The organism is Rhizobium sp. USDA 3886 (genome assembly GCF_056279785.1).
In genome coordinates this window covers 395,184-510,526 of sequence record NZ_JBWCDC010000002.1, presented here as the reverse complement: position 1 = coordinate 510,526, position 115,343 = coordinate 395,184, and the positions used below count along the sequence as shown (strand labels likewise).

General features: G+C 58.1%; 94 protein-coding genes and 22 pseudogenes (1 of these 116 only partly in view). 53 read left to right on the top strand and 63 right to left on the bottom strand.

Translation table 11 applies throughout. The features are described from left to right. The first annotated feature begins 24 nt into the window (after positions 1-24). A complete protein-coding gene (locus ACZ9BX_RS22725) occupies positions 25-309 on the top strand; it encodes a hypothetical protein (protein ID WP_244564730.1) in 285 nt (94 codons plus the stop codon). A 203-nt stretch (positions 310-512) separates the two neighbouring features. Here the strand turns inward: ACZ9BX_RS22725 and ACZ9BX_RS22720 are convergent, their stop codons facing one another. From ACZ9BX_RS22720 to traC, 4 genes are all read right to left on the bottom strand, one after another. After that, positions 513-974 carry a thermonuclease family protein gene (locus ACZ9BX_RS22720; protein WP_087003609.1) on the bottom strand — a complete coding sequence of 154 codons (462 nt, stop codon included), beginning with the start codon at positions 972-974 and terminating at the stop codon, positions 513-515. Positions 975-1,108: 134 nt separating this feature from the next. After that, complete coding sequence (gene traG / locus ACZ9BX_RS22715; protein ID WP_244564731.1) at positions 1,109-3,112, bottom strand: Ti-type conjugative transfer system protein TraG; 2,004 nt, start codon at positions 3,110-3,112, stop codon at positions 1,109-1,111. Then, positions 3,099-3,314, bottom strand: a complete 216-nt coding sequence (traD, locus tag ACZ9BX_RS22710) for a type IV conjugative transfer system coupling protein TraD (protein WP_165928322.1) — start codon at positions 3,312-3,314, stop codon at positions 3,099-3,101. The genes traG and traD overlap by 14 nt, the downstream gene beginning before the upstream one ends. A 4-nt stretch (positions 3,315-3,318) precedes the next feature. Then, on the bottom strand, positions 3,319-3,615 hold the full coding sequence (traC, locus tag ACZ9BX_RS22705) for a conjugal transfer protein TraC (RefSeq protein ID WP_132568421.1): 297 nt from the start codon (positions 3,613-3,615) through the stop codon (positions 3,319-3,321). 255 nt (positions 3,616-3,870) lie between these two features. Here traC and traA point away from each other — a divergent pair, with 255 nt between their 5' ends. Genes traA through ACZ9BX_RS22685 form a run of 4 tightly spaced genes read left to right on the top strand, consistent with a single transcriptional unit; the run spans position 3,871 to position 9,550 of the window. Next, positions 3,871-7,197, top strand: a complete 3,327-nt coding sequence (gene traA / locus ACZ9BX_RS22700; RefSeq protein WP_132568422.1) for a Ti-type conjugative transfer relaxase TraA — start codon at positions 3,871-3,873, stop codon at positions 7,195-7,197. Then, positions 7,194-7,757: a conjugative transfer signal peptidase TraF gene (gene traF / locus ACZ9BX_RS22695; protein ID WP_087003564.1), complete on the top strand. Its 564-nt coding sequence runs from the start codon at positions 7,194-7,196 to the stop codon at positions 7,755-7,757. The genes traA and traF overlap by 4 nt, the downstream gene beginning before the upstream one ends. Next, complete coding sequence (locus ACZ9BX_RS22690; protein ID WP_132568423.1) at positions 7,747-8,913, top strand: conjugal transfer protein TraB; 1,167 nt, start codon at positions 7,747-7,749, stop codon at positions 8,911-8,913. Before traF ends, ACZ9BX_RS22690 begins: the two co-directional genes overlap by 11 nt. 16 nt (positions 8,914-8,929) lie before the next feature. Beyond that, on the top strand, positions 8,930-9,550 hold the full coding sequence (locus tag ACZ9BX_RS22685) for a TraH family protein (protein WP_132568424.1): 621 nt from the start codon (positions 8,930-8,932) through the stop codon (positions 9,548-9,550). 165 nt (positions 9,551-9,715) lie between these two features. Here the strand turns inward: ACZ9BX_RS22685 and ACZ9BX_RS22680 are convergent, their stop codons facing one another. The 4 genes and pseudogenes from ACZ9BX_RS22680 to ACZ9BX_RS22665 form a co-directional block, all read right to left on the bottom strand. Beyond that, a complete protein-coding gene (locus ACZ9BX_RS22680) occupies positions 9,716-10,090 on the bottom strand; it encodes a DUF5615 family PIN-like protein (protein ID WP_087003573.1) in 375 nt (124 codons plus the stop codon). After that, positions 10,087-10,719: a DUF433 domain-containing protein gene (locus ACZ9BX_RS22675; protein ID WP_087003576.1), complete on the bottom strand. Its 633-nt coding sequence runs from the start codon at positions 10,717-10,719 to the stop codon at positions 10,087-10,089. Before ACZ9BX_RS22675 ends, ACZ9BX_RS22680 begins: the two co-directional genes overlap by 4 nt. A 305-nt stretch (positions 10,720-11,024) precedes the next feature. After that, positions 11,025-11,423 (bottom strand): annotated as a pseudogene (locus ACZ9BX_RS22670) (tetratricopeptide repeat protein); the annotation flags it as partial. Positions 11,424-11,943: 520 nt separating this feature from the next. Continuing rightward, positions 11,944-12,156 (bottom strand): helix-turn-helix domain-containing protein, encoded by a 213-nt coding sequence (locus ACZ9BX_RS22665; protein ID WP_087003579.1) that lies wholly within the window; start codon positions 12,154-12,156, stop codon positions 11,944-11,946. Positions 12,157-12,373: 217 nt separating this feature from the next. Here ACZ9BX_RS22665 and ACZ9BX_RS22660 point away from each other — a divergent pair, with 217 nt between their 5' ends. Further along, positions 12,374-12,697: a transcriptional repressor TraM gene (locus ACZ9BX_RS22660; RefSeq protein ID WP_027513368.1), complete on the top strand. Its 324-nt coding sequence runs from the start codon at positions 12,374-12,376 to the stop codon at positions 12,695-12,697. 3 nt (positions 12,698-12,700) lie between these two features. Here ACZ9BX_RS22660 and ACZ9BX_RS22655 read toward each other — a convergent pair whose 3' ends face one another. From ACZ9BX_RS22655 to traI, 13 genes are all read right to left on the bottom strand, one after another. Further along, positions 12,701-13,405: an autoinducer binding domain-containing protein gene (locus ACZ9BX_RS22655; protein WP_027513369.1), complete on the bottom strand. Its 705-nt coding sequence runs from the start codon at positions 13,403-13,405 to the stop codon at positions 12,701-12,703. A 312-nt stretch (positions 13,406-13,717) separates the two neighbouring features. Beyond that, positions 13,718-15,016: an IncP-type conjugal transfer protein TrbI gene (gene trbI / locus ACZ9BX_RS22650; RefSeq protein WP_087003583.1), complete on the bottom strand. Its 1,299-nt coding sequence runs from the start codon at positions 15,014-15,016 to the stop codon at positions 13,718-13,720. Positions 15,017-15,027: 11 nt separating this feature from the next. After that, on the bottom strand, positions 15,028-15,468 hold the full coding sequence (gene trbH, locus ACZ9BX_RS22645) for a conjugal transfer protein TrbH (protein WP_027513371.1): 441 nt from the start codon (positions 15,466-15,468) through the stop codon (positions 15,028-15,030). Positions 15,469-15,471: 3 nt separating this feature from the next. Next, entirely contained in the window at positions 15,472-16,284 is an 813-nt protein-coding gene (gene trbG, locus ACZ9BX_RS22640) for a P-type conjugative transfer protein TrbG (RefSeq protein WP_027513372.1), read from the bottom strand. A 16-nt stretch (positions 16,285-16,300) separates the two neighbouring features. Further along, positions 16,301-16,963, bottom strand: a complete 663-nt coding sequence (locus ACZ9BX_RS22635; RefSeq protein WP_027513373.1) for a conjugal transfer protein TrbF — start codon at positions 16,961-16,963, stop codon at positions 16,301-16,303. A gap of 20 nt (positions 16,964-16,983) precedes the next feature. After that, the gene (trbL, locus tag ACZ9BX_RS22630; RefSeq protein ID WP_179213951.1) at positions 16,984-18,132 is read right to left on the bottom strand and encodes a P-type conjugative transfer protein TrbL; all 1,149 of its coding nucleotides are present in this window, start codon (positions 18,130-18,132) and stop codon (positions 16,984-16,986) included. A gap of 35 nt (positions 18,133-18,167) precedes the next feature. Then, positions 18,168-18,341 (bottom strand): entry exclusion protein TrbK, encoded by a 174-nt coding sequence (gene trbK / locus ACZ9BX_RS22625; protein ID WP_311319516.1) that lies wholly within the window; start codon positions 18,339-18,341, stop codon positions 18,168-18,170. After that, on the bottom strand, positions 18,338-19,141 hold the full coding sequence (gene trbJ, locus ACZ9BX_RS22620; protein ID WP_027513376.1) for a P-type conjugative transfer protein TrbJ: 804 nt from the start codon (positions 19,139-19,141) through the stop codon (positions 18,338-18,340). Before trbJ ends, trbK begins: the two co-directional genes overlap by 4 nt. Then, on the bottom strand, positions 19,113-21,569 hold the full coding sequence (locus tag ACZ9BX_RS22615) for a conjugal transfer protein TrbE (RefSeq protein WP_132568426.1): 2,457 nt from the start codon (positions 21,567-21,569) through the stop codon (positions 19,113-19,115). Before ACZ9BX_RS22615 ends, trbJ begins: the two co-directional genes overlap by 29 nt. A 10-nt stretch (positions 21,570-21,579) precedes the next feature. Further along, positions 21,580-21,879, bottom strand: coding sequence for a conjugal transfer protein TrbD (locus ACZ9BX_RS22610; protein ID WP_027513378.1), 300 nt, complete (start codon positions 21,877-21,879; stop codon positions 21,580-21,582). Next, a complete protein-coding gene (locus tag ACZ9BX_RS22605; RefSeq protein WP_027513379.1) occupies positions 21,872-22,255 on the bottom strand; it encodes a TrbC/VirB2 family protein in 384 nt (127 codons plus the stop codon). Before ACZ9BX_RS22605 ends, ACZ9BX_RS22610 begins: the two co-directional genes overlap by 8 nt. Continuing rightward, on the bottom strand, positions 22,245-23,222 hold the full coding sequence (gene trbB, locus ACZ9BX_RS22600) for a P-type conjugative transfer ATPase TrbB (protein WP_027513380.1): 978 nt from the start codon (positions 23,220-23,222) through the stop codon (positions 22,245-22,247). The genes ACZ9BX_RS22605 and trbB overlap by 11 nt, the downstream gene beginning before the upstream one ends. Before the next feature lie 19 nt (positions 23,223-23,241). Then, positions 23,242-23,856, bottom strand: coding sequence for an acyl-homoserine-lactone synthase (gene traI / locus ACZ9BX_RS22595; protein ID WP_027513381.1), 615 nt, complete (start codon positions 23,854-23,856; stop codon positions 23,242-23,244). A 333-nt stretch (positions 23,857-24,189) separates the two neighbouring features. On the opposite strand from traI, the gene repA reads away from it, so the two are divergent. The 4 genes from repA to ACZ9BX_RS22575 all read left to right on the top strand — a co-directional run bounded on the left by repA (position 24,190) and on the right by ACZ9BX_RS22575 (position 29,222). After that, positions 24,190-25,452, top strand: a complete 1,263-nt coding sequence (gene repA / locus ACZ9BX_RS22590) for a plasmid partitioning protein RepA (protein WP_087003614.1) — start codon at positions 24,190-24,192, stop codon at positions 25,450-25,452. Further along, positions 25,449-26,483 (top strand): plasmid partitioning protein RepB, encoded by a 1,035-nt coding sequence (gene repB, locus ACZ9BX_RS22585; RefSeq protein WP_087003592.1) that lies wholly within the window; start codon positions 25,449-25,451, stop codon positions 26,481-26,483. Before repA ends, repB begins: the two co-directional genes overlap by 4 nt. A 191-nt stretch (positions 26,484-26,674) precedes the next feature. Beyond that, entirely contained in the window at positions 26,675-27,889 is a 1,215-nt protein-coding gene (gene repC, locus ACZ9BX_RS22580; RefSeq protein WP_087003595.1) for a plasmid replication protein RepC, read from the top strand. 265 nt (positions 27,890-28,154) lie between these two features. Then, a complete protein-coding gene (locus ACZ9BX_RS22575; protein ID WP_476220248.1) occupies positions 28,155-29,222 on the top strand; it encodes a hypothetical protein in 1,068 nt (355 codons plus the stop codon). A 449-nt stretch (positions 29,223-29,671) separates the two neighbouring features. On the opposite strand, the gene ACZ9BX_RS22570 is transcribed toward ACZ9BX_RS22575, so the two are convergent. Together ACZ9BX_RS22570 and ACZ9BX_RS22565 are read right to left on the bottom strand one after the other, a co-directional pair. Then, the gene (locus ACZ9BX_RS22570; RefSeq protein WP_132568428.1) at positions 29,672-29,833 is read right to left on the bottom strand and encodes an SEC-C metal-binding domain-containing protein; all 162 of its coding nucleotides are present in this window, start codon (positions 29,831-29,833) and stop codon (positions 29,672-29,674) included. Between the two features lie 149 nt (positions 29,834-29,982). Continuing rightward, complete coding sequence (locus tag ACZ9BX_RS22565; RefSeq protein WP_087003600.1) at positions 29,983-31,128, bottom strand: site-specific integrase; 1,146 nt, start codon at positions 31,126-31,128, stop codon at positions 29,983-29,985. Positions 31,129-31,326: 198 nt separating this feature from the next. On the opposite strand from ACZ9BX_RS22565, the gene ACZ9BX_RS22560 reads away from it, so the two are divergent. Both ACZ9BX_RS22560 and ACZ9BX_RS22555 read left to right on the top strand, forming a co-directional pair. After that, positions 31,327-32,460: an RHE_PE00001 family protein gene (locus ACZ9BX_RS22560; protein WP_425376440.1), complete on the top strand. Its 1,134-nt coding sequence runs from the start codon at positions 31,327-31,329 to the stop codon at positions 32,458-32,460. Between the two features lie 243 nt (positions 32,461-32,703). After that, complete coding sequence (locus tag ACZ9BX_RS22555; RefSeq protein WP_087005398.1) at positions 32,704-33,573, top strand: hypothetical protein; 870 nt, start codon at positions 32,704-32,706, stop codon at positions 33,571-33,573. 2 nt (positions 33,574-33,575) lie between these two features. Here the strand turns inward: ACZ9BX_RS22555 and ACZ9BX_RS22550 are convergent, their stop codons facing one another. After that, positions 33,576-34,283 (bottom strand): hypothetical protein, encoded by a 708-nt coding sequence (locus ACZ9BX_RS22550; RefSeq protein ID WP_087005401.1) that lies wholly within the window; start codon positions 34,281-34,283, stop codon positions 33,576-33,578. Between the two features lie 430 nt (positions 34,284-34,713). Between ACZ9BX_RS22550 and ACZ9BX_RS22545 the strand changes: the two genes are divergently transcribed. Beyond that, positions 34,714-35,532 carry a DUF5677 domain-containing protein gene (locus tag ACZ9BX_RS22545; RefSeq protein WP_087005404.1) on the top strand — a complete coding sequence of 273 codons (819 nt, stop codon included), beginning with the start codon at positions 34,714-34,716 and terminating at the stop codon, positions 35,530-35,532. Between the two features lie 265 nt (positions 35,533-35,797). Here the strand turns inward: ACZ9BX_RS22545 and ACZ9BX_RS22540 are convergent, their stop codons facing one another. The 4 genes from ACZ9BX_RS22540 to ACZ9BX_RS22525 all read right to left on the bottom strand — a co-directional run bounded on the left by ACZ9BX_RS22540 (position 35,798) and on the right by ACZ9BX_RS22525 (position 40,224). Next, positions 35,798-36,742 (bottom strand): nucleotidyl transferase AbiEii/AbiGii toxin family protein, encoded by a 945-nt coding sequence (locus tag ACZ9BX_RS22540; RefSeq protein ID WP_087005407.1) that lies wholly within the window; start codon positions 36,740-36,742, stop codon positions 35,798-35,800. Continuing rightward, entirely contained in the window at positions 36,732-37,319 is a 588-nt protein-coding gene (locus ACZ9BX_RS22535; protein WP_087005410.1) for a DUF6088 family protein, read from the bottom strand. Before ACZ9BX_RS22535 ends, ACZ9BX_RS22540 begins: the two co-directional genes overlap by 11 nt. A 140-nt stretch (positions 37,320-37,459) precedes the next feature. Further along, a complete protein-coding gene (locus tag ACZ9BX_RS22530) occupies positions 37,460-38,596 on the bottom strand; it encodes a UvrD-helicase domain-containing protein (protein ID WP_087005413.1) in 1,137 nt (378 codons plus the stop codon). Then, the gene (locus ACZ9BX_RS22525; RefSeq protein ID WP_087005416.1) at positions 38,593-40,224 is read right to left on the bottom strand and encodes an ATP-dependent nuclease; all 1,632 of its coding nucleotides are present in this window, start codon (positions 40,222-40,224) and stop codon (positions 38,593-38,595) included. Before ACZ9BX_RS22525 ends, ACZ9BX_RS22530 begins: the two co-directional genes overlap by 4 nt. Positions 40,225-40,376: 152 nt before the next feature. Between ACZ9BX_RS22525 and ACZ9BX_RS22520 the strand changes: the two genes are divergently transcribed. From ACZ9BX_RS22520 to ACZ9BX_RS22505, 4 genes and pseudogenes are all read left to right on the top strand, one after another. Next, positions 40,377-40,634, top strand: a complete 258-nt coding sequence (locus ACZ9BX_RS22520) for a P-loop NTPase fold protein (protein WP_244564784.1) — start codon at positions 40,377-40,379, stop codon at positions 40,632-40,634. Beyond that, positions 40,603-41,439: pseudogene (locus ACZ9BX_RS22515) on the top strand (OB-fold nucleic acid binding domain-containing protein); the annotation flags it as partial. The gene ACZ9BX_RS22520 and the pseudogene ACZ9BX_RS22515, both read left to right, overlap by 32 nt. Before the next feature lie 869 nt (positions 41,440-42,308). Then, positions 42,309-44,438, top strand: coding sequence for a hypothetical protein (locus ACZ9BX_RS22510; protein WP_476220243.1), 2,130 nt, complete (start codon positions 42,309-42,311; stop codon positions 44,436-44,438). 288 nt (positions 44,439-44,726) lie between these two features. Beyond that, positions 44,727-48,257: an SIR2 family NAD-dependent protein deacylase gene (locus ACZ9BX_RS22505; protein WP_087005422.1), complete on the top strand. Its 3,531-nt coding sequence runs from the start codon at positions 44,727-44,729 to the stop codon at positions 48,255-48,257. Positions 48,258-48,491: 234 nt separating this feature from the next. On the opposite strand, the gene ACZ9BX_RS22500 is transcribed toward ACZ9BX_RS22505, so the two are convergent. From ACZ9BX_RS22500 to ACZ9BX_RS22460, 9 genes and pseudogenes are all read right to left on the bottom strand, one after another. Beyond that, complete coding sequence (locus tag ACZ9BX_RS22500) at positions 48,492-49,526, bottom strand: PIN domain-containing protein (RefSeq protein ID WP_087005428.1); 1,035 nt, start codon at positions 49,524-49,526, stop codon at positions 48,492-48,494. Positions 49,527-50,057: 531 nt separating this feature from the next. Continuing rightward, positions 50,058-50,291, bottom strand: a complete 234-nt coding sequence (locus tag ACZ9BX_RS22495) for a hypothetical protein (protein WP_087005425.1) — start codon at positions 50,289-50,291, stop codon at positions 50,058-50,060. 233 nt (positions 50,292-50,524) lie between these two features. Continuing rightward, positions 50,525-51,121: a hypothetical protein gene (locus tag ACZ9BX_RS22490; protein WP_476220241.1), complete on the bottom strand. Its 597-nt coding sequence runs from the start codon at positions 51,119-51,121 to the stop codon at positions 50,525-50,527. Between the two features lie 302 nt (positions 51,122-51,423). Next, positions 51,424-51,894: a transposase gene (locus ACZ9BX_RS22485; protein ID WP_087006347.1), complete on the bottom strand. Its 471-nt coding sequence runs from the start codon at positions 51,892-51,894 to the stop codon at positions 51,424-51,426. A 174-nt stretch (positions 51,895-52,068) separates the two neighbouring features. After that, positions 52,069-52,272 (bottom strand): annotated as a pseudogene (locus ACZ9BX_RS22480) (ATP dependent DNA ligase); the annotation flags it as partial. Between the two features lie 53 nt (positions 52,273-52,325). Beyond that, a pseudogene (locus tag ACZ9BX_RS22475) lies at positions 52,326-53,076 on the bottom strand (IS6 family transposase). Positions 53,077-53,537: 461 nt separating this feature from the next. After that, positions 53,538-53,981: an NUDIX hydrolase gene (locus ACZ9BX_RS22470; protein WP_051336844.1), complete on the bottom strand. Its 444-nt coding sequence runs from the start codon at positions 53,979-53,981 to the stop codon at positions 53,538-53,540. Positions 53,982-54,986: 1,005 nt separating this feature from the next. Beyond that, positions 54,987-56,312 carry a dicarboxylate/amino acid:cation symporter gene (locus ACZ9BX_RS22465; RefSeq protein WP_037144164.1) on the bottom strand — a complete coding sequence of 442 codons (1,326 nt, stop codon included), beginning with the start codon at positions 56,310-56,312 and terminating at the stop codon, positions 54,987-54,989. Between the two features lie 113 nt (positions 56,313-56,425). Further along, positions 56,426-57,076, bottom strand: a complete 651-nt coding sequence (locus tag ACZ9BX_RS22460; RefSeq protein ID WP_084606740.1) for a nitrogen fixation protein NifQ — start codon at positions 57,074-57,076, stop codon at positions 56,426-56,428. Positions 57,077-57,821: 745 nt separating this feature from the next. Between ACZ9BX_RS22460 and ACZ9BX_RS22455 the strand changes: the two genes are divergently transcribed. The 13 genes from ACZ9BX_RS22455 to nifT all read left to right on the top strand — a co-directional run bounded on the left by ACZ9BX_RS22455 (position 57,822) and on the right by nifT (position 69,032). Then, positions 57,822-58,310 (top strand): peroxiredoxin, encoded by a 489-nt coding sequence (locus ACZ9BX_RS22455; RefSeq protein WP_051336845.1) that lies wholly within the window; start codon positions 57,822-57,824, stop codon positions 58,308-58,310. A gap of 357 nt (positions 58,311-58,667) precedes the next feature. Beyond that, complete coding sequence (locus tag ACZ9BX_RS22450) at positions 58,668-58,985, top strand: iron-sulfur cluster assembly accessory protein (RefSeq protein WP_476220239.1); 318 nt, start codon at positions 58,668-58,670, stop codon at positions 58,983-58,985. Positions 58,986-59,062: 77 nt separating this feature from the next. Continuing rightward, positions 59,063-60,271: a cysteine desulfurase NifS gene (nifS, locus tag ACZ9BX_RS22445; RefSeq protein WP_051336843.1), complete on the top strand. Its 1,209-nt coding sequence runs from the start codon at positions 59,063-59,065 to the stop codon at positions 60,269-60,271. A gap of 208 nt (positions 60,272-60,479) precedes the next feature. Then, positions 60,480-60,863, top strand: coding sequence for a nitrogenase stabilizing/protective protein NifW (gene nifW / locus ACZ9BX_RS22440; protein WP_027513689.1), 384 nt, complete (start codon positions 60,480-60,482; stop codon positions 60,861-60,863). Between the two features lie 178 nt (positions 60,864-61,041). Then, the gene (locus tag ACZ9BX_RS22435; RefSeq protein WP_027513688.1) at positions 61,042-61,893 is read left to right on the top strand and encodes an electron transfer flavoprotein subunit beta/FixA family protein; all 852 of its coding nucleotides are present in this window, start codon (positions 61,042-61,044) and stop codon (positions 61,891-61,893) included. Between the two features lie 17 nt (positions 61,894-61,910). Further along, complete coding sequence (locus tag ACZ9BX_RS22430) at positions 61,911-63,023, top strand: electron transfer flavoprotein subunit alpha/FixB family protein (protein ID WP_027513687.1); 1,113 nt, start codon at positions 61,911-61,913, stop codon at positions 63,021-63,023. A gap of 10 nt (positions 63,024-63,033) precedes the next feature. Beyond that, entirely contained in the window at positions 63,034-64,341 is a 1,308-nt protein-coding gene (locus tag ACZ9BX_RS22425) for an FAD-dependent oxidoreductase (RefSeq protein ID WP_027513686.1), read from the top strand. 12 nt (positions 64,342-64,353) lie between these two features. Further along, positions 64,354-64,650 carry a ferredoxin family protein gene (locus tag ACZ9BX_RS22420; protein WP_027513685.1) on the top strand — a complete coding sequence of 99 codons (297 nt, stop codon included), beginning with the start codon at positions 64,354-64,356 and terminating at the stop codon, positions 64,648-64,650. A gap of 251 nt (positions 64,651-64,901) precedes the next feature. Then, positions 64,902-66,527, top strand: coding sequence for a nif-specific transcriptional activator NifA (gene nifA, locus ACZ9BX_RS22415; RefSeq protein WP_027513684.1), 1,626 nt, complete (start codon positions 64,902-64,904; stop codon positions 66,525-66,527). Between the two features lie 226 nt (positions 66,528-66,753). Next, positions 66,754-68,229: a nitrogenase cofactor biosynthesis protein NifB gene (gene nifB, locus ACZ9BX_RS22410; RefSeq protein WP_027513683.1), complete on the top strand. Its 1,476-nt coding sequence runs from the start codon at positions 66,754-66,756 to the stop codon at positions 68,227-68,229. A 31-nt stretch (positions 68,230-68,260) separates the two neighbouring features. Then, positions 68,261-68,455: a 4Fe-4S dicluster domain-containing protein gene (locus ACZ9BX_RS22405; RefSeq protein ID WP_084606737.1), complete on the top strand. Its 195-nt coding sequence runs from the start codon at positions 68,261-68,263 to the stop codon at positions 68,453-68,455. 42 nt (positions 68,456-68,497) lie between these two features. Then, positions 68,498-68,815 (top strand): nitrogen fixation protein NifZ, encoded by a 318-nt coding sequence (locus tag ACZ9BX_RS22400; RefSeq protein ID WP_027513682.1) that lies wholly within the window; start codon positions 68,498-68,500, stop codon positions 68,813-68,815. Positions 68,816-68,819: 4 nt separating this feature from the next. Then, entirely contained in the window at positions 68,820-69,032 is a 213-nt protein-coding gene (nifT, locus tag ACZ9BX_RS22395; protein ID WP_027513681.1) for a putative nitrogen fixation protein NifT, read from the top strand. Positions 69,033-69,291: 259 nt separating this feature from the next. On the opposite strand, the gene ACZ9BX_RS22390 is transcribed toward nifT, so the two are convergent. Next, positions 69,292-69,561: a hypothetical protein gene (locus ACZ9BX_RS22390; protein WP_476220236.1), complete on the bottom strand. Its 270-nt coding sequence runs from the start codon at positions 69,559-69,561 to the stop codon at positions 69,292-69,294. A 74-nt stretch (positions 69,562-69,635) separates the two neighbouring features. Between ACZ9BX_RS22390 and ACZ9BX_RS22385 the strand changes: the two genes are divergently transcribed. The 6 genes and pseudogenes from ACZ9BX_RS22385 (at position 69,636) to ACZ9BX_RS22360 (ending at position 73,971) form a co-directional block, all read left to right on the top strand. Continuing rightward, the gene (locus tag ACZ9BX_RS22385; protein ID WP_244564773.1) at positions 69,636-70,544 is read left to right on the top strand and encodes a transposase; all 909 of its coding nucleotides are present in this window, start codon (positions 69,636-69,638) and stop codon (positions 70,542-70,544) included. Continuing rightward, positions 70,541-70,720, top strand: coding sequence for a hypothetical protein (locus ACZ9BX_RS22380; RefSeq protein ID WP_244564774.1), 180 nt, complete (start codon positions 70,541-70,543; stop codon positions 70,718-70,720). Before ACZ9BX_RS22385 ends, ACZ9BX_RS22380 begins: the two co-directional genes overlap by 4 nt. Positions 70,721-70,952: 232 nt before the next feature. Further along, positions 70,953-71,351, top strand: a pseudogene (locus tag ACZ9BX_RS22375) (substrate binding domain-containing protein); the annotation flags it as partial. 151 nt (positions 71,352-71,502) lie between these two features. Then, positions 71,503-72,075, top strand: a complete 573-nt coding sequence (locus ACZ9BX_RS22370; protein ID WP_087004897.1) for an SOS response-associated peptidase family protein — start codon at positions 71,503-71,505, stop codon at positions 72,073-72,075. A gap of 178 nt (positions 72,076-72,253) precedes the next feature. Further along, positions 72,254-73,438, top strand: coding sequence for an ImmA/IrrE family metallo-endopeptidase (locus ACZ9BX_RS22365; protein WP_476220235.1), 1,185 nt, complete (start codon positions 72,254-72,256; stop codon positions 73,436-73,438). 8 nt (positions 73,439-73,446) lie between these two features. Beyond that, positions 73,447-73,971 carry a DUF4411 family protein gene (locus tag ACZ9BX_RS22360; protein ID WP_027513928.1) on the top strand — a complete coding sequence of 175 codons (525 nt, stop codon included), beginning with the start codon at positions 73,447-73,449 and terminating at the stop codon, positions 73,969-73,971. Positions 73,972-74,159: 188 nt separating this feature from the next. Here the strand turns inward: ACZ9BX_RS22360 and ACZ9BX_RS22355 are convergent, their stop codons facing one another. Beyond that, positions 74,160-74,612, bottom strand: a complete 453-nt coding sequence (locus ACZ9BX_RS22355; protein ID WP_260308610.1) for an SgcJ/EcaC family oxidoreductase — start codon at positions 74,610-74,612, stop codon at positions 74,160-74,162. A 183-nt stretch (positions 74,613-74,795) separates the two neighbouring features. On the opposite strand from ACZ9BX_RS22355, the gene ACZ9BX_RS22350 reads away from it, so the two are divergent. The 3 genes and pseudogenes from ACZ9BX_RS22350 (at position 74,796) to ACZ9BX_RS22340 (ending at position 76,999) form a co-directional block, all read left to right on the top strand. After that, positions 74,796-75,929: a sensor histidine kinase gene (locus ACZ9BX_RS22350; protein ID WP_167333921.1), complete on the top strand. Its 1,134-nt coding sequence runs from the start codon at positions 74,796-74,798 to the stop codon at positions 75,927-75,929. Further along, a complete protein-coding gene (locus ACZ9BX_RS22345) occupies positions 75,926-76,249 on the top strand; it encodes a response regulator (RefSeq protein ID WP_476220233.1) in 324 nt (107 codons plus the stop codon). The genes ACZ9BX_RS22350 and ACZ9BX_RS22345 overlap by 4 nt, the downstream gene beginning before the upstream one ends. Beyond that, a pseudogene (locus tag ACZ9BX_RS22340) lies at positions 76,249-76,999 on the top strand (IS6 family transposase). Before ACZ9BX_RS22345 ends, ACZ9BX_RS22340 begins: the two are co-directional and overlap by 1 nt. A 43-nt stretch (positions 77,000-77,042) precedes the next feature. Here ACZ9BX_RS22340 and ACZ9BX_RS22335 read toward each other — a convergent pair. Continuing rightward, positions 77,043-77,397 (bottom strand): annotated as a pseudogene (locus ACZ9BX_RS22335) (IS6 family transposase); the annotation flags it as partial. A gap of 170 nt (positions 77,398-77,567) precedes the next feature. On the opposite strand from ACZ9BX_RS22335, the pseudogene hisC reads away from it, so the two are divergent. Together hisC and ACZ9BX_RS22325 are read left to right on the top strand one after the other, a co-directional pair. Beyond that, positions 77,568-78,658 (top strand): annotated as a pseudogene (gene hisC, locus ACZ9BX_RS22330) (histidinol-phosphate transaminase). A gap of 165 nt (positions 78,659-78,823) precedes the next feature. Further along, positions 78,824-79,852 (top strand): LLM class flavin-dependent oxidoreductase, encoded by a 1,029-nt coding sequence (locus ACZ9BX_RS22325; protein WP_027513925.1) that lies wholly within the window; start codon positions 78,824-78,826, stop codon positions 79,850-79,852. Between the two features lie 944 nt (positions 79,853-80,796). On the opposite strand, the pseudogene ACZ9BX_RS22320 reads toward ACZ9BX_RS22325, so the two are convergent. The 5 genes and pseudogenes from ACZ9BX_RS22320 to ACZ9BX_RS22300 all read right to left on the bottom strand — a co-directional run. Beyond that, a pseudogene (locus tag ACZ9BX_RS22320) lies at positions 80,797-81,547 on the bottom strand (IS6 family transposase). 512 nt (positions 81,548-82,059) lie between these two features. After that, the gene (gene rpoN, locus ACZ9BX_RS22315; RefSeq protein ID WP_027513839.1) at positions 82,060-83,601 is read right to left on the bottom strand and encodes an RNA polymerase factor sigma-54; all 1,542 of its coding nucleotides are present in this window, start codon (positions 83,599-83,601) and stop codon (positions 82,060-82,062) included. Between the two features lie 325 nt (positions 83,602-83,926). Next, positions 83,927-84,340 (bottom strand): Mu transposase C-terminal domain-containing protein, encoded by a 414-nt coding sequence (locus ACZ9BX_RS22310; protein ID WP_476220262.1) that lies wholly within the window; start codon positions 84,338-84,340, stop codon positions 83,927-83,929. After that, positions 84,321-84,554 carry a hypothetical protein gene (locus ACZ9BX_RS22305; RefSeq protein ID WP_244564800.1) on the bottom strand — a complete coding sequence of 78 codons (234 nt, stop codon included), beginning with the start codon at positions 84,552-84,554 and terminating at the stop codon, positions 84,321-84,323. Before ACZ9BX_RS22305 ends, ACZ9BX_RS22310 begins: the two co-directional genes overlap by 20 nt. Before the next feature lie 222 nt (positions 84,555-84,776). Next, a pseudogene (locus ACZ9BX_RS22300) lies at positions 84,777-85,430 on the bottom strand (recombinase family protein); the annotation flags it as partial. 566 nt (positions 85,431-85,996) lie between these two features. On the opposite strand from ACZ9BX_RS22300, the gene ACZ9BX_RS22295 reads away from it, so the two are divergent. Together ACZ9BX_RS22295 and ACZ9BX_RS22290 are read left to right on the top strand one after the other, a co-directional pair. Then, positions 85,997-86,362: a type II toxin-antitoxin system RelE/ParE family toxin gene (locus ACZ9BX_RS22295; protein ID WP_027513840.1), complete on the top strand. Its 366-nt coding sequence runs from the start codon at positions 85,997-85,999 to the stop codon at positions 86,360-86,362. Next, positions 86,355-86,681 carry a helix-turn-helix domain-containing protein gene (locus ACZ9BX_RS22290; RefSeq protein ID WP_084606766.1) on the top strand — a complete coding sequence of 109 codons (327 nt, stop codon included), beginning with the start codon at positions 86,355-86,357 and terminating at the stop codon, positions 86,679-86,681. Before ACZ9BX_RS22295 ends, ACZ9BX_RS22290 begins: the two co-directional genes overlap by 8 nt. Positions 86,682-86,704: 23 nt before the next feature. Here the strand turns inward: ACZ9BX_RS22290 and ACZ9BX_RS22285 are convergent. The 4 genes and pseudogenes from ACZ9BX_RS22285 to ACZ9BX_RS22270 all read right to left on the bottom strand — a co-directional run. Further along, a pseudogene (locus tag ACZ9BX_RS22285) lies at positions 86,705-86,919 on the bottom strand (integrase); the annotation flags it as partial. Then, positions 86,913-87,599: pseudogene (locus ACZ9BX_RS22280) on the bottom strand (VWA domain-containing protein); the annotation flags it as partial. The pseudogenes ACZ9BX_RS22280 and ACZ9BX_RS22285, both read right to left, overlap by 7 nt. Further along, entirely contained in the window at positions 87,586-88,098 is a 513-nt protein-coding gene (locus tag ACZ9BX_RS22275) for a DUF4381 domain-containing protein (protein WP_027513841.1), read from the bottom strand. The gene ACZ9BX_RS22275 and the pseudogene ACZ9BX_RS22280, both read right to left, overlap by 14 nt. Continuing rightward, positions 88,098-88,615, bottom strand: a pseudogene (locus tag ACZ9BX_RS22270) (DUF58 domain-containing protein); the annotation flags it as partial. The pseudogene ACZ9BX_RS22270 and the gene ACZ9BX_RS22275, both read right to left, overlap by 1 nt. Before the next feature lie 313 nt (positions 88,616-88,928). Here ACZ9BX_RS22270 and ACZ9BX_RS22265 point away from each other — a divergent pair. Then, positions 88,929-89,171 (top strand): annotated as a pseudogene (locus ACZ9BX_RS22265) (type IV secretory system conjugative DNA transfer family protein); the annotation flags it as partial. 237 nt (positions 89,172-89,408) lie between these two features. Beyond that, positions 89,409-94,616, top strand: a complete 5,208-nt coding sequence (locus tag ACZ9BX_RS22260) for a Ulp1 family isopeptidase (RefSeq protein ID WP_476220229.1) — start codon at positions 89,409-89,411, stop codon at positions 94,614-94,616. A gap of 140 nt (positions 94,617-94,756) precedes the next feature. Here the strand turns inward: ACZ9BX_RS22260 and ACZ9BX_RS22255 are convergent. Then, positions 94,757-95,703: pseudogene (locus tag ACZ9BX_RS22255) on the bottom strand (IS110 family RNA-guided transposase); the annotation flags it as partial. Between the two features lie 182 nt (positions 95,704-95,885). On the opposite strand from ACZ9BX_RS22255, the gene istA reads away from it, so the two are divergent. Then, positions 95,886-97,439, top strand: a complete 1,554-nt coding sequence (istA, locus tag ACZ9BX_RS22250; protein ID WP_027513949.1) for an IS21 family transposase — start codon at positions 95,886-95,888, stop codon at positions 97,437-97,439. Between the two features lie 18 nt (positions 97,440-97,457). After that, positions 97,458-98,233: pseudogene (gene istB, locus ACZ9BX_RS22245) on the top strand (IS21-like element helper ATPase IstB). Between the two features lie 89 nt (positions 98,234-98,322). Here istB and ACZ9BX_RS22240 read toward each other — a convergent pair. Then, positions 98,323-98,469, bottom strand: a complete 147-nt coding sequence (locus ACZ9BX_RS22240) for a hypothetical protein (protein ID WP_156915388.1) — start codon at positions 98,467-98,469, stop codon at positions 98,323-98,325. A 283-nt stretch (positions 98,470-98,752) separates the two neighbouring features. On the opposite strand from ACZ9BX_RS22240, the pseudogene ACZ9BX_RS22235 reads away from it, so the two are divergent. Together ACZ9BX_RS22235 and ACZ9BX_RS22230 are read left to right on the top strand one after the other, a co-directional pair. Next, positions 98,753-99,849, top strand: a pseudogene (locus tag ACZ9BX_RS22235) (chloride channel protein); the annotation flags it as partial. A gap of 1,123 nt (positions 99,850-100,972) precedes the next feature. Continuing rightward, positions 100,973-101,206: a DUF6429 family protein gene (locus ACZ9BX_RS22230; protein ID WP_014330863.1), complete on the top strand. Its 234-nt coding sequence runs from the start codon at positions 100,973-100,975 to the stop codon at positions 101,204-101,206. On the opposite strand, the pseudogene tnpC (ACZ9BX_RS22225) reads toward ACZ9BX_RS22230, so the two are convergent. From tnpC (ACZ9BX_RS22225) to tnpA (ACZ9BX_RS22215), 3 genes and pseudogenes are all read right to left on the bottom strand, one after another. After that, positions 101,187-102,864: pseudogene (gene tnpC, locus ACZ9BX_RS22225) on the bottom strand (IS66 family transposase). The gene ACZ9BX_RS22230 and the pseudogene tnpC (ACZ9BX_RS22225) overlap by 20 nt on opposite strands. Further along, the gene (gene tnpB, locus ACZ9BX_RS22220) at positions 102,861-103,262 is read right to left on the bottom strand and encodes an IS66 family insertion sequence element accessory protein TnpB (RefSeq protein WP_425299102.1); all 402 of its coding nucleotides are present in this window, start codon (positions 103,260-103,262) and stop codon (positions 102,861-102,863) included. The pseudogene tnpC (ACZ9BX_RS22225) and the gene tnpB (ACZ9BX_RS22220) overlap by 4 nt, the downstream one beginning before the upstream one ends. Further along, positions 103,259-103,637, bottom strand: a pseudogene (tnpA, locus tag ACZ9BX_RS22215) (IS66-like element accessory protein TnpA). The gene tnpB (ACZ9BX_RS22220) and the pseudogene tnpA (ACZ9BX_RS22215) overlap by 4 nt, the downstream one beginning before the upstream one ends. A 343-nt stretch (positions 103,638-103,980) precedes the next feature. Between tnpA (ACZ9BX_RS22215) and ACZ9BX_RS22210 the strand changes: the two are divergent. Continuing rightward, positions 103,981-104,466, top strand: a complete 486-nt coding sequence (locus ACZ9BX_RS22210; protein WP_084606768.1) for a GntR family transcriptional regulator — start codon at positions 103,981-103,983, stop codon at positions 104,464-104,466. 365 nt (positions 104,467-104,831) lie between these two features. Here the strand turns inward: ACZ9BX_RS22210 and ACZ9BX_RS22205 are convergent. The 4 genes and pseudogenes from ACZ9BX_RS22205 to ACZ9BX_RS22190 form a co-directional block, all read right to left on the bottom strand. Then, positions 104,832-104,978 (bottom strand): annotated as a pseudogene (locus tag ACZ9BX_RS22205) (transposase); the annotation flags it as partial. A gap of 35 nt (positions 104,979-105,013) precedes the next feature. Beyond that, positions 105,014-105,883, bottom strand: a complete 870-nt coding sequence (locus ACZ9BX_RS22200) for a hypothetical protein (RefSeq protein ID WP_027513844.1) — start codon at positions 105,881-105,883, stop codon at positions 105,014-105,016. A gap of 730 nt (positions 105,884-106,613) precedes the next feature. Then, a pseudogene (locus ACZ9BX_RS22195) lies at positions 106,614-107,364 on the bottom strand (IS6 family transposase). A gap of 18 nt (positions 107,365-107,382) precedes the next feature. Then, on the bottom strand, positions 107,383-108,357 hold the full coding sequence (locus tag ACZ9BX_RS22190; protein ID WP_027513896.1) for a LysR family transcriptional regulator: 975 nt from the start codon (positions 108,355-108,357) through the stop codon (positions 107,383-107,385). 1,314 nt (positions 108,358-109,671) lie between these two features. Here ACZ9BX_RS22190 and ACZ9BX_RS22185 point away from each other — a divergent pair. The 3 genes from ACZ9BX_RS22185 (at position 109,672) to ACZ9BX_RS22175 (ending at position 112,062) form a co-directional block, all read left to right on the top strand. Further along, positions 109,672-110,577, top strand: coding sequence for a LysR family transcriptional regulator (locus ACZ9BX_RS22185; protein ID WP_027513895.1), 906 nt, complete (start codon positions 109,672-109,674; stop codon positions 110,575-110,577). Between the two features lie 175 nt (positions 110,578-110,752). After that, a complete protein-coding gene (locus ACZ9BX_RS22180; protein WP_027513894.1) occupies positions 110,753-111,304 on the top strand; it encodes a sugar O-acetyltransferase in 552 nt (183 codons plus the stop codon). Positions 111,305-111,366: 62 nt separating this feature from the next. Beyond that, the gene (locus ACZ9BX_RS22175) at positions 111,367-112,062 is read left to right on the top strand and encodes a tyrosine-type recombinase/integrase (RefSeq protein ID WP_132568949.1); all 696 of its coding nucleotides are present in this window, start codon (positions 111,367-111,369) and stop codon (positions 112,060-112,062) included. Positions 112,063-112,179: 117 nt separating this feature from the next. Here ACZ9BX_RS22175 and ACZ9BX_RS22170 read toward each other — a convergent pair. From ACZ9BX_RS22170 to tnpA (ACZ9BX_RS22150), 5 genes and pseudogenes are all read right to left on the bottom strand, one after another. Next, positions 112,180-112,728, bottom strand: a pseudogene (locus tag ACZ9BX_RS22170) (IS6 family transposase); the annotation flags it as partial. A gap of 44 nt (positions 112,729-112,772) precedes the next feature. After that, positions 112,773-113,078 carry a hypothetical protein gene (locus ACZ9BX_RS22165; protein WP_132568906.1) on the bottom strand — a complete coding sequence of 102 codons (306 nt, stop codon included), beginning with the start codon at positions 113,076-113,078 and terminating at the stop codon, positions 112,773-112,775. Further along, positions 113,078-114,643 (bottom strand): IS66 family transposase, encoded by a 1,566-nt coding sequence (tnpC, locus tag ACZ9BX_RS22160; protein ID WP_132568907.1) that lies wholly within the window; start codon positions 114,641-114,643, stop codon positions 113,078-113,080. Before tnpC (ACZ9BX_RS22160) ends, ACZ9BX_RS22165 begins: the two co-directional genes overlap by 1 nt. A 72-nt stretch (positions 114,644-114,715) precedes the next feature. Further along, positions 114,716-115,063, bottom strand: coding sequence for an IS66 family insertion sequence element accessory protein TnpB (gene tnpB / locus ACZ9BX_RS22155; RefSeq protein ID WP_006204819.1), 348 nt, complete (start codon positions 115,061-115,063; stop codon positions 114,716-114,718). Then, positions 115,060-115,343, bottom strand: partial view of an IS66-like element accessory protein TnpA gene (gene tnpA, locus ACZ9BX_RS22150; protein ID WP_132568908.1) — the 3' portion only. 79 nt of this gene lie beyond the right edge of the window; only the last 284 of its 363 coding nucleotides appear in the window; its start codon lies off the right edge, out of view; the stop codon is at positions 115,060-115,062. The genes tnpB (ACZ9BX_RS22155) and tnpA (ACZ9BX_RS22150) overlap by 4 nt, the downstream gene beginning before the upstream one ends.

Genomic DNA, 115,343 nt, shown 5'->3' with positions numbered 1-115,343 from the left:
CAGCGGATCAACGGCCGGATTGGCTTGAGCGTTTTGCGCGACGATTTCGATGCGGAAGTGCATCTGCCCGCCGATATCTCGCGCGAGTTTCTGTCTGCGGCGCTGCTTCGGGCAATCGACAACAGGGTCGATTTCGGATTGTTCCACGAGGCGGACAAGATCATCATTGCGCACTTCGGTGGGGACGAGATCTACCTCCCGTCGAGGTGGTCTGACAAACGGTGGCATATCGGCCATGAGGACGGGGAGCCATTTTTTCGACCCGGGCGAGGATTGAGCTCCAGATCAGAGGCGGCTCGCCGCCTCTGATCTTTGGCTACCTGTGAGCCGGTCCCGCCGGATCGACCGGCCGGATCGGCTCTGAAAGGGTGGCTCTGCCGCCCGTCTCACCTCACCCCATGAAGGAAGGGCGAGCCCCTCCTTCAAACTTCCTCTCAGAGGAAAGAGACGGTTCCCTCCACCCTCTCCCCAAACCCCTATCCCTCTCCCGCGCAGAATAGCCGTAATCGCTGTCACTGGTCCTGGCACCATCCGTGGCGCGCGCCGTCCCATGAGCGTGCCAGCCCTTCCTTGATCAAAGCATCGCCCAATGAATGGCCCGCACGAGACACGGTGCGAAGTTTGCGACCGTACTTGTCTTCGTCACGGAACCCGGCCACCAGGGAGAATTTTCCAGCGTTGAGCAGCGACATCAGGCGGGATTTTGCCGCTTCACCTTTGATCCGTTCAGCCTCGCAGCGGGGCGGGCTGAGTTCAGGCGTATCGATATCGGCGATGCGGATTTTCTCGCCCCCGAACCAGAAGGTGTCGCCATCGACGACGCAGTTCATGCGACGGCTGTCGCCGCAGAACACGAACGACGCCGATAGCGCATCTTGTGCCGGCGCTTTGGCGAAGACAGCAGCGCTGTCGAGATGGCCATTGTGATCGAGGTACAGCCAGCCGGCGGCGCCGATCACCACGGCCCAAACCATGGTGATCGGAATGCCTCTGCCACGACCGCCACGGTGACGACGTAACGTCGATCGCGACGCATTGATGCCGGGACGATCATTCGCGACCTTCCGATTTTTCCTGAACGGTATGACGTTCTTTTGCGCCAAGCTTTTCATCCCTCTTCGCCGGCAGACGTTACAGTCGGTTTGGTTTCATTGGCTTTTACCGCAGGCGTCGAATTCGAACCTTCCTTCTCCCTTCCGCCCATCGAATAAAACCGGTTCTCGCCAACGCATGACTTCATATCCTCGCGGCGGAACCAGATGGCGCGGCCGCATCGCAGCGGCGCGTTGCCGGCTGTGAACACGATCTGCTCGTCGGCCCGCATGCGTAGAACTTCGTGCGGCTGGATGAGCGGTCGTGCCGCGAGCTGCTTCGAGCGCGTTCGAGACGATCCCTTTGCCTGGAAGTTGCGGCTGACCTGGTCGATCTCGACCGTGGTCATGCCGCAGCGTCGGGAGATGTAATCGGCGGTCTCGGGATCGTTGATGGCCGCGAACGAAATCCAGCTGGCACTCTCGAACCATTTGCTTGCTGCGTCGCGGCCGCCATAGGTCTCGCGCATCTGGCCGATCGACTGATAGATCATCGTCAGCGTGATCCCGTATTTGCGGCCGGCGTCGCGCGCGGTCTCGATGATCCGCATGTAGCCGAGGCGGGCGACCTCATCGAGGAGAAACAGCGCGCGCCCCTTTATTTGTCCGTCGCGATTGTAGATCGCATTCAGAAACGAGCCGATGATGACCCGCGCAAGACCGGAATGGGTCTCCAACGTCTTAAGGTCGATGTTGATGAAGACGTCGGTGTTTGCCGCCGCGATGTCGCTGGTCGAGAATTTCTTTCCCGACACGAGGGCGGCATAATTCGGATAGGAAAGCCAGTGTGTCTCCTTGACGGCATTGGCATAGACGCCGGAGAAGGTTTCCGGCGTCATGTTGACGAAGGCTGCGACGTTCTCCTTCACGAAATCCGAGCCCGAATTATCGTAGATGTCCTGCAGCCGTTTGCGCAGTGTCGGCTCCGGCTCAGAGAGATTCATGCGCACCTGCCGAAGCGTTTGATCCTTCTCGTCCGTGTGACCGGACAGGCAGACGTCGGCGATGAGTGCCGTGAGCAACTGGAGAGCTGACGCTCGAAAGAAGTCGTCACGGACACCGCGCGCGCCTCCGTTGTCGCTCATGATCCATGATGCGACCGAGGCGATATCCTCTTCCTTCGTACCTTCAAAACGGCCGACCCAGTCCAGGACATTGAAGCCGCCGTCCGGCTTCCTTGGATCGAGGACGAACACGTCCCTCCCCGCTCCGCCGCGATGCGCGGAGACCATCGGTGCGACCTCGTTCGATGGATCGAGCACGATCAGCGTGCCGCCCCATTTGAGCGCCGTTGGGATCGCCACTGACGTCGTCTTGAAACCGCCGGAACCGGCAAAAACGATCCCGTGCGACGAGCCGAAGGAGCCATCAAAGCACAGCAACGGCGACTTGCCACCGGCGCCCCACGTCTCAGCGCTATCGGCTCGAAACGCTTGGCTCGCGACACTGTCTTTGTCGACGCGATAGCGCTCGCCGATGACGATGCCGCCAGTATCGGGAAACAGCTTCGCCGCCTCTGTGAGCTTCATCCAATCCGCTTCGCCATGCAGGGCTCGCTTGCCCTGAATGCGCTTCGGCTCCGCCCGTGCGAATGCCGCATTGCCGATGAGCGCGACGCGGAGTGCGAAGCAGGCACACATGAGTGCTACGCCCGCTCCGATCGCCGTTGCTGGATCGAGATAGGCCAAGACCGACCTCTCGTCGTTAAGCGACTTCGTGAAAGCGGCAAGGGGCACCGTTTCGCGTGCAGCCGCAATCAGGATCGTCCCACTGCATCCGGTAACGACACCCCAACCTGCCTGCTTGATGTCGATCGCGCCGGCGCTCGCAAACAAGAAAACAATCCCGATCGCCGCACTGGCGACATAGCGCAACGCGATGCCCGCCCGCCCCCATGCCAGTCGTGCGGCCTCGGTCTTTCCGAAGCCTGAAAGCCACTGCTCGATCCCGTTCATTCCGATGACGACCAGGATCATCAACGCCGCTGGCCCGACAACGAGCGCAATCCTATTGATCGTCATTGCCGAAGGCCTCCACGCCGATTGCCGTGAGCCTGGAGCGCTCGCCATCGTCACCCTTGATGCGGCGCGCTGTATCGATCAGCGCGCCCAGCAACAGCGCGCGCTTCTCGTAGCGCAGACCGGCCTTGACGATCAGGCCGCCGAGCTCGATCTTTTCGCGCGTGTCCTTCTTGCGGGCGTCGGATGTCAAAGTCCTCGCCATGCGCTCAAGCCTCGCCAGCCCTGCCCGCATTCGGGCCAGACTCGACCGCCGTGGTCGACGTTGCGCCGCTGCTATCGCCTGCGCCCCTTTTCCCTCCGGTCGTACCGCCCTGCCCTCCGCGAAACCGTTTCGTCAGTTGCTCAAACGCAGCCTGAAACTCCGCCTCGTCGATTTCGATCTCACCAAGGCCGGCCTTAAGCGCAATCCGGCCAATCCGCTCTGCTTCCCGGGCTTCGGCAATCTTGAGCTGCTCCTGCAGTTTGGCAATTTCGTCGCGGATTTTCGCGGAGGGCTTCTTCATGTCCGATTGTCTCCATGGCTGAGAAAGCGTGTCTTTCGAAGCCAGTTTCCGGAACTTCAGTAGCGAACGCACTACTGTGAATCCTACAATCGCCAACGGCGATGCTTTGGTGAATGATCCCGGCCGTTCCGAAGGAGCGGCTTCCAAGGGCGCAATTATACGTCGCTGACGCGACGCCCTTGCTGAGGCCCGGTCCGGGTCTCTCGCTTCTGACGAACTCATTGATTTTGTTCGCAAGCGGGAAGGAATTTCGCCGTGGCCGTCCCTCACTTCTCCGTCAGCGTCGTCGCCCGTGGCTCCGGCCGCAGCGCCGTCCTGTCGGCGGCCTACCGGCACTGCGCTAAGATGGAGTTTGAGCGGGAAGCCCGGACGATCGACTACACCCGCAAGCAAGGCCTCCTGCATGAGGAGTTCGTCATTCCGGCAGACTCGCCCGAATGGCTGCGTTCGATGATTGCCGATCGCTCGGTCGCCGGGGCATCCGAGGCCTTCTGGAATAAGGTGGAGGGCTTCGAGAAGCGATCCGACGCGCAGCTCGCCAAGGACGTCACCATAGCCCTGCCGCTCGAGCTGACGGCCGAGCAGAACATCGCGCTCATGCGCGACTTTGTCGAGCGGCACATCACTGCGAAGGGCATGGTCGCCGACTGGGTCTATCACGACGCTCCAGGCAATCCTCATGTCCACCTCATGACCACATTGCGCCCGCTGACCGAAGACGGTTTCGGTTCGAAGAAGGTCGCGGTGCTCGCCCCGGACGGCAAGCCGATCCGCAATGACGCCGGCAAGATCGTCTATGAGCTATGGGCCGGCAGCACTGAGGATTTCAATGCGTTTCGCGACGGCTGGTTTGCCTGCCAGAACAAACATCTGGCGCTTGCTGGTTTGGATATCCACATGGATGGCCGTTCCTTCGAAAAGCAGGGTATTCCGCTTGAGCCGACCGTTCACCTCGGCGTCGGCGTCAAAGCCATCGAGCGCAAGGCGGAGCAATCCGATCGGCCGCGGGAGACCTCGGCGAGTAAGCTCGAACGCGTCGAGCTTCAGGAGGAGCGCCGCAGCGAGAACGCGCGGCGCATCCAGCGCCGTCCGGAGATTGTGCTCGACCTGATCACCCGGGAGAAGAGCGTCTTCGACGAACGCGATGTTGCGAAGGTGTTGTATCGCTATATCGACGATGTCGCTCTGTTCCAAAGTCTGATGGTCCGCATTCTGCAAAGTCCGGAAGCGCTCCCGCTCGAACGCGAGCGGATCACCTTTGCGACAGGTATTCGGAAACCCGCGAAGTACACCACGCGCGAGATGATCCGGCTTGAAGCCGAGATGGCCAATCGCGCGATCTGGCTCTCCGGTCGCGCCTCCCATGGCGTCCGTGAGGTGGTGCTGCAGGCGACCTTTGCGCGGCATGCCCGTTTGTCGGATGAGCAGCGAACTGCCATCGAACATGTCGCCGGGGCCACGCGGATTGCCGCTGTTATCGGCCGCGCCGGCGCCGGCAAGACGACGATGATGAAGGCTGCGCGCGAGGCGTGGGAAACGGCCGGCTATCGTGTGGTCGGCGGAGCATTGGCTGGCAAAGCCGCCGAAGGTTTGGAGAAGGAAAGTGGCATCGTTTCCCGCACACTGTCGTCCTGGGAGCTGCGCTGGAACCAGGGCCGTAACCAGATCGACGACAAGACGGTTTTTGTGCTGGACGAGGCCGGCATGGTGTCGTCGCGGCAGATGGCGCTGTTCGTTGAAGCCGTCACCAAGGCCGGTGCGAAACTGGTTCTGGTCGGCGACCCCGAACAGCTTCAGCCGATCGAGGCGGGTGCCGCCTTCCGCGCGATTGCCGACCGGATCGGCTATGCCGAACTCGAAACCATCTATCGTCAGCGGCAGCAATGGATGTGCGACGCCTCGCTCGATCTGGCGCGCGGCAACGTCGCCAAAGCGGTCGATGCCTATCGCGCAAATGGGCACGTCAGGGGGTTGGACCTCAAGGCGCAAGCGGTCGAACGCCTCATTGCCGATTGGAACCACGACTACGACCCTTCGAAGACCAGCCTGATCCTCGCACACCTTCGCCGCGACGTCCGAAAGCTCAACGATATGGCCCGCGCCAAGCTGGTCGAGCGCGGCGTCGTCGCAGACGGATTTCCGTTCAAGACAGAGGACGGAACCCGCATGTTCGCGACCGGCGACCAGATCATGTTCCTCAAGAACGAGGGCAGCCTTGGCGTCAAGAACGGCATGCTCGCAAAGGTGCTTGAAGCCGTACCTGGCCGGATCGTTGCGGAGATCGGTGACGGCGAGCACCGCCGTCAGGTTACGATCGAGCAGCGCTTCTACAGCAACCTCGATCACGGCTATGCGACCACGATCCATAAGAGCCAGGGCGCGACCGTCGACCGCGTGAAAGTGCTGGCCTCGCTGTCGCTGGACCGTCATCTCACCTACGTTGCTATGACACGCCATCGCGAGGATCTCGCCGTCTATTACGGTCGCCGCTCCTTTGCCAAATCCGGTGGCCTTATCCCGATCCTGTCGCGCCGGAACGCCAAGGAGACGACCCTCGATTACGAGAAGGCGTCGTTCTACCGGCAGGCATTACACTTCGCGGAAGCCCGCGGCCTTCATCTCGTCAACGTCGCCCGCACGATCGCGCGCGATCGTCTCGAATGGACCGTCCGGCAGAAACAGAAGCTCGCCGATCTCGGCGCCCGTCTTGCCGCCATCGGCGCGGCGCTCGGACTGGTCCGCGGCAGCAGCAAGCAAGCAATCCCGAACACGATCAAGGAGGCCAAGCCCATGGTGTCAGGCATCACCACCTTCCCGAAATCGCTCGAGCAGGCTGTCGAGGACAAGCTCGCCGCCGATCCCGGTCTGAAAAAACAATGGGAGGACGTCTCGACCCGCTTCCATCTCGTCTACGCGCAGCCGGAAGCGGCCTTCAAGGCCATCAATGTCGATGCGATGGTCCAAGACCAGTCGGTGGCGCAGTCCACCCTCGCAAAGATTGCCGGCGAGCCAGAGAGCTTCGGCGCCCTCAAGGGCAAGACAGGTCTTCTCGCCAGCCGCGCCGATAAGCAGGATCGAGATAAAGCAGTTGCCAATGTGCCGGCGCTCGCCCGAAATCTTGAACGCTACCTTCGTGAGCGGGCCGAGGCCGAATTTAAACATGAGACGGAGGAGCGCGCGGTCCGACTCAAGGTTTCGGTCGACATCCCGGCGCTCTCTCCAGCGGCCAAGCAAACGCTCGAACGCGTGCGCGATGCGATCGATCGCAACGATCTTCCGGCAGGCCTCGAATATGCGCTGGCCGACAAAATGGTGAAGGCCGAACTCGAAGGTTTCGCTAAGGCTGTGTCCGAGCGCTTCGGAGAACGGACATTCCTGCCTTTGGCTGCGAAAGACACTGATGGCAAGACCTTCGAGACCGTCACAGCAGGAATGACGGCCGGCCAGAAGGCGGAGGTCCAGTCTGCGTGGAATTCCATGCGTTTGGTCCAGCAACTTGCCGCTTATGAACGAACGACGGAAGCGCTCAAGCAGGCCGAGACGCTGCGGCAAACCAAGAGCCAAGGGCTCTCGCTGAAATGACCGGGGCTGCAACCCGCCGGTCGATGACCACGCAGCGACGACGAGCCATTGTGGTTCTGTCGATGGCGGCGGTGGCCGCCATCCTGCTGGTGGTGACTGCCGTCGCCGGCGGCTACCGCATCAATCTGACACCGAGCGAGCCACTCGGCCTGTGGCGCATTATCCCGCTCCATCGACCGGCAGCAGTCGACGACCTCCTGTTCATCTGCCCGCCGGAAACCGCGGCGATGCGGGCAGCGAGGGCACGAGGCTATCTCCGTTCTGGTTCCTGCCCAGGCGGCGTCGCACCGTTGATCAAGACAGTGATCGCCGTTGCAGGACAGCATGTCGAAATCGGCGTCAGCGTGAGCGTAGATGGGCGGGAGGTTTCCTCTTCCAGTCTCGCACTACGAGATGGAAAAGGCCGGCCGTTGACGCCCTTTCCGAGCGGCATCGTACCGCCAGGATATGTCTTCCTGCATTCCGCATTCCCCGGCTCCTATGACTCCCGGTATTTTGGCCCGGTGCCGATCTCCGGCATTCTCGGTCGGGCGCAAGAGGTGTTCACCTATGAGCCGTGACTACCTTCGGCCGGCGCTGTTGATTTTCGCTTCGATCGCGATCGGCATGATGGGCTGGAGCGGCTATGTGTTGCTCCTTCCTGTCGCACTGGGGTTTCCCGTTCTGTGGTCGATCGCGCGAACGAGATTGGTGGCGGCACTTGTCTCCGCCGGATATTTCCTGGCCGCATCACGTGGTTTGCCGCAAGGCGTAGCGGCGTTCTATTCGTCGGACGTCTGGCCGGGCCTTCTGCTCTGGCTGTGCGCGTCTTTGAGCTTCGTTGCCGTGCATACGGTCCTCTGGACGAAGAACAGCGGAGTTCGTCCGTTTCGCTATCTTCTGGCAGCCATCATCATGTCGATTCCGCCTTTCGGTGTCACGGGCTGGGCTCATCCAGTTACGGCTGCGGGTGCTCTGTTCCCGGGATTGGGATGGTGGGGCCTTGGCTGCATGACAGCTGGCCTTGCGGGCCTCGTAACCCGCATTTGGCCAACTGTCGCCATCACCTTCGCAGGCCTTTGGCTGTGGTCCGCCGCATCGTGGACAGAGCCGGGTCTACCCAATGGCTGGCGCGGTGTCGACCTCGAATTGGGCCCTTCGCTCGGTCGGAACGCCGGTCTTCACCGCCAGCGTGACCTGATCGCAACGGTGCGGAATGCGGCCAGTGATGGCGCACGCTACGTGGTGCTGCCGGAAACTGCGCTCGGTTTCTGGACACCGACCGTGGCGCGGCTTTGGACGAGCGCGTCCGGCGATACCGATGCGACGGTCATCGCCGGCGCAACGGTGCTCGATGCCACCGGCTACGACAATGTCCTCGTCGCGATCGACGGGAAGGGCGGAAGCAGCATCCTCTATCGCGAACGCATGCCGGTTCCCGGTTCGATGTGGCAGCCGTGGCGTTTCTTGTTCGGGGAGAGTGGCGGTGCCAGGGCGGATTTTTTTGCGAACCCGGTCGTCCCGATCGGTGCCAGCCGGGCAGCGCCGCTGATCTGCTACGAGCAGCTGATCGTTTGGCCGATCCTGCAAGCCATGCTGCACGATCCGGACTTTGTCGTCGCCGTCGGAAACGGCTGGTGGACCGAAGGGACCTCAATCGTCGCCATCCAGCGCGCCGCTACGACGGCCTGGGCGAAGCTCTTCGCAAAACCGCTTGTTGTTGCCTTCAACACCTGAGTGCTCAGGAGACACCATGATCGACGCAGCCCTGATAAAAGAATGCGCAGACCCTTCTCTCAAGCCCGCGATCGTCGAGCAGTTCGTGATGGCCGCGGGCTCGGCCGATCCCCTCGCCGTCACCGTCAAATCAGGCGGCCGATTGATCCTCGGTCCGAAAGCGGCATCGGCCGAGGAGGCGATGGCGATCGTGCGCCAATATGCTGGTCAGGCGGTCGTTCGCGTTGGGCTGACCCAGTTCCCCGCTGGCGTGGGAGTCAAGGAACCGGCGGATCTGAAACCCGACCTTGTCGATGCCTGCCAAAACCTTCGCAAAGGCACGGCGATGTTCGCCAAGGTCCTCAGGATCGTTGCGAAATGGTATGGCAACCCCACGAGCAAAGACGTCCTCCCCCAGATTTTCGAGGATGCGGTCTATGCGTGGAAGACCGGCGAATTTGAGGGCGTCAATGTGTTTCAAGCGGAGGATCCTGGCGGGGCACTCGCCAACCAAAGGAAACCGCGGGACGAAGAATCGAAGGCGGATACAGTCGATACCTGGGCTCCGCTGCCGACTGAGGGTGAACCTTCGGACGAAAAGAAAACTGGCACTGCGGGGATACGGGTCGATCTGTCTCGCATTGGTGGTCAGCAATAGCGTTGAGTTCGTCTTTTTTTGCATGTTCGGTCGAGCGAAAACTCATCGCGAGTCCAAAAGCATGAAATTAGTGTGTTTCCGACGCATGAACTTAGTGTGAGCCAGATAGATAACGTCGGGGCATGGGATCCGGATCGATCTGTCAAGATTGGCGGGAATTGATCTTCACTCTGGCAGTGCATAGCGCGTCAGCAGAGCCTCGCCCTCTTCGATGGCGATCTCGATCACCTCGTTCACCAGATCCGGAGAAGCGGCGAGTTCCTGCAGAACGAGCGTGAACAATTCCCGCTGCTGTCCCGGCAGAACTTGCGGCACGATGATTACCAGGCCGGCATGCAGATCCTCTCGCGCATAGAGTTTCCTGAAGTCACGGGCATTGTTCGTCACGAAGGTAAAATCTTCCGCGACGATCCGAGGCATCAGATCCCAATCGGTCTCGCCGCTAAGGCCTAGCCAATTGACGTGAAAGCAATCGTGGCCGTGATGTTGAGCCACGGCCACGAGCGATGTGTGCAGGCATTCATCGACGAGAAACTTCACGAAGCCGTGCCCGAGGGCTTTTCGGTACCGGCCTTTCCGAGAGGCAAGCGCTTCACCGACTTCACTTTCAGTCCCTGCTCCGACAACTTTCGTGGCCGCCCACGGGCAGGATGAGCCGCTACCCAGATTTCGGCGAGGTCCACCATGCGCGCAGTGAGAGCCGGATAGCCCTCGACGATCTCGTCCGTGGCAGCGCCTTGCAATTTCATCGCAGCGATTGTTCGGACTGGAACGCGCGTGCCTTTGAAGACCGGCTCGCCGCCAACCAAGCCTTTCACGCTGTGGATGATCTTGTCCGCTTCCCTGAGTGCTTCGCCGCGCGCGGCCAAGTGCTCCCTCGCTCTTGCGACGTCGACGATCAGATAGTCGTCCGCTCTGACCGTGTCGGCTTCAGGATTTTCGTCGATGGCGGCAAAGAGGCGTTTCCGGCGCTCGGCGGAAAGGATCGAACCGACGCCGAACCAGAGCTTCAGGCGCAGCAGATCGTCGTCAGTGATCGCACGGCTTCGGTGGCTGGTAGAGGGTCTTCCAATGATCCGTTTGTCGATCGCGTTGTGTACCGACTTGATGCCAATCTCACTCACGGCAGCCGCCTCAGTGGGTGTGTATTCGCGAAGTGCTGCAGCCATAATTATTCTCCTTCGAAAGAATATATATGATGCGTGGGCATTTGCAATGTGGATCGCACAAATGAATTCTCGTCATTGCCGGCTGGGCATGAACCCGGCAGTCCGCAAGACAACTTCTCTTAATCGTCAAGCTCGGTGGTTGGCATCTGAGGCTCCTTCGGCGGCCGCTTCAGCATCAGTCGCCGACGGCCTATGCGCGGAGACTAGGCGAAGAACGAGCGGCACGCCCGTAGCATCACGGAAGTTACCGGTAGGGAAAGCTGCTAGCTATGGTCGGGCATGCGCCTATGGTCGGGCATGCGCCTCTAGTCAGGCGGCGCAGCGGCCGCGCTCGCGATCGCTGCCTCCACGCCGTCCGGTACTGGTAGTCCCACCTTTCGAAGTCCTGAAGCCAGGCGCAACTGGTCCTCGGGCCGGTAGTTTCTTATCGTGAGCTCAGCCAGAATGTTGCGGATAAAATCCGGACGCATCCGCATGAACGTCTCGCCCGCTCGACGGGCCCCATCCGGCATACCGGCCTCCGCATAGATGACGGCGGCCACGACGTGGAAGAGCGGGAACCTCTGGAGGTCGGCCTGTTTGATTCCGGCAGCCGCTGCCGGGTAGTCTCCAAGCATGTAGGCCGCAAGGGCGCGGATTCCGTGATAGTACCCGCCTCCGCCCGGATTGAGCGTGATTGCCCGGTCCAAAAGCTCCGCGCTGCGAATGTAAAAATTCGTAGCCGCCTCTGGGCTGAAAGTCGTCTCGGCATAGGTGATTTCAGCGACATTCATGCAAAGAACGCTGCAATCGTCATATTCAACCCTTCCCTCGTAGCAACGACCGTCCAAAAAGGACATCCGGTCGGCTGGCGATAGTTCTGCCCAGAACCCGTCCGTCGCGACCAGCAGCCTCCCCGCCACCAGATCGATGTTCGTGACTTCCGGCGCAACGAATCCCCTGGAACGGAAGCTCCGGACGAGACGGTGGCGTGCAGGAAATTTGGCGAGTTCGGGAACGGCACTTTTGCCAAGGCATTCGCAAGTGTATGGGGTTCTGTTCGCCACTGGATTTCGGACTTGTCAGCTACTTCGCCGAAAAGACAATCACCCGCATGTGTCTTGGCTTTTCATTTCAAGTGTCCGCTGTCCTAGGACTGAGGACAGCAGGCCACACTCCACGCAGGTTGTCAAAACCAATGAAAGGCTGCGCGCCGCTACTACACCTCGCACTGCGATGAGGCCGTCATCCAGATTTTGTCACAAGCTCGCCGGGGTCGACACCCAGCGCCTCGGCGATCTGGCCGAGGACCGTGACGCTGGCGGAAACATCGGCGCGCTCAATCGCCCCGATATAGCGCGCGCTCAGGCTCGACCGGTCCGCCAGTTCTTCCTGCGTCAGTTGCTTGCCATGACGTATCCGACGCAGATTAATCGCCATGACCTCCTTGAGATCCATGACGCGAGCGGAGCCTGAATAGGAATGATCGTTCCAGGAACGATAGTTCCGATTCCGCACGGCACGTGATATTGCTCGTCCAGCTGATCATCCACGCCCTTCGGATATAGGGGCATGATCGTCTGGAAGTCAGGCAGTGCACTCATCGCTTAAACCGTATATGCGGACGAGGGCGTTGTTTTCGAGCAATGAGAGAATAAAGTGAGAGGAGAAACGGATGAAGGGCGTGGACTCATCCGACGCGAACGACAAAAGAGATGTGAGAGAACCTCCCTGCAGTTCGATGCAAAAGTCAGAATTAGAGGCGTTGGCAGTCGCTGCAATCCTCGAACACCGCCGGCTGCTCGTCGCGGACGAAGCTGTCTATGAAGAGTGGACCCGCGCGACCGCCGTCCCGACGACTTCCAGCGACGTGCTCAAGAGCCTGCAAGACGAGTATCTCGCGCGTCAGAAGAAATCCGAAGCTCAGCAGGAGGAGCTTTCGGAAATCATCGACGCGCTTGGCTATGTCCCTGATGTTGCCCTGGATGGCGAAGAATGACGCTCAGACCAGCCCGTGGTCCTTAGCGATCGCTACGAGTTGCGGAACGGTCGCTGCTTCTAGCTTTCGACGCGCGCTGTCGAGATAGTGCTGCACTGTTCTCGGGTTGATTCCCGTGAGCACGGCAGTCTCCGGGGCATTTTTGCCCTTTGCTGCCCACATGAGGCACATCGCTTCCCTTGGTGAAAGTAACCGCTTAGGGGCGACAATTGTCGCCGCAGCTATGATCTTCAGCCGATAATGGATCGTCAGGACTGCGCGCATCGCTTTCTGCGGATCCTGCAATTTTGAAATTTCAACCTTCTTCTCCGACGAGGCAAAGGTCAGCATCATCGTGGAGCCGAAACTTCCTTCGACGGGAATTGTCACCCCGCTGCGAATGCCGTGTTCGATCGCTTGGTCTCGAAAGCGCTTGAGCTCGGAGGTTCCACGGGCTTTCCAATCATCAGCCGTCCAGGAAAACACCTCCATGCGACGCTTGGCTTCCGTGACCACTGGGTCGATGCGGGAATATTGGCTGCCGAGGTAAATGTCCTGCCAATCATCGGGATAGGAGTTGAAGGTACAGATCGCTGCGCCTTCGGTTTGCAAATACGCGAAACGCTCAAAACCAGAAGAGTTCGCAAAGCTTTTCAGGGCGCTTTTGATCATACGTTCATCGTGCGCGGCTTCTGCCATGTCGATGAGAGAGCGAAGGTATCCGTCCACTGACTTTCTCCTATCTTCTTTCGCAGTTGCGAGCCCTCCCAATCCGCGGCACTTTCGCGCGCCGCTTATTTATGTGATGTGACGTCCGGCAAGATGGAGCCAGTGAGGCTTCGAGTCATGACCCATGATACCGCTCTTCCCGAGGCTTACCCAGAGTGTTGCACGATAGATCGACGCACGTCTACATGGCATTCAATTTCTCTGAATAAAAAGATAGCCGGAGAAAGATCTGCGCCGCCACCTCATCGTGGCCGCATAGCAGGGACTAACCAAACGCGACGAAATAGCGCCAATCTGAGACTCGTAACCGAGCTATCGGCCGCTATAGGAACCCGGGAAAATAATATCCTGATCGACTAGGACGTTGAACTTGTAGCCTGGCCTGATACGGATCGTCGGCTGCACGTTCAGATTCTTCGAAATCGTTTGTTCCGCGACGCGACCGAAGCTTTCCGCAAAATTCCGCCTCGCGGCATCCGAGGCCGTATCCTGCGTCGCAAGCGTCGAACTTTCGGGCAACGACATATCGATCCCCGTTCCGATAATCGCCACCAGGGCCGCTGAACCGAAGGTCCGCCAAAGATGTCGGTCGACCTTGTCCTTGAAGCCGCCATAGCCTTCGGCATCCGTGCCGGCCATCCCGCCGATCTGCAACGTCGAACCGTTCGGGAAAATGAGGTCTGTCCAGACGACGAGAACCCGTTCCTGGCCAAAGGACACCTTGGAATCGTAACGGCCGAGCAGCTTTGCGCCCTGCGGGATGAGCAGACGATACCCGGTGGCGCTGTCGTAGACGTTCTGGCTGATCTGCGCGGTAATGAGCCCCGGCAAGTCAGAAATGAGGCCGGTGATCAATGTGGCAGGGATGACCGAACCGCGCTTCAATTCGTAGGGCGACATCTGCGGTACGACCTGGTTCGGCAGGTAGCCAAGGTCCTTGACGTCCTGATTGAAGAAATCCTCCTTCGATGTCTGGGCGTTCGGATCGACATTCTCACCCATCAAGCCGGATTTCATCGCGGCAGCATAAAGGTCCGACGCATTGTTTATCGGGGCCTTTGTCGTCTGACGGCCCGTGCTCGTGGGATCTGAGGCCTTTTCGGCATCGGACGCGTCGACTTTCAGCGGCGAATCGAGCGCCGTGGCGCGGGCCTGGAGGCGGGCCATCCGCTGGCGCTGGGCCTCGCGGATATACTGCTCATCCTGCTCTCGCTTCAGGCGCGCTTTCCACTCCTCTTCGGATTCGAGCCTGGTCCGCTGCTCCTGCCCATCTGTGGGCCGGCGTTCAACGACCGGTTCTTGCCTCTCGACTTTCTGCTCAGTGACAGGCGTCGGCTGGAAAGCCTCGCGCTCAAGCGGATCCCCGATGATTCCATCCGATATACCGCGTTTGAGTTGGTCGCCAAAATTTGTCGCTGGGGTGTTGGACGCGCTTTCGATGTCGTTGCCACGGTTGAACGAGAGCCCGCGCCAAGACAGGCCAATCACGACGACACCGAAGAACAGCACGATGACGATGATGGCAACGATGATTGGCAGGCGATTGAGGCGGCGCATGCCATTCTGATCGTCGGCCTGGTTGGACGCGCCAAGCTGGAGCGATTGGACCATATTCGTCTCCGTCAGTTGCGCTGCATGACCGAAAGCGGACTAGCCGGCACAGCACCCGCCGCAGTCGTCGTATAAGCACGGCTAAGGGCGATCGAAGGCGTCGAAAGCCGCGCCAGCACCTGCCCGTCAAAACCATCAATTGCATAGGCAAGCTCGACCGGTTTGATGTCCTTGGCGACTTTGCCGTCCGTGATCACCGTGTAGCCCCACCCCTTCAGGGCCGCCTCGAGGGCTGTCGCGAACTCGGATATGTCCTTGTCCATCTTGATCGTCGTCGCAGTACCGGCCGGGCCGATCTGCTCGGCGAGCCGGCTTGCCATGTCGCCGGCAATGGCGCTTGCGGCCGGCCCGGTGACGGCTACAGGCGTTGAGCTGGTGGTCATTGCATCGTCAGAAGTTTGGCAACCGGTAAGCAATGCCGCGGCGATGACAAACGGGAGAAGCTTCCGCATCGTTCAACCTCCCCGCCGGATGGTGATCTTCTGTTGCCGCCAACCCACCCCGGAAACGAGGATCGCCTTGTCGACCGCATAGTCGACGATCATCATGTCGTTCTTCATACGGTAGTTGACGATGCGGTTTTGGCCGCCGGAGACGACGAACAGCACCGGCGCATCCTGACCGGAGATCGACTTCGAAAACTGGATGTAGGTCTTCACCCCGTCCGAATAGACCCGCTTCGGCTTCCACGATGCGCCGCCGCTGATCGAATAGGAGAAGTTCAGCTTATCCGGCGCCGTGCCGGGAATGCCGCCGGTCTCGAGGCGGGCATTGATGTCGGCGAGCTTGGTCGATACGTCCTCCGGATATTCGAAACCCACGCGCGCCATGTACTGGCTCGGATGGGACTTGAGCTGGATATGATAGGTTCGCCGGGAGGTCGTGACGACCATCGAGGTGAGAAGGCCCGGTTCGGACGGCTTGACGATCAGATGTATCGCCTGCCCACCTGCCGCCCCGGAGGAAGCAGGCTCCACCTTCCAGCGCACGGTGTCACCGACGAGGACATCGCGAACAACCTCGCCGCCCTGCAACTCAATATCGCAAACCTGCAGCGGCGAACAGACGACGGAGGGCTGCGTTTCGCCGAACAGGAAAATGACCTTCCCATCCGGCCCTTTCGTGACGAGACCCGGCGTGCCGCGCCATTTGCCCGAAAGGTTTGTGCCCTTCACCTCGTTCGTCGTCATGCTCTGCGCCTGCGCGCCGACCACAAAGACGAGGCCGGCCATGCAGCCGATCGCTGCGAATAATCCTGTTCTTTGCATGTGAGTACCCCTGCCCCTAAAGCTGCGCCGTCCAGTCGAAATCCCGGACGTAGAGGCCGATTGGATTGAGGCGGATGATCGCCTCGTCCTGCGGCGTGGTCAGCGTCACCGTCGCGATCCCGCGGAACCGGCGCGTCCCCGTTTCCTTGCCTTTCCGATCCCTCTCGTACTCGGTCCAGTCGATCTGGTAGGTCTCGTTCGACAGCGCCACGATGTTGTTGACCTCGATGGCGACCGTCGATGTCTTCGCCTTCTCGAATGGCGAATTGCCGCGGAACCAGGCGTTGATCTTCTGGGTCGACGGATCTGAGGTTCGCAGCAGCGCGTAGGTCCGGTCGATATATTGCTTCTGCACGACGGCATCCGGCGTGATCGAACGGAAGCTGGTGACGAAGTTGCCGAGCGTCGCGCGCACCACGCGGGCATCCGCATATTCGATCTGCTCGGGAAAGCCGGCCGTGACCGCGGTTCCGAGCTTGTCGACCTCGACAACATAGGGCACCAGCTTGACCTGGGTGCTGAGATACATCGCATAGCCGAAGCCGATGACCGCCATGGTCAGCCCAAGGATGCCGACGATGCGCCATGCGGCCGCAGCCTGAACATGGGAGCCATAACGTTCGGACCATTCCTGGCGGGCGGCAAGATACGGATTTTCTGGGGCGCGGTTCGCGGCCATTTATACTTCCCTTGTCTCGATTATGGTTTGTCGTTGCGTTCGGGATGAGGCTTCGGTCCGCTATGACCGCTCCGCTGTTCATCGAGCTTGGCGTTCGCCAGACCGAGGATTGAACCCGCATAGGCGCCGGGAGACCCGATCGCCTTATCCTTTGCGGCCGATCCCGTCGCTTGCGCGCCTGAACTGACGCCCGCACCGATGCCACGAAGAGCGGCACCTGCGACCGAGGAACCCGCGGCGCGGGCGGCTTGAGCCGCTGCAAAGCCCGCGCCGGCGGCGCCAGCGGCAAGGAAGCCCGCCCCGGCTGCGAAAGACGCCGCTTGCCCGCCGTGGCGGATCGCTTCCATTCCGCCGGAAACCGATGCGCCCTGGACAACGCCCTGCATGATGCTCGGGACATACATGGCGATGATGAAGACAACGACGGCGATACCTGCGATTGCAAGTGCGGTTTGAAACTGGTCGCCGATATCGGGCTGGTTGGCGAGGCCAATCAGCACTTCGGAGCCGATGCGCGAGATCATGACGAGCGCCATGAGCTTCATCCCGACCGAGAAAGCGTAGATCAGATACCGGACTGCGAAATCCTTGGTGTAGGACGAACCGCCGAGGCCGAGCATAATCATGCCGGCGAGGAGCCCGATATACATTTCGACCATCACGGAGACGAAGATCGCGGCAACCAGCGAAAAGGCGATGACGGTGACGACCATCGCAAACGCTGCCGAGATTGCCAGTGCGTTATCCTCGAAGAGGCCGAACTGAACCCTTTCCGACATCTTGGTTGCTACAGCCAATCCGGCATTGAAGACATCAGCGGGTGAGGCTGTGCCGCCATCTGCGCCCAGCTGGAAGAGGCTGTCGACGACCGCCTTGGCGAAGGTCGGACCCTGCGCCAGAACGAAGGCGAAGAAGCCAACGAACATGATCCGCCGCACAAGTTCGGCGAACCAGCTGTCAAGAGAAGCAGCCTGGAGTGCCAGCCAGACTGCCGCGATACCGATTTCGATCGTTGCCAGGATCCAGAAGAGAGACTTGGCGGCGTCCATGACAGTGGTTTCCCACCCTTTTGCCGCAGTAGTAACCTGGTTCTGAAGCGCCGTCAGGACGGAGCCTTCCTGTGCAAGTGCTGGCTGAGCCGCCGCCGTGACGATGACGGCGAGCAGCATTGCGGCGCGCAATTGCCGAAGCGACATTGTGTTCCTCACCATTCTGGCTTCAACTTCTTCCCACCGGATGTCGGGAACTCCTTGGTCGCACCAAAGAACTCTTCCCGCCGTTCCTGGGCGGCTTGCTTTTCGGAAATGAGGAACCACACGCCTGCGGCTCCAACCGCGAATATTGCGGCAATGGCAATCAGGATGGCTTTCGTTCTCACCACTCTATCCCCATCTTCTGGCCTCCGGACGTGGAGGGGGCGATGGCGTTGAAGAACTTTTCCCGTCGCGCTTGCGCCAGGTCCTTGTCGGTCTGTTCGGTCTGGAGCCAAGTTCCCATCATCGTTATTTGCTGGGAAACGAGACCGCGCAGCTTCTGCATCTGCGCAACTTGCTGAGCCGCGATTTCGTGTCCGACCTGCAGGGCCTTCATCTGGCCGTCAGCCGTCTCGGACATCGACCGCAACGAGAACATCGTATCCTCTTCGCTATCGAGCTGGTCGGCCGTGAGGCTCGCCGCCTTCAGCGTGCCGGCGATCGTGTCGCGGTTCGTGTCCGACCAGGTTTGGTATGTCGAGGAGAAGCTCTCGGCATTCGGAAGATTGCTTTTGAGGTCGGCATAACTCTTGAACCTCTGCTGGAGCACGTCGTCCGCGTTCCCCATCGAAAACGAAATGCTCTGGCCCTGATCTACGATGCTTCGGAGTTGATTGAGGTCGCTTTCGACCTGTCCCCAGACGTGGCTCGGAAGCTGCGCAGTATTCTGCAGCATGTTCTCGTAGATCTTCAGCTGGTTCTGGATCTGCTCGGCGAGCTGGTTGATCTGCGTGATCTGGTTCTGGATCTGCTCACCGGACTTTCCGACTAGCGAAATCAGCTCGCCGTTGTTGAGAACTTGCGTCCATTCAGTTGCAGCACCCGCGGCCGTGCCGGCATGGGTCGGTGCCACGGCGCCCATCGTCAGAGCGACGGCCGCCAGGCCGGCGGACCATTTATTCGAAGTTGAGCAGCGATGCGGCATCGTGGACTCCTCTCGTCTGTAGCCAATGGATCGGCCAGTCGAAGCCATGTTCGGATCTGAGCGCGCGGATCCTCTTGAGATCATCCTTGCCGGACGCGCCGACGAAGCTGAGTGCTGCGGGGCCGAGTGACATGTCGAAGAGACGCCGGCCTTCGGGCGTGGCGACGTAGTATTCGCGCTTGGGGATCGAGTTGGAGACGATCTCGATCTGACGTTCGTTGAAACCGATCCGCTCGTAGAATTCCCGCGTCCCTGGCTCACGGGCGGCGACGTTTGGAAGGCAAATCTTGGTTGGGCAGGATTCCTTCAGTACGTCGATAATCCCGGACCGTTCGGCATCCGAGATCGACTGGGTGGCGAGGACGACTGCGCAATTCGCCTTGCGCAGTACCTTCAACCATTCTCGAATCTTGCTGCGAAAGACAGGATGGCCGAGCATCAGCCAGGCCTCGTCGAGGACGATCAGGCTCGGTGACCCATCCAGACGCTTCTCGATTCGGCGGAACAGGTAGGTCAGCACTGGCACGAGATTGCGCTCACCCATGTTCATGAGCTGCTCAATCTCGAACGTCTGGAAGGCACCAAGCGACAGGCCATCCTCCTCTGCGTCGAGCAGCAGCCCCATCGGCCCATCGACGGTATAGTGATGGAGCGCATCCTTGATCTCGCGCATCTGCACGCCGCTCACGAAATCCGAAAGCGAGCGACCGGCCGCGCTGGCCATCAGGCCAACCTGACGGGAGATTGCGTTGCGATGGTCGGGCGTGATGGTGACACCCTGCAGGCCGACCAGCATCTCGATCCATTCCGTCGCCCAGGCCCGATCAGCGTCGCTTTTAAGGTCGGACAAAGGGCAGAAGGCCAGCGCCTTCCCCTCTCCCGCGTTGTCGCCGCCGATCTCATAGTGATCACCGCCCGCGGCAAGCGTCAGTGGCAGAAGCGAGCTTCCCTTGTCGAACGCAAAGATCTGCGCGCTTTCGTATCGGCGAAACTGTGCAGCGATCAGCGCCAGGAGTGTCGACTTGCCGGAACCGGTCGGACCGAAGATCAGCGTGTGGCCGACATCATCGACATGCAGGTTGAGCCGGAACGGTGTCGAGCCGCTCGCAACCTGCATCAGCGGCGGCGAGTTCGGTGGGTAGAACGGGCATGGCGCGACGGTGTTTCCCGACCAGACCGAGTTGAGTGGGATCAGATCGGCGAGATTGCTGGTGTTGATCAGTGGCTCGCGAATGTTGCAATACCAGTTGCCCGGCAGACTGCCGAGAAAGGCGTCGGTGGCGTTGAGCGTTTCGATCCGCGCCCCAAAGCCCTCTGCCTGGATCAGCCGGCGGATTGCCTCCGCCTTCTCCTGCAGCGCTTCGCGATCGTGATCAAACAGCACGACGACCGGCGTGTAATAGCCATAGGCAACCAGCTGCGACGAAGCCTGCGCAATAGCATCCTCGGTCTCGGTCACCATCGTCATCGCGTCTTGGTCAAACGATCTGCTCTGCGTCTGAAACAGCTGGTCGAAGAATGGCCGGACCTTCTGTTGCCATTTCTTGCGGGTGCGTTCGAGCTTCTGTCGCGCTACCTCGGCATCGAGAAAGATGAAGCGCGATGACCACCGATAGGTGAGCGGCATCAGGTCAAGGCTGTTCAGAATGCCCGGCCAGCTTTCGGCCGGGAGGCCGTCGATCGCCACCACACCAAGGAACCGGCTCTCGATCTTCGGCGTCAGTCCGTGCTCAAGCTCGGCAGTCGCGATCCAATCGAGATACATGGGAACATCCGGAAGCCGGATCGGATGGCTCTCGCCGGTGATGCAGAAGCGGACGAACTGAAGCAGCTCGTCATAGCGGGCAATCCGCTCCCCTCCCCTCTCGACGGTTTCGCGGGTTTCCATTCGCCGGACCGATAGCGTGTTCGCAAAATACTGCTCGATCTCTCGGACGGCGTTCTTAAAAATGAAGAGCACCGTGTCCGCATAGGACTTCTTGCGGCTTTCCTCGTCCGAGTAGATATATTTGCTGAGCGCGGTCGTTTTGGACTCGAGCGGCCGGTAGGTCAGGATCAGTGCGTGCTTGCTCTCGAAATGTCCCTGTTCGCGTGCGAAATGCGCCCGGCGCTCGGCATCGATCGCGCGGGTGACCGGGTCGGGAAAATGGCAACGGTCTTCTGAGGGATAGTCGACCGTCGGAATGCGGATGGCCTCAACCTGGATCATCCAGCCGCTTCCAAGTCGCGACAGGATCGCATTGATCTGCCTCGACAGCTCATTGCGTTCGAGGTCAGTCGCACTTTCGGAATCCGGGCCGGCAAAGTACCAGCCGGCCATCAGGCTTCCATCCTTCAACAGGAGGACACCATTGTCGACGAGGCCGGCGTATGGAACGAGATCGGCGAAGGATGGGCCCGTGGCCCGGAAGCGTTTGAGAGCTACCACGGCCGTCTCCTCAGTACCGCCGCCACGGCGAGGTGGTCGCCTTATAGGTCGGCTTGTAGGAAATGTGCCGCACGTAGACCTGCCGCATGAGCGGATCGGACTTCGCCATCATCCTGAGCGCCCCGACGATCACGATCCAGACAGCAACACCGAAGAGCGCTGAATAGACCGTGAGCACCACGAAGATCAGGATTACGGCCGCAAGACCGGTGATCAGCACCAGCTCCCGGTCGGCGCCCATCAGGAGATTCGGGCGGGACAGAGCGCGGTGGATGCGGTTGCATCGCAGGCCGGATAGGGAGTCAGCCATGAGCCCCCTCCCCTTCTCCGTTCGAACCGATCGACGTGAGCTGCTCGTCCGTCAGACCGATCGACGCGCCGGTTGCGCCGAACAGGCCGACTATGGTGGTGGCGCCAAGCAGGATGCCGGCGACGAGAACGACGTAGACAAGTCGCCGTGCGAAGTCGTTCAGTTCCCCGCCAAAGATCAGCATCCCACCGGCAATGGCGACGGCCGCAAGCGCGATGTAACCGGCAACCGGGCCAGTGATCGATTCCTGAATTTGCTCGAGCGGTCCCTCCCACGGAAGGCTGCCGCCGGAACTGGCCATCGCCGGCGCAACAGATGCGAAAAGGCTCGGCACTGCACTGAGTGCGATGGCGATGAGTGCATATTCACGCGACATGGCGCGCCTCCTGTTCTTCCGTGAGCTGGTCGGACTCGATCTCGTACTGGCCGCCCGCGAACCGCTCGACGTGGATCACATCTCGAACACGCCGCCCGCGCTGCGTCCGCTCGATCGAGATGACCAGGTCGACGGCCTCCCCGATCACCTCATGCATCGGTTGCTGGCTCGCTTCGGCGGTCAGTTGTTCGAGGCGACGCAGCGCCGACATGGCGGTGTTCGAGTGGATGGTCGCCACCCCGCCCGGATGGCCGGTGTTCCAGGCCTTGAGCAATGTAAGGGCGGCGCCGTCGCGGACTTCACCAACGACGATCCGATCGGGACGCAACCGCATGGTGCTCTTGAGAAGCCGCGCCATGTCGATCGTATCGCTGGTGTGCAGGAGAACGGCGTTCTCTGCCGCGCACTGAATTTCCGCGGTGTCTTCAAGAATAACGAGGCGATCCTCCGGCGTCGATTTGACGATCTCGGCGATGACGGCGTTCGCAAGCGTCGTCTTGCCCGAACCGGTCCCCCCGGAAATGATGATGTTGAGCCTGGAGGAAATTGCGCTGCGGATCGTCGAGGCCTGAGATTCGGTCATCACGTCTGCACGGACATAGTCCCCGAGCGGAATGAGGCGGGAGGCGCGGCGCCGAATGGTAAAGGCAGGTCTGGCGACGACGGGAGGCAACAGACCCTCGAAGCGGTGGCCGCCGATTGGCAACTCGCCGGAGACGATCGGCTGTTCCGTGTCGACCTCGGACTGGAGCGCATGCGCCACGGTTCCGATCACCATTTCTGCAGTAGCAGAGGACATTTCTCCGGCGGGCGCGATGCCGTGGCCGAGCCGTTCGATGAACAGCTTCCCGTCCGGATTGAGCATGATTTCGACGACATTCGCGTCGTCCAGAGCAACGCAGAGCTGATCGCCGAGCGCCTCCTGAAGTTTGCGGACAAGCCGGGGATGAGAGCGAAGCTGGTTCACGGGTTTCTCCTTACGCTGCCTAGCTGATAGGGAAGAGTTCAGAACGGTAGTTGGAAGGGCGGAGCCTTTGGAATGCGTCCGCATTCGCGGGCAGCGTGCCCGCTACGGCCATCGTCACGCCGATCTTCCTGGGCTCGCCCAAACGATGCAGCGGCCACCCAACGCGAGCTAGAATCCGCTCGAACCGGAGATCGGTGACCGTGACAATCTCGGTGTAGCCATTCGCCATGCACCATTCGATGATGCCGGCGAACATGGTCAGCGTCGCCTCATGGACTGAGCCGCCTCCCCTTCCATCCACGAGGCTTGTATCAACGCAGAAGCGTGAACTCTCGATCATGAAACAATGGGCCTTCAATCCCTCCTTCGGGAGAAGCGAGGAGAAGACGTCCGACACCATGGTTGGGCCAAGTGCTGGAAGGAGCCTGGCGCATCCTACCACCTGGTCGCTGTCCGACACGGCAATGATGTAAGTTGGCTGAAGTGCATCGAACGCGTCTTCTTCCCGGCCGTCGAATACATCGACTTCCCAACCGAGCCGATCGGAAAATACCTGAGCTCGAAGTTTGTGATGTGCTTCGAGAAGTTGTGGTTCCGGTATGCCCTGTCGTGCCGAAATCGCGACTACCCGCATGTTTTTCTCCGTCGTTTAGGTCTGCGGGAAATGAGCACGGATCAGAATCGCTGGGCAGTTGTAGAATCCGACAAGGTAGCTGGAGGTGAATCGGGCGCTGCGATGTGGAAGGGATTACTGAGGTCGCCCGATGGCTAGCTTGGATTTGTAGGATTCACAGGAGAACAATTCGGGATCTAGAAGCCGGGTGTGTTTGGCTAACCCTCAGAGTGGTAATACAAAAAGCCGAAAAGCCACTTGTGGGTTCGCTCAGGAATTTGGGTTTCGTTAACCTTTTGTTAACCCTAAACTTCTGGACCGGTCGAGAGAATCGTGTTCTATCTTTGGCGGGCAATGGCCGGTAAACCGGCACGAAGCCGCCAAGAGGGAAAGATGGCGATAGCACAACGGGTAGAATCGGTGGTTGCTTCCAAGGAAGATGCTGGCAGCAAGATCACGCGCCATGCGGGCCTCCTGTCTCAACAATTGCAGCAACTTCGAATGCGCATGTATCCGCCGAAGTCGGAAAAGACGTTGCGGCAGTTCCTTACTAACGAAGTATCCAAGTTGACGTCGATACCAGATTCGACCTTGAAACTGATGTCCAGCGAAGGGCGCGGTCCGAGCCCGAGCAGGCTCGAAAACAATCATCGCGTCTATACGCTTCCACAGATCAATGAGTTGCGTGAACTCTTTGCAAAACAGAAGCCAGCTGATTCACTGCGCTTCCTTCCCCGCCGGCGGGAGGGAGAGCATCTGCAGGTCATAGCAATCGCGAACTTCAAGGGTGGGAGCGCCAAGACGACCACCTGTGTTCATCTTGCGCATTATCTTGCTCTTCATGGCTATCGGGTTCTCGCCCTTGACCTTGATCCGCAAGCTTCCCTTTCGGCCTTGTTTGGCGCTCAGCCTGAAGTCGATGTGGGAGCGAACGAGACGATCTACGCAGCCCTGAGGTACGACGAAAGCGCTCGGCGCCCAATACGCGACATTATCAGGAAGACCTACTTCGACGGTGTCGATCTCATCCCCGGCAATCTTGAGGTCATGGAGTATGAGCACGAGACACCTCGTGTTCTGGCGAACAAATCGAGTTCTGGGGCAATCTTCTTCGAGCGGCTCAAACTCGCTCTCGCTGAAGTCGAGGCGGACTACGATGTTGTCATCCTGGATACGCCCCCGTCGCTTGGGTTCCTGACCCTGAGTGCGATCTACGCTGCGACGAGCATGATTATCACGGTCCATCCAGCGATGCTGGACGTGGCCTCAATGAGCCAGTTTCTTCTCATGATGGGAGACCTGATCAGTGTTCTCAACGAAAGCGGAGCTCAGCTCGATCAGGACTTCATTCGTTATCTGATTACGCGACATGATCCGAATGACGCACCCCAGTCGCAGGTGGTTGCCATGATGCGCCACCTCTTCGGAACAGACGTGTTGCTTCCGACGGCAATCGAGAGCACCGCGGTCGAAGCCGCCGGGCTGGCCAAGCGATCGATCTATGAACTCGAAATGGGACAGATCGGACGTGATACCCACAAGCGAGCACGAGAGGCAGTCGACGCCGTGAACGAGGCCATTGTTCGCCTGATCAACACGAGCTGGGGGCGTGAATGAGCAAATCCCCCCGCAAATCTATTGTCGCAAGCTTCGGACTGCTTTCCGCGGAGCTGGAAAGTGATCAGGCCGCGGATCAGCAGCAGCCGTCAGTGTCCCCTGCGCCTTCTGCTGTCAATCGCGTCGGAGCTGGCGTGATCGGAGCGGCCCATCGAGCCATCGATGACATCCGGACGGAGCGAGATCGTTTGAAGGCTCTCCTTGAGGCGGGAGGCGGTTCGGTTCGAGATGTGGACCCATTGCTTATTGACCCCTCCCCCTACCCGGACAGGCTGCCTGACGACGACGCAGGCGACTTCGAGGCGTTCAAACGTTCGATCGAGACCGATGGACAGAAGGTGCCCATTCAGATCCGGAAACATCCGTTATCACCTGGCCGCTACCAGGTGGTCTATGGCCATCGGCGCTGGCTTGCTGCCATGCAACTTGGCCTGCCCGTCCGCGCGATCGAGGTCGAGATTTCCGATGTCGATCTTGTTGTCGCGCAGGGTATCGAAAATGCCAGCCGTCAGGACCTGACATGGATCGAGCGCGCCTTGTTTGCTTTCCGCATGGATGAAGCCGGAATCAAACCGCGGGATATCTACGCAGCGCTTTCTATCGAGGACGCGGAACTGGCTCGGATGCGAAGCGTCTATCGATCCGTCCCTGCTGATGTAATTGAAGCCATCGGACGGGCGCCAAAGATTGGGCGTCCACGCTGGCTTGATTTGGCCAAGACGGTTGCGGGCGACTCAGGAATGCTTGATGCCCTACGGGCGGCGCTGGTTAAGAAGGGGGATGCGGCTGAGACCTCCGATCAAAGATTTCAGCGTGTGTTGAACGCCATCAAGCCAGAATCGACCGGTCGCCGGGAGCCAAGCCCGATTACTGACAAGGGCGGGACTAAGCTCGGCGCCTTGCTGATGTCCTCGAAAGAGGTTCGAATTTCGGCCGAGGGTTCACTCGGGATCGAGTTTTTGAAGTTTGTTGAGGCGGAGATCCCAGCGCTTACGGAGCGCTTTGCCCGCCTAAGACACGAAAAACCCTGACAGCTGTCAGAGTTTTAGAGGCCAAGAAAGGAAACGCTGCAAAAGAAAAAGGCCCCCTAAACGTTGCCGTCGTGGAAGCCTCTCTCTCTGTGTGACAACTAGAGAATCGCATTTCCCCGAATCCCAGTCAAGAGTCTTTGGCACCGTAATTTGGTGAGCAGGTTTCTTTTGCCTCTTTGAAGGTGAAGAAAATGCAGATTGGAAGTGTGACGACGCCGTTCGGGCGGCGGCCGATGACGCTTGCCTTGGTGAGGCGGCAAATTGAGACGAGCGAGATCAAGCCAGGCAAGTCGGCCGACAAATGGAAGGTCTTTAGGGACGCCTCCGAAGCGAGGGAGTTGCTTGGATTGCAGGACCGCAGCCTAGCCGTCCTCGACGCACTCTTGAGCTTTTATCCAGACAACGAATTGCGCCAAGATGCGCAACTCATTGTTTTCCCATCCAACGCGCAATTGACACTTCGGGCGCACGGTATCGCCGGCGCTACGCTTAGGAGACATCTGGCTCTTCTCGTTGAGGCCGGACTTATCGTTCGTAAAGACAGCGCGAATGGGAAGCGCTACGCTCGGAAGGACAAGGCGGGTGCGATCGATAACGCATTCGGCTTTGATCTGTCACCGTTACTCATGAGAGCCGAGCAGCTCGCCATGATGGCGCAACAGGTCGTTGCCGATCGTTTAGGGCTCCGGCGGGCGAAGGAAAATTTGACAATTTGCCGCCGCGACGTCCGAAAGCTCATTTCGGCCGCGATCGAGGAAGGCGCCTCAGGGGACTGGGAGAACATCGAAGCGATCTACATCGGCCTCGTGAGCAGGATTCCGCGCTCTCCGACGCTCAGCGACGTGAATTCAATCCTGGACGAGATGGAACTCCTGCAGGGGGAGATCATCAACGTTCTGGAAATGCAGCAAAAAGACGAAAATACTAGCACCAATGATGCTCACAATGAGCGTCACATACAGATTTCAAAAACCGAATCCACCTATGAATTTGAACCTAGCTCTGAAGATGAGCAGGGCGCGAAGTCGGTGGATGATGATCGGCCGAAGCGGGAGCCGATCCGTAATTTTCCGCTTGGCATGGTGCTGCGAGCCTGCGCAGGCATCTCGATGTATGGGCCGAGCGGGGCCATCGGCAGTTGGCGCGACATGATGGCCGCCGGGATCGTCGTGCGGTCGATGCTGGGCGTCAGCCCGTCGGCCTATCAGGAGGCCTGCGAGGTGATGGGGCCGGAAAATGCTGCGACAGCGATCGCCTGCATCCTTGAGCGGAGTGGACATATCAATTCGCCGGGAGGCTATCTGCGAGACCTCACGCGCAAGGCGGAGCGGGGCGAATTTTCACTCGGACCGATGCTGATGGCGCTCCTGAGGGCGGCCAACGATAGCGGGCTCAAGGTAGGATAAAATGATGGTGAGAAAGCATCAGCATAAAAACCCTGACAGCTGTCAGGGTTTCGTGGGCGGAACCGGATTGCAGAGCTGATTCCCGATCGTGACGTGAAATGGTCCGAACGGCCTTCAAGAAGGGGGAAATGAACTATGAGGTATCGGCTACGGAGGAGGGTGCCTCGACGGGATCCGGAGTATGTGTGAAGTGCATTTTAAGGCTCTGTTTAACTGAATATTTTGCGGCGTTCGGGCAAAGGTATTGCACAATGGAGATTAGATCTTGCTGCTCAGCCCCTTTTTCCAATCGAATTGGAGAACCCGTACGCTACACGCCACCGCGAAGCGATATCCAAATACCTTAGCACCTTCCGTCGAGATCCTTCGAAATTACTGCGCGAATAGCCTTCCGTCCCTCGTGAGCGACCCATACGAGGGTTGGATCGATCAGTTTGAAGCACTCGGCTACGACCTCGCAAAATTTGTCCCTCAAGATCGGTCGGGCTACTATTATCTAACGTTTCTCGAAGCCCAATCAGGCTTCGCCACCCAGGATTGCCTGTTGCCGTGCCATGAAGATGGCTTGACCGCCCTATTGAAGAGACGAGTCATCGACGCGGTAGCCAAGCTCAACGTAATGTACTCTTCGCAGGCCGAGGCCTCTGGGCACCCGACGCTATATATCGCCGATCTCAACGTACGAGGTCGCGAGCGTCGGACGGGCGGAGATATTGCGTTCGTATTCGACGTTGGAAGCCAATATGTCTGTCATTGCTTTCAAGCGAAACGAACGAATATTGCCTGTAACGATCCCGTAGACATCAGGAGAGGTGAGGACCGTGATCATGATGGCGGGGATCAGCTCCGACGTCTTTCTCGCCTCGCCGAAGTTGGGGTTCTCAGCTCCTATCTTTTCTACAACAATGACTTCGAGGATCGTACAGAGGAACCGTCGGCGCCGATCGCAAAGTGCATCGCCCATCTTCTTGTCAATGAAGAAGCCGCTCTCGATGTATATCTCAATACCGATTGCTGCGACATGGCGTCATATATTCTTCGATCGGTCGGCGGTGACCTCCCCGAAGCCAATCTGCTGGATTATCGCGACCTCGGAGCTGTCATTGATGCGCTGGTTCGCGAAGATGTCACGCACATCGTGGCTGTCGGGAATGACAGTAGATCCTTTGATCTGGTCTGCGCTTTGGCCAACGATCGCGGGCTCGTGCAACGCCCGATCGCATCCTTGAGAACCGGAGAAATCGATTTTCAAGCCGTTGCAAACGCCGCGCAGATTAACTGGGATATCGGAATGGCAGACGCGGATAACGTGGCCACCTTGAAATTCAGGTAGGTTGGCGGCTCTCGATGGAGCCCGCGGTCGCTGTTGATGTTCAACTCACTCATCAGCGCATCGTACTGACGTGCCCCGTGCGCTCCCGTGAACCACATCGTCACGGCATCAAAAGGCGCGAGCGCAACAATCCAATCTTCAAACTCAGGGTCTGCGCGCAGCATATCGGCTTGGATGAGAACAACAGGGGCGATTGGCGGCAATCGACCGGGAACAGGTTCTAGCTCGTATGCGCGAGCGCCCAATTTTTCGCTGAAGTCGCGGAAGAGGGGCTACAGCGCCTAGCAGTTCGGCTGCAGCTGAGAGACACGCAGGATTCTCATCAATTCCGATGAGAAAGGTGGATCCCTTTCTCGAGAGAGCTTTCAGCGCCGCGAGACCTTGGCCCCGACCGCAGCCAACATCGACTACACGACCGACTTGGCCGAAGCTTGCAAGATGTTGAGCGATCAACCCGTAAAGCCCCTGCTCTTCCAACGCAGAGCGTATTCTTGATGCCCGATGGCCAAACGATCCTCGTCCGGGGCCTCCATGACGGGTTGATGGCACTCGCTGTAGGGCAAACTGCTATTGCACGGGCAGGGGTGATGCGGATCGGACGGTATTGTCACATGCTCGCCAAGGAACGGCTGAAACCACGGCGCGGTCTTGCAAGCAGATCAGCTGATTGCGCAACATTATTTAGTGTAACCGCTATCAAATTGCGACTGTCGAATGTCAGCCCGTTTCCCGGGTAGGCGGATACCGTATCGACGGGTAATCAGAGGATGCGGCTCGCTCTACCGCTTCGCCGCATGGCATTGTTATAATAGCTCGAGGCTTGCTGAACGGAACGATGGCGTGACTGCTCCATTGCCTCCGGGAGAGGAATTCCCTGATTCGCCGCCTCGGTGAGATATCCCGATCGCAGCCCATGCGCGGAAAACTCCCCGCTATCCAATCCAGCCATTACCGCCCGCTGCTTGATGATGGCATTGATCGACTGCGGATCGATCGCCCGCCGCGACACCGTCCCCCAGCGCCCGATACCCCGAAACACGCTCCCGCTCTCGATCTTGGCGGCCGTCATCCAGGCCTTGAGCGCGTCGACCGGTCGGCCGGTCAGATAGACGATATCGTCCTGCTCGCCGGAGGTGGTTTTGGTGCGGCCAAGACGGATGGCAAGCGAGGGGAGGGGAGAGCCGTCCGGCACCTCGATCGGTGGCTCGACGGTCAGTTGCTCGACGCGCAATCCGGCGATTTCGCTACGCCTTCGGCCACCGGAGGCAAAGGCGACCATCAGGATCGCCCGGTCGCGTAGATCCCGCAGGCTGTCGGTCGCGCAGGTCGACAGCAGTTTTGCCAAGACGTCGCCGGTGACCGCCTTGGCGCTCTTGCGACGACGCGTCCGAGGGACGGCGCGCACAGCGAGGCGGATCGCCGATTTCACAGAAGGGGAGGCGAAGGTGCCGTCGAGGCCGCGCCATTTCGTCAGCGTCGACCAGTTCGCCAGCCGCCGGCGCACCGTCGCTGGCGCGTGCGGGCCGATGGATTTCAGGAAGCCTTGGTGGCGGAGGTTTTCGTCGACGTCGGCCGGCATGCCGTGATCCGGATCGGTTTCGCGGCGTTGCGGGTCCCAGAGATGATGGGCGACGAATTTCAAAAGCAGCGCCTCGGGTGCCGGCCAGGGCAGGGATTTTCCGGTCGCCGCCATGCCCCAGGCTTCCAGATAGGCGAGATCCGAGGTCAGTGCCCGCAGCGTGTTGTCACCCATGCCCTGGTTGACGAGATGGCGCAGCGTCTCGACATCCTGGTCGGTGAGCAGCTCGGCGAGCTCGTCGCGGCGTTCGACCGGCAGCACGGCGGCAATGGTGTCGAGCTCTTCGGCGCGACGATCGACGGCGGATTTTTTGGCAGGTGGTGTCAAAGAAGTCTCCAAAGCCGTGCTCGCAACGGCCGAGCAGCCGTCCGCTGACACGGTTTTCGGTGATTTGCGCCTCGAAATCAATCTACCATCGATAATGGATAGTTATCGATGGTTAGAGCGCCAACTACCAATCATACCATGTGGCGAACCGTAATATCGCTATAGAGTTCCTTTAGCAAACCGTTTACCATAAAATCAATGACTTACGATCTCGCGAAAATCAGCATGACAGCCCTGATGCGGCCGGCTTTTGACGCCAGTATCGCGCTTACGCGTCTGGACGAGCGGATCGCACGTTCGCCGGTCGGGAAGGGATGGATCGAGCGCACCCAGTTCACCGATGCCTGCGCCTCGTTGTGGATCGACGGCGAACTCGTGCATCTCGAAGACCTCGTGCTGCATGACGCCGGCGCCGACATCCGCGCCCCGACCCACGAACTCACCATCGCCCGCGACGCGCTGCGGACTCGTCGGCGGATTGCATCGCAGCCGCCCGGCTGGGCACTCAGCGCCGACGGTCTGCGCAGCCTGCGCGGGCAGGCGTGGCCTGCAGCATCGCATGGTGCCGACAGCGCCGTGGCGATCGGCGGGGCCGAGGTGGATGTCGACGGGGCCGAAGAAGGGGAGGGGGAACAGGGCGATGATGACGCCAGCCCACTCGACGCCGAGTTTGCGGCCATCGATGTGGTGCTGGCCCGATCGGAGGCCGCGATCGAGGAGGCGAAGCGGCCCAGCCTGGCAGACGCCCGAGAAAAAAACCCGCTGGTCTATGATCTCGACTGGGACGAGGACGAGAGACTGGAGGAATGGCGCAGCGTGCTCCGGCAGGCGCAAGAGCTGCCGCCGGTGCTGCAGGCGATCGTCGCCCTCGATGCTTGGAACGAGCTTTCGGTCCTTCAGCACGCGCCCTGGCTCGGCCGGCTGTTTTGCGCCTCGATCCTGCGCCAGGCCGGCGTCACCACCGCGGCACATCTGGCCGCCATCAATCTTGGCCTCAAAACCGTTCCCGTCGACCGGCGCCGAAATCGCGACCGGGAGACCCGGCTGCTCGCCATCGCCCATGGGCTTTTGGCGGCCGCCGAGATCGGGCTGAAGGAGCATGACCGGCTGGCGCTGGCCCGCACCATGTTTCAGCGAAAACTGGACGGGCGCCGGACCTCTTCAAAACTTCCGGAACTGGTCGATCTGGTGATGGCAAAACCGCTGGTGTCGGCCGGGATGGTTGCCAAGACGCTGGAGGTGACGCCGCAGGCGGCGCGGCGGATCGTTTTGGAGCTCGGCCTCAGGGAGATGACGGGGAGGGGGAGGTTTCGGGCGTGGGGACTTAACTAATCTGCCGGGGTGTATTCGTTGGTTGTGGAGAACTCTTTAGATGTGAATACAAACGGTTGTGACTAAAATTCGCGAAGATGTTCGGGGAGATGAGCAGATAGCTATTCTTCGTCGCGACCCAAACAAGGCAGGTGGATCCGTGCCGGCTACGGGTTCGGTTCACGACAGCCCGAGCACCGACGGTGCGATGATGATTTCATCCCCGCCAATTGCTATGGATCATCGGAACGGAGGGGCGGACACATGGCAAAGACGGATATCGGACTGCGGCAGGCGCACAGGATTGCCAACATGCCGGCCGACAAGCGCACGGCGTTCGTCGCCGAAGGCCTGCCCATCCTGCTGGAAAGCGCACGCGGCCTCTATGCCGCGTCGCAGAAGGTCTCGGACATGCCCCGTGAATCTAGTGTACTGAAGGGTCATGCAGAAGAGGAAGCGGCCAAGATCCTCATCCTCATGGACATTGTCCGCTGCCCCAAAAAGCGCATCGCCGGCAGGATCGGGACGTTGATGAGCTGGTACTACGACCATCTTTCGCGGCGTCTCTATGCAGAAGCCTGCCAATGGCGGCCGGTCGATCTGAAGGAATTGCGCAAGATCATCGATCAGCGGCGCGTGACGCATTACCTTGAAGGCGGCATGGGCGAGTTCATCGCGCCGAACGATCTTATCTACCAGCGGGAAACCCGCCTCTATGCCGACATCGAAGGCCTTGATGACGGCACCCTGCAGTGGGTCGCACCTGGTGGCTACACCAGCATGTTCGATTTCAAGCCGAATGCGCTGATCGTCGCCGAGGCACTGTCCGCCGTTGGCGCCTTCAGCATCAAAGGGATCAACGCCGTGTCCGCTGTATGGGACGAGGTGGATTTTCAGGATGCCACGACCTGCAATGAAAGCGACCGGCTCATTCAGGCCATGCTCGAACGGCTGATCGAAGAGAAATTGGTCACGGAAGCCGCCAGTGACGACCATGTCGGTCAACTATACAACCGCTGGCAAATGCCGCTCTACGCGCTGGACATGAAGTCCAAGGTGGTGGAGCGCTCGGCACTGGAGGAGGAGCAGGAACGCATGCTCTGGGCGGAGACTGGCGTCACCAACGAATATTGAGCCTACCGCTTGAGTGGGCCAATCGCGGCATAGGTGTCAGGAAATTCGCTTTCCAGCAGTGCCTCTTTCATATCGTTGAGTTCCTGCAGCTTGCGCACTGTCTCCTTGCTGATCGTGGAGAGGCTATGGGCGATCACGATGCCAAGCAACATCCCGAAATCGAGGCACGCCAGTAGCGACCGATCATACTCGAGGGAACCACGGGGATGAAGCGCCGTGAGGTTGATCTGGATATGGGTGCCGATATCCTCCGGCGCCTCCATGTGGTGGTGGATCGAACGCGGATTGGGATGGGCACCCCAATCGATAGCGCCCTGATAGGCCAGATTGATCAGGTCCGCCTTACCTGTATTGGGTTCCGCTTTGTCGATCGCGGCCGCAACGTCCTTGACGGCCGACGTGAAGGCCTTGCGAGCCGCCTTCATGTCGGCTTCGCTGTTGTGGCGATTCAACCATAGAGCCTCGACCGCCGTGTCCGATCTCATCAGATAGCCATAGGATGCCGACTCCAACGCGGTGCGGAGCAATGGATAGATTGCGACCGCGTGACCGGTCAGGGCGGTGGCGATGCTGCCTTCGTAAAGCATGAAGCTGTGCATGAGCAGGAAGCCCGCCGTGGGGGTAAGTTCCTGCTCGCCGGTGAGCAGGTCTTTCTGAAAGAAATCGCAGAACCGTTCGACGCCGGCGAGCAAGCGGGAGGGCTTTGCCATGGACTCGGTCACGTTGCCCTGAGCGATCCGGATATAGTCGCAAGCCCTGCTCGGGTTTGAACAACATAAAGATCGCGCCGTCGGTTCGGTTGTATTGCGGAGAGCCTAGCGCAATCCTATGTAAAGCAAAGGAGCGTTTAGCCTAACAGGCTTAACAGGTGCGGGGGCAGTTCCCGCAGCGGCGTTCTGTGCCGTTGGCCTCTTCCTTCTTCTGCCCCTCGTCGGGGTGCAATTCTACCTGTTCATGAATCTAGAGAGAAAGGGTACGCCTATGACCACAGAGACGACAACGCTAACGACCGGAACCAACCACTTTTGGAATGCAACCTTGCAGACTATCGTGGCCTTCGGCACGGGCGCCGCGTCAGGGCTTACCCTGTTAGGCTAAAAGCTTCGAACATCGACGGCGGCGACATCAGGGGATGCCACCATGACCGATACGTATAGTCCGCCGGCGATCGAGGATGCCGATTGGGTCGACTGGCTTGTGATATTCAATGATCGTGCCCGCGATTTCATTGGCGAGTTTGCGCAGGAAACAGCCGGCAGCGACGATCCGAGGGCCCTGTCCGCGAAGTTTGCGATCGCAGCGCGGGCTTTGACACTTATCCGTTCGGCACTGGTGCTGCTGCAGAACGAGGAACAGCTTGCCTTTCGCATCATGGCACGTGGCATCATCGAATGTGCGATGCACATGGAGTCGGCGTGCACCACGGCAGAATATTTGCCGATCCTTTATGATGACGACCAGGCCAGCCGGATATCGCGTGGCAAGCTCCTCCAGAAGACGACGGAACTCTCCGAGGAAGCCAATCGCGAGCTGCAGCAATTCGTCATGGGCAATGGCGAGACCAAGCCCAAGAGCCTGAATATCGGCGAGCTGAGCAAAGGAAGCAATTTCCCTCGTTTTCAGCTTTTCTACCGGCAGATTTCCGCCGATGCAGAACATGTAACATGGACCTCACTATGTCGGCATCCGCAGGAAAAATACGATAGGGTATGCCTTGAACTCGATCCGCAGCTCGAAGATGAAGAAATGTTCGACACGATTGGCCTCATCGCGCTTGCTGGCATGACGGTCGTGTTGCATCTACGTCATTCGCTCGGGATCACACAGAACGAGGCCGAGTTCTCCGCGCTCGGCCGCCGTTATATCGAGCTGTATCGCGAAGGCGTGGCGGAGTTTCGCGATCGGCATAGGGATGCAGATGCGATGCCTCAAGAAGCGCCTTCTCCTTCTGCGCATTGATCCAAGAACGTGTCGATGCTTCGCTCTCATAGGCCAAAGGCCAGGTCCGATTCGGCCGGATCGATTTTCCATTAACAGCCAGGTGGCGTTGCCCACGGCGTGAAAAGTTTAACCGCCGGCTCGAATCGATCTCGTCGACGGTGCCCCCTTACCGGTTGTTGGCGAGGAGCTTGGATTTCTGTTTCAGACGCCTCACACCGGAGGGAGTCCCCGACACGGAAATGATGAGGGAAGGCGAAAGGTCAGCTGGAATGTGACGAGACCCCTAGAGGCGCTCTGCGTAGGACGCGAAACGTGCGATGATCTCTCTCAGGCTTGGCCTGCCGTGATAGTAAAGCGCCGCGGTCCGCTCGTATGCGCGCTCGTAAAGCCGGAATATATCGGGGTCGGAGAGGCCGAATGCCGGATTACGGCTGATGTCGGGATCGTCGAGTTTCGGGAAGCGGCGTTCCTTGTGCGCGAGATACGCTTCCGTGCCGATGAAGGCCTGCACGTCCGCTTGCTCCAGCAGGCAGTAGACGTCGTAATAATGCCGGAGGAAGTTGACAGAGAACTGTCCGGTTTCCTGCTGCTTGCGAAATTTAGTGGAAATGGTCTGGAGCTTCTCGACCAGTGTGTAGCCGGGTTCGTAGCAGGGCACAGCAAACGCGCGATTATCGACCAGCTCGACGCGCGATGACGCGTAATCGTAGGCCCAGGAGCTGATCTCCTTGTCGATGTTGGGCGCCACCGTATCGAAGCCCGCTTCGAGCAACACGCCGTCCTTGAGCACCGACGATGTGCCGGTCGTCTCCGGATAATAGAGGCGGATGCCGCCACTGCGGTAACTCTCGTTGTCGAATTCGGTATCGCGTTCGATGCTTTTGATGCCGTCGATCGTGATCGTCTCGGCCAACCAGTCATAGAAGGCCTTGCGGCCTTCGCGATGTGCGGGCTTGTCATGATTAGGACCCGTCTTGACGCCCATCGCCTCGGGAGGCTCGATGCGGATATCGATATCTTCCGAGAAGCGGTTGATGATGCGGTAGCCTTTGGAGAGCGAGGTGCCGCCCTTCAGCTCGAACCGCATCTTCAGCTGCTGCAGACCGTAAAGGCAGTGCATGATCCAGTAGTCTTTTTCGACAAGCACCGGCTGCACCTTCATCTCCTCGGCGACGATGCGCAGTAGTGCCCCGAAATCCTTATGGTTATGGAGGAAATCAGTTGGCATGCGCGTCCGCTACGAGGCCGTTGAAGAATTTGCGTGTGCGCACCATGCCGTATTCCTTGGCGGCACGGGTGAGGGCGCTGCGATTGCCCTGCAGGGCACGTTCTTTTACGCGGGCCAGCACCTGTTCGCGGTTTTCGGCCAGATGGTCGAGATTGTTGACCAGGTCGACCAGCAGGAACTCCTTGGTCAGGGTTTTAGGGAAGGCTGGTTTCTTGCGGAACTCGAATTCCCGACCACCCAGAGTGAAGTTGCCGTGACGCTTATGGTTGTAGACGACGGTCTTGTTATAGAGCTGCGTCGTTCCCACACCCAGGCTGTTATAGGCGTTGGGCGAGGTGACGAGATAACGGTCGTCCTTCAGGAACGCTTCGACGAGAGCATCATCTTCCGCCGGCGCCTTGCCGAACGCGGTCTGCTTCGGCCGGTGATAGACGCCGGTCGATAGTTTGGTCAGGTACCCCTCCGCCAGCAGCTGCTGCAGGTGCCGGTCGACCGAAGACGACCATTGGACGAGGTCCTCCCGACGGTAGACCTTGCCGGACTGAAGATGCTTTTTCAGTTCCTGTAATTTCGTCATGGGATAGCTCCTGCACTCACTATAGCGACATATGGGTGTGAATGCAATTTTTTCCAAATTTCATGCAAAATGCGAAGCTCTATGGAAACGTAATACGCTGGAATCTCTTATCAATATGGGAACTTCCTTCGAGATTTTCCCTATTTGAAAACGGTAAACCCTGTAACGACCTCTTCATCGGCGGGGTCGTAAACCACTGCCAGCTCATAGCTCGCGCGGGTAAGACCGACATAAAGTTTCGCGCGGGTTTCGGCTTTCAGCGCCGATTGAGCATTCTTCAGCCAGTCCATCATTTCTTTCGTGGGATAGATAATGACACGATCGAAACCGAGGCCCTTGGACCGTCCGAACGTTAGCGCCGGCAGATCGGCAGATGCTATCTTGACGGTAGAGCTCCATCGGAGCTGCACCGGTCGTCTCATCTCAAGATAGCGGGGCAGATCCTTTCGCCGGACGATGAAGAGACCCGCATCAACAGGGACCGGTTGCCTGCAGCCAGGACATTTACATGCAGTCGCAGCAGCCAATTTTGGATAAAGTTTCGACGATAATTCGCAGATAGCCGTGCTATTGCGGTGCGATGTCACGAGGCTGGTTACATCGATATCGCATGCAACTTTTCGGGGAAGTTCCGCCCGAATGAAGTCGGCAATGCCGCCGTCTCTATATTTTTTAAGACGGGCCTCCAGATGGGTGACATAGGTGACCTGTCGGGGATCACCCACCATGACGACGTTGGCAGGGCTTTTGAAGAGCTCCGTCAAAATGTCGAGGTCGTGGCCTGCCAGATCCTGCACCTCATCCACGAAAATAAAGGGATAGATACGGGAAAGCCGCTCGATGACAGCGCCGTCCGATGCCTCGTTGCACCGTATCATCAGCTTCGACAATTTGTCTGAATAGACGCGATTTCGACGGTCGAAGTAGCAGCGCCTGAAATCTTCTTCACCCCAATATACGGGACGGCCTTGCCGGTCGCGCCCTCGAAAACCGGATCTCTGCGAAACCAGAAGCATGCCGGCGACATCCCAATCGAACAGCTTGCCTTGAAAGGGCTTGATGCCGTGTTCGATCAGCAGACTGAACCAGGTCTGGATATGCACGTTGCCCGGAACCGAGCCATGGATTTCGAAAAATTTGCGCCGGATCTCTTCTTCGTTCGATTCCGTGTAGGTGGTGATGAGGACGCGTTGTTCAACCGCAAGCGCCTGCCTGACGAGGTAGGTGGTCTTCCCCGAGCCTGCCGCAGCTATGACGAGCTTGTTCGGCCCCATCATTTGGCGATCGCATCCAGAATATATTTCGGGTAACTGATTTTTGTCTTCGCCGAGAAAATCGCCAGCGCGCACTCGGTCTTGTTGTTCTTCATGTAACGATGAAGGTCATCGAGATTATGCTTCGTACCGAACAGCGTGTTGAAGGTCTCGACGCTATTGGATTTGACCAGTTTCGGCTCGAGGGTGTTGTAGTTGAAGGGCTTGTCGCCGAGGACCAGGTCGCCCTTATCCACCACAGGATCATAGCAGATTGTGATATGATCGACGTCATCGTATTTGGCGTACTTCTTTTCAAGTGCGGCAATATCGCCGTCATTGTCGGTCGCGACCACGACGGGGATTTTCAGCGCCGTCGCCAGTTCGAGAAAACGCAGGAACGAAAGCCCGACCGAGATGACATCGATCTCGTCGTCGATCGGCAATTTTCCCCCGTTGGTATCCATATAGGCCCGTTGGACGACCAGCTCGTCCGCATCGCCCTCTACAAGGATCGACTTCTGCGACAACACGAGACGCAGCGTGTCGTAGCCAGGCAGCTTATGGAAGAAGTCGCTCGCGTCCAGACCCTTGATCCGTGTGACCTTCGCTTCCCGTAACAGGATCAGGTGGTCGAGTCCGAGTTTGTTCGCGACGAAGCTGCTATGCGTGGTGATGATGACCTGCTTGCCGCTATTATCGGTGCTGATATCGCTGATGAGCTGGTTGAGCTTCGAGTGCGAGAGGTGGTTTTCCGGCTCCTCGATCAGCAATACGGTCGCTTCGCTGTTCTTTTTGCTGCTCAGCGCGAGGCGCGTTTTGACGATGCACTGCTCGCCCTTGCCGATATAGTGGAAGGGCACATCCTCGATATAAGTCATGAGGCTGTTTTCCCAGGCATTATGAGACGACATATCGACCGAGATGCTGACCTTTTTTCGGCTGATCTTCGCCGCTTCCGCCAATCTTTCATTGATGGCGCCGACATTGCCGTCGGCCTTGAAGGTGTCTTTCAGTTTGCGGTGGGCTTGGGATATCGCAACACGTTCCTTGTCGTCCAGAAACTCTCTGACGATGCGGGAGATGTACATATCCGAACCGCTCTGCACACGCGTGCTTGTTGAATCGATGAGGGCCGATTTGATGGGAATGGTGCGAGACATCGCCGGTTGGCGGGAGAATTCCGACCATTGCACCTGATAGAATTCCAAGGGTATCGAGTTGATCTCCCTGTTCTTCAGCAACTCGGTATAGGCACCGTCATATTTCTTGTCGAACTCGATCGAGAAGAGAAGGCCGCGAGCCTTGTCGTTTTTCTCGGAGTTCCCGTTTCCGCGCAGGTCTTCTAACGCATCGCCATCACCGCCGAGAAACAGCTCGATCTGGATCTCCGGCGGATCGAGAGGTTCTTTCGCGGCGATGCTGTCCAGATACGCCCGCTCGACCTTCCGGTTAAAAAGATAGGGAGATAGTTCGTTGCGCAGGTATTTCCCGTTCAGCATACCCGTCAGGCATAGATGGATAGCTTCGAGCAGCGTGGATTTTCCGGCCTCGTTGTTGCCGACGATGATGTTGACGCCCCGATTGAAATCGGCGGCGAACCAGCCTTCGAAACACTTGAAGTTCTTTATCTTGACCTTCTCGATGTACATCGACTTCCCTATTTCCGGCGAGGCAAGAATTTCCAAATTGACACAGCTTTGGCGCGAACAATACGTTGCAAATGTAGGGCAAGGCGAATCATCGGTGCAACGTTTCGATGCGATGCTTTTACTATCGACAGGCGCGACGGGGGAGGCCTTGAATGTGGGCAGATAATGAAACTGAAAAAGACTTCCTTAATTTTTCGGGAGTGGCCGACACCGTAGCGGAAATCATCGTCCAGGCGCGGGGGCGCCCAATTTCAATCGGTGTTTCGGGATCATGGGGCATTGGAAAATCCTCCATGATAAAACTGACCCAGGCATCCCTCGCTAACCGAGAGAGGAAAGAAGGTGAGAAAGACTTCGTCTTCGTCGAATTCAATGCTTGCGGCACGCATTGTCGCCGCTCGCGCCGATGAACCCTTTGCATCGGTTGACGATGTGTGGCGGCGATCCGGTGTACCCGTCGCCTCGCTCGTAGAGCTTGCCGAAGCCGACGCCTTCCTGCCGTCACTGCGTCTGGAGCGACGAGATGCGCTGTGGGCGATTAAAGCGCTGCGCGACGAGCCGCTGCCGCTGTTCACTGCCGCGGTGGAGCGGGAGGCGCGGGCGATTGCCGAACAGCAGGAGCCGGACGTCGAGCTGCGTCAGATGACCGAAGGCCGCAACGTCGTCGAGGATTACAGCCATACCGGCCTCACGCTCCGACAGCACCCCTTGAGTTTTCTGCGCGGTGACCTCACCAGGCGTCGGATCGTCACCTGTGCCGAGGCGGCGACGGCGCGCGACGGACAATGGTTGATGGCGGCCGGCCTGGTGCTGGTGCGCCAGCGGCCAAGTTCGGCAAAGGGCGTGATGTTCATCACGATCGAGGATGAGACCGGTATCGACAACATCGTCGTCTGGCCAAAGCTCTTCGAGCGGTCGCGCCGGGTCGTGCTCGGCGCCAGCATGATGGCGATCAACGGCAAGATCCAGCGGGAAGGGGATGTGGTGCACCTGGTCGCCCAGCAGCTCTTCGATCTCTCGGCCGATCTGTCCAGCCTTGCCGAACGCGACGGAGCATTCCGGCCGCCGACCGGCCGCGGCGATGAGTTCGCCCATGGCTCGCACGGAAGCGCCGATTCCCGTGAGCGGCCGCCACCCGGACTTCGTGCACGAGAATTGTTCGTGCCGGATCTTCCTATCGACACGCTGAAGATCAAGAGCCGGAATTTTCAATGATTTTGGTGACAGACGCCTAGGTCTGGGCTTGGCATCCTTTCAAGACTTTTAAAAGCTCGCTCGCTGTCGAGCCCACTGCGGACATTTGCGATTAACGCGTTCAACGACGGGTTCGCGCCCGCGTTTCCGTCACTCAGACAGCTTCTACGATTTCCCGAAAACTGCCACTCGGTTTGCGCAGTCCGGATGTCGATGACGGGGTGGAACGTTGTCATCGGACTCGTCAGTGATTATTGTCCGCTTCGCGGCAGAAATGCCGGCATATTGTTTATAATCAGCTCGTGGAAAGTTACGTCCACTATGGCAGCCAAGAATTTCCACCGGCTTTTTGAAGAATGGGGGCGCAATCCTTGAAGAACACCCTAATTCCGGGAGGTCTGAACTTGTAACGCCCGGCGTCAGGAATTTCCCCATATGGCAGAGATCACCGCTAACATTCGGCTCCGCCCGACACGCGTCGCCCTTTTGTCAGCCCAACCGACCGCGCCTCGATCATCCGCTTCATGCGTATCTCCACATGCATGTGGGGCGGCCGATACAACCCCATCATCCCTGTGTTCCGCAAGCCACCCAGGGCATGGGCCGGGGAATTTCAGGGCGACAAGACTGGCGTGGACATCGCACGCGGCTACATACGGTTCTTCGAACCCGACGCCTTCGTGGAGGCCAAGCCCGGCCTGCTTGAGGATCTGGGACTTGAGAGCCTACGAGGAGTTATCGGCAATCGTTCGGTTACGCTTGACGAACTGCTTTCGTCCGATCCGAACAAGTCCTGGGCCGAGCTGAAATTCGGGTTACCCATCACTGATGCGCTCGCAGAACTCTATGATCGCGAAGAGCGCTTCATACGACGCGAGTCGAGGTCGGCAATGGTTGTCGAGAAGCCTCCGTCGACTGGAGCTGCCGAAGCCATGTTCGGCGTTTTTCCCACCGAAGACGACCAGCGATATTTCGCTTCGAGCTACAATGAAGTTTTTAGGCCAGAGCCCATGCCGTGGAGCCCCCAGACTTGGCGCCATGTCTATCTCAAGGGCACGACGAAACCGTTCGACCCATCATCCCACGGCATCGAGCCTGAGCGGAGCTGGCAGCACGGCCTCAAGTTCTTCGTTTTTGACCCATCCAAGACCACGGACATCATCGACCTGTGGAACCTGAGAAGCGAGCCGGCTCCACTCTTACCTCTTCCGATCAGCTGGGTCGCGGAACTCGCTACCGATATCCAGGCGCTTTGCAAAGCGGAATATCGGCCATTGGAGGGAAACCCCTCGGGTATCATGCACTCCGCAACCCTCGAGTTCGCGCGAGGCATCTCCGACGATGCGAGGCAACACACGATTCAGACCCTAAAGCCAGGTCTGCCGCCGGCGCGCGGTCACAACCACTCGCTGACGATCAAGCATTGGCGTGATCGCATTTGGGACGCACCCGGCGAAGGAATGATGAATGCGCCCGAGCGCCTGCGGCTGTTCGTCCACGAAAAGCAGGTGAGCCTGGAAGTGGACCGGTCTAGCGACCATCTGAGCACAACCTTCGAACCTTTGCGTCCCGATTTCGCAGCCCGGTACGGGGCGGGGCACCTTCGGTGGGTAAACAGCCTCAAGGTCTCTAACTACGGCCGAACCAACCTGGCGACGATCTACCCCTACAATACCTACGATCGCTCTCACCCGCGGCTATCCCTCGGTATGGGAGACGTGCTGATCGGCACGGAGGGTTGGAGTATCGGTCAGGAGTACGTTGGTCTCTCCTCATTCCTGCAGTTCGAAACGCAAGAGAAGGCAATCACCGGAATTCTTACCAGGGCGGGCTATTCCGTCTCGTTGTCGGAGCCGGGTCATATCGCCAAACACGTGCTCGATCAGCTCGGCGGTCTTGGGGGAGCCCACCTCATCGCGGATGAAGAGATCCTGCGGACCATGAACGACATGGCGGGCGCCATACGGAGACGGAGCAACGAGACCGAGGAAATGCAGGAGGAATTTCCTCCGCGATCGCGGTCAATCAAGCAGTGGGCCGATCTGGTCAACAAGAGAAAGGAACGGGACTACGGGCGGGGCGACATAGAGCATTTCACCAAGCGGAATGTTATCGTTCTGGGGTTAGAGACCCGCTGCACCAATTGTCTTCATGTCAACTGGGACCCGGTGGACAAGCTGGGCTATGCCCTGTCCTGCAGCCGATGCCTGAAGGAATACCCCTTCCCGCAAAACGCCGACAGCGGCGCTCGAAAGTGGGCATATCGTGTATCGGGGCCGTTCTCGGTGCAGGACTACGCAAAGGGCGCCTATGGCGCAGTCCTCGCGCTCCGGGCGATCGACGAGCTCAATAACCACATCGGATCCCTCAACTTCATCACCGCCGTTCAACTCGTCAGGGACGGTAAGAGTATCGAGGCCGACTATGTCGCGCTGCACCGGGCGGAAGGCTTTGACGAGAAACACGACCCCGACATCATCTTTGGGGAAGCCAAGTCATTCAGCGAGGGCGACACCCTCAAACCCAAGGACATCGTCAGACTGCAGGATCTCGCTCTTCAATTTCCCGGCTGCTACCTCGCGGTATCGGTGTTGAGGAACGAGTTCACCGAAGGCGAAAAGTTGTTGCTGCGACGGCTCGTGCGTTGGACGCGGAAACTTGCGCCGAACGGCGGACCGCGCAACCGGGTTTTGCTGCTGACTGGGCACGAATTGCTTCGGACCTGGGGGCCGCTTTCGAATACGTGGAAGTCGGTCGGCGGAAGACATGCCGAGTTCGCTGACTTTGATCATACAAGGTCGCTCAGGACGACTGCCGAAGCAACGATCTCCATTCATCTGGACATGCCGAGCTTTTCGGCGGCCCGGCATGCGTCTTGGAGCCGGCGGAACACGAGCAAAGAGAAAGGCTTCCTGCACGTTCCTGGGCAATGGGGTAAGATGCTCGGCTCGGCGTCGGGGCCCGACCCTTCGGAGTCCACCGCCGACGCCGACGGCTCGATCAGCTCGCCAGATCGATGATCGATTACTGGGTCGCGTCTTGCTGCCAAAGCGGCCATGACGAGCTCAGCTGCCAATGGCAGTAATGGGTGTCGGCAGCCGCCGATCCGCATTGCGCCTTCATGCCGGTCGTTCACCATTACTTGTACTTGAACCCGCACGAAGAACAGCCGTTCAAGGCTTCGTTCAGCGCTGTAGCGAGGTCTCCCAGAGCGCCAGAAAATGCATACCTACTAATTAGTTTTAAATCTTTTCTAGGCCTTTGTCTCTACCGCTGCTATGCAAAGTTGCATTACTCGATAAGAACACATGGACTACATCATGATAGACGATGCCGCATCGGCAATTCTGAACAGCTTTCGTGATCTTCCAGACTTTTCAGCGTTTGAGGCCTTTGCTAGTGCTCTCTGGCAGAATGAAGCCGCTGTCATGGTCGGTGCGGGCTTCAGCCGGGTTTGCACTCGCGAAACGGATAGCCCAATTCCTCCGCTTTGGAGCACCTTTAAAACGGCGATGGAAGCGGCCTTAGGATACGTCCAAGGAACCGGACCTGATGCCTTGAGACTCGCTCAGGAATACCAGACGCTTCATGGCGAAAACGGGATGGATCAATTAATCCGTCGTCTAATTGCGGACAGCCAGTGGGAGCCAGGACCGCTGCACAAGCAGCTCTTGGAATTTCCATGGCGCGACGTTCTCACGACAAACTGGGACACGTTGCTCGAGCGCACGAAGCCGCAAACGCCTGATCGAATCTATAGCTGTGTGCGGACTGTGCAAGACATCGCACATCGGGCGCAGCCTCGGATTGTAAAGCTGCATGGCTCAATGCCATCCCACAAGCCCTTCATATTTACCGAAGATGACTATCGAACTTATCCAGTTCGATTTGCGCCATTTGTCAACCTCGCTCAACAAGTCATGCTTGAACATGACCTTTGCCTTATCGGCTTTTCCGGCGTCGACCCAAATTTCTTGGCCTGGAGCGGGTGGGTTCGCGACACCCTCAATGTGTCCGCTCGTCGTATTCGGCTCGTCGGAGTGTTGAAACTATCACCAGTTTCAAGGGCGCTCCTCGAACGGCGAAATGTAACTCCTATAGATCTGGCACCACTGGTTAAAGATATACACCGCGATGAGCAGCAGGAGAGGGCGCTCGAACTTCTCTTTGCGGCTTTGTTGGCTTCAAAACCGCCTTCGCCTTACGCTTGGAGTAAGGGTCCAGACAAGTTTTCTCAGTCGGCTGTTGCAAAGGACGAGGATAGACCGACCCGTGCGGAAGTTGCAAAGGCCTGGGCGAAGGAAAGAAGCACTTATCCTGGCTGGATAGTTGGTCCAAATCGCGAAACACACCAGCTTCGCTATAGTTTTCCAACTGTACGAAATACCGCCGAGCCTGCCGAGGCTCATTTGCGCTTTTCTCTGGAACGGATTTGGCGTCACCGGACCGCTGGGATTTGGCTCAACCTGGAAGACATGCGAGATGCGGACACCCATTTTGAGAGTGCAGAGCAAAATTTAACAAAGCGAGAGAAAGTCGATCTTTGCGCTTCGATCGCAGCGGAATGGCGTCGTTATCAAAAATGGGATGAGTGGACGCGTTGGATGGTAAGATTGGAAACAATCGAAAGCAGCCAGGCTACTCTGCATCACGCGTATGAAACAGGGCAACGCGCCCTTTTAGATTGGGATGACGAGATAGTTCTGAAAGCCGCGATTGCACTCAAAAGTGACGAGCCGATCTGGATGATGCGACGCGCAGGGCTGTTGGCAACACTGTTTTGCCACCGTGAGGCAGCAGAGCTGTATCAAGCCGCGCTGCTAGGCATTCGTCAGAAGCTGCTGTCGGCTCCGAAATCCGCCTGGTTGACTTCCTTGGAAGGGTGGGCCGCCATGTTCCATCGAGTTTCCCACTCTGCGTTAAGCGACGATCACTTCTCTTTTCCTGAGGATGAGAGCGACGAAACGCGTATGCGCTACGTTGCAGCAAGAGCCGACCCTTGGGATACCATCTCACGCTTGGAGGTGCGCGCATCGGAAAGAATTGATAGAAATCGCAGCGATGCCGAGCAATGGAAGCTTTCTTTCAAATCTGGTCGCTACAGTCCGGGCGGCACCAGACGCCTTGGTGGCGACGACGAGTGTCCATTCTATGGCCTGCTTGAGCTAATCGAGCGGACAGGTGCCCCCGAACACATAGCTAGTTTCAATGTCTTCTCGACGCGTCTGGAGACAGCCTATCGGGCGATTACAAAACATGATGAAGGCGACCTTCTAACCTTTTTCGCTCGATATCGAGGATCGGAAAAAAAGATACTCGATCGGATCATACCCCGCATGCAAGTCGCTCGGCTGAGCGATCCTGCCGTACAGCACTTTCTTTCAGTGATCCCACGGCGCATAGACAGGCTCAGCATATTGCGGGATCGCTTCGGGGCGGAGAATCATTTGGTATTTCTCCTGGAGCTTTTAGCAAGGGTTGTTGTCCGCGCATCAGCGACTCGGGCCCTCGAAGTCTTTCAGTGGATTGTCAACCTGCTCAATCGTTCCACGCTTTCGTGGATAAGCTACTCGGCCTGTGGTGCGATACTAGAAGGTGCCGTCGAAGCCATGGAGGCAGATGAACGCCAAAAAGCTATGGATCTAGCCCTGCATTTGAAGACGCCAGGTGAGGCTGGGGCACAAGGAATTGAACGAGACTGGCCTGAAGTTTTTGACGATTTTTCAGAGGCAGATGCGCAGAAATTTGACGTCTCTGCGCACAACGCCGCTCGGATCAATTCGCTGATCGCTTTAGTAAGAGACGGGGCGAAACTAGATCGCGGCAGGGCGCTAAAGCGACTTCATATCTTCCATCGAGCAGGAAAACTGACCGAGGATCAGACCAAGTCGTTGGATACCGCGATTTGGGCGCGGCGCGAAGAAGGCGGATGGCCGTCCGATACAGAGCTGCATCCATGGATATTTTTGGAGTTACCCGGCAAGGCGGGCGCGGAAGCCTTGTTTATTGAAAAGATTGTCGGCGGAGTGGTGAGTGGGCAAATCGGTCATGAAATATTGATGAACCTCCGCGCTGGATTGGACAGAACAGAGGCTGTTATTCCAAAGGAAGCACTCGTTTCGTGTGTCAAGAGCTGTCTGGGGTGGACGCCGGCTTCGACAGAAGAGAAGAGTCCAATGATCCGAGATCTGTTGGGAGATGGAGTGCACGACCAAGCGACAGGACGTGAAATAGGTGAGGTCTTGGCGCGGAGTCTGCTACCTCGCCTGGAGGCTGAAGACCTGCCGGAGGATGTCGCTAGACTGTTGAAGGCCCCAGAGAAATTGCCACACATCCCATCCTTGGCCGCAACGGCATTTCAGGTGTCGCGCCTGTGGCCAGATCATCAATCCGTAGCCTTCAAACAAATTCGGTACGCGATGGCCAGCCGAGAGCCGTCAAGCGTGTATCCCACCTTTATTGCCGTCAAGCAGGTTATCAAAAACGCCTCGGCAGACGCAAACTTCCCCAGGGATATCAAAGAGCTGTTGCTCCACGCCTGTGAACAGCGGACTCAACCGGGGTTGAGCTCTACTCTGAATCTGCTGGGTGACATGTTCGAACGTGGCCAACTGAATGGCGATGATATTGAACGCCTTTCAAGTGCATTACCACATGTTCTCAATGAGTATCGCTACGACCAGAAGAATTTGGAGGTTCCCGCGATGGCCGAACTGCCCACTGTGCGCAGAGAGGTGCATCGTCTCTCGAAAATGCTATCGCATCATTGCTCGGAGCTAGAACAACTGAAAGCAGAGCTTGATGAAGACCCATTGCCGGAAGTTCGCTTTCTCAAATGAAAAATGGTGCCGCAAGACGAACGTCAGCTTTGGTCAATCGACTCCCGCAAACAGTCTGTCTCCTTCCGGCCCCTAGCCGGACCCCCTTGACCGGCCGCGATTGGGTGGACAGAACTGGCGCCTTTCAGAGTCGACATAGTCGAAGGCGGCCATTCACTACGTGTCAAAGCCGCTCAGCTTAGGCACCAGCTATTCTGCCTTCCGGGAGGATAGGGATTGTCGGTTATAAACGGCTCAAGTGTCTAGCATGTCCCACTCGTCGCCGAGTACCCAACGAATAGCGGATAGCTTGCCGCTGAGCATTCCCCACTCGAAATCGGTCCATGGGCCCAGTTCGCCGGGATACTGCTCTTCAGCGGACTTCATGGCGGCGATCATGCCGTCCCATATCTCGTCTACGATCATGCCGCGCCGCTCTCCGGGTGTGCCAGCCTCCCAGATCTCCCTTGGAACCCGCTTCTGTTTGCCGCTCTCGACTGCGGCGATGATACCCCACTTGCGGCCGTACCAAATCTGCGTCGTCAACTTGTCTTCAGCTTCGAGCAGTTCGGACAGTGCCCGAGACTCTTGGCTGTATTCTCGGTCGAAGGTGATCTCCTCGATTAGGTCGCTGGCATACTCGTTCAGGAGTGTGCCAAGGTTGGTTGAGTAGAGTGAGTGCGCTCCATCGAAGAGGGCCGCGAGATCCGGGTGCGGTAAGCGCGTGTCGGCGCCCTTCTGACTGAAGTCGTGGATGTTGTGCGTGACAAACGCAAGCACGTCGTCGCCTTCCCGCTCCGCGAATGCGTCGATATATGTCTCAATGATTATAGCGTCGCCGATACCGTTCATCTGTCGGTGGAACGGCGCAACCTTTGCAATGGCGCGGTCCGCTGCACGAGCCTTTACGCTCTCGCTGATGGGGATCGGTTCGGTCGTTGTGAACAGCTTCTCGATCAGGCCAACCGCTTCATTCACGGCTTCACCGCCAGTGGCGATGCGATGATCAATCTCGTTCAACTGCTTGAGAACTTCGTTTCGTTCGTCCTCTGGTGCGAACTGCGCGATTGCGTCCTTTACCCGTTTGAAGTGACTTGACAGGCTGGCGCGGCTGGACGCTATCACCCGCTCCCGATTGCGGGCGAATTCATCGAGGATCATCTGTGGCAGGATCAGTTCAACATCGCCTGCCTTTGTCATCGCGAATAGGGCGTCCAGTAACGGTAGGTGGCGCGGGTCTTTCGTGAGATCCAGCCACACCGACGTGTCGATCAGTAGTTTAAGCTTCATCTTAACCCCGCAAAAAATGATTACGGAGACTAGCGGTTTCCGAGCGTGTTCACCACCCGCAGGCTGTCTCTTCCGAAGTCGTAGCGGAACGGTGGCTTTCCGTACTCTCCATACCAAAAAGCCGATCGTCCGCTCTCGGCCCCAGATCCGCCTCCAGCTTCCAGCTGCGGCCCACCAACCGCGCAAGGTCGTCCCGACTCCGCCAAGGCCGAGGCACGAGCCGCAAAGGCCGCAGAGGATCGTGACTTCGAGCTGGCTGACCTTCTAGGCAGTCTCAGCAGCATTGTTCGCGAAGACATCCAGCTTCTCGACGATGCAATTGCAGATGAACAGTTTGAAGGCGAAGCGTCGGTCGCGGTACGCTAGGGTTGGAACCGGCCGGCTGCGGCTCGGCGTCGTACCGAAATCTCTGACAACGACGCGCACCAAGTCGTCTGCCCCGCCTGATTGACCGAAGACCCCAACCGCACATCCGAGAAAAAAGAATTCGTCACGGTTGCAGGCCGCAGTCGGCCTTTCCACCGTCGGTGCTTACTCGGCGGCCTGCGATAGAGGAGTAATATCGGCCTCCGGCAGTGCAATTCTCACCAGAAACTCGTAGTCGTCCACCATCTGGTGGACATCCGATCCGGTCCTGGCGACGGTCCAATAGTCGCGAGCGGCGCCAAACACCGTTGAAATTTGCACGATCTCCCAGGCGCCTCCGGTTTCCCTGCGTCTTGCCCAGTAGAAGCATTCAGGCTCCAAGGCCGACAACTCAAGCATCCGCGAACTCCCACTTTGCCCACGCTACCATTGAACCGTGCATCGGACCGAAGTCCTACTTGATGCCGGCACCCCGCCGGGCGGCAACCATACATGAGGATCCCTCGGCTGTCATCGCGCATCTGCCTTAGCCAGACTCGCTTCCACCACTAGTTTGCAGGCGTCTCATCGCCGAAACCGGCAGTATTGAGAACCACGGCCTCGCCCCGGCGCGGGCCATTTCTCGGAGCAGCTTACGTGACATCAAACCGCTCAAGCATCTTCTTGAGCTGCAAGTTCTGTCGATGGAGCTGTTCAGTCAGTAGCTTCTTGAGCCGCTTATTCTCTGCATCAAGGGTAGCTACTTCCTCAAGGGAAATCACATCCCGAGCAGTCACGGATTCCGCACTTCGGGGCTTGTTCCTGCCCATCGCAATGGGACCGCGCTTAACATGCTTTCGAGGAGTACCCGTTGACGTTGTCCGAGGCTGCGGCCCTGGTTTACTCTCCGGCACTTGCGCAACAACTTCGGCGGCAAGTACGCTGGCCTCATGTTGATTTGGCACTTCACCGACTGCGCCGTTGCCCGATGGTGTCGCCGTGCCTGCAACGATGGCCTCACTTGCGTGTTCGCTAGCGTTACCCGGGTTCATCGGATCACACGGCATTTCTCGACCTTGGTCAGGCGTACCGGGTGCTCCATCTGAATTGAACGGATGCGGTGCGCTATCTTCCGCTTCACGGGCGAGGGCTTTGAGATCAGTGTCACCCCAAATTGATTTGGTCCGGGCCTTCATCGCTCGCCGACCCGACTTGAATTCAACAACGAATTTCCGTTGTGGCGTTTTCATATGATTTCAACCTTAAGCAACTCGTAGCACAGCCAGCGCCGACTGGCGCCACTGCGTTCCTGCCCGGCGGGGCCTATATATCGCCTCACCGGGCGCTGCAACTGGCCAGCGCGCGAGACAACGACGAATACTTCGCGTCGGCAACCTCGTAGTCAACGGGCTTTGAGGAGCTATCCGCAGGAAATATTCGCCCAGCAATCGCTCGCCCTATCGGCGGGATTTGGAGGCGAGCCCAGTCTCCGGCGTTACGCAATCAGGCGGCCAGTCGAGAAAATGACCGCCTGCACGGCCCCGCTCGTGAATCAATCCAGCCCGAGCCTCTTGCGCAGTTCCGTATTTTCCGCGCGCAACTTTTCCGCCAGACGCTTGCGAAGCTTCTGGTTCTCCTCTTCGAGCTGAACAAGATCTGCCAGCTCATCGCTGGCCGGAGCCGGCTTCTCGTTCTTCTGAACAGCTGGCGTCGCGCTCCGCTTCCAGTTATAGTAGGTCTGCTCCGATATGCCGGCAGTCTTGATCGCGTCCTTGAGGCTGCTCTTTCCTTCGGTGACTGCCGTCTCGATCAGCTTGAGCTTGCCGGTTTTTTCCTGCTCGCTATATGCCCGTGGCTTGGTGACCTGCGACTTTGCAGCATCTGCCTTTGATGCAGATCGCGCCGGTTCGACGGCCGTCGTCGGGCGCTGTGGCGACCTCTGCTTCTTGGCAGCAGGTGTTTTTGCCTCCACCTCCGTCGTCTCAACTGCAGCAACCGGTCCTATGTTGTTCTCATCAGCCATCATTATTTCCCCTCTATTTCATCGCCTGTTCTCGGATGAACGAACTATAGAGTCAACACTACCGCCAGCCTCATCTTTGCGGGTGGTCGAATGTAATTGGGCGGCCTCGGGATGGCATGCAGGAGACAATCTGAACCGCCGTAAGATCGCTGAAGCACAATGCTTTCCATTCGGTCACTCGATCTCGTAAATCGCCGCGTTGTCCTGCACTTCGCGCAGCCCCTTGTATGACGAATGCCGCAGCTTGCCGTCGTGCGTCCATGCCCGATATTCGATCTCAGCAATCAGCGTCGGCTGCACCCAGACAATACCCTTTGATCGGTCCTTGTATTCGACGGGCGGCTTCTTCACCGTCAGGCGATCGAGCATAGAGCGCAGCGGCGATGTCACGTTGTTTGATCAAGGTCGGAACAAGGCGCTTATGTGAGACGTCAGGCGGTTGCGCCGGTCACGGCTTTCCACTGCGCCATTGCGCGGATCCGATGGATGTGGATGGCGAGGGCTGAGTTTTTCTGGTGCGGGGGGACGAAGAGATTTCGGAGTGCCGAAAAGATCGATATGAACCGTTGCAAGCCGCCGACGGATCGAAATCCCTGCATCATCCGCTCCCGTTTTCGAAGCGGCACGTGAGAATTCTCGGCCCGATTGTTCAGGCCCTTGTGCGATCGATGTTCGACGGCGGGCATCACCTCCCGTCTTGCAGCACCATATGAGCGCAATTTGTCGGTGACGATCCGCTTCGGCGTCAGGCCTTGCTTCTTCAGCAGCCTGACCAGCAATCGCCTGGCGGCTTGGGTATCGCGGCGGGCTTGAACGATCTCGTCGAGAACGTAACCGTCTTGGTCAACGGCACGCCAGAGCCAATGTTTGCGGCCGCCGATGGAAATCACCACCTCGTCCAGATGCCAGATATCCTTTCGCGAAGGCCTCTTTCTGCACAACTGCCTGGCATAAGCCGTTCCGAATTTACGACCCCATCTCCGGATCGTCTCATGGGAGACGACGATACCGCGCTCCAGCAGCATCTCCTCGACCATCCTCAGGCTCAAAGGGAACCGAAAATACAGCCAGACCGCACGGGCGATGATCTGCGGTGGAAAGCGGTGGTTCTTGTAGCTTACGGCCGGACTGTTCATCCCAACCCATTACCAGACAACCGTTAAGCCGCTGACAACGTGACATCACCGACCCGAGCAATAGCTGCGTGCGGGTCTCCGTTCGCTGTTGGTGCCATACCGGGCGATGTGAACAGACTGAAGTCGCTGACCAACGCGGAGGGAACATGATCCGGAATGGAATCTCGCTGCACTTTATTTTCTCCTTCTGTCCCACCGACTCATCACCTTGACGGGTGCGAAGTAAGACAATCAAATTCATGCCAATCTCACTGATCAAGACGAGGAGTGATTTAAGGGCAGGACTTCAATGACTTAGCCTCAGGATGATCAAGATGTTATAAAAAAGGCTGTGTCGCGACACAGACAAAACCGACTGAAGCTCTTTGATAGAGTCACCTCACGACGCTATCGCCAGTTTTGCGCTTTGGAGTGTCTTCACCGTTGCCGCGTTGACCAGAGGTTTGGAGACGCAAAACATATCTATAGGCGCGTATCGATCCGCAGTCAGGGTATGCTGAGCCAATCTCATTTCCCGGTATCGCCGGAGCTAAATTTGGCATCCAATCCGGAAATGAGGCTCTTCAGCTGCCGTTCGGGAACCCGTGAAGACGCCTCCGTCGGTGGCAGCCAGATTAGCACGCGTTCCCGACACTCAGGAAATGTGAATCTAACCTTCTTAACCTGCAGGAGATGAGCTTGCACGACGCACTGAATGGAGCGGTTGTTTTTTATCCTCTTCAAATATGTGTAGTACCCGTATGGCTTCTTCTTGGCGTTGCCTCTTACGCCGGCTTCTTCCCACGCTTCACGTTCCGCAACTTCATGCGGCTGCAATCCCTGGATCGGCCAGCCCTTAGGGATGGTCCAGCGGTGCGTTTCGCGTGTCGTGATCAGAAGAACTTCGAGGATCCTGTCAGGATTGGCCCGAAAGCAGATGGCACCGACTTGGTTGGCAACCTTCCCACGCATTATTGCCTCCGCATGCGGAGCGGGCCGCACACCCGCCCGAGCGAGAACAGCGAATTTAAAAGGGCACCAAGGATGCCATAGGCCGATGGATTTAGCTCGAGCGGGTTCATTGACCAACATTCGCTGAGCGCTTGGAAAAAGATGCTGCGATGACTAGAAAAGGTTTGCAGGTCATGCAGCGCCCGGCGCTGGTCTCGCGGGCGCGGGATCAGCCGGGTACCTTGTCCATCGCGCGTGCCAAAGGGGATACGAGGCAGGGGGTCTCCATGGATGCGACAGATGCGTATAGGGGTTCCATTGGGGCGCCGGTACATGACAGGCGATGTAAACAGTTAAATCCGTCACAAAATCGGGGCGGGATATGATTGGGAATGGAAATGCTATCCACTCGGTTTTTACTTTCTCTCGCCACTCATCAGCTGGGTCGTTTTCAGGTGGGGGAGGATCGGTAATCTCGTCAGCGGGCTTCGGCCTCTCAAGCGAACAGCCAGCGAGCGGACTCACCGAGCGGCGGTACTTTCTCAGGCTCGAATGGCGCGATAAAGAAGCCCGATCACGCGCTGGCCGACGGCGACGTGGAACACGGTTCAAAAAGATCGAAACCGGCATCGCAGCGCACTCCAAAATGGATCGAAACGGTGAGATTTTCCTCTTCCATGCAGGATAAGACTCCAACATTTTCCTCTTTCTTTGCTCCATCGCGCCTACCCGTGACACAGCTGCAGGCCCGTAGTGGCTCGCCGCTTTGTGATGGTGAGGTTTCAAATCTCATGCCAATCTGACTAATTAGGCCGCAGAAATGCTTTTTATGACCGCTTTTCAGTTATTTAGGCCTTGGGAAAGTGAGAGGCTGAGGCGACTGGCCTGTGTCGCGGATGCAACAAAAAGCAGGTGCCGGTTTCATTTCGAACGAGGGCAGGAAGGCGCGTCCATCGGCGCAAAAAAGGCGCGATCTGGAAACCAGATCGCGCCAAACCGCACTTGCCGTGCGGGCCCTGGGAGGCATTACTTGGCCGGCTTGGTCACCGGCGGAATGATTTCGATCGGCACCTCGCCGGCAAGCGCGGCCGAGAGCTGCGCTCGATCGAGCTCGCCTTCCCACTTCGCCACGACGAGCGTTGCAATGGCATTGCCGATAATATTAGTAATTGCCCGGCATTCCGACATGAAACGGTCGATGCCGAGGATCAGCGCCATACCGGCGACAGGCACCGCCGGAACGACCGAGAGCGTCGCGGCAAGCGTGATGAAACCGGCGCCGGTTATGCCGGCGGCACCCTTTGAACTCAGCATGGCGACGAACAGCAGCAGGACCTGGTCGCCGAGGGAGAGCGGTGTGTCGGTCGCCTGGGCAATAAAGAGCGCCGCAAGCGTCATATAGATGTTGGTGCCATCGAGGTTAAAGGAAAAACCGGTCGGGATCACGAGACCAACGACCGAACGCTTGCAGCCCGCCTTCTCCATCTTGTCCATGAGGCCTGGAAGGGCAGCCTCTGAGGACGAGGTGCCCAGTACCAGCAGCAGCTCCTCCTTTATGTAGCGGATGAGCGAGACGATCGAGAAACCGTTATAACGCGCCACCGCACCGAGCACGAGGAAGACGAACAGGAATGAGGTGAGATAGAACGTGCCGACCAACATTGCGAGGTTGGCGATCGAGCCGACGCCGTACTCGCCGATGGTGAAGGCCATGGCGCCGAAGGCACCGATTGGTGCCGCTTTCATGAGGATCGTCACCAGCTGGAAGATCGGCAGTGCCAGCGCTTGCAGGAAGTCGACGACTGGCTCGGCCTTCTTGCCCACCATAGCTAGGGCTATGCCAAAGAGAACGGATATGAAGAGAACTTGCAGGATGTCGCCTTCGGCGAAGGCGCCGGCAAGCGTCGTCGGGATGATGTGCATGAGGAAACCGGTCACCGACTGATCGGTTGCCTTCGCCGTGTAGGTGGCGATCGCTTTCATGTCGAGCGAGGCCGCGTCGATATGCATGCCCGCACCGGGCTGCACCACATTCACGACCACGAGGCCGACGACAAGCGCCAGCGTCGAAAAGGTCAAGAAGTAGGCCATCGCCTTGGCGGCGACGCGACCGACCTTGGCGACATCGCTTATGCTGGCGATACCAGTTGCAACGGTCAGGAAGATGACCGGCGCGATGATCATCTTCACGAGCTTGATGAAGGCGTCGCCGAGCGGCTTCATCTGCGTGCCAACTTCGGGGTAGAAATGCCCGAGCAGGATACCCGTGGCGATTGCCGCAAGAACTTGGACGTAGAGATGTCGATGGAACGGTGTCTTGCCGCGGATCTTCGCGGAATGCTCAACGATCATTGCCGAATTCCCCATATGCGTGAACCGTCTACAAAGCCGTTTGCCGAATCGACGCCCAGGCGTGGTTGCGGCCAATAGCTAACGTTAAGCTAGTCCTAATTCAAACCAGTCGCTCATCCCGGTGGTTCGCTTTTCTCAGGAACAAAGCAGCTTTGATATTCCTTACATTCTCGGCAACTGGGGGCCGTGCACATCGAAGAACCCTCGGCCTCGCAAAGCATGCGATAAAGATATTTTTTCCACCTCATGTGATTGGTATTGCCGGCCGCTAGCGTGGGAAAATGGATGGCAAGCAAGAGGCTAAGTTCGGACCTATCGGATAGTCCAAGCTCCAGCCACAGATGGTCGTGGCGCAAGGCGCGCCGGGCGATGATCTTGGCGAAACAAGCGCTTGCTGGGTCGCCGTGTCGAGCATGCGCGAGCAGCAGATCGCGCAGAAGTTCCTCTTCCACACCAGGCTCGGCTTCGCGCACGTTTTCCAAGCCGAACGCCTGCATAACAGTGGCGGGAACACAGCGGTTAAGGATATCTCGCAGTTCGGCACGGGAAAGGCCGGTTGCCTCGGTCGCAGTTGCCACGTCGGCCGCAATCTCTTCCAACACGTGCAAGAGCACGCAGGAAAAGACGTACTGATCGAAGTCCATGTCCAAGTCTATTGGTTGCTTCAGATCCACCGATTGCGATGATTGTGGCAAACCAGGTCGATCGGTTAGGAGGGTCACGCTCCTATTCGACAAATTTCGGATCTGAGTGACGCTTGACATGTTGCTTCCTCCTTCGCTCCATAAGTCGCCACGAGATGATCTGCGGCGCGGCAGCATGCTGCTCGAGGATAGTGTTTCAAAATTCATGCCAGTTGGGCTTACAGAGGATGATGGATCAAGCTTTTGCGGTGTTTTCAAGGGTTAGGTAAGCTCCTCGTTGCAGGCAGGATGGGCACCGACGCGAGAAAACGACAAGTTGGGTGCTGGTTTTGCGCCAAAAGTTGCGGCGCCCCGTTACTAAGACGCTGACAACAAATTCACGGCGTTCTGGCTTTGCAAGACTGCCATCGCACGGAATGCGTCAAGTATATGGTCGAGCTCGCGCCGCGGAGATCTCGCTGCCGCGTTGCATTGATTGTGCCAAAGCTGCGCCTGCCGTCAAACTGCAGAGGGCATGACTAAAAATACCGGCAGCGCTTGCTAAGCCGATGGGAAAGGAAACTCAGTACGCGCCACGCCAGATCCCTGATCCTGCAGAACAACGCAGTGCCGTTACGGACACGATGTCAAATGGCACGGCGCTTGCAGTCCGTTCGAAGCCGCCTAACAGCCGAGCACAGCAGTTGAGGCGACGCCGCTTACGGGTCCGACTATTGTGAGTTTTCTCGAGGCCTTTGGGCAGCGAAATCTTGAAGACACTCAAGCCGACTCGAAAACAAATCCAGAGCCGGAAAGGAGCAATGCTGATGACGATGAAGAAAAGGTTCCCTTCGTTACCTTTCGCACACGTGTTCGCGATGAGACCGTGGAGGGGCCAAATCCGTACCGTTGGGAAAACAAGACTACGGAAGATTATTTTAGCGGTAGGCGCACGATTTTATTTTCGCTCCCGGGCGCCTTCACGCCGACCTGTTCAACTTATCAATTGCCCGATTTTGATAAGCTCTATGAGGAATTTGAGAAGCACGGAATCGAGTCGGTCTACTGCCTCTCTGTCAACGACGCATTCGTGATGAATGCGTGGGGCAAGGCGTCTGGACTGAAGAAGGTCGAGCTAATCCCTGATGGTTCGGGCGAATTCACCCGCAAGATGGGGATGTTAGTCGCAAAGGACAATCAGGGCTTTGGCCTCCGCTCCTGGCGCTACGCTGCCGTGATCAACGATTGTTTTATAGAACAATGGTTCGTGGAAGAAGGCCTCTCGGACAATTGCGAAACCGATCCCTATGCGGTCTCGTCGCCACAGAACATTCTCGAAACGCTGAAGTCTCTCAAGACCGAGTCCACCCCCTGACCAGCGGAACGAACGTCTGACGGCTCTGTGAGAGCAGAGCCTAAATTTCGTTCCACGACAAGCTCGTGCTCTAATTCTTAAGATGTGGCTCTGCGTTGGGTTGGTGCGCTGAATGCGCCCCTACCAAGCCTGGCGTACACATTCGTGTCGATGACTGAACAAACCCAGCGCTAACCAGGAATGGCTCCTTCGAGTTCACGCTATCCCAGCCGCACCTTTGCGTTGTTCGGTCTCGACCGTGTTGGAAATGCGACATAGCGGCCTCAGCTTGACGCTGCGTTAAAAGGGTTTTTCGGTTGGCACGCTAAGTGCATCGTCGAATTGCCAACAAATCTCGAAACCAGGAGAAACGATCCGATGATCACGCTCACCGAAATGGCAATCGCCGCAGTGAAGGCCGCCATATCCCAGGCTCCCGATGTGACCGGCTTGCGCGTCACGGTCCAAATGGACGGCTGCGCCGGCATCAAATATCATGTGGGCTTGGAGAGCAGTTCCCGAGAGGGCGATGCTGTTATTGAGACGGATGGAGTCAAGGTGTTTGTGGATGCGGGCTCTCAACCCCATATCGCCGGCTCGACCTTGGATTTCGTCACGGATCCGGGTTCCTTCGGTTTTATCTTCGATCATCCTAACCCACTGGAGAAGTGCGCCTGCGGCAAGTCCTGTGGCTAATCATATCGCATGCGAACGTCCAAGGGAGAGCCCGCGGCTGCAAGGTTTGCGTCACATCGGTCGTTGAGTGGTACCCAATGAAACCTATTTATCTCGATAATAATGCATCAACACAAGTCGATGCCGAAGTTGTTCAGGCGATGCTGCCATTCTTTTTAAATCAGTTTGGCAACGCTTCATCGATGCATGACAGCGGCGGCGCCGCCAGAGCAGCGATCAAGACGGCGCGGCGGCAGTTGCAAGCGCTGACCGGCGCAAAGTTTGATCATGAGATCGCTTTAACTTCGGGGGGCACCGAAAGCGTTAATACAGCGATCCTTTCGGGTCTTGAGATGGATCGCGGGCGCACTGAAATAGTGACTTCGGCGGTGGAGCATCCGGCCGCGCTGACGCTCTGCGCACACCTTGAGAAGACGCGAGGCGTCAAAGTGCACAGGATCCCGGTGGACCACCATGGCCGACTCGACCTTGATGCCTACGGGACCGCCCTTACCCATCGCGTCGCAATCGTTTCGATCATGTGGGCGAACAACGAGACAGGCACAATATTCCCCGTGGAAAGGCTTGCTGAGATGGCGAAGCAAGTTGGCGCAGTTTTCCACGCCGATGCAGTGCAAGCGGTTGGCAAGCATGCGATGGACCTGAAATCGACGGCAATCGACATGCTGTCGCTCTCCGGTCACAAGCTACATGGACCGAAAGGCGTCGGCGCGCTCTACATAAAACACGATGCGGCCTTTGACGCACTCATCAGGGGCGGTCATCAGGAGCGCGGCCGACGCGCCGGCACAGAGAACACGCCCGGAATCGTAGGTTTAGGCAAGGCGGCCGAGCTCGCATTGGAACGCACGGACGAGGAAAACAAACGGGTAAAATCGCTACGCGATCGATTGGAGAGAGGACTTCTTGAGCGCATCCCCGGGACCTTCGTCACCGGCGACCCGCTGGCACGATTATCGAATACAACGAACGTCGCCTTCGATCGCATTGCTGGTGAAGCAATACAATTTGTGCTCAATCGCCATGGCATCGCTTGCGCCTCGGGCTCCGCCTGCACTTCTGGTTCCTCGGTGCAGAGCCATGTTCTGACGGCCATGAACATTCGCCACGTTACGCCACTCGGGGCAGTTCGCTTTTCCTTTTCACGCTATAACCGCGATGAGGACGTCGATCGAGTGCTCGCACTTATGCCAGGAATCGTGGCGAAGCTACGTGACGGCGCCCCGGTCTCCAGGGGCAGGCCCACTCGCTTACTTGAGCCAGCGTCCTCGACGCGGGATAGATAGGCCTGCGCGCCGAAGAGATCGATGAGGTTCGTGCCACACTGGCTTTTGGGCCTCCCAATCAACGCAAGCCCCGGATAATACCGCGGCTTTCTAGACGAGTATGCGTGAGCGGCGTTGCCGCTGTCAACCGCGTCTCATTCTCAATCAGCGAACCATGCGGCGGCTTGTCGGATTCGAGCGAGTTGTACACCAACAAAGGAAAACGCAAATGAACAGTTGTGCGGGCGAGAGCAATCCCATTGATGTTATCAACGTTCTTGAGCGGTTAAAGCGCCTGTCGGCTGCCGAGGAATTCTTCGAGGTCCTAGGCGTCTCTTATGATGTGAAGGTGCTCAATGTCTCGCGGCTCCACATCATGAAGCGCATGGGGCAATATCTGGCCGAGGAGGATCATTCCAACCTCCCCGACAAGGCGATCGCTGCTTGTGCGCGCGCCACTCTCGCACGCGCTTACGACGACTTTGCAACTTCTTCACCGCTTTCCCATCGAGTCTTCAAGGTGCTCAAGGACCGCGATCCGACAAAGGCCGCCCCGCCGCGTCGCATCTTTGTAGCATTAGGCCCCAACTTGACTTCATTCGAACAGAAATAAGTGTGGCAGGGTTGCGACACCAATGTCTCCGATCCGACAGAACCCGTCGCGTGGCTGAACCCTCACAAAGAGAGCACATTAACATTTTAAGAGGTTTTCCTACCCCCGACATGGTTGGCACGATTAGTGCTTAGAGTAAGAACCGCCAATCCACTTCGATCGGGAAACCAAAGTCATCATGCACATCGTTGTCTGTATCAAGCAGGTGCCGGACTCCGCCCAGATACGCGTCCATCCGGTGACCAATACCATCATGCGCCAGGGCGTGCCGACCATCATCAACCCGTACGATCTCTTCGCGCTCGAAGAAGCATTCAAAGTGCGTGACTGCCATGGAGGGGCGATCACTGTCCTCACTATGGGCCCACCCATGGCAGAGCAAGCGATGCGCAAGGCGCTCACTTATGGCGCCGACCGCGCGATTCTTCTGACCGACCGTCACTTCGCGGGGTCCGACACATTGGCGACTTCATTCGCTATCGCTCAAGCAATCGTGAAGATTGGCGATAGCTTTGGCGCGCCTGATATCGTCTTCACCGGTAAACAAACGATCGATGGCGACACCGCCCAGGTCGGGCCTGGAATTGCCAAGCGTCTGGATCTCCAGCAGCTCACTTATATAACGAAAATCGCTTCTATCGATCGCCATGCGCGCGAGATCACGGTTGAGCGGCGCTCGGAAGGCGGCACGCAGATGCTGAAGAGCAAATTCCCGTGCCTTATCACTATGCTGGAGGGTGTCAATTCTATCCGGCGCGGCTCTCTCGATAATGCTTTGCGTGCAGCCCGGTTCCCAATTCTGAAGTGGAGTGCGGCCGACGCTGGAATTGAGGACCTGGCTAACTGCGGCTTGAGAGGGTCGCCGACGGTCGTGAAACGCGTATTCGCTCCCACCGCCCGAGCGCAAAAAGCTATGCAAATCGACACAACCGACAAAACCGCTGGCCATGTCGCTGACGAGGTGGTCGCATCAATCTTCACCAACCAACCTTCGTTGGAAGGTGAGCTTTCATCCAATGGCAGCGCGTGAGCAGCAAGGAGCAAATGATGGAAATCCAAAAAAGTGAGACGCCGTCTCAAGCCACCGGCCGTGCCGCCATGAAGAAAGAGTTGCCCAAGCATTATCAGGACCATCGGCACGTCTGGGTCTTCATTGAGCTGGAGCGGGGCCAGGTCCATCCCGTGTCCCTCGAATTGCTCGGTGAAGGCCGCAAGCTTGCCGACAAGCTGGGCGTTCAGCTTGCTGGCGTGGTCGTCGGGCCACGGGACGGAGTGGGGACCGGGCCCGCCATTGCAGACGCCTTCGCTTACGGGGCCGATCTCGCCTACCTTATTGAGTCGCCGCTACTCGTAGATTATCGAAATGAGCCATTCACCAAAGCCCTGACAGATCTGGTCAATTGCCATAGACCTGAAATTTTGCTTCTGGGCGCGACCACACTCGGCCGCGACCTTGCGGGTTCTGTGGCAACTACGTTGCAGACAGGGCTAACGGCCGACTGCACGGAACTGGACGTCGATGTAGATGGTTCCCTCGCGGCAACACGGCCGACCTTCGGTGGTTCCTTGCTGTGCACTATCTATACGCTTAACTGCCGACCGCAAATGGCAACAGTGCGTCCGAGGGTCATGGCGATGCCGCAGCGAGTGGCTAAGCCAATCGGCCGTGTTATCCGACACGATTTGATGATGGTCGAGGAAGAGATTGTCACTAAAGTTCTTGGTTTCCTCTCTGACAGCCAATCGGAAGATGCCAATCTCGCCTATGCCGATGTCGTGGTTGGCGGCGGGCTCGGGCTCGGCGCAGCCGAGAACCTACAGCACGTGAAGGTTTTCGCGAGGACGATCGGCGGTGAGTTTGGCTGTTCACGACCGCTGGTTCAAAAGGGTTGGATGCCTTTTGACCGACAGATCGGTCAGACCGGTAAGACGATCCGACCTAAGCTCTACGTTGCAGCCGGAATATCGGGCGCAATCCAGCATCGGGTTGGTGTCGAAGGAGCTGATTTAATTGTCGCCATCAACACCGATCGGAACGCACCGATCTTCGATTTCGCCCACGTGGGCGTTGTTGCTGATGCAATCCGGTTTCTTCCAGCATTGACAGAGGCCCTCACGAGGCGATTGGCGCCGCGCGATCATATGAAGCTAGTGAACTGAGGAAAGTCCAATGAGCGAGGAGAAATTCGACGCCATCGTAGTCGGAGCCGGTATGTCCGGCAACGCTGCTGCTTATACGATGGCTAGTTCCGGTCTGAAAGTGCTGCAATTGGAGCGCGGAGAGTATCCGGGCTCGAAAAACGTTCAAGGCGCCATATTGTACGCCAATACGTTGGAGACAATAATTCCCGATTTCCGCGATGACGCGCCTCTTGAACGACATCTGGTCGAGCAGCGGTTCTGGATAATGGACGATACGTCGCACACAGGAATGCACTATCGATCGGATGACTTCAATGAGCAGAGGCCAAACCGCTACACTATCATCCGCGCCCAATTCGATAAGTGGTTCTCGGGAAAGGTGCGTGAGGCGGGCGGCACGGTACTATGCGAGACAACGGTGACGAAACTTGCCCAGGATTTGAGCGGTAAGGTGATAGGCGTCCACACGGACCGCACCGGCGGCGTGATCCTTGCGGATGTCGTCGTTCTCGCTGAGGGGGCAAATGGGCTCCTCGGCACACGGGCCGGATTGCGCGAGATGCCGAAGCCGGAACATGTTGCACTCGCCGTCAAGGAAATGCATTTCCTGCCGGAAGAGATCATAGCAGAGCGCTTCGGCCTGACTGAAGACGAAGGCTGCGTGATCGAAGCAGGCGGGACAATTTCACGCGGAATGGCCGGACTGGGCTTCCTCTATACCAACAGAGAGTCAATTTCGCTTGGCATCGGCTGCCTCGTCTCCGGCTTAGCTTCAACCATGGAAAAACCGTACGCTCTTCTCGACGCCTTCAAGGGCCATCCCTCGATCCGACCGCTGATAGCGGGCTCGGAGATCAAAGAGTATGCCGCGCATCTCATTCCGGAGGGCGGCTTCAAGGCAATCCCGCAGCTCTTCGGCAATGGCTGGGTCGTCGTCGGCGACGCAGCGCAACTAAACAATGCCGTGCACCGCGAGGGTTCCAACCTTGCCATGGCATCGGGGCGCATGGTCGGCGAATCAATTTTTCACATAAAGTGCCGCGGAGGCGCAATGACCAAGCAGAACCTCTCCCTCTACAAGAGCATGCTGGACAAGTCCTTCGTTATGAAAGACCTGAGGAAGCACAAAGATATGCCCGCCCTCCTCCATACCAATCGTCAAAGCTTTTTCACGACCTATCCGAAGCTGATATCGCAGGCCGCGCAGAATTTCGTTCGCGTTGACGGTACGCCTAAGATTGAGAGCGAAAAGGCGACATCCGCCGCCTTCATCAAGGCACGTTCCCGTTGGGGATTGGTCAGTGACGCGGTCCGTCTCGCCTTGGCCTGGCGCTAAAGGATAATTCAAATGAAGGTCACGGTAATGGAACGCATCGAAGACAAACTCTACCAAAATCGTTATCTGGTCGATACGGGGCGTCCGCACATAAAAGTGCGGCCGCATTTGTCGCCAAGCCCGAACCTGCTTGCGTTAACGGAAATTTGTCCGGCCAAATGCTATGAGGTGAACGATGCTGGGCAGGTGGAAATCGTTGTGGATGGCTGCATGGAATGCGGCACATGCAGAGTGTTATGCGAAGCAAATGGTGACATCGAGTGGAATTATCCGCGAGGCGGGTTCGGGATCCTCTTCAAATTTGGATGATGAGCGCCATCTCCAGCTCAGAGTGCATTGACCGCCTTCTGCGTAACGACGGCAGATAAGTCTCAGGAATCGTCATGACGACTTTCTTATGATTTTATTTTTTCTGCGTTTGCGAATCCAGGTATTAAACTTCCGAATGCTCGAACAATAAAGTTTGCGCATGGAGGGTAGAAACCTCTGGGCAGTCCGCCAACGCAGCTTACATTCAGTATCGATAGAGTTCGGCCGGGAGGCGAGTAATCAGCATGAACATGCATAAGCCGGATATGTGGCGCAGTGGAATCTACCGGATATCGAGAGATCTCCTCGCTTCCTCTCGTCTTGAGATCGCATTTTCTCATGCGCTGAATAGTCTCTCTTCGCTTCTGCCAATGCGCCACGGCGAGATCGTGATTTCAGCTGAGGAACGGGAGGCAGAGATACCGGTGTGCTCCGGCTTCGGCCGCGACACTCCCACGATCGAACCGAAGGCGGCAATAGAGCATATCATCGCTACGGGTGCGGCGCTCGTCGTGCCTGACATTAGGAAATCGGACCTATTCAACACTGCATTGCGACCGTCTCAAGACCGCCATCTTGCCGTTACCTTCATGGGTGTCCCCATCAAGGCCGGAAACATGGTGCTCGGGGCATTATGGATTGATCGCGTTAAGGCTGGCACCGCCAGTGATAACTACGAGGAGGAGATACTTTTCCTGACCATGGTCGCCAACCTCATCGGATTGGCCAACCGGCTCAATCGAGATGTTTGCGGAGATGGCGGATCAATAACCGAGGAACAAGCAGAGCCGATCTCCCGCGTCGGGGGAAAGCCTGGCCCCAGCCCGCGAACGCAAGTCAGCTGGATTGTCGGAGAGAGTCCTGCGCTCAAGGAGGTTATCGAGACCGCTGTTATCGTGGCGACGACCAACTCCGCTGTGCTTTTGGGGGGCGAGAGCGGCACCGGCAAGGAATCTTTTGCAAGGGCGATACACGAATTGTCGCCACGGCGAAAAAAGCCTTTCGTGAAACTGAATTGCGCCGCACTGTCGTCAGGTGTTCTGGAATCCGAGCTGTTTGGGCATGAAAAAGGCGCTTTCACAGGAGCGATCTGGCAGCGTGCAGGCCGTTTCGAACTGGCGGATGGTGGGACGTTGCTGCTGGATGAAATAGGCGAAATATCGCCAGAATTTCAAGCGAAGTTATTACGCGTGTTGCAGGAGGGTGAACTTGAGCGGGTCGGCGGGACGAAGACGCTTAAAGTTAATGTTCGGCTCATATGCGCCACCAACAGAGACCTCGAGACGGCCGTTATGAACAGGGAGTTTAGAGCCGACTTATATTACCGGATCAATGTGGTACCCATTATTTTGCCGCCGCTGAGGCAGCGCGAGGGTGACATTCCGCTTCTAGCGAAAGTATTCCTCAAGCGATTCAACAAGGAGAATGATCGAAACCTTGACTTCTCGCCATCGGCACTGGACATTTTGTCGCGATGCGACTTCCCTGGCAACGTTCGCGAGCTCGAAAACTGCGTACAAAGAACCGCCACTCTTGCTGGTTCAAGTACGATCGTTCCATCAGATTTCGCGTGTCAGCGGGGCCGATGCTTTTCTTCGCTTCTCGGGAAAGGAGCTGCCTTTAACGGTTGCAACACCACGATCAATGACCTCGCACCGGGCAATAGGGTGTCGGTCAGACCACCGGCCAACGCCGGCACTGCAAGCGGTACCGCATCCATAGTCGGCGCACCGATTCTTACGGACCGTGACCGGCTAATCAATGCAATGGAAACGGCCGGTTGGGTTCAGGCCAGGGCGGCTCGTATCCTCGGCCTGACGCCGCGCCAGGTCGGCTATGCTCTGCGCCGGCATCGTATCGAGGTAAAAAAGTACTGACGGCGAGTGACATCATGGACTTCATGAGGATCACTTTTGTCTTCAGTTGGTCTACGCGACGCTACCGTTGTGCGACATGGCCCTGTCGCAAGTTCGACAAAACCATTGTAGCAGCAAGCTCGCAAAACGGACAAGCAAGCTATTGCAGAGAAACATTACCATTTTTTGAACTGGCATTGCTCTTGCGTCTGAAGCTGTAACGCTAACTCGTCAATGGAGCCGTGGGATGCCGCAACCAGTGAAACAGCTTGAGACTACCAGGAAAGGATCCCTCGACGGAGCGCTGCGGGCCGCAAAATCTGGCGGCTGCGCACCTTCGTCCTGCGGCCTTTCGGCCCCGGATGACATAGATCCGGCGATCTGGGAAAGGATCAAGGACCACCCCTGTTTTTCGGAAGAAGCGCATCACTATTTCGCCCGCATGCATGTCGCGGTCGCGCCAGCCTGCAACATCCAGTGCAACTACTGCAATCGTAAATATGACTGCGCTAACGAAAGTCGGCCCGGGGTTGCATCCGAAAAGCTGACACCAGACCAGGCGCTTCGTAAGGTGATCGCGGTCGCCAACGAAGTGCCGCAGCTCTCCGTCCTCGGCATCGCCGGGCCGGGCGACGCCTGTTACGATTGGAAGAAGACAAAAGCGACGTTCGAACGAGTCGCGAGGGAAATCCCTGATATCAAGCTATGCATCTCGACTAATGGACTCGCGCTGCCGGACCACGTCGATGAGCTTGCCGAGATGAATGTTGATCACGTTACGATCACCATCAACATGGTGGACCCGGAGATCGGGGCGAAGATCTATCCCTGGATATTCTACAGGCACCGTCGCTACACGGGGATCGAAGCCGCCAGGATTCTTCACGAGCGGCAAATGTTGGGCTTGGAGATGCTGATAAAAAAAGACATCCTCACTAAGATCAATTCGGTGATGATCCCGGGCGTCAATGACGCGCACCTCGTCGAGGTTAACAAATGGGTCAGGGACCGCGGCGCATTCATGCATAACGTGATGCCGCTGATCTCTGAGCCTTCACACGGTACCTATTACGGACTGACCGGTCAGCGTGGTCCACAGCCGTTAGAACTGGAGGCGCTTCATGATCGCCTGGAAGGCGGCGCCAAGCTGATGCGCCATTGCAGGCAGTGCCGCGCCGACGCTGTTGGTCTGCTCGGCGATGATCGCAGGCGAGAATTTACGCGAGACCACATCTCCAGCGATGTTACTTACAACGCCAGCAAGCGCCACGCCTACCGCCAGCTGGTCGCGCTAGAGTGCGGCGATCATCTGGCGGCACGGAAGGACGCGATCACAGCTGTCACGTCCGCAGAGTCCGACGGACAGCTTCATGTTGCCGTGACCACCAAAGGCGGCGGCCGAATCAACGAACACTTCGGTCACGCGACGGAACTCCAAGTTTACGTAGTCTCTCAAAAAGGGATTAACTTGGTAGGGAATCGCAAGATCGGACAGTACTGCCTCGGCGGCTGGGGCGAGGAGGCCACGCTTTATAGCATCATCAGTGCGCTCGAAGGCATAGATATCTTACTCTGTGCCAAGATCGGTGATTCCCCAAAGAAACGTCTAGCAGAAGCGGGTGTGCGAGCAACGGACGCTTTTGGCTATGACTACATCGAAACTGCGATCGGTGCGCTTTACGCCGCCGAGTTTGGTGTTAAGCCGTTGGTTGCGACGGCTTGAGCCGCCTTCTGACTGAACCAGGAGCTAGAATATGGCCTTCAAGATCATTGCGTCCCAATGCACCCAGTGCGGCGCATGCGAATACGAATGTCCCTCAGATGCAATCACTTTCAAGGGGGAAAAGTACGTTGTCGATCCTAAGAAGTGCACCGAGTGCAGGGGAGAATTCGACACGCAGCAATGCGCCTCGGTGTGTCCGGTGCCGAAGACTTGCGTCCCGGCCTGACCACCATCGATAACTGCAGCACAAAGGATGAGAGGAGCGGCCATGGGTCTTCTACGCGAACAGGAGGTTGAAATCCGTGAGCGACCGCGGTTTACGCCGGGTGAGCGGGTCCGCGCCGCCAGCCAAGTAAGGAATGACGGCAGCTATCCTGGGAAGGACATCGGTGAAAATCTCGTGCGCAGGGGCGATGAGGGCGTTGTGCGCGACGTGGGCACCTTTCTTCAGCAATTTTACATATATGCGGTCGAATGGGTTGATCGCGGCAGCATCGTCGGGATGCGTGCCTATGAAATAACGAGCCTAGATAAGGCTGCAACTCCGGGGACTTCTGAAATCGCCACTTGTCTCAAAGAAGGATAGCGAGATGAAAGTGACCGTTCGTCGAAACGGCGTCGATTTGTCGGTTTATATTCCAAAAAAAGATCTCGAGGAGCCGGTGATTTCAGTCGAGAATGAAAATCTGTGGGGCGGCTTTGTAGTGCTGAGGAATGGATGGCGGTTAGCCCTCCCCAACCTTCCGCAGAACACACGCCTGCCCATTACCGTCGAGGCGAGGAGGCTATCCAATGAAGACTGATAGTAGTATGGCATCGAGTGTAGTCGCGGCGCTTCCGCCCAATCCCGCACATTGATCACTCTCCAGCAAGATGTCGACATCTGACCTATGGAAATATCATCAACGCCTATGCCGATGAGCAATCATCCCTCTGACCTAGATGGCATCGATATGCTGTATCCTACGCTGGACAGAACACAGGAACAACTTCCTCGATGGCTCGAACCTTTCAGATCCAGACGCCATCGTGCGTCTCACTCGATCCAACACGCGGATACGATCACGGCACGCCCGGATCGCCAGAGCTTGCGAACCGCGTGCGGCAGTTGCTGCGCGCAAACGGCATCGAAGCGGCAAGCGCCGGATCGTAACCCATATCCAGTGAAAGCTGGACCACAGGAATATCCTCATCCGGATAGAGCGGCTTCATGATGCTGAAAGTCGCATTGTAGGTGATGTGATAGAGGTATTCCGGGAAGCCGGAATAGTCGTAGACCATGTTGTCGAAGACATTGATCAATGAATAAGAAAAAATGAAACTCCTCTGCAACAGGTGCCCGTCGGCGACTCGCTTTTCTAACGGGCGCCGCGCCTGTCGCGGCAAACTTGCGAAGGACAGACCCCATGACAGATTCTCGACTCCCGACCTATTTCATCAGCCATGGCGGCGGACCCTGGCCTTACATGACCGGGGAGTTCCGCCGCAATTTCGACGTGCTCGAGAAGTCGCTGCTCGACATGCGCGCTGAACTCGGCAGCACGCCAAAGGCGGTCCTTGTGGTCTCGGGCCACTGGGAAGAGGAGGGTATTGCAATCTCGTCGGGCGTCAAGCCGGGCAACGTGCGCGTTGGCCCCGTCGTGATCGGGATGGACGATACAATCGAACGGCGTTGGGGCCAACGCATCGCCGCTCGTGGCATTTATCGTGACCCGGTGCGCTCAAGCCACGGGCACTTCGTCAAGGCAAGCGGCCTGCGCTGGTTGAGCTTCATGGTCCTTTCCCCTGTCCCATGGGCCAAATGCATCAAAGCCCTGCCGGTGTTGACGATCCTGTGCCCCTCTGAGCGTCATGATCAGAAGAAGGGCCGAAAGCACAAGCTGCTGACGGATTGGGCAAGGCAAGGCGTCTTGCAGCTTTGCCGCTGGCTGCCGGACCGCGAAATCATCTTTGTCGGCGATAGCAGCTTTGCCGTTCATACACTGGCTGCGGCTCTGCCCGGCACGGCCACTCTCATCACGCGGTTGCGTCTGGATGCCAGTCTCTTTGCTCCACCGGATCAGAGGCACGAACATACTCTGGGGCGACCGGCGCAAAAAGGCAGGCCATTGCCGAAACTGAAAACGCTCCTCAAAGACACGAAGACCGAGTGGCAACGCATCGTCGCATCCTCTTGGTACGGCAAGCAAACCGACAAACCCTTGATGTCACCTCAGGAACCGGCCTCTGGTATCGGCGTGGAACGCCCCCGAGACCAATTCGCTGGGTTCTCGTTCGAGACCCGTCAGGCCGTCGTGAACCCCAGGCGTTCATGAGCACCAACGTCAACCTTGAGCCCGCTCAGATCATTGCCTACTTCGTTCGGCGCTGGCAGATCGAGGTCACCTTCGCCGAAACCCGTGCGCATCTTGGCGTGGAAACCCAACGGCAGTGGAACGACAAAGCCATCATGCGCACGACACCGTCGCTGCTGGCGCTCTACAGTCTCTGACACTCTGGGCATGCGAAATGCTTGGCCGAGGCGCTCTTCCCTATGCTGCAGCATGGTACAAGAAAACAGAGTTCACCTTCTCCGATGCCATCGGCGCGGTTCGCATGGTCCTGTGGGGCCAGGACATTTATCGACAGTACCCGCCAGACCCGGACGTTCCTCAAATTCAACCAAACCGACTCAAGCGCATGACACAAGCCCTTTGCTTCGCCGCATAATGTACAAGGTCGAGCTCATGGCATCGCCGGAATATCTGGAACGAGCAGGTCGACCCAAAGGCCTCGCCGATCTTAACGGTCACGCGCTGCTTCGTTTCAGCGGGGTCAACCTCAGTGATATCATGGCGCTGGAAGGCCCAGATGGACGGCACAAAGTTACATTTCGTACCGTGATGCTGAGCGAGAACGAGACCATTCTGCAGCTAGCAGCTCTGCAGGGTATGGGCCTTGTGTTCCTGCCGAAATGGATGGCCGAGCAAGACATCGAGGCAGGTCGATTAGAGACGGTGCTTCCAGACGCGATCGGGTTCGCCAATACGCTATATGCTGTGTATCCGAGCCGGAAATATCTTTCCGCCAAAGTCCGCACTTTCATAGACTTCATGACGACGAGCTTGCAGGGGCTACGATAAACACGATTGTGCAGGTACCCTGCCGGATTTCATCGCAAGAGACGAACTCAGACCACTTCACGAACCGCTAAAGGCAGATCCTAACGAGCCCTGAAATCCTTTATGTAGGTTTTCTGCTCCGTTGCTACTCAGACCCCAAAACGGAGGGCGCATGTGCAATGATTATCGGCTGATGGTGGATGTGGCCTCGATCGTCGAGGATTTCGCCGACCTCAATATCAAGATTCGCTTCGGTGAAGGCGCGCCGAACCTGGAGCCACGCGAAGACATCAAGATCACCGATGTCGGCCCCAGCGTCAGAACCATCGACGGGGTGCCCGATGAGGCTGAGCTCGTGCAGCGGCGCTGGAGCTGGCCGGGACCGAACAAGCGGCCGGTGTATAATTTCCGGTCGGATGGCCGGGAGTTCAATTCCAACCGCTGCCCCTTACGAGTTCACAGACCCAAGGATTCGAAAAAGAAGCGCAAGGACAAATGGCTGTTCACCAAGGAGGAAGAGCCGGTCTTCTGCGTCGCCGGCATCTGGCGCGAGACGCCGGAGGTCGGCCAGGCTTTCACCATGCTGACGATGGAACCGGGTCCGGACATCGCATCGTATAACGACCGGCAGATCGTCATCCTGGAACGTAGCGTCTGGGCCGACTGGCTCGATCCGACAATCTCTGCGAAGTCGCTGATCAAGCCCCTCCCGGCTGGCACGCTGGCAGTGGAGCAAGTAGGCTGAGCGATCCGCCCCTTTGAGAGGAGACAACCGAGCATCAAACCGTGAGCCTTGCCTATTCGGACACTCTGCAGTGGGAAAATATAGTTCTGGCCTGTCGCAGCACCCATATGTTTGGTAACCATTGCATGCTGATATCAAATTGTATCGGCTTGCCGAAGCAGAGGTAGTGGTGCCAAAAGTGAACCCGTCCATCCTGAGGTGGGCCCGCGAAACGGCGGGTTTTTCCATTGAGGATGCTGCAGATAAGATCGGTCTGGGCGCTGCGCGCGGTCTGGCGGGTAGCGAGCGGCTTGCTATGCTTGAAGCTGGCGAGGCCGAGCCTTCCCGACCGCTGCTTCTGAAGATGGCGAGCCAATACCGCCGCCCGCTCCTGACTTTCTACCTCGCAGAACGTCCAGTCATGGCGGCACGGGGGGAAGATTTCCGCACGTTGCCAGAGGAATTTGCCCAGCGCGACGCGGCGCTCGTGGATACTTTGCTGCGGGAGGTTCGCGCGCGTCAGGAAATGGTTCGCGCTCTCCTTGAAGCGGAGGATGAGGCGCAGGTGCTGAGCTTTGTCGGGTCATTCGACCAAGACCTCGGAGCTGAGGCCCTCGCAACGAACATCGTGGAGACGCTTGGTTTTGATCTTGAGCATTTCCGTCATGGAAGTGGGCGGGGAAGCACGAAGGGGTTTTCATATCTTCGCGAGCGCGTGGAAGCAGCTGGTGTATTCGTCCTCCTCATCGGTAATCTCGGAAGTCATCACAGCGCCTTGAATGTGGAGCTATTCCGGGGCTTCGCGCTTGCCGACCCGGTCGCGCCCTTCGTGGTGATCAATGATCAAGACAGCGAGCAGGCTTGGTCATTTACCCTTCTGCATGAGCTGGCACATATTTGGCTTGGCGAAAGCGGAGTCAGCGGTGGTCGACCAACGATCGCAATCGAGACCTTCTGCAACGACATTGCGGGCCGCATCCTATTGCCTGCGAACGACATAGCTGGAGAACAACCTCTTATCGGCGCCACGCAAGGAAGAGTCATGGCTCGCATTGCGGCGATCGCGGACGCTCGCCAAGTCAGCCACTCCATGGTCGCCTATAAACTCTACCGGGAAGGGATCATCGATCAGCACATGTGGTCTGCAGTGACAGCGCTTTACCGGGAGCTGTGGCTCCGGAACAGGGCTGCCCAGCGTGACCGCGCGCGCGAAAGCGACGGCGGACCGAACTATTACATCGTCCGCCGACATAGACTCGGAAACCGGCTTCTTGCATTGTCACGGCGAATGCTGGCCGAGGGCGCACTGTCACCGTCGAAAGCGGCAGCGATTCTCGGTGTAAAACCGAACAATGTCTATTCACTAACTGATAGCGCGGCATAGGGGGAACAGTGCACCTCCTCGACGCGAACGTCCTGATCACGGCGCATAACCTCTATTACCCTATTGGGCGCTTTCCGGAGTTTTGGGACTGGCTTGTCCACTTGGCCGAGGGCGGTCACGTCAAAATGCCCGTAGAAATACTTGAAGAGATCACCGAAGGGTCTGAGCTTGCCGAGTGGTTGGACCAGGGGGACAACTACAACGCGCTGTGCCTTGAGGAAGAGGTCGATCCCGATCGCGTTCAAGCGGTGATAGCGCGATACGCGGCGGACCTCAACGATGCCGAAATCATCGCAATTGGCCGTGATCCGTTTTTGACTGCTTACGCCCTGGCGCAACCAAGCACGCGGACGGTGGTGACGGTAGAGGCATCGAAACCATCAACTCAACGTGCGAACCGTCGTATTCCGGACATCTGCAACGACCTCAGCATCCAATGGTGCAACAGCTTCCAAATGTTGGCTGCGCTGAATTTCACAACTAACTGGCGGGCCGCGTCAGGATCTCCCCCGCCTCATCCGCCGTCGTCATAGATACCTAACGGGCGGGCCCCGGCCAATGAGCGCCTTGATGAGATACGAACCAACGGCACCGCCATTCGTCGCAAGGAACGCAACATTCAATCATGGAAGAATCGTGGGCCGAGGGTCGCCTTGGCTAGTTTATTTTCTCAGTGCAAGGAGCTTGGGGAGCGCGAGACTACCCGACGCTCCCGTACATATTAGCCCGCGGGCTTCTCCGGCATAGCAGAGGAGTGATGTGACGAGATCAGCCACTTGCCGTCCTTGAACTCGTAGGTAAAGGTGTAGCGCGCCGGAACCTTGCTACCATCCTTCAAAGTGAAGGTATAGTTGCCGGTGTCGAGCGCTTCGTTGCAGCCAAGCTTGATCGTGCGGCTGTCGATTTCGCCGTACGGATGCTTCTTCAGGAAGCTCACGAAATAGTCCCGGCGCTCGTCTTGCGTCAGGCGCGGTTTGTTCGACAGTGTCGGCAGGAGGACTGCATCAGGCGTATAGTTCTCGACGACTTTTTCTGGATCCAGGGTTGCCAGCGAGGAGGTCCAGCGATCAAACAACTGCTCGACCTGAGGCTTGGTGATCGGCGCACATTCCTCTGCAAGAGCAGGCGTCGCCAGCAGGGCACTAACAAAAGCGGCAAGCAGATGTCTTTTCATTTCAATCTCCATCGTATGACATTATCTCTCCGGCGATTTTCTTGCCGGCCTGTCAGAGATGGTTTGCCGCGATCCGCCGCGCGTCTGCCGGATGGCTGCAATCGCATATGCCGAACGGCCTATGCATTGTGACGGATGGCTTCCTATCTAGGGCATGTCAAACTTCTTAAGGACAGGGAATTCGTGCAAGACAAAGACTACGAGGGCATAGCGTCTCCCATTCGCGAACTGCGGCGTCTCTATCGCGATGCGGAAGCCAAGGCCGCTCGTCTGCGGCTGATCGTGGACGTACGCAAGGTACTGGACCGTGGCCCTTTGGATACGGCGATGTACGAGGCGTTATCCGCTATTGCCGGCTTTGCCGGAGCGAGCACGGCCACGATTCGCTCGCAAACCGGCACAGCTTGGCAATTTCCCACCCGGAGCGCCGCCGGCGAGGAAACGGCTGAGGGGGCCGACCCGGTAGCCGTCTGCAAGGCATGGATAGGCTGCGAGATGCTGGAACTCCGGCTGTCACGTCTCGCCTTCCCCATGAATGAACAGGATCGTGAGGCGATCCAGATCGTGACGGATCAGCTCGCCGCCTTTCTGGCAGCGGAGAGCCAGCGCATTCTTCGCGAGCAACTGACATCCGACCTCCAGGCACGCGAGCGCGACCTGGCGCGATTGATCGAGGCAATGATCGGCGCGCAGGAACAGGAGCGGCGCAGGATTGCCTATGACCTCCACGATGGCGTCGCGCAGTCTTTGGCGAGCCTGCTGTTTCGGTTGGAAGCCGCGGTGGTTGCCATGGAAGATACACAATCGGCAAAAGATGCAATCGAAGGCGGCATCGAAATTGTTCGAACGTCGATCGGCGAGGTTAGAGGCGCAATCGGTGCCCTTCGTCCCGCGGAACTGGACGATCTCGGCCTCGAAGCAGCACTTCGCGCCCGCCTGGACGATATCCAGTCGGTCCAGCTTTGCTTTCATTCGGACCTGAACGGCTACCGCTTGCCCGGCGCGCTCGAGGTGAGCCTTTACAGAGTGGCGCAGGAGGCCTTGGCAAATGCCGTAAAACACTCCGGCTGCAGCCGGATTGACCTGCGGCTTACGTTGGACGAGCCGCAGTTTGTTACCCTCTCCGTCGCGGATAACGGCTGCGGCATCGCTGACGCTCTCGTCGTCAAGCAAGATGGAAGGGGCGTCGGTATGTCGGCCATGCGCGAACGAATGGCACTGATCGGCGGCTCCATATCAATCCGATCGGGTCCCGGCCAAGGAACGGTTGCCGTCGCTCGAGCGCCTATTTCCGGTCCCGCAAAGGAACTCGCTTGAAACGCTACCGAATATTGATTGCAGACGATCATGAGCTAGCTCGGTCGGGTCTTGTCGCCGTGCTTGCAAGCGCTCCCGACCTGGAGATCGTTGGCGAGGCGCCAGACGGCATGAGCGCGGTAACTCTCAGCGAGAGTCTCCGACCGGATATTGCCCTGCTCGACATACGGATGGGCAGCGTGGATGGCCTCGAGGCCGCAGCGGAGATTGGAGTCCGATCGCCCGAAACCCGCATCATCATGCTGACCATGCATGACAGCGTGGACTATCTTGAAGCCGCCATCAAGGCTGGGGCCAGCGGCTATGCATTGAAGGGGTGATGTCACGTTGTCAGCGGCTTAACGGTTGTCGGATAATGGGTTGGGATGAACAGTCCGGCCGTAGGCTACAAGAACCACCGCTTTCCACCGCAGATCATCGCCCGTGCGGTCTGGCTGTATTTTCGGTTCCCTTTGAGCCTGAGGATGGTCGAGGAGATGCTGCTGGAGCGCGGTATCGTCGTCTCCCATGAGACGATCCGGAGATGGGGTCGCAAATTCGGAACGGCTTATGCCAGGCAGTTGTGCAGAAAGAGGCCTTCGCGAAAGGATATCTGGCATCTGGACGAGGTGGTGATTTCCATCGGCGGCCGCAAACATTGGCTCTGGCGTGCCGTTGACCAAGACGGTTACGTTCTCGACGAGATCGTTCAAGCCCGCCGCGATACCCAAGCCGCCAGGCGATTGCTGGTCAGGCTGCTGAAGAAGCAAGGCCTGACGCCGAAGCGGATCGTCACCGACAAATTGCGCTCATATGGTGCTGCAAGACGGGAGGTGATGCCCGCCGTCGAACATCGATCGCACAAGGGCCTGAACAATCGAGCCGAGAATTCTCACGTGCCGCTTCGAAAACGGGAGCGGATGATGCAGGGATTTCGATCCGTCGGCGGCTTGCAACGGTTCATATCGATCTTTTCGGCACTCCGAAATCTTTTCGTCCCCCCGCACCAGAAAAACTCAGCCCTCGCCATCCACATCCATCGGATCCGCGCAATGGCGCAGTGGAAAGCCGTGACCGGCGCAACCGCCTGACGTCTCACACAAGCGCCTTGTTCCGACCTTGATCAAACAACGTGACATCGCCGTCTTGGTCAACGGCACGCCAGAGCCAATGTTTGCGGCCGCCGATGGAAATCACCACCTCGTCCAGATGCCAGATATCCTTTCGCGAAGGCCTCTTTCTGCACAACTGCCTGGCATAAGCCGTTCCGAATTTGCGACCCCATCTTCGGATCGTCTCATGGGAGACGACGATACCGCGCTCCAGCAGCATCTCCTCGACCATCCTCAGGCTCAAAGGGAACCGAAAATACAGCCAGACCGCACGGGCGATGATCTGCGGTGGAAAGCGATGGTTCTTGTAGCTTACGGCCGGACTGTTCATCCCAACCCATTATCCGACAACCGTTAAGCCGCTGACAACGTGACATCACCCAAAGCCCTAAAAGGGCACGTGCTGTATCCATTCGGTGAATGATGACATGCAAAAAGATCATTTTACCGGTTGCGCCAAACCTTAGTAGAACACGTCCAGCATAACCCGGGCATCCGACGGTCTGCGGACAATGCGCCTGCCCTCGGCTACTGAACGGAGAAAAATTTGTCTGACGCAAAACTGCAGAGCGTACTCTCGTCTCTTTCGCAATGGCCATGAAGCTGAATTGTTTGGAGTCCAGCCCAGCACCGGATGCTAGTTGGGTCAAGCTAAACACGAATGAGAACCCCTTTGCATTGCCGCCACCCGTAAGGGCGAGCGCTGTTGCAGCCCTCGAACGACAATATTTGTATCCAGAAGATGACAATACCAGCCTGAGGGAAGCAGCTGCCCATGCCTACGGCCTCTCCAGGGATCAGGTGATCGCCGGGAACGGATCGTCTGAACTTCTCGGGCTCATCTACAGGGCATTCCTTGCTCCGGGTGACGCTGTGGCGATGATGTCTCCGGGGTTTTCGTTCAACCGAAAACTGGCGGTTCTGCAGGGTGCTCAATTTCTGGAAATTGGGTGGGGCGAAGCTCATTCATTGCCGTTAGAGCAATTGCTTCTCGGACCCGCAAAAGATGCCAAGTTTATTCTGCTCGCGAATCCGAACAACCCGACCGGAACATTTGTTTCGATCGCCGACATCGAACGCCTTCTAGCACAGTCGGACCGCTTGATCGTATTGGATGAGGCCTACGTTGACTTCGCCCCTGACGACGCTCTGCGCCTCATTAATCGTTACTCGAACCTCCTGCTCTTAAGAACATTCTCGAAGAGCTACGCGGCCGCCGGTATTCGCATTGGGCTCGGCTTTGGGCATCCTGAGGTCATTGGTAGGCTACGAAACATCCAGAACGTCTTCAATATGAACGTGATCGGCCATGCGGTTGGAATCGGCATCCTTGCGCATCGGTCCGCCTACGACGAAAACCACAAGCATGTTAAGCATGAGAGGCAGCGGGTGAGCACGGCGCTGTCGCAACTTGGTTTCTCTGTAACTCCCTCGCACGCGAACTTCTTGCTGGCCCATGTGCCAGCAGGACGAGACGGGGTCTGGTGGCAAGCCTCGCTGGAGCAGAAAAAGATACTAGTTGCAGTCTTCCCCGATCGAGGTCTGGAACACTGCATCCGTGTTAGCATCGGTACAAAAGCGCAAATGGATGTATTTCTTGCGGCGGTCAGCGACATTCTGGGAGCTGAGCGACCTTGAATCGTGCGCGCAACGTCCAAATACCTCGATGATCTGGGGCATAGCCAGCGCAAAGCCCAAACAAATTCAAGCTAGGCACAAGACCATTTCCACTCAGGAAGAGGTCACGTCTCAGATCGCTTGGATCAACGCCTTAGCTCGTTCATGAAAGTTGGAGATGACGGAATGAGACACACCTTCCCTTCGAAGCTAACCGTCGGCATCTTTGATCACTTAGACGAGGACGGTCGCGACATCGCACAACAGTACGCCGACCGCCTGACGTTAGCCGAGACATGCGATCGGCTCGGTTTTTATGCATATCACCTCGCGGAGCACCATTGTACCCCGCATGGGAGAGGCGCATCGCCGAATTTGTTCTTGTCGAGCGTCGCACAGCGCACTCGGCAACTTCGTGTGGGCCCCTTGGTCATGTTGCTCAGCCTTTCTCATCCGTTACGCGCGTTTGAAGAGATCTGTATGCTGGACCAATTGAGCGGTGGTAGGCTCGAGCTTGGTATAGGGCGCGGCTCTCTCCCGATCGAATTGAATTACTTCGGGATTGGTGCAGACGCGGTGCCGGAGCGCTACATCGAAGCCAGCGAAATCCTCGTGAAGGCAATGAAGGGCGGCACACTATCCTACCAAGGTAAGCATTTTGAGCTAAACGATGTCCCTTTGACGCTGCGGCCTCATCAGCGTCCGCATCCGCCTACATGGATCGCCACCAACCGGCCCGAATCTGCGGCTTGGGCCGCTGCCAACGGCGCAAATATCGCGTGCCTAGGACCCGCGTCTGTGGTTCGCAAAATTACTGATGCCTTCCGTTCCCATCCAGAGCAAAACACTGACGCGGACGACCAAGCGCCTTTTCTCGGATTGCTCCGAATGGTAGTGGTCGGACACTCTGCCGCGCACGCCCATTCACTCGCGGCACCTGCTTACGATCGATGGGTCAGGAACTTCAAATTCCTGTACGATGCCAACGCGATCCCCCTTCCGCCAAACTTGCCGCTGACCTTGGATGCCGCAATCGAGAGCGAGTTGTGCGTGGTAGGAACGGAAACTTTTGCGCGCCGGGCTCTCCTTGATCAGCTGGAAGAGGCGGGTGCCAACTACCTTCTTTGTCAACTCGCGTTTGGAGATCTGCCGCTGGACGCCTCGCAGTACACCGCCCTGGCCATTCAGTCCGGCATTATGGATCGAGTTGATTAAATGCGTAAACACCGGTGACTTTAGGAATGTGGAAGCGCCGCTTGACCTTCCCGTGCAGCCTGCGCTGCTAATAGCAACTATTCTAGTATACCGCTTTGGTCCATGATGCCGTTTGGATCGGGGCGGCGAAGCCGGTCATGCTCCCCGCCGGCGAGAAACGACGCGAAATATAAGGGAGATGTCGGCTCCACCGCCGCCTTCTGTCGGTCGGTGCCATCGAGGTGGACTCAAAGGAGAAGTTCGAAGCACCGGCATACAAAAACGCTAGGGCTTCTACGGTTTTGATGGTTGAACTACCAATGAGGCTCGCCGGCTAAAACGCTGTTCGTTCGCGACGGCATTCTCGTCATATCTTCGTCACTTGCATCACGAGGCTGATTGCAGCTTGACTGCGCGCAGAAGGCAGAAGTGGCTGCATTAATGCGCGAAGCCACCGGTTACTCGTCGCTAGGAGCCGCGTATCCGGCAGAATGGAAGCGATCCTTTGGCCGGAAGGGTACAAGCCTCCCACAAGCGCTTGGCGAATACTCCTCAGATTGTGCAATTGCTCCGGGTGATTGTTTGAGGTATATATTCGAAATCGTTGATGATGAAGGGCACCGTCGCGCGTATGTCGCCTCACACATGTATCGCAAAGCAGATAAACTGATCGTGCTTCATCGAGGTGCGGAAGTCGGCATCGACATATGTCGGATTTGCGACTGGTGCGCAGTCGACGACGACGTGCAACGGGCGAGGAGCGCCGAAACTGGTTGGCTGCATGATTGTTGAAGTGCGCCCAGCGCGCGTTCAGTATGGAATTCGTCCTTCGATGGGGTTGCAGCTGCCAATGCCGCAATCTTGTGCCGCCGCCCCCGGTCATCATTTCGAGCTGACAAGTAACGGTGCGACCGGCGATGTCACGTTGTTTGATCAAGGTCGGAACAAGGCGCTTGTGTGAGACGTCAGGCGGTTGCGCCGGTCACGGCTTTCCACTGCGCCCTTGCGCGGATCCGATGGATGTGGATGGCGAGGGCTGAGTTTTTCTGGTGCGGGGGGACGAAGAGATTTCGGAGTGCCGAAAAGATCGATATGAACCGTTGCAAGCCGCCGACGGATCGAAATCCCTGCATCATCCGCTCCCGTTTTCGAAGCGGCATGTGAGAATTCGCGGCTCGATTGTTCAGGCCCTTGTGCGATCGATGTTCGACGGCGGGCATCACCTCCCGTCTTGCAGCACCATATGAGCGCAATTTGTCGGTGACGATCCGCTTCGGCGTCAGGCCTTGCTTCTTCAGCAGCCTGACCAGCAATCGCCTGGCGGCTTGGGTATCGCGGCGGGCTTGAACGATCTCGTCGAGAACGTAACCGTCTTGGTCAACGGCACGCCAGAGCCAATGTTTGCGGCCGCCGATGGAAATCACCACCTCGTCCAGATGCCAGATATCCTTTCGCGAAGGCCTCTTTCTGCACAACTGCCTGGCATAAGCCGTTCCGAATTTGCGACCCCATCTCCGGATCGTCTCATGGGAGACGACGATACCGCGCTCCAGCAGCATCTCCTCGACCATCCTCAGGCTCAAAGGGAACCGAAAATACAGCCAGACCGCACGCGCGATGATCTGCGGTGGAAAGCGGTGGTTCTTGTAGCTTACGGTCGGACTGTTCATCCCAACCTATTACCAGACAACCGTTAAGCCGCTGACAACGTGACATCACCGGCGCGTGTCTTCGGGAACCGGGGCAGTCTCTTGAGGCTTGAGCGACATTACTATCCTGTGCGAATCTGAGGCCGAGATGGGCTCCGATTCTACAAGCGTCGTATAGGTCTGACTCGTTCTAGATCGCAACTTTAGGTTAGTCGTAACGCCGCATCCAACGCGCTTCGCATGCGCGGCGCTTAGAAATCGAATTCGCCAGCAGTATCAGTAATGGGCGTCCCTACCGCGATATCTAATCCCCGGTTCGACCGGTTTGCCATCACATCTCATCACCCCTCGTTCCAGCTTGCTACCCAGTATCGCCGAACGGCCTGAACTGCTTTCTTAGTGGAGCTTCCCATTTTTTTTCTCTCTCTCTCTCCAGTGCTTCGTCGGCGAGCGGCCGAAGGCAACCCGCGCCCGTCAGTAACCCCGTAAGGTGTGCGAAGGCTCGTGGGGCTGCCCTGCCATGCGTTGCCGGCCATCAGGCCAAATATAAGCGAGGCGCCTTAAAATGCTCCCCTCCGCCTAAAGATTGCCCGAGTGCCCCTTCACCGCTGATGCCGCACGCTTCTCGCGGCGTCGTTGGACAGAAGAGGGGATGTTCATCGTTTCGCGATATTTTGCGACGGTGCGTCTGGCGATCTCGACACCTGTCTTCTTGAGGACGTCGACGATGTCTTCGTCCGAAAGCACGTCATCGGCGCTTTCCTGATTGATCATCGTGCCGATGCGATGGCGTACGGACACGGCCGAATGCGCATCGCCGTTTTCCGCCGAACCGATCGAGACCGGGAAGAAATATTTCAGCTCGAACTGTCCGCGCGGGGTGAGCATGTATTTGTTGGAGGTCACCCGGCTCACCGTCGACTCGCTCATCTTGATCGCATCCGCGACGATGCTGAGGTTCAGCGGGCGCAGATGGTCGACGCCGTGGATCAGGAAGGCCTGCTGCTGCTGGACGATCTCGTCTGCCACCTTCATGATCGTCCTGGCGCGCTGATCGAGGCTGCGCGTCAGCCAGTTGGCATTCTGCAGGCACTCGTTGAGAAAGGCCTGTTCGCCGCTGTTCTTCCGGCTGGAGCGGGATATTTCTCTGAAATACTCGCGGTTGACGAGGACCCGGGGCAGCGCATCCGGATTGAGTTCGATGAGCCAGCCGCCATCGGACTGGGCGCGCACCACGACATCGGGAATGTTGGACGCGGAAACACTGGTTTCGAAGCTGGTGCCCGGCTTCGGGTCGAGCTTGCGGATCTCGGAGAGCATGTCGATGAGATCGCCCTCGTCGACGCCGCAGATCTTCTTGAGGCTTGCAAAGTCGCGCCGTGCCAGCAGTTCGAGAGAGCCGATGAGCGTCTCCATCGCCGGATGGAGACGGTTTCGGGCGCGCAGCTGAAGGGCAAGGCACTCCCCAAGTGTGCGCGCGAATACGCCCGGCGGATCGAACTGCTGCATAACATGGAGCACACGCGTCACGTCCTCGACTGCCGCACCCAATCGAGCGGCGGTCACGGCGAGGTCGGCGTGGAGATAGCCGGCGTCGTCGAGCTGGTCCATCAGGTGCTGGGCGATCAGCCGATCGGAGGCAGCGCCAAGCGCGAAGGCAAGCTGCTCGATGAGCGTCTCCCTCAGCGTCTTGCGGCCGGCGACGAAATCGTCGAGATCGTAACCCTCGCCGTCGCCCGCACCCGACATCGACTTCCACTGCCCGAGCAGCTCGGGCGCATCCGCCCGCTGCGGGGTCGTAGCGTCCGGGAAGACGTTGGCGAAGTCGGCGTCGAGGCAATCGCTGAGCCTCTCGCCGGACCTCGACATGGCGCTGTCGACCAACCCATCGTCGAATTCGCTGCCGGCCTCCCCCGGGTGCGGGCCTGAATCCTCGCGCTCCGCTGAGATCGCGTCATCGGGCGAAGGGATCTCGAGCAGCGGATTCTTCTCCGCTTCCTGAGCGATGAACTGGCTGAGTTCCAGATGGTTCATATGAAGCAGCTTGATCGACTGTATCAGTTGCGGTGACATAGTTAGCGACTGCGACTGTCTTAAATGAAGGCTCGCGGAAAAACCCATGCTGACGACGCTCCAATCAAATTCTCCGAGGCCGCGTCTGTTACGTGCGGCGCTGCCCAAAAATTGCTTAATAGTCGGGTTTGGTCAAGCGCTGGCATCACAAGGCGCGCGGAATCAGCTGCCGGTGGGCCGTTCATGTGTATCCAAACCGCGGAAGCTCCGTCCTGTCTGCGCTTTCTGCGCACCCGTCTCCGGATCTCGCTCGTGTGCTTCTGCGTCGCGGAGCACGTGAAGTGCTCGCAGGCCAGATGCGCGACGTCGATGATCGGCTGCAGCCGAGGACGATCTCGAAGCCTGTTCGCTTGAGAGGGATAAGCTATGAAGGCTAGCCTCGAAGATGCTTCGCCAGCGCTGGAACAGCTGGCTCGTCGAGGAAGCTGCAGTCTAGACTTAGACTAAGCGGCCATCCACGTTCGTTTTGGGCTTTCCTACCGCCGCGTCGCACGGCTGCCGTCTTCCTGGTTGCTGCATCCACCAGTTCGCGCTGCGCGATTGCCGTGCCCACTATGGCGCGGGTATTGATTTCCTGTCGGCCTTTCGCCAGCAGTGCGCGTCGCGCCGCCACGGCCTCATGAAGTGTCACCGAGGGCAAGGTCAAATCAGCGTAGCGAGCTTCCACGAAGTTGCCCGAAGGTCGCCGCACGAAGATACGGGCCATGTGCCGCGGGTCGTATTTGACGAGCAGGCGACGGTTCGAGCGACCGACGTCGGTGCTAAGCTTAGGTGGCCAGTAGCGCAGACCAAGCAGATGGATTCCGGTTTGGCCGCAATGTGCGCTCCTGTTCGGGCAGGAACGCCAGCCAGAAACGCATTCGATCCTGCGGCAGTCGCAGCGGAATCTTGCCCTCGTGCTCCCGCCAGACGGCAATTGGCGGGCGGCCCAAGCTGCTGTGGATCGACTGATGGTAGGAGCCGACAATGTCGAGGGCAATGTAGCGCTCGAGTTCGCGCAATGAGAGCGCCGAATGCCACTTGGAATCGTATTCGCCAAGCTCCTGCGCATTGCTGAAAGTCGTGCGCCGGGCAGCAGGTGGAGTTTTCCCATCTGAGTGCCGATCAGACGCTCGATATGGCCACCGAAGCGCGCTCAGCCAGCGGCCGCCATTCGATCGCGATGCCGGCATCCCGGCACCCTCTCTTGAAAGCACGGCTCCTGAAGTCGGCGCCGGCGCAACAAGGCGTTCGATCGTCCAATCGTGACCTCTGCGATTGAGGATCCGCACGACATTGTCCCAACTGTGCTAAGGCCGAAGTTGCCGCACCATCGGCAGCCACGTCTGCGCGGACGCAATGAGCTCGCCGAGATAGAGTTTCTCGCTTGTTTTTGAGAGTGCTTTGATTGCCTCCGGTCGTGGTTCTCGCAGGCCGGGGTTTCCAGGAAGCTTGCCGCGCGCCTTCGCCGCCTTGATGCCGGCTTTGGTGCGTTCAGCGATCAGCGCTCTCTCGAGCTGCGCGACCGCACCGAGAACCTGGAGGGAAAACATGCCCTGCGGGGTCGAGGTATCGATCGGATCGCGGATCGATCGAAAATGAACCCCGCGTTGCTCGAGATCCTCGATCACTGCCAAGAGATGACTGACCGACCGGGCCAATCGATCGAGGCGGACAACGACGAGGATGTCTCCCGCGGTGAGCTCTCCGAGCAGCCGCGTCAAGACTGGTCGGGCGCGCGATGCCCCGGAGCCATGCTCCTGATAGATCCGATCGCAGCCGGCGGCCCGCAGCTCGTCCATCTGGGCATCGTGGACCTGGTCGTCCGTCGACACGCGGGCATAGCCGATCAGCCGCTTTAGAGGCTGTTGGACGTTAACTCTTTGTGGCTTCGCCATCGCGCTTTTAACGGCCTTGTTTCGAGGTGCTTTGTACAGATAAGGAATGCGTAAACGTGTTTTATGGTGTCAATGGAGGCTCACTAGCCTTGAAATGACACCGCAGATGACCGACGGACCGCAGACGGCGACGAAACGGCATCAGCGGTCGTTTTTGGCGGAAATGTCGAGAATCGGCCGGTCTGAAGGGGGCCGGTCGCGTGTGTCGTTTCAGGTGGACGAAGAGACCGAGAAATCGCCCGACTGACAGCTCTGCGCTCGGCCACACGGCTCGGTCCCGTCCGTTCGAACAGGCAGAAGAGTCCACTGAATGTAGCCGAAAAGCGGCGGAAAAGCGGGGATTCCCGGCGACTCCACCGATTCGGGAGGACTGACATCGCTGATTTGCGGGCCCAAAAAATCAATAACCATAGATAAACGGCACCTATCGATGGCTAGCACCATTTTCCAAATCCGGACGACGTGAGCAAACGATCGTTTGTGGCGCTTCTGGAGGAAATGCCCATTGCCTTGATGAGAGACATGGACTAAATATCCTAAAGTATCTATATCATTCAGGATATGAAATGACGGAATGGAAGGTCGAGTTTCACGACCGCTTCAAGGGCGAGATCATGGACCTTCCAGCCGATGTTTGGATCGAGTTGCTCGCGCATTTGGTGCTGCTTCGCGAGAAGGGCTTTCGACTGGCCCGGCCTGAGGTCGACACACTCGAAGGCTCCAGGCATGCGAACATGAAAGAACTGCGCGTCAAGGTGTTGAAGGTGCAATGGCGCTTCGCCTTTGCCTTTGACCCGGAACGAAAGGCCGTCGTTCTCTGCGGTGGTGCGAAGAGCGGTGTGAAACAGAAACTCTTCTACAAACGGCTGATCGATCTGACTGATAAACGATACGACGAGCATTTGAGCGAGTTGGAGAAGAAACATGGATGATCTCGACAAGCTGATACAGACGCTTCCCGATGACGAACAGCGCGCCGTTGCAACGCGGGCCGACGAGCTTGTCACGGCGCACAATCTGCGTGAATTGCGGGCTCTCGCTGGTCGGACGCAGGAAAACGTATCTGCCGGGACCGGTTTCAAGCAGACAAATGTCTCAAGACTGGAGAAGCGCGCCGACATGAAATTGTCGACGCTACGCGATTATGTCGAATCCCTCGGCGGTACGTTGAAGATCGTCGCTGATGTCGCGGGCAAGAAAGTTGATCTTTCGAGCATCGCAGAGCGCTCCCGACACGGCTCCAAGATCTGAGAGGTGCGGCAGGGGAGGGGCAGCTACAACCCTGCCGCTTTCGTCAAGTTGACGCGGAATCGGTCGCGCCGGCGCTGGCATTTGCGGGTCATTTCGGCGCTTGCATGGCCAGCTGCTTCTGGACATGGCGCTCATCAACCTCGGCCGAGGAGGCAAGCCCGGCGCGCAGCGAATGGCCCGAGAATTTGAGTGCGCCCTCACCTTCGCTGAGGTCACCGTGAACACCGGCGGCAAGCCCTTGCTGCCGGCTATCTCGGCCGTCTTCAGAGGCGGCATCTTGCTCGCCGTATCATTGCCGTCGGTCAGCATGATCAGCACCTTTTGCGGCACCGTCGTCTTGTCGAACTTGCGGATGGCGAGACCCAGGGAGTCACCGAGCGCGGTGCGCGGACCGGCAATACCGGGCAAAAGACCTTCGACCAGCGTCTTGACCAGCGCATGATCCATGGTGAATGGAGCCAGCGGATAGGGAGCGTCGCCGAATGCCATCAGACCGAGCCGGTCGCCGGGTCGCTTCGCGACAAAATCGGAAACCACGGCGCGTACGGCATCCACGCGTGCTTGCATGATTCCATCTGGTGCAGCAAAATCCTTGGTATCCATGGACTGCGATAAGTCGAGTGCCAGCAGGATGTCGCGTTGAGGCTCGGTGCGTTGCAGCGGCCGCTCGACATATTGCGGTTGGGCCAGTGCCAGAACGATCAGGCACCATGCCAGCATATCGATGATCGCCTGCGGCCAGGATCGCTTCGGCACTACCGAACTCCGGTCGGCTCGATGCCGGCGGCTGTTGCGACTTCGGCGAAGAACGGAAGGCGGAATCAAGGCGGAGGTCTCGCGATGTGGCGGCATCAGCCACCAGATAAGCAATGGGAGCGGCAGGATCAGGAGCATCCACGGAAGATCAAGCTGATACATGATGCCTCTCGATCCAGCGTCGGGCGTCGGCAGCAAGTTCGTCGGTCAGCGCTGACGTCATCGGTTGTCCGCGTTGATACTCGAGGCCGTTAATGAATGTCCTCAGGGCTTCGCCGACATCGTAGCCGCCATTGGCTTCGAGGAATGCAACCCACTCTGCACCCGAGGTCGCGGCGACTTCCTCGCGCGGCCACGCCGCTAACGCCGTGCGTTTGAGAAGTTCACCGAGATCATTGACCGCCTGTTCCTTGGTATCCGGGTTCCCCATCGCCGCTGCCACCTCGCCGAGCAGCTTGAGGGCCTCTCGGCGGTATGCATTGCGACGCCACCGCCGATAGGCGATCGCGCACCAAAGAAGCACGGCCGTTACCAAAGCCAATGCAACGACCAGCCATCCCCACGTCTGGGGCATCCATGAAACGGGAGACGGTACCGCAATGTCCTTTAGCGCACGGAGAGCGTTTTCCGTTATCGGATCGAGTTTGGGTTGCGGCTCCATTATCGCCTCCACTGTCGCCAGGCGGACTGTTCGAGGAGGCTCCGAGCTGGGGAGCGACGTCTTCCGCCGCGGAAACTGGAAGCATGGGCAGGCCAAGCTTGCGCTGCCAGTCCAGCAGCTCACGTCCGCGAGTGCGCGCGAACGCATCAATCGATTGACGCACGCCAGGCTGCCGCAGGGACAGCTCGGCCTGCAGAGACCCGCCGCTGACGACGATGTCCCCGGATTTCGGCAGTTCGAGAAGGAATGGATCGTAGACGAGCAGGCAGATTACATCGTTGCGGCTCGAGAGCTGCAGCAGGAGCTGGCGGGTCGTTTCCCCATGCCCGTCGAAGTCGCTGACGACGACCACGAGAAAATCATGATGGGCGATGCCCGCGACCTCCCGCAGCGCCTCGTCGAGGGCGATTGGCGAGGGGACGCCAGCGTAGGCTGCGCGAAGCTTGCCGTTCTTCTCCGCGATCTTGTCGGCAAGAGCGATGACGGCGTCTCGGCTGCGATGTGATTTCACCTCGCCGACGCCTTCGTCGTCGGTGGTAGCGTCCGCAAATGGTGAATCACGAACGCGCTCGCCGCAAACCCCCTCCGCCCGGAAAATCTGATCCGGTTACGGCTCTCGACGTGACTCAGAGAGCTGGGAGAAGCCTCTGCGAGACTACAAGTGTAACACCATATTGGTTTAGCAGATCGAGCTTCGGTGGTAACCTCATGGGGTAGCGAACGACTTTGGAAGCTGAGCAATGGATCGCGATAGCAAACGGACACGTGCAGCTGGAAGTTCATCCCGCGGCGGGAGGAGGGCCGAGGAACGCCGTAACCACCTTGGCCTCCTGGGTAAGCTGGAGGCGATCGAGACGGCAATTACGACCATCGCGAGCTACAAGGCTCGTTTCATGCTCATCATCCAAAGCCTCTCGGCACTGACGGGGGCCTATGGCGAGGCTGGCAAGCAGAATTTTCTCAGCAATACCGGCCTGCAAGTGTTCATGGCCACTGCCGATGACGAGACTCCAAACTACATTTCCAAAGCTATCGGTGAATTCACGTTTGAAGCCCAATCGATTTCCTACAGCTAGGCGCGAACGTTCGACTGGAACATAAACGCATCTTTGAAAACCAGACAGGCGCCCTCCCGAGCCGGCACCCTTGATGAAAGCAGACGAGGGCTCTCGGCAGAATCTCAACCCGATGAGCCGCTGCGTGGATTGGCGCAGGACTTTGACGATACAATTTGATGTGAGGCTAGTGTGGACCCGCGAAATAGTAATCCATCCCGTGTAACAGCTTCGTCGCAGGTGCAGGACGCCGGCTTGGAAGAGGGGCAAGCGGTCCAGGCCCGGCAAGTGGGCGTTGAGCAGCAGGTGGCCGAGGCGGTCCGGTGGCCGTTCGATGATCAAGCCGCCTCGTACCCCTTGCCGGATGCGGGCCAGGCGCGGCAAGCGGGCTTTGAGCAGCACGTGGCCGAGCCGCGCCGCGCCGAACCTGTCGCGAGTGGCGCCCGTGCTAGGGGCTATCCCCATCTGTCCGTTGAACACCGGGACCTTATTAATCAGGCGATCGCCCACGCTAGGGATCAGCAACCCTATAGCGAGGGCACGCTCCAAAATTACTCAAATGCGCTTTGCCGATTGGCGAATGATCTCGGCGCTCGCGGCCAAGCGACTGATCTAAGAAATCACCAATCCCTGGTCGATCACGTCGATGCTTTCTTTCCGACAAACGATAATATGAGGACGGCGTTGAGCGCCCTCCGTAGGTATCATGAGCCGGGATATTCGGCGACTGCTGGCGCCCGTGCTACCAGCTTTCCCCATCTGTCCGACGAACACCGGGACGTTATTAATCAGGCGATCGCCCACGCTAGGACTCAGCAACAATATAGAGAGAACACTTTAAAAAAATACACGTTTGCACTTCGCCGATTGGCAAATGATCTCGGCGCTCGTGGCCAAGCGACTGATCTAAAAAATCACCAATCCCTAGTCGATCACGTCGATGCTTTCTTTCCGAAAAACGATGATACAAAGACGGCGTTGAGCGTCCTCCGTAGGTATCATGAGCCGGGCTATTCGGCGACTGCTGACGCCCGTGCTACCCGCTTTCCCCATCTGTCCGGCGAACACTGGGACGTTATTGATCAGGCGATCGCCCACGCTAGGACTCAGCAACACCATAGCGATGATACGCTTCGAATATACTCGAATGCGCTTTGCCGATTGGCGAATGATCTCGGCGCTCGCGGCCAAGCGACGGATCTAAAAAATCACCAATCCCTGGTCGATCACCTCGATACTGTCTTTCCGAAAACCGCTGGTATGAAGGCGGCGTTGAGCGTCCTGCGTGCGTATCATGAGCCGGGCTATTCGGCGACTGCCCGGCGGCCAGTGCCGTCAAAGGCAGACGCGCATATCTTGGAACAAGTGAACAGTGACAGCAGCTTGGCCTCAGGCACCCGTGCTGCCTATGGTCGTAATCTTCGCAGATTTTCTGAGGCGCTTGAGAGTCGGGGCCAGACGATCTCTGGGCTGGATCACGATTCGCGGATCGAATTGGCCAAGAGGTTGTTTCCAGACAAACTCCCTCTCATCTCTGCGCTGGAACGGGTTCGCAATACGGAGCCCGTGTCAAACGGGATTCGCGAGGCGGTCCGGCCGCTGTTCGATGATCGAGCTGACGAGCCGCAAGCCGCCGCCATTCAGCAGCCGCTGAGCGAAATCGGCAATTCAGACACCTATCGCGGTGTTTCGTTGGTCGATCTGACCACCTCCTCCGATGCTCAGATCGGAGCTTTTCCGTCAGGCTCGTCCAACCTCCCCGAGGGGGCGGTTCTCGGGGCCACCCAATGGCTGAGCGACGTCCATATCCAAAGGGATTACCGGTTGCTGGAGCAGGACCTGCAGGAGACCCAGCCAGCGCTCGCCGCCCGAACGCGGCTGGTGAATGCGTCACTCTCCCATCTACTGCGCACTCATGACGTGGACGTGCAAAGTACGTTGCTGTCCATCTATCATCAAAACGACGCCCCAGCCGACTTCGTGTTCCTGCCAGTGAATGATGGCACTCTTGGTGGCACCCATTGGTCGCTGCTGCTCGTAGATCGCCGCGACCCGGAACGAGCGGTCGCCTATCACTACGACTCCTTCCAGCCAAATGGACAGCCTTACAACGACGCGCCTGCACGATTGCTCGCAATAAGACTGGACGCGCTCCTGCTGCAGACACCCGACATGGCCCGGCAGAACAACGGTGTTGATTGCGGCGTCTTCGTGCTGGACGGCACGCGCGAGCTGGTTCATCGATTGGCGAACGAAGAGCGGCCATACCTGCAGCTGGACCTCGACTACCTCGTCGCCGACCGGCAGGCGCTGCAAAACCGACTGAGGGAGCAGCGCTTGCCGCACGAGCTTGCCGCAATCCCCGCCTCGTACCCCTTGCCAGATGCGGGCCAGGCGCGGCAAGCGGGCTTTGAGCAGCACGTGGCCGAGCCGCGCCGCGCCGAACCTGTCGCGAGTGGCGCCCGTGCTAACGGCTATCCCCATCTGTCCGTTGAACACCGGGACCTTATTAATCAGGCGATCGCCCACGCTAGGGATCAGCAACAATATAGAGAGAGAACGCTCCGAAATTACTCAAATGCGCTTTGCCGATTGGCGAATGATCTCGGCGCTCGCGGCCAAGCGACTGATCTAAGAAATCACCAATCCCTGGTCGATCACGTCGATGCTTTCTTTCCGACAAACGATACTATGAGGACGGCGTTGAGCGTCCTCCGTAGGTATCATGAGCCGGGATATTCGGCGACTGCTGGCGCCCGTGCTACCAGCTTTCCCCATCTGTCCGACGAACACCGGGACGTTATTGATCAGGCGATCGCCCACGCTAGGACTCAGCAACAATATAGAGAGACCACGGAAAAAAAATACACGCTTGCACTTCGCCAATTGGCAAATGATCTCGGCGCTCGTGGCCAAGCGACTGATCTAAAAAATCACCAATCCCTGGTCGATCACGTCGATGCTGTCTTTCCGACAAACGATACTATGAAGACGGCGTTGAGCGCCCTCCGTAGGTATTATGAGCCGGGCTATTCGGCGACTATTGACGCCCCTGCTATCCGCTTTCCCCATCTGTCCGGCGAACACCGGGACGTTATTGATCAGGCGATCGCCCACGCTAGGACTCAGCAACGCCATAGCGAGGATACGCTTCAAATATACTCGAATGCGCTTTGCCGATTGGCGAATGATCTCGGCGCTCGCGGCCAAGCGACGGATCTAAGAAATCACCAATCCCTGGTCGATCACGCCGATGCTGTCTTTCCGAAATACGGTACTATGAAGACGGCGTTGAACTTCCTGCGTGCGTATCATGAGCCGGGCTATTCGGCGACTGCCCGGCGGCTAGTGCCGTCAAAGGCAGACGCGCATATCTTGGAACAAGTGACCAGGGACAGCAGCTTGGCCTCAAGCACCCGTGCTGCCTATGGTCGTAGTCTTCGCAGATTTTCTGAGGCGCTTGAGAGTCGGGGCCAGACGATCTCTGGGCTGGATCACGATTCGCGGATCGAATTGGCCAAGAGGTTGCTTCCAGGCGACCGCTATCTCCGCTTGGTGCTGGAACGGGTTCGCAATACGGAGCTCGTGTCAAACGGGGTTCCCGAGGCGGTCCGGCGCGAAGAGCTTCAGCGAGGGCAGAATGATCAAGCCGCCTCGTCTTTTTTCAGCAACCCAGGGATGCCCGCTGTTCCGGATGGCCACAATAGAAGCGTGTCGGACGCTTTCGCAGCGGCCGGCTCTGGGCACGCCGGAGTTGAGGCCGCCGCCCCGCCAGCGTTAGCTGCCAGTCAACAGCAGATCCGGTCCTCGCCGGATGCGCTTGACCAGGGCAACCACCTGCCACCCGAGTGGGTCATCATCAACAATGAACATGACACGGCGCTGTTGAGACCGGCGAAGAGGCAGAGGGCCAATACGCCGCAAGCCGCCGCCATTCAGCAGCCGCTGAGCGAAATCGGCAATTCAGGCGGCCGCGTGCCGATGCAGCCCCCCATGCAGCAGTTGGGTGAATTGCCATTGGAAGGGGTACCGGTTCAAGGGACAGGTTCCGAACACATCGGAAGGCTGCATGCGGAGGCCGCGCCCTCCGCATGGTCTGAGGAGCCCCCCGCTGCGATCGAGGACTCCATAGACGTTTCATTCGCCGTCCCCAAAGGCTTCTCCCATGGGACTCAACGCGTCCCAGACGCGATGCTCTCGAGATTGTACCACTTTGGCTTCTTGCCGGATGCGGAAAAGCCGCAATGGAACTACGAGATTGAAGGTCACGGCTACACCGCCGAGAGGGCAGAAGGGCCCAACGACTTTTTGCTCGTCCATCGCGGTCCGATCAGTGAAGCTGCAGAGGCAGCAGTACCGGCAAGGGCTCCAGGACCCGCCTCGCCAGCGACCGCCAGGCTTTCAGACACCTATCGCGGTGTTCCGTTGGTCGATCTGACCACCTCCTCCGATGCTCAGATCGGAGCTTTTCCGTCAGGCTCGTCCAACCTCCCCGAGGGGGCGGTTCTCGGGGCCACCCAATGGCTGAGCGACGTCCATATCCAAAGGGATTACCGGTTGCTGGAGCAGGACCTGCAGGAGGCCCAGCCAGCGCTCGCCGCCCGAACGCGGCTGGTGGATGCGTCACTCTCCCATCTACTGCGCACTCATGACGTGGACGTGCAAAGTACGTTGCTGTCCATCTATCATCAAAACGACGCCCCAGCCGACTTCGTGTTCCTGCCAGTGAATGATGGCACTCTTGGTGGCACCCATTGGTCGCTGCTGCTCGTAGATCGCCGCGACCCGGAACGAGCGGTCGCCTATCACTACGACTCCTTCCAGCCAAATGGACAGCCTTACAACGACGCGCCTGCACGATTGCTCGCAATAAGACTGGACGCGCTCCTGCTGCAGACACCCGACATGGCCCGGCAGAACAACGGTGTTGATTGCGGCGTCTTCGTGCTGGACGGCACGCGCGAGCTGGTTCATCGATTGGCGAACGAAGAGCGGCCATACCTGCAGCTGGACCTCGACTACCTCGTCGCCGACCGGCAGGCGCTGCAAAACCGACTGAGGGAGCAGCGCTTGCCGCACGAGCTTGCCGCAATCCCCGCGGACGCGATTGCAGCAGCCGGGTCGCAGGTGCAACACGCCGTATTGCAAGAGCAGCAAGCCCGACAAGTCGCGCCAGCGCCGTTTGACCGGCACTTGGGCAAGTCGCGCGAGGCCCAGGACGAGCTGACGAGTACACTTGACAGGAACAACCTCGTGAACAGCGGCGGCGTCATCAACAATGAACATGACACAGCGCTGTTGAGACCGGCGAAGAGGCAGAGGGCTGATAATCCGCAAAGCCTCGCCATGGGGCGGCAGCTGAGCGAAGCAACCACGACGTCCGTCAGCCAAGCCTCCGATCAAGCCCGAGCGGACCTGATGGCCTCCTTCAGAAGCAGAGACCGCTCCGACGCGGGGCGTTGAGCTCCCTGTCTGGGGCCAAGCATAACAGCTCTTCTGACGACAGAGGCGCTGATGCGATCTCCGGACCGTAGGCCTTGCCGAAATTTATCAGGCTGGCACTGTTGGAAGGCGATGTAGGTTTGGAACCCGCCGACGGCGGTGCCGCGTCCGTCCGTCGTTCGCGCCTGGAACCATTGGGCGAGACCGCTCTGCTTTTGGAATCGGAGAAAGCGCCAAGCCAATTGGATCATGCCGCGCCGGACTCGGGCACTGCCGGCGCGCGCCAGCCCCTTCTCGCGGCGGCGTTTGCCGCTCTCGTCCGGGGACCCCGTGAGACCGGCGTAGCGCGCCACCGCCCGCCGATCGCGCAGGTCGCGCGACAGGATCTCATTGACCAGCATGTCCGCCGTCTCGGCGCCGACGCCGAGGACCCGAGCGAGCAAGCGGACCATCGCGTGCGGACCTTTCTTCGCAGCCGGAGCCGCGGCGAGTCGGCGCAGGCGGTCCTGCTCGATCGCGCGAATCTGCTCGCGCACGAGGTGCAGCCGCTCGAGGTAACGGCGCAACTCGGCGCGCGTGTTTTCCGGCAACGGCGTCTCCTCCGCCGTGCGGATTTTGTCGAGCTTGCCCTCGGCCTGCGCAGGGTCGGCTTGAAGGTGCGAATGCCGAAGCGGGCAAGGATCGCCCTCATGCGGTTGATGATCCGTGTTTTCTCAGTGACCAGATTCTCCCGCTCGCGGCTCGGCCGCCGCGCGTCCTCCTCGGCAATCGCCGGGATTGCAGCCATGCCCACATGGCGTTTCTCGCCGCGCAACCAGCCGAGAAAGGCGCGCATCAACAGCTCCGTGTCGAGGCGATCGGTCTTGGCGCGCCGGTGTTCGCGCGACACCGGAACGCTTGCGGGATGGATGACGTAAGCCTCAATATCGCAGGCCCGCAGCCAGCGCGCCAGCCAGAAGCCGTCGCGGCCTGCCTCATAGGCAACGGTGATCCGCTTGATCGAGTGCCCGGCCTGGCTGGCTTCGGCGCGCCACCGCTGCAACAGCTTCAGCAGCGCGGCCGCATCGGCTTGGAGCTTCTTCAGAGGCTGGCGTGCGGGTTTCGGTAATTCGCGGACAGGGGTTCCATTGAATCCCGGACAGCGATTTCACTAAATCCGGGACAGCATTTCCGCTAATTCGCGGACAGCGATTCCGGTAAATCCCGGACAGTCTTTCGGCGATTAAAACATCGACTTTCGCGCGCGCCGTTTTGCCATTCTGAGCCTCGATTTGAACGAGGGGCTGATGAATGGCGAGACGGAAGCAGGCGAGGCTTACGAGTGTGAAGGACATTCGATCGATATTGCGGCTGACGCACGAACAGGGGCTTTCGGTTCGTGCGATATCGGAACGGCTGAAGATCAGCAAAACGACCATTTCGACCTATCTGTTGCGGGCGCGTGAGGCCGGGCTGACGGGCTGGCCGTTGCCGCCTGGGCTTGACGAGGACGCTGTTTTGCAGCGCCGCCTGTTCCATCGTCGCGGCCGCCCGCCCCAGGACATGCACGAGCCCGACTGGGGCAAGATCGCCAGTGAACTGAAGCGAAAGGGCGTGACGCTGACGCTGTTGTGGCAGGAATATCGCGAGCGGCACCCCAACGGTTACGGATACACCTGGTTCTGCGAGCGTTTCGCCGCTTTCGAACAGCGCGCCAGCGCCACCTTCCGCAATCGCCACACTGCCGGCGCGGCGATGCAGACCGACTACGCCGGCCACACCGTCCCGGTGATCGATCCGGCGACGGGCGAGATCCGGTCGGCGCAGATCTTCGTCGCGGTTCTGCCGGCCTCCTTGTACACCTTCGCCTATGCAAGCTTCACTCAACGGCTGCCGGACTGGATCGAGGGTCAGCAACGGGCGCTGAGCTTCTTCGGTGGCGTGACGAAAGCGATCGTCTGCGACAACCTCAAGGCCGGTGTTGCCAAGCCCTTGTGGTTTGAGCCGACCATCAACGCCACTTTTGCAGCATTCGCCGAGCATTACGACACGACGATCCTGCCGACCCGTCCAAAACGGCCGAAGGACAAGGCAAAGGTCGAAGGCAGCGTTCTCATCGTTGAGCGCTGGATCCTGGCGCGGCTGAGAAACGACCGCTTCTTCAGCCTCGTCGATCTCAACGTGCGGATCAGCCAGCTTCTCAACGATCTCAATAACCGGTCGATGCGACGGGTTGGCAAATCCCGACGTCAGCTCTTCGAGGAGATCGAACGCGAAGCGCTTGCACCCTTGCCGGCAACCGCATTCGAATATTCCGAATGGAAATCGGCAAAGGTTCATCCCGACTACCATGTCGAAGTCGACAAGGCTTTCTATTCCGTGCCGCACCGCCTGATCGGCCGCCAGGTCGATGTCCGGCTCACAAGCCGGATCGTCGAGATCTTCCATGATCACCAACGCGTCGCCAGCCACCGCCGGACGTCGCAGCGGGCTGGTCATGTCACCGTCAACGAGCACATGCCGAAGACACATCAGCACTATGCCAACACGACGCCGGCGAGCCTCATCAAGCAGGCTGCAAAGATTGGCCGCAACGCTGCAATCCTGATCGAGCGGCTGATGCGCGACAGGCCCCATCCCCAGCAGGGATACCGCGCCGCTCAAGGCGTTCTATCGCTCGCGCGCCGGTACGGGCCTGAGCGTCTTGAAGCCGCGTGCGCTCGGGCACTGACCATCAATGCGCTCAGCTATTCCTCCGTCAGCACCATCCTCAAATCCGGCCTCGATCAGGCGCCGCCTGTCGCCGAGCCGGTCAAGCCAGCCCCGGCGCATGGCAACATCCGCGGCAGCTCCTATTACCAGTGAAGAAAGGAAGACACTCACATGCTCACACATCCAACCCTCGACCAGATGCACGCACTCGGTCTATCCGGCATGGCGGCAGCTTATCGCGAACTGGCCAATCAAACTGAGGGCAGCGATCTCAACCGCGATGAATGGCTGGGTCTGATGCTCGACCGGGAGATGGCCGTGCGCGGCGACAAGCGCCTGACCAACCGGCTTGCAAGCGCCAAACTGCGCTTCCCCGACGCTTGCATCGAGAATATCGACTTCGCCGCCCAGCGCGGCCTCGATCGCCGACAGCTTCTCTCGCTGGCCCAAGGCGAATGGTTGAAAGCCCATGAGCACCTGATCCTGACCGGTCAAACGGGAACGGGCAAAACCTGGCTTGCCTGCGCCATCGGACGGCAGGCGGCCCGCCTCGATTATTCCGTTCTCTACGTCCGCATGCCTCGTCTCTTCGAGGATTTGGCGCTGGCACGCCTCGACGTCGGTTTCCCCGATTGCTCGACAAACTGGCGCGCGTCCAATTGCTCATCCTCGACGATTGGGGAACCCATGCGCTCAGCGATCAGCAGCGGCTCGATCTCCTGGAAATCTTCGAAGAGCGCTACTGCAGGAAATCCACTCTGATCACCGCCCAACTGCCCGTGGCCCAGTGGCACGAGATGATCGGGGAACCGACGATCGCTGACGCCATCCTCGATCGTATCGTCCATAACGCCCATCGAATTGCGCTCGAGGGAGACAGCATGAGGAGGCAAAAACCACGACCGCTCTTGACCGAAGCGCGAAACGCCGAAATCAATAACCAATGACATCAACCAGGCGAACGAAAGTCGATCCCGCGAGACTGTCCGGGATCTAGTGAAACGACTGTCCGGGATTTACCGGAATCGCTGTCCCGTTAATCCGAAATCCGCAGCTGGCGTTCGAGGCCGGGTATAACCCCGGCGACGAGCCAATTCGATTGACTCATCTCGATAACGACAATGATTGTGCTATCCTGATCAAGGGCGACGAGGAATTTGCTCGCGTCGAAAGATTGTGACATGGGACGCTCCTTCGGTGGTCGGTTCCAACAGCGCCAAGGGTGCCACATCCTCGCCGCTCGCCCCGTGCGAACCACGCCACACTCGTCGCCGGCACGCTATAACATTGAAACATTGAGAAACAATCGGCATTGTCGGAGGTAAGATGCCTTGATCGATCGCTGGAATGCAGAAAAATGTCCTGCCAGCCATTCTCAATTCAACTGCCTAAAATCGTGACGGAATCTCAAGTTAAGTTGCCGACATCGATAATGTCTTTCGTATCGGGAACTTGATGCCAGTCATTACCGCAACTCCAAGCTTCTTCGTCGTTCCCGTGTCTCATGGGGTTCGTTCTCCCTCTGGCGACCGCGGCTAGATACGCTCAGCGCTGCGCGAGCCGGCTTCATTCGATCGCGACGTCGGATAGATTACCAAGACTTTTATAAAGATCGTGCTGACAGTGCTTGGACTATTCTCCGGCGCCTCGATCGGCCGCGAAGGGCCGACGGTACAGGTCGGCGCTTCGATCACGCTGGCGGTGGCGCGCTTCGGCGGCATGGCGCAGACCCGCGGCCTGATCCTCGCCGGCTCGACAGTGGGCATCGCGGCGGCGTTCAACACGCCGCTTGCTTCGTCTTCGCGATCGAGGAGATGAGCCGGACATACGAGTCGCGGGCAAGCGGGCTGGTACTGACGGCGGTCATCCTATCAGGTCTCGCCGCTCTCGGCCTGTCCGGCAGCTGCAATTATTTTGGTTCAGCATCGGCAGCGCCGACGCAGCTCGCCGATTGGGCTCTTGTCCTCGTATGCGGCATTGGGGGCGGCGCGCTGGGCGCGGCCTTCAGCGGCTTTGCCCTTCACTTCGGCCAGCGCATCCGGCGTTGGGCGCAACCCCAGCCGCTGCGGTGCATGCTGGCACTTGCGGGCATCTGCGGGCTTGCAGTTGCAGTCATCGGCGTTGCATCCAGCGGTGCCACCTTCGGCACCGGCTACGAGCAGGCCAGGGGCGCGGTGGAAGGACAGTGCTTCCCTTGCTCTTCTTCATCGAAAAGCTCGCCGCCAGCTTCCTGTCGATGATGTCGGGCATTCCAGGGGCATCTTCGCGCCATCGCTTGCCGTCGGCGCCAGTTTCGGCAGCACCGTCGGCTCGCTGCTCGGAACGAGCATCGCCCTCGCCGCGATCCCCGGCATGGCGGGTTATTTCTCGGGCGTCGTGCAGGCGCCGATGACTGCCTTCGTGATCGTCCTGGAAATGACCGGCGACCATCAGGCGGTCATTTCGATCATGGCCGTCTCGAATCGGCTCACGCCTTCGCTCTCGCGAGCCGCTCTATCATGGACTTTCACGCGTTTTCATTGCGACTGCGATAAGAACCCATCGCGCGGTCAAGAGCCCGTGATCACGCACCGTCATCGTAGGCGGGCCGGTTTAGGCGCGAGCAGGCGTTTGACTTCCTCACTTTTGGCGCTGAACTTCGGTGACACCGCATGCCGTTTTAACCGCGGATTGTAAGCACGCCGACGAGAAAGTCCTTCTCGCTAAAGATAGCATAGCATGATATCAAATGAGTGTCCGGCATTGAGATGATGTTCAACCACTCCGGCCGGTCGCGATCACAGCTGTGGAGATCTAACCGGTTTTCTTGTTCTTCTCCACGGCTGGAAAAAGGGGAGGTCCAACATGTGGGGGATGTTGCGGGAGAAAAGGGCGGCAATGGATCCTGCAGATGTCGTCGCCTTGAGTGTGCTGCTCGATCGATGGTGTCGAATGCAATGCATCGATCACTCACACCCAAGGGCTCATGACACGGCGCAGAACCTCATTGCCTTGCGACAGGCCGGTGCCACTATCGACCACCTGAAACAGTTGCTTGCTTCGAGTGAGGCAGGTTGAAGCTTTTGCTAACGCGAGGCGGAGATCAGCCACTGCGCGTCTCACCATCGCTCACGTGCCTTGCGGCGGGAGCTATTTCTCAACGAAACTAAACAGAGGGAGAGGGATGTACAGATTTCATTTCATAACGAACGACACGGCGCATCTATACCCGGGGCATATCATTCACGTCGGCGGGAGCGCAGACAAGGAGACTGGTGTGCTTCAGATCAGCGATGCCTTTGCCGAACCGGATGAAGAACCTCTGGAGTCGGCAATTCACCGCGCCCTCCTCGTCCGCCAACGAGATGCGCGGGCAATAGGGGTTAAGGATGATGACGGCCTTTGGCCTGACAGGCTTGGCACGCTTGTTTGCTGGGAGCCGTGAAAGCTCGCACCGCTTTTGGGCAGGGGACGCCGCTCGCTAGCCGATCTCTCGCGTAAATAAGGCCGGGGTTACGATCCCCTCACTGGGGCGGAGAACGTCTACATCAAGGCGGCCAGACGGGTCTCGTGCCGCAGTGCCGACAAATCGATATCGGTTACCGTCGGCATCGATCACAAAGTCTCGAATTGCACGCCTGCGATATAACGTATCCATCCGAGCAGGGCCGCGGGATTTTGGGCCCCGCGTGTGGTAACGTCGGTTCATGGAGATCGATGAGGACAAGATCGACGATGCCGTTTTGGCGCTGTTATGGCTGACGCTGCATAACGAGCGTTGTGCCTGGAAGGGCTTCGACTGGGCAACGACGGATCGGCTTCACAAGAAGGGCATGATCGGCGACCCAGTCAACAAGTCGAAGTCATTGATCCTGACCGATGAAGGCTTGGAGCGTTCGGAAGCATTGTTCCGGGAGCTGTTTACGCGACCGCCGCAATAGCCGTCCCTTTGTGCGACTTCCATTGCCAAGGCAGCAGTTCGTGCAGGCGGGAGACGGGAAGATCGGCGATTCGGGCGAGCACATCGGCGAGCCACGCTTTTGGGTCGACGTCGTTGAGGCGGCAGGTCGTGATGACGGAGAGCATGATGGCGGCTCGATCGGCCCCACGCTGGGAACCGGCGAAGGTCCAGTTTCGACGGCCGAGTGCAATTCCTCTCAGAGCGCGCTCGGCAGCATTGTTTGTGAGACAAATCCTGCCATCTGCGAGGAAACGGGCAAAGCCATCCCAACGCTTCAGCATGTAATCGATCGGCTCGATCACCTCGGACGATTTGCTGAGCGTGCCGCGCTCCCGTTTCAGCCACTCGTGCATGTCATCGAACAGCGGCTTGCTCTTTTCCTGCCGCGCGGCCAACCGTTCTGCGGCGCTCAATCCATTGATCTCGCGTTCGATCTCAAACAGCGCATCGTACCGTTGGACGGCCTCCAGAGCGATCGGCGAGATCGGCTTGCCTCTCCGTTTGCGGTCACGGACACTTTTCTGGATGTCGGCCAGTTCAAAGAACTTCCGCCGCGCATGCGCATGGCAAAAGGCGAAGGTGATCGGTACCGCTTTCTTTTCGGCGACACTGAGCGGCTCGAAGCCATTGTAACAATCACTCTGCAGAATGCCACCATACTCGGCCAGGTGCTTCTGCGGATGCTCGCCGCGGCGGTCGCTCGAAGCATAGTATGGCCGCCGGCGCCGCCGCGCCGCCGTAGGGCTGGTCATCGCGCACGTAGGTCCATATTCGCCCGGTCGTGCATTTGCCTTTGGCTTGAATGGGAATGGTAGTGTCGTCGCCAAAAAGGCGCTCGGCCGCGAAGACATGCGCCTCGATCAGATCAAAGATCGGCAGGAGCGCGGCTGTTCCATACCCGACCTGGTCAGCCAGCGTCGAGGTCGAAAGCTCGATGCCCTCGCATTTGAACCGGGTGCTTTGGCGGTTCAGCGGGCTATGCATTCCAAACTTGTCAAAGAGGATCGTCGCCAGCAGATGAGGACCGATGTATCCGCGCGGCGTGGCATGGAACGGCGCCGGCGGCTGGCTGATCGCCTCGCAGTCACGGCAGGTAAATTTCTCCCGCACCGTCTCGATCGTTTGAACCGGCGCGGAACCTCCTCGAGCGTCTCGGTGACGTCCTCGCCCAGTTTCGACAGGCGCGACCCGCCGCAGCATGCACAGGTGACTGGGGGATCGATCACCACGCGCTTACGCTCGATATCCTCCGGCCACGGCTTTCGGACCGGCCGTTTGCGCGTTGAACGAACGTACGCTCGAGGTCTTGGCGGCAGCCGCCTGCGCTGCGGCTTCATCCTCCGTCGCCGCCATCACCAGTTCTTCGAGCTGCAATTCCATCTGGTCGATCAGGCGCGCCGTGCGCTCGGATCGCCGGCCGCGCAGTTCGCGCTTCAGCTTTTCGATCGCCAGTTCCAGACTGGCGATCAAGGCCTCATTGTCCGACAGCATGGCCTGCGCATTGGCGGCTCGCGCCACCGCAATGTCGCGCTCGGCAACAACGACATCACGTTCAGCCTGTAACCTCTCACGCTCGGAAACCAGCGCCAGGTTGGCGCTCGCAAGGTCCGCAGGAAGATCCACAGGCTTCGAAGTCATGAAGCCATTCGATCAGGTTCACTCAATATTTTCAATGCAATAATGCTATCCGACCCGTGTCGGACGCCAGGTTTCCTGCGGATTGCGCCAGTCGATCCCGGACAACAAATAGACAATTGCGCCGGTGAGATCGCTACCGCCCCGCCCTCCATATTCGGCCAGATAAACCGGCCCTTCTCCAGCCGCCGGGTAAAAAGGCAGGCGCTCAGATCATCATGCCAGATGATCTTCAAAATATCCGATCTGCGGCCCCTGAAGACGAAGAGATGCCCTGACAACGGATCATGCTTCAGAACCTCCTGCACCCGAAGCGCCAGAGAGGGAAAGCCACAGCGCATGTCCGTATACCCCGTCGAAAGCCAGACCTTGACCCCTGTTCCCATCGGAAACGGATTCACCGCAGCGCCTCCAGTCCGCGCAGGATCCGAAGCAGCGCTTCAACGTCGACATCGCGTCCCACGATCACACGGCGACCATTGGCGCTGACAACCTCCATAAGCCCACTTTGTGCCGTCGAAGAATTGGTCCGGCGCAACAACCGGCATGCCTGGCTCCGGGACCAACAGTGCAGGAATAAACCCTTCACTCCCCCGGCCATCGCCGAGCCGTCCCTCGCGAGCGGCTTTACGCCAATCGTTCAACTGAAAGCGTGTGATCCGATGACGACGTGCTGTTGCCGTGACCTGACGCGGGGCGGAATAGCTCTCCGCCACGATCGCAAGTTTGGCCTCGTTGCTGAAACGGCGACGCCGCCCGCTATCGACAATCTCCATACGGCCAACTTGCGGCCGCTTCTCTATCGTTAAAACCACGGTTCTCACACTGTCTATATTGACGCCTATATAGACAGAACATCCAGTTCGCCTCACTTCTCAGCAAGGCGCCCTCCTCGGAGGCGTACGGACCACGGATTGCTTCGGCTGTTTCATCTTCATTGTTCCGAGGCCCTAACAATTTCACTTCGCTGGAGATACAACCTAACCAAGAAAAATCTCGATCGTCTTGGTTTAATTATGAATCGATCGTTTATAATCTGAAAATACCACCTTCTGAGTTGACTTCCGCACACCGCACAAAGCCTATATCGCTCCTCTATTATGTAAGTGGAGACTTGCGATGGCAAGAAGTGGTGAAACATACGAAATGCTGCGGAACGATATAGTCTCAGGGAGATATCGACCAATGCATCTCTTTCATCCCAGGCAATTATCCGAGGAACACATGGTAAGCGTTGCCCCTATAAGAGAGGCTATGCTCAGGCTCCATGAACGCGGCCTCCTTCGGTGGGAGCGCAACCGAGGGTTCTTCGTAGAGAAAATTAATAGCTCGACCGCGTTGTTTCATCTGGATCAGTTGGGATCACATTATATCTATGCAATTGGCCGATTGAAAGACAATGGCAATACAATAGAATTGGATATCGAAAGCTGCAATCGAGACAACGTCGAGAATTACAAACGCTGGCAAGATTCGTTGGTTGCTGCAATATTTTCCGATTCAGAACGGGATGTTGTAAGTGGAGCGTGGTACAAAATATGGATTTATCGAAATCATTATTTAGGAGATGCCGAGATTATAAAATATAAGTATAACTCTCATTGAGAAAGCAACAAACATGATCAAAAAAAGAAACTACAACGACGCTATCCAATTAACAGAAGATTTGTTCCGGTATATAATCGACAAAGTTCCAAACATACTATTGAGCTTGAATAAATTGTAGATCATATCAGTGGGCGCTTATCCGTAGTTGTGCGAATGCTTAAGGTGAACTCCATCTCTCCTACCGTGCTTTGATCACTCCCATATGATCGGGGTCGGCGCACGCCCAGACAGGCTCCACACCAGAGTTGTGTCCATAGTGTTCTGCAAATTGGGATCATCGCCGCTGGCATTTTGGCGGACGGGCGCGGCGCCTCAACAACGCAAGCGCCCGGCCCGCCGTCATCGGCCTTGGGTTCGTCCAGCTTGCGTAACATCTCCTTCTTGTGCTCGGCCAGATGCTCCATGTTGAGATAGCGCATGGCCTCCAGCCAGGTCTCATGCGTCTCGGCAGCCAGCGCCCGCACCAGCCGCAGACAGCTCTGCGCATCGGGGAAGATCCGCACCACATGGAAAAGAACTGTTCTGCCTCACCCAGCCATGGAGCTCAACGTCCCGCGTCGGAGCGCTCTCTGCTTCTGAAGGAAGCTACTAGGTCCGTTCGGGCTTGATCGGAGACTTGGCTGATGGACCCCGTGGTTCCTAAGGCGTGCCCGACCACCAGCTCAAACGATATCGGCGCGTCTAGGTGACGACGGACTGAAGCCTCAATAGCCGTTATCCTCCGGTCCAAATCCGGCTCTGCTACACGCTCCGGGCGAGGAATCCCTTCCAGCTGTTGCTGTAGATTGGCGCCGAGAATTAAGCCAACTCGCGCCCTTTGATCTGCATCTAAGTGGCCATACCCGTTGCATATGGCACTATGAGCGGACTCATGGGCGCCGTAGACATTAGGAGCCTCAAGCAATTCAATGGCGCGATTGACAAGGCGATTTTTATCTTCACCATCGAACTTGCCAAGGTCGGTCGCAACCAAGTTGATTGCGACAGCTTGGTTGATCGGATCCAGGTCCAGGATTCTATTGACGAGAGCAGTACGCGTCTCAGGTGGTAGAAAATCAGCTATATGACCGCTTGCTGCAGTTTGATACGTCGATACCCAATCCGAACCGTGCCCGGCTTCGGCCAAGTTTGCGTTGTGCAGATCGTTGGCTGATCGTCCGAGTTGGTTGTTCCGCCTGTAAAATTTCCCGAGGTCAGTTTCTTGCCCATCGGCCGTCCAGACTGCCTGTGGCGCCTGCACGGTTTTCAAAAGCCCAAGATTGCGTGCCGTTTCCCGCGGGTCAGCGGTTATTAGGCGTTCTGCAATATTGGTTACTAGCTCTACTGGAAGGTCAGAGAGGTGAGTGGGTACGGCGTTCTCGCCGTCAAGGGATGAACTTTCAGCTGTACGTGTCCGTTTGCTATCGAGATCCATTGGTCGACTCCGAAGTCAGTTAAACTACTTTATTATGCTAGCTTCGAAAGTTGGTCTGCTAAACCGATATAGCGTTACATTTGTAGTCCTGAAGAGCCTTCTGTTGCCCCCAAGTTTTATCCAGTTTTCAGTTCGCTCCAGCAGTTTTTGTGAAGTGCACCCCCAAATGTGGGTCAGCGGGAGCTGGAATTTTCCGGGGTTATGGCTCAGTTCGGCGGGGATGCCGATGAGCCGTGCCGGGGAAGCCTCCCGAGATTGTTGGGTAAAACCGCTGCGGCGAAGTGAATCAGGTCTCTGAAACCATGGGCGGAGCGCAGCAAAATATGCTCTAATCATACCCATGACGCAGCCCGAGTGAATCGAACCCGCTTCCGGTCCATTCCGTTCGACCAAGCTGGCGTGATTGAGCTGGACGCGATGATGGCTGATCCGGGGCCAGCAGAACTGGACTTTTTCCACCGGAACCATCCCACCAAGCACGCGGAAAACGTAGAGCGAGCCATTGAAAGAATCACTTCCAGCATCGCGCACCAGCGACAGAAGGCTATCTGGGCCTTTGCGGTTATGCGGAGCTCCGCATAAAGCTTATTGGACTAACCCGCTCCGCTACGCCGGAGCGGCAAGGAGGTCAGGTATTCAGTAGGAGCCCCAACTGCGCGAGGATGAGACGGCTGTTTGGGCGATGTCACGTTGTTTGATCAAGGTCGGAACAAGGCGCTTGTGTGAGACGTCAGGCGGTTGCGCCGGTCACGGCTTTCCACTGCGCCATTGCGCGGATCCGATGGATGTGGATGGCGAGGGCTGAGTTTTTCTGGTGCGGGGGGACGAAGAGATTTCGGAGTGCCGAAAAGATCGATATGAACCGTTGCAAGCCGCCGACGGATCGAAATCCCTGCATCATCCGCTCCCGTTTTCGAAGCGGCACGTGAGAATTCTCGGCCCGATTGTTCAGGCCCTTGTGCGATCGATGTTCGACGGCGGGCATCACCTCCCGTCTTGCAGCACCATATGAGCGCAATTTGTCGGTGACGATCCGCTTCGGCGTCAGGCCTTGCTTCTTCAGCAGCCTGACCAGCAATCGCCTGGCGGCTTGGGTATCGCGGCGGGCTTGAACGATCTCGTCGAGAACGTAACTGTCTTGGTCAACGGCACGCCAGAGCCAATGTTTGCGGCCGCCGATGGAAATCACCACCTCGTCCAGATGCCAGATATCCTTTCGCGAAGGCCTCTTTCTGCACAACTGCCTGGCATAAGCCGTTCCGAATTTACGACCCCATCTCCGGATCGTCTCATGGGAGACGACGATACCGCGCTCCAGCAGCATCTCCTCGACCATCCTCAGGCTCAAAGGGAACCGAAAATACAGCCAGACCGCACGGGCGATGATCTGCGGTGGAAAGCGGTGGTTCTTGTAGCTTACGGCCGGACTGTTCATCCCAACCTATTACCAGACAACCGTTAAGCCGCTGACAACGTGACATCACCCAATTACCTGGTCGTCACTCCCGTGCTGCGGCGGTAATTTCGCGCCGTAGCCAGCCATGCTCTCGGTCGCGGTGGCAACGCTCGTGCCAGATGAGCGCCACTTCGTAGGGAGATAGTTCCAAAGGTGGAGTGACAACTGCAAGTGGCAGCACGGAGGCGATTCGGGTGGCAACGCGGCTAGGTACAACCAGCACCAAGTCGGTCGCCGCGATAATAAGCGCCCCCGTCAGTACATTGGAAACCACGATGGGATCACAATCCGCCACGCTCAGCTCGGTCAGTCCATCATAGATCTTATGGAAGCGGTCGTCGTGCTGCGAGGCAATGGCGACGTGGCGCAAGGCCGCGAAACTTTCTAAAGTCCACTCCTGTTTCAGGACCGGGTGGTCGCGGCGAATGAGGCAGCTAAAGCGGTCGGCGTAGAGCCTGCGCCGCAAGTAGCCAGGCGGAGCAGCGCCAATCTGCCCGACCGCCAGATCGATCTCCCCTTGCTCCAGGCGCCGCAGTGCGTTGGCCAAGACCACATCGGTGACCATGTCGAGATGAGGGGCACCCTCGCGCAACCGCGGCAGGAGGCGCGGCAACAGAACTAACGCTTGGTGATCGGGAATGGCCATCGTTACCTTCCATCGCCATTCCCTTGGAGCGACGCTGCAGTTCACCGTTTGTCGAATCGCATCCAACACCGAAGGCAACATTTCAGCTAAGCGTTCAGCCATGAGCGTTGGAACCAAACCGCTCAAGCCGCGAACCAGTAGATCGTCATTGAACATGCCCCGCAGCCTTGACAACGCTCGGCTCATCGCTGGTTGACTCCGGCCAACATGCTGGGCCGCGTGGGTTATGTTGCGGTATTGAAGCAACGCCCCGAGATCCACCAGTAGGTTTAGGTCGATGGACGCCAAGTTCGGCATCTGCGGTCGCTGTGCGTCGTCGCCACCGATGGTCAGGCGCGTCGTATGCGGCCGCTTCCAAGCGGGCTGATCCATGAGTCTCTCCTCGGGAGCTGGTGTCCTCGCGCCACATCCTTAAAGTCGAGGCCGTTGTAACTTTAACGAACGCCGGAGGAGCTTCTTGGCAACGCCATTAAGTTGGAGCGTAGGTTAATTTTTGTGGAGTCCTGGTCACTGACTCTGCTCAGCCGTGCACGGCACCGCGAACCCTTGAGTGAGGCATACGATAGGTCTTGATCGTGCTCGCAGGGAATGGCCTGGAGATTGGCGGCTGACGCCATATTTGCGGAACGGCTTCGAAGCCCAAATGATCCGCTATGAGCCCAACCCACCTTAAATTACTCGTCAGGCCTACCTTGATACATCTGAGGCCGGGATTGCCAAACATATCTTCATTGCAACCGTGCCTGTTGAGGTGTGATTGGCTTTCCATCCTTGCCCTCCGAACATACTCGGCCTTCTTCTAAAGGCATTCGGCAAGTCTGGGAAATCGACTTTTCGCATGATAGCCATCCATGCTTTAGATGGATGCGCGACACCTCGGAAGTTGGCCGATTCAGACCCGAAGGATAGAAACCGCCAGTACCATAGTCGCGTCGCACTTTCTGTCGAGTCGCAGCTTAGTGAATGGGGGCGCCCCTGGTGCACCTACCTACACGGCGTTCTCGGCCATACCCGGAGCACATGATGCCATATGAACTTTGCATGGAAAGAGCGGCAGAGTGGACACTATATGACCGCTCCCCTGATCTAATTACCGGAGAGACGCCAACGATATACGCAGAAATTCGAGCCCAGAACTGAACCGCATCGTCGGCGGCTGATCCTTTTCACGATTGACTGCCTCATGAAGCGATCCGCTGCGGAGCGAATACGAGTACTCACCCGCGACCACGGCAAGGTGGTGACTACGGTTCGGGCTTGAGGCCTGAAAGCGCACCATCGTTCGTCAGGACGTCACTTTATCAACTTGGCGAAAAGGGCGTTTCGCCAAGTTGAGCCAGAACGAGGAAAACGAAAGTATGCATTTTGAAGCGTGGATGCGTGGCAAGCCAGGCACAGTACTATCTTTGTGTCGTAGATGGAATGGTCGTGAACGATCGCACGCTCCGGCAGTGTCATGTCTTGAACAACCCTCCCCGGCAAGCAACGGCACTCTGAGCTCTGACGCCGACGCTAGCACGTCCGGTGGCTCAACCGTCCTTGGTGTCGAGCACGGTCATTGGAATTGTAGTGCCATAGTGTCTGCAGCCGTAGACCGTCATCGCCGCAGGCCTTTTAACGTCTTTCCTGCAGTGGCTGAAGTTGTTGTGTGCATGGTATTAGTCCGCGCAATGGATAAGTCGGGCAATGCGTTTTAAGGGTCTAGATTTAAATCTCCTCGTCGCGCTCGATGCTGTGATGACTAATCGAAGCGTTACCGCAGCTGCGCGCAGCATCAACCTCAGTCAACCCGCCATGAGTGCAGCCATCGCACGGCTCCGCACCTATTTCGGCGACGAACTGTTCATCATGCGGGGCCGCGAATTTATTACAACGCCTCGTGCTGCGGGGCTCGCTTCCGCCGTTCGCGAGGCCCTGCTGCACATCCAATTCTCCATCGTTTCCTCAGATCCGTTCAACCCATCAAAATCGGAGCGCCGTTTCAGAATCATCCTGTCCGACTTCATGACACTCGTGTTCTTTGAGAAGATCGTAGCACGAGTGGCTCGGGAGGCTCCCGGCGTCAGCTTTGAGTTGCTGCCTCTCCACGACGATCCAGGCGAGCTTCTTCATTGCGGCCACGTCGATTTTTTAATTCTTCCTGAGTTGTTCATGTCGAGCGCGAATCCCAAAGTGAAATTGTTCAATGAAACATTAGTGTGCGTCGGCTGCCTGACGAACAAGCAGCTGGCGCGGCAGCTTTGCTTCGAGAAATACATGTCTATGGGGCATGTTTCGGTTGCCTTCGGACGCACGCATGGGCCCTCGATCGAGGAACGGCTATTGCGCGGGCACAGTCTCAAGAGACGTATCGAACTCATCGTGCCCGGTTTTACCTTGATCCCGCCCTTACTGTTGGGAACGAACCGTATAGCGAGCATGCCGTTGCGGCTGGCCAAGCGCTTTGCAAAAACGCTACCTCTTCGAATCATCAAATTCCCCCTGCCTCTTCCTCCGTTCATCGAGGCTGTCCAGTGGCCCGCCCTTTACGACACGGATCCTGGAAACAAGTGGATGCGGGAGATATTGTGCCAGGAGGCCTCACGCATCTAATCTCGACCGGAGCGTCCTTCGATCGCCCTATGCTAAACATTGGCGTGTACCCTGCTAGGGTTATGAGATGGGATTTATTCAAGACGAGCGGGCTTCAGCTTCTAATCTCTCTCCAGAAGGGATATGGATGCTGTATGAGGACTAACCACCATCCAACACGATCGGAGGAGAAAGAATGACACGCAGTCAAAAAGATAAGATGCTTGCGGGCGAGATGTACAATGCCGCGGATCCGGAGATCCAAGCCGACCTGTTGGTCACCGGAGCTTGGCTGAAGCGGTACAATGATACACTAGGGGCGCCTCCCGAGCAGTGGCATGTGCTCCTCTGCGAGCGGCTAGGAGAGGTTGGGCATGGAGCGGTTATCCGTCCGCCCTTTCACTGCGATTACGGATTTAATATCCGGATCGGAGCCCACGCGTATCTCAATTTCAACTGCGTCATCCTTGACGTGGCCGAGGTGACGATTGGCGAAGGAACCACAATCGGGCCCGCTGTGCAGATCTATACCGCCGATCACCCACACGATCCCGAGCAGCGGCAGGCTGGGCTTCAACTCGGACGACCCGTGTACATTGGCAGGGGCGTCTGGATCGGCGGCGGAGTAATCATTCTCCCGGGCGTTACGATTGGCGACCATGCAGTCGTGGGCGCGGGAAGCGTAGTCACGCGAGATGTCCCTGCAGGGGCAAAGGTCGTAGGAAATCCAGCTCGCGCCAAGGGCTGAGAAGGTCCCAGACTGGCTTAGTCCCCTCTTCAGGCTTGTCAGCTTCAATACGCTCGCGGTCCTTGTCGGCCAAATATGTCAATCGCGCACGCCGGTTCGTTGGTTTCCTGGTGGAATACGGGGCGGTGACGCCGTCTACACGTGAGCTGCCAGGTGTAGACCTTCACGAGGTGCAAATTGGTGCTTTCCAGACTTGGCTGAGACGGCATCGGGGATATCCGAGCGCACCGTCCGTCGCCACGGTCGTATGGTCATGGCTGCTTGCCGACCTCGGTCCTGATCCAAAACTGTACGATGCCCGTCTTGTTCGGCAAGTGATTCTTGACGAGGCCCAGCGCAGTTCGCGCGCCAACCTCAAGACGATGACGATGGCGTTGCGAGGCTACCTCAAGTATCTGGCTACCCAGGGTTTGTGCCAACCGGGGCTTGATCAGGCCATACCGACGGTCCCGCAATGGCGGTTATCGGCCTTGCCGCTCTACATCTCCACCGCCGACGTTGATCGGGTGGTTGCGTCGTGCGACGTCACGACACCGATGGGCATCCGCGATCACGCGGTTCTGCTGCTGCTCGCACGTCTCGGCCTGCGCGCCGGCGACGTTTCGAGCATGTGCCTTGAAGACATCGACTGGCGAGAGGGCACTTTATGTGTCCGCGCCAAGGGCCGCCACGAGATCCGGCTTCCGCTTTCCCAGGATGCGGGTTTCGGTAATTCGCGGACAGGGGTTCCATTAAATCCCGGACAGCGATTTCACTAAATCCGGGACAGCATTTCCGCTAATTCGCGGACAGCGATTCCGGTAAATCCCGGACAGTCTTTCGGGGCGATGTCACGTTATTTGATCAAGGTCGGAACAAGGCGCTTGTGTGAGACGTCAGGCGGTTGCGCCGGTCACGGCTTTCCACTGCGCCATTGCGCGGATCCGATGGATGTGGATGGCGAGGGCTGAGTTTTTCTGGTGCGGGGGGACGAAGAGATTTCGGAGTGCCGAAAAGATCGATATGAACCGTTGCAAGCCGCCGACGGATCGAAATCCCTGCATCATCCGCTCCCGTTTTCGAAGCGGCACGTGAGAATTCTCGGCCCGATTGTTCAGGCCCTTGTGCGATCGATGTTCGACGGCGGGCATCACCTCCCGTCTTGCAGCACCATATGAGCGCAATTTGTCGGTGACGATCCGCTTCGGCGTCAGGCCTTGCTTCTTCAGCAGCCTGACCAGCAATCGCCTGGCGGCTTGGGTATCGCGGCGGCCTTGAACGATCTCGTCGAGAACGTAACCGTCTTGGTCAACGGCACGCCAGAGCCAATGTTTGCGGCCGCCGATGGAAATCACCACCTCGTCCAGATGCCAGATATCCTTTCGCGAAGGCCTCTTTCTGCACAACTGCCTGGCATAAGCCGTTCCGAATTTGCGACCCCATCGTGAGCGTCCGGTGAACTCATTTTCGCGTGGTTGAGGGAGCGAAGCTATAGGACGCGTTTCATTTCATCTGCCATGACGCGCTCGATGATCTCGGGGTCGCATTGTTCGTCGACGAGGAACTGGTGGATACCACCATCCCACGTCCTTATGTCGGTTAGGAGATTTTGAAGTTCGTCGATACCATTCTCGGTCAGACGCTTCGTGCCATCTTCACTGCCATCGCTGACGTAAACCAGTTCGCCCTCGGAGATGTTGTCCGAGTTGGCGGTCACCTCTTCGATCAGTTCGAGGTTCTCGCCGATCATGACGGCGACTTGCTTGAGCGTGTAGATGAACCTCGAGCGTGCCATCACGCAACCTCGCATCGGTCTTTCGCTGGCGTCCAGTTCCAGGGCAATAGGTCCTCAAGTCGGCCCTTGGGGTGATCCTGGATCCGGGTCAGGACGTCTGTCAGATAGACCTCCGGATTGTGGCCGTGCAATTTGACCGTTTCGATGATGGTCAGGATGTTGGCGATGCGCTCACCGCCCTTATCCGAGCCGGCGAAGAGCCAATTTTTCCTTCCAATTCCAAGTGGACGCATGGCTCGTTCAGCTATGTTGTTATCGATTTCGACACGGCCATCGTCGATGTAAACGCTCAACGCTGCCCATCGAGAGAGGGCATATCGCATTGCCTCGGCCAGCTTCTGCTTCTGCGGCAACGTCGAAAGCGTCTCTTCGATCCAGACCTTCAGTTCTTCCAGAATGGGCCTGGCGTGTTGTTGGCGCAGTGTACGCCGCTGGTCGGCCGGCATGCCGCGGATACGATCCTCGATATCGTAGAGCGCGCCGATGCGCGATAGCGCTTCGTCAGCGATCGGCGATGGCTTCAGCTTGATCACGTCATGGAACTTGCGGCGCACATGCGCCATGCAGGCGGCCTCGACGATCTGGTTGCCGTAGAGCTTCTTGTAACCCCCATAGCCATCGGCATGCATCACACCGCTGAAGTTTGCGAGGTGGTCAGCCGGATGCATGCCCTTGCGGTCAGGGCTATAGTAATAAGCGATGGCACCGGGAGTGGCGGCTTGATAGCCACTGCCGTCGAAGACGTAGACCCAGACCCTGCCGGTTTTTGTCTTGCCCCGTCCGGGGTCGAGAACATCGACGGGGGTATCGTCCGTATGTATTCGGTCAAGCGCGGCGATATGGGCCCTGATAGCAAAGACGAGCGGCGCAAGCAGACCCGATACGCGGCCGACCCAGTCAGCCATTACGGATCGGGAGATGTCTATCCCCAACCGATCGTACATCTCGGACAGGCGGTAGAGGGGGATGTGATCGTCGAATTTGGCGATCATGATATGGGCGAGCAGTCCCGGTCCGGGTTTGCCGCGCTCGATCGGCAGGGTCGGCATCTCGCCAGCCACCGTCGTATCGCACTCCCTGCAGATCATGCGCTTTTCGACATGGCGGACAATCTTGACCGACGCCGGCACGTGCTCCAACACCTGGACCACCCTGTCGGCGGCCTTCAGGAACGATGTGCCACCACAGGTCGGGCAATTGCAGGGGGCCGCATAGACCAACTCTTCGGTGGGAAGACCATCGGGCAATGGTTTGCGCTTCGGCTTGTCCGGCGCGTCGTCCAACTCCGGCAGAGGAGTTTTCCCGGAGCGCATTTCAGCCTCGGCACGGGAGGCCTCAATCTCCTCCAGCATCAGTTCGAATTGCTCTATCTTCCGGTCGATCTTTTCCGAAGACGCGCCATGCTGCCGGTGTCGGAGCAATTCCAGTTGTGCCCGCAACAGCCCGATTATGGAGTCGCGCTTGATGACCTCGGCTTCCTGGCTCTCAAGTTTCGCCGCCTGTTCCGCGACGAGTGCGCGCAAAGCAGTTAGCTCGTCCTGACTGTCCAGCGGCGCTGTTTCCATACCCGCAAATCTAGCCGATTTGCCCCTGGCACGCCACCAATATACCCCGGATGCCCCTGCAAAATATAGCTTTTATCCCGTTCGACCGGGAGCGGAAGTCCACGCCGGGCGTCGCCAATCGATCCCCTCAACGAGCATCGAAAGCTGCGCCTGCGTCAGGTGCGCCACGCCCTCTTTCGCCGTCGGCCAGGGAAAGTATCCGCGCTCCAAAATCTTGTAGAACAGGCAGAACCCTTGACCGTCCCACCAAAGAAGCTTGATCCGATCAGCGCGTTTTCCGCGGAAGCCGAAGATCGCGCCGGAGCCCGGTGCCTCCTTGATCGCCGTCTCGACCAGCGCCGATAGACCATCAATGCCACGCCGCATATCCGTCACCCCGCAGGCCAGATAGACACGCACATTCCCCGAAGGCCCGATCATGCCGCCTCCAGACAGGCCACCAGCGACATAAGCAGCTTCAGTTCAACGTCAATCGGAACCTTCAAGCACCGACCGTTTCGGAGCAAGATCTCGACAACCGCTGGCCTCGGCAGCGTGGTAGACGCCTGGCTTACGCCCACCTCCTCGGTGATCTCAACCGGAAGGAACATCGCCGGTCGGTCAACATAGCTGAATGACTGCCGCCACAAGCGGATCTGCCCAGGATGAATGTCATGCCGGCGAGCCACATCACCAATGCGAGCGCCAGGTTCATCCGCCT

Excerpts from the sequence above, each read along its gene's own strand:
- tnpC (WP_132568907.1), bottom strand. The coding sequence starts at position 114,643 with ATGGAAACAGCGCCGCTGGACAGTCAGGACGAGCTAACTGCTTTGCGC.
- tnpB (WP_006204819.1), bottom strand. The coding sequence starts at position 115,063 with ATGATCGGGCCTTCGGGGAATGTGCGTGTCTATCTGGCCTGCGGGGTG.
- ACZ9BX_RS22165 (WP_132568906.1), bottom strand. The coding sequence starts at position 113,078 with ATGGCACGCTCGAGGTTCATCTACACGCTCAAGCAAGTCGCCGTCATG.
- ACZ9BX_RS22200 (WP_027513844.1), bottom strand. The coding sequence starts at position 105,883 with ATGGATCTCGATAGCAAACGGACACGTACAGCTGAAAGTTCATCCCTT.
- nifA (WP_027513684.1), top strand. The coding sequence starts at position 64,902 with ATGCATAAGCCGGATATGTGGCGCAGTGGAATCTACCGGATATCGAGA.
- ACZ9BX_RS22190 (WP_027513896.1), bottom strand. The coding sequence starts at position 108,357 with ATGGATCAGCCCGCTTGGAAGCGGCCGCATACGACGCGCCTGACCATC.
- traI (WP_027513381.1), bottom strand. The coding sequence starts at position 23,856 with ATGCGGGTAGTCGCGATTTCGGCACGACAGGGCATACCGGAACCACAA.
- ACZ9BX_RS22550 (WP_087005401.1), bottom strand. The coding sequence starts at position 34,283 with ATGGCAAAGCCCTCCCGCTTGCTCGCCGGCGTCGAACGGTTCTGCGAT.
- ACZ9BX_RS22555 (WP_087005398.1), top strand. The coding sequence starts at position 32,704 with ATGGCAAAGACGGATATCGGACTGCGGCAGGCGCACAGGATTGCCAAC.
- ACZ9BX_RS22500 (WP_087005428.1), bottom strand. The coding sequence starts at position 49,526 with ATGAAGCTTAAACTACTGATCGACACGTCGGTGTGGCTGGATCTCACG.
- ACZ9BX_RS22210 (WP_084606768.1), top strand. The coding sequence starts at position 103,981 with ATGGCAAGAAGTGGTGAAACATACGAAATGCTGCGGAACGATATAGTC.
- trbI (WP_087003583.1), bottom strand. The coding sequence starts at position 15,016 with ATGGTCCAATCGCTCCAGCTTGGCGCGTCCAACCAGGCCGACGATCAG.
- ACZ9BX_RS22560 (WP_425376440.1), top strand. The coding sequence starts at position 31,327 with ATGACTTACGATCTCGCGAAAATCAGCATGACAGCCCTGATGCGGCCG.
- nifW (WP_027513689.1), top strand. The coding sequence starts at position 60,480 with ATGAACAGTTGTGCGGGCGAGAGCAATCCCATTGATGTTATCAACGTT.
- ACZ9BX_RS22485 (WP_087006347.1), bottom strand. The coding sequence starts at position 51,894 with ATGGCTGATGAGAACAACATAGGACCGGTTGCTGCAGTTGAGACGACG.
- ACZ9BX_RS22685 (WP_132568424.1), top strand. The coding sequence starts at position 8,930 with ATGATCGACGCAGCCCTGATAAAAGAATGCGCAGACCCTTCTCTCAAG.
- ACZ9BX_RS22400 (WP_027513682.1), top strand. The coding sequence starts at position 68,498 with ATGGGTCTTCTACGCGAACAGGAGGTTGAAATCCGTGAGCGACCGCGG.
- ACZ9BX_RS22720 (WP_087003609.1), bottom strand. The coding sequence starts at position 974 with ATGGTTTGGGCCGTGGTGATCGGCGCCGCCGGCTGGCTGTACCTCGAT.
- ACZ9BX_RS22605 (WP_027513379.1), bottom strand. The coding sequence starts at position 22,255 with ATGTCGCGTGAATATGCACTCATCGCCATCGCACTCAGTGCAGTGCCG.
- traF (WP_087003564.1), top strand. The coding sequence starts at position 7,194 with ATGACCGGGGCTGCAACCCGCCGGTCGATGACCACGCAGCGACGACGA.
- ACZ9BX_RS22495 (WP_087005425.1), bottom strand. The coding sequence starts at position 50,291 with ATGCTTGAGTTGTCGGCCTTGGAGCCTGAATGCTTCTACTGGGCAAGA.
- ACZ9BX_RS22470 (WP_051336844.1), bottom strand. The coding sequence starts at position 53,981 with ATGCGTGGGAAGGTTGCCAACCAAGTCGGTGCCATCTGCTTTCGGGCC.
- ACZ9BX_RS22290 (WP_084606766.1), top strand. The coding sequence starts at position 86,355 with ATGGATGATCTCGACAAGCTGATACAGACGCTTCCCGATGACGAACAG.
- ACZ9BX_RS22355 (WP_260308610.1), bottom strand. The coding sequence starts at position 74,612 with ATGAAAAGACATCTGCTTGCCGCTTTTGTTAGTGCCCTGCTGGCGACG.
- ACZ9BX_RS22545 (WP_087005404.1), top strand. The coding sequence starts at position 34,714 with ATGACCGATACGTATAGTCCGCCGGCGATCGAGGATGCCGATTGGGTC.
- ACZ9BX_RS22420 (WP_027513685.1), top strand. The coding sequence starts at position 64,354 with ATGAAGGTCACGGTAATGGAACGCATCGAAGACAAACTCTACCAAAAT.
- ACZ9BX_RS22675 (WP_087003576.1), bottom strand. The coding sequence starts at position 10,719 with ATGGCTGCAGCACTTCGCGAATACACACCCACTGAGGCGGCTGCCGTG.
- ACZ9BX_RS22275 (WP_027513841.1), bottom strand. The coding sequence starts at position 88,098 with ATGGAGCCGCAACCCAAACTCGATCCGATAACGGAAAACGCTCTCCGT.
- trbH (WP_027513371.1), bottom strand. The coding sequence starts at position 15,468 with ATGCGGAAGCTTCTCCCGTTTGTCATCGCCGCGGCATTGCTTACCGGT.
- ACZ9BX_RS22510 (WP_476220243.1), top strand. The coding sequence starts at position 42,309 with ATGGTTGTCGAGAAGCCTCCGTCGACTGGAGCTGCCGAAGCCATGTTC.
- repA (WP_087003614.1), top strand. The coding sequence starts at position 24,190 with ATGGCCGGTAAACCGGCACGAAGCCGCCAAGAGGGAAAGATGGCGATA.
- ACZ9BX_RS22540 (WP_087005407.1), bottom strand. The coding sequence starts at position 36,742 with ATGCCAACTGATTTCCTCCATAACCATAAGGATTTCGGGGCACTACTG.
- ACZ9BX_RS22505 (WP_087005422.1), top strand. The coding sequence starts at position 44,727 with ATGGACTACATCATGATAGACGATGCCGCATCGGCAATTCTGAACAGC.
- nifT (WP_027513681.1), top strand. The coding sequence starts at position 68,820 with ATGAAAGTGACCGTTCGTCGAAACGGCGTCGATTTGTCGGTTTATATT.
- ACZ9BX_RS22520 (WP_244564784.1), top strand. The coding sequence starts at position 40,377 with ATGTGGGCAGATAATGAAACTGAAAAAGACTTCCTTAATTTTTCGGGA.
- ACZ9BX_RS22230 (WP_014330863.1), top strand. The coding sequence starts at position 100,973 with ATGGAGATCGATGAGGACAAGATCGACGATGCCGTTTTGGCGCTGTTA.
- ACZ9BX_RS22635 (WP_027513373.1), bottom strand. The coding sequence starts at position 16,963 with ATGGCCGCGAACCGCGCCCCAGAAAATCCGTATCTTGCCGCCCGCCAG.
- ACZ9BX_RS22425 (WP_027513686.1), top strand. The coding sequence starts at position 63,034 with ATGAGCGAGGAGAAATTCGACGCCATCGTAGTCGGAGCCGGTATGTCC.
- repB (WP_087003592.1), top strand. The coding sequence starts at position 25,449 with ATGAGCAAATCCCCCCGCAAATCTATTGTCGCAAGCTTCGGACTGCTT.
- ACZ9BX_RS22385 (WP_244564773.1), top strand. The coding sequence starts at position 69,636 with ATGACAGATTCTCGACTCCCGACCTATTTCATCAGCCATGGCGGCGGA.
- repC (WP_087003595.1), top strand. The coding sequence starts at position 26,675 with ATGCAGATTGGAAGTGTGACGACGCCGTTCGGGCGGCGGCCGATGACG.
- ACZ9BX_RS22430 (WP_027513687.1), top strand. The coding sequence starts at position 61,911 with ATGGAAATCCAAAAAAGTGAGACGCCGTCTCAAGCCACCGGCCGTGCC.
- ACZ9BX_RS22530 (WP_087005413.1), bottom strand. The coding sequence starts at position 38,596 with ATGATGGGGCCGAACAAGCTCGTCATAGCTGCGGCAGGCTCGGGGAAG.
- ACZ9BX_RS22370 (WP_087004897.1), top strand. The coding sequence starts at position 71,503 with ATGTGCAATGATTATCGGCTGATGGTGGATGTGGCCTCGATCGTCGAG.
- ACZ9BX_RS22240 (WP_156915388.1), bottom strand. The coding sequence starts at position 98,469 with ATGTCACAATCTTTCGACGCGAGCAAATTCCTCGTCGCCCTTGATCAG.
- ACZ9BX_RS22490 (WP_476220241.1), bottom strand. The coding sequence starts at position 51,121 with ATGAAAACGCCACAACGGAAATTCGTTGTTGAATTCAAGTCGGGTCGG.
- ACZ9BX_RS22535 (WP_087005410.1), bottom strand. The coding sequence starts at position 37,319 with ATGACGAAATTACAGGAACTGAAAAAGCATCTTCAGTCCGGCAAGGTC.
- traD (WP_165928322.1), bottom strand. The coding sequence starts at position 3,314 with ATGGCGAGGACTTTGACATCCGACGCCCGCAAGAAGGACACGCGCGAA.
- ACZ9BX_RS22185 (WP_027513895.1), top strand. The coding sequence starts at position 109,672 with ATGCGTTTTAAGGGTCTAGATTTAAATCTCCTCGTCGCGCTCGATGCT.
- istA (WP_027513949.1), top strand. The coding sequence starts at position 95,886 with ATGGCGAGACGGAAGCAGGCGAGGCTTACGAGTGTGAAGGACATTCGA.
- ACZ9BX_RS22405 (WP_084606737.1), top strand. The coding sequence starts at position 68,261 with ATGGCCTTCAAGATCATTGCGTCCCAATGCACCCAGTGCGGCGCATGC.
- traG (WP_244564731.1), bottom strand. The coding sequence starts at position 3,112 with ATGACGATCAATAGGATTGCGCTCGTTGTCGGGCCAGCGGCGTTGATG.
- ACZ9BX_RS22450 (WP_476220239.1), top strand. The coding sequence starts at position 58,668 with ATGATCACGCTCACCGAAATGGCAATCGCCGCAGTGAAGGCCGCCATA.
- nifS (WP_051336843.1), top strand. The coding sequence starts at position 59,063 with ATGAAACCTATTTATCTCGATAATAATGCATCAACACAAGTCGATGCC.
- trbL (WP_179213951.1), bottom strand. The coding sequence starts at position 18,132 with ATGCTGCTCGCCGTCATCGTCACGGCGGCGGCTCAGCCAGCACTTGCA.
- ACZ9BX_RS22460 (WP_084606740.1), bottom strand. The coding sequence starts at position 57,076 with ATGTCAAGCGTCACTCAGATCCGAAATTTGTCGAATAGGAGCGTGACC.
- traC (WP_132568421.1), bottom strand. The coding sequence starts at position 3,615 with ATGAAGAAGCCCTCCGCGAAAATCCGCGACGAAATTGCCAAACTGCAG.
- ACZ9BX_RS22295 (WP_027513840.1), top strand. The coding sequence starts at position 85,997 with ATGACGGAATGGAAGGTCGAGTTTCACGACCGCTTCAAGGGCGAGATC.
- ACZ9BX_RS22180 (WP_027513894.1), top strand. The coding sequence starts at position 110,753 with ATGACACGCAGTCAAAAAGATAAGATGCTTGCGGGCGAGATGTACAAT.
- trbJ (WP_027513376.1), bottom strand. The coding sequence starts at position 19,141 with ATGCCGCATCGCTGCTCAACTTCGAATAAATGGTCCGCCGGCCTGGCG.
- ACZ9BX_RS22690 (WP_132568423.1), top strand. The coding sequence starts at position 7,747 with ATGAGCCGTGACTACCTTCGGCCGGCGCTGTTGATTTTCGCTTCGATC.
- ACZ9BX_RS22465 (WP_037144164.1), bottom strand. The coding sequence starts at position 56,312 with ATGATCGTTGAGCATTCCGCGAAGATCCGCGGCAAGACACCGTTCCAT.
- ACZ9BX_RS22380 (WP_244564774.1), top strand. The coding sequence starts at position 70,541 with ATGAGCACCAACGTCAACCTTGAGCCCGCTCAGATCATTGCCTACTTC.
- ACZ9BX_RS22525 (WP_087005416.1), bottom strand. The coding sequence starts at position 40,224 with ATGTACATCGAGAAGGTCAAGATAAAGAACTTCAAGTGTTTCGAAGGC.
- nifB (WP_027513683.1), top strand. The coding sequence starts at position 66,754 with ATGCCGCAACCAGTGAAACAGCTTGAGACTACCAGGAAAGGATCCCTC.
- ACZ9BX_RS22325 (WP_027513925.1), top strand. The coding sequence starts at position 78,824 with ATGAGACACACCTTCCCTTCGAAGCTAACCGTCGGCATCTTTGATCAC.
- ACZ9BX_RS22435 (WP_027513688.1), top strand. The coding sequence starts at position 61,042 with ATGCACATCGTTGTCTGTATCAAGCAGGTGCCGGACTCCGCCCAGATA.
- ACZ9BX_RS22665 (WP_087003579.1), bottom strand. The coding sequence starts at position 12,156 with ATGGATCTCAAGGAGGTCATGGCGATTAATCTGCGTCGGATACGTCAT.
- trbG (WP_027513372.1), bottom strand. The coding sequence starts at position 16,284 with ATGCAAAGAACAGGATTATTCGCAGCGATCGGCTGCATGGCCGGCCTC.
- ACZ9BX_RS22660 (WP_027513368.1), top strand. The coding sequence starts at position 12,374 with ATGAAGGGCGTGGACTCATCCGACGCGAACGACAAAAGAGATGTGAGA.
- rpoN (WP_027513839.1), bottom strand. The coding sequence starts at position 83,601 with ATGGGTTTTTCCGCGAGCCTTCATTTAAGACAGTCGCAGTCGCTAACT.
- ACZ9BX_RS22610 (WP_027513378.1), bottom strand. The coding sequence starts at position 21,879 with ATGGCTGACTCCCTATCCGGCCTGCGATGCAACCGCATCCACCGCGCT.